At 63.9% G+C, this 114,434-nt stretch carries 100 protein-coding genes, 5 tRNA genes, 1 other RNA gene and 1 pseudogene (1 of these 107 running past the window's edge); 61 read left to right on the top strand and 46 right to left on the bottom strand.

From position 1 onward, the window contains the following. The 4 genes and pseudogenes from EP867_RS10475 to EP867_RS10460 form a co-directional block, all read right to left on the bottom strand. Positions 1-148: pseudogene (locus EP867_RS10475) on the bottom strand (IS5 family transposase) (it extends 744 nt beyond the left edge of the window). A 278-nt stretch (positions 149-426) separates the two neighbouring features. Next, positions 427-502, bottom strand: a tRNA-Ile gene (locus tag EP867_RS10470). A gap of 99 nt (positions 503-601) precedes the next feature. Beyond that, positions 602-2,317 (bottom strand): peptidoglycan -binding protein, encoded by a 1,716-nt coding sequence (locus EP867_RS10465; RefSeq protein ID WP_128488906.1) that lies wholly within the window; start codon positions 2,315-2,317, stop codon positions 602-604. Position 2,318: 1 nt separating this feature from the next. After that, positions 2,319-3,473, bottom strand: a complete 1,155-nt coding sequence (locus EP867_RS10460) for a biopolymer transporter ExbB (protein WP_128488903.1) — start codon at positions 3,471-3,473, stop codon at positions 2,319-2,321. A gap of 160 nt (positions 3,474-3,633) precedes the next feature. On the opposite strand from EP867_RS10460, the gene eda reads away from it, so the two are divergent. Beyond that, a complete protein-coding gene (eda, locus tag EP867_RS10455; protein ID WP_128488901.1) occupies positions 3,634-4,275 on the top strand; it encodes a bifunctional 4-hydroxy-2-oxoglutarate aldolase/2-dehydro-3-deoxy-phosphogluconate aldolase in 642 nt (213 codons plus the stop codon). Between the two features lie 234 nt (positions 4,276-4,509). Beyond that, positions 4,510-6,414 carry a propionyl-CoA synthetase gene (locus tag EP867_RS10450; protein ID WP_128488899.1) on the top strand — a complete coding sequence of 635 codons (1,905 nt, stop codon included), beginning with the start codon at positions 4,510-4,512 and terminating at the stop codon, positions 6,412-6,414. 312 nt (positions 6,415-6,726) lie between these two features. Here the strand turns inward: EP867_RS10450 and EP867_RS10445 are convergent. Continuing rightward, positions 6,727-6,810 (bottom strand) — tRNA-Leu (locus EP867_RS10445). Between the two features lie 200 nt (positions 6,811-7,010). On the opposite strand from EP867_RS10445, the gene EP867_RS10440 reads away from it, so the two are divergent. Continuing rightward, complete coding sequence (locus EP867_RS10440; protein ID WP_128488897.1) at positions 7,011-7,475, top strand: disulfide bond formation protein B; 465 nt, start codon at positions 7,011-7,013, stop codon at positions 7,473-7,475. A gap of 74 nt (positions 7,476-7,549) precedes the next feature. Here EP867_RS10440 and EP867_RS10435 read toward each other — a convergent pair whose 3' ends face one another. Then, complete coding sequence (locus tag EP867_RS10435) at positions 7,550-8,416, bottom strand: NAD(P)-dependent oxidoreductase (protein WP_128488895.1); 867 nt, start codon at positions 8,414-8,416, stop codon at positions 7,550-7,552. Positions 8,417-8,482: 66 nt separating this feature from the next. Here EP867_RS10435 and EP867_RS10430 point away from each other — a divergent pair, with 66 nt between their 5' ends. The 7 genes from EP867_RS10430 (at position 8,483) to EP867_RS10405 (ending at position 21,067) form a co-directional block, all read left to right on the top strand. Next, positions 8,483-10,942 carry a penicillin acylase family protein gene (locus tag EP867_RS10430; RefSeq protein ID WP_128488893.1) on the top strand — a complete coding sequence of 820 codons (2,460 nt, stop codon included), beginning with the start codon at positions 8,483-8,485 and terminating at the stop codon, positions 10,940-10,942. A 12-nt stretch (positions 10,943-10,954) separates the two neighbouring features. Beyond that, complete coding sequence (locus EP867_RS19825; protein WP_164888830.1) at positions 10,955-11,113, top strand: hypothetical protein; 159 nt, start codon at positions 10,955-10,957, stop codon at positions 11,111-11,113. A 283-nt stretch (positions 11,114-11,396) separates the two neighbouring features. Then, a complete protein-coding gene (locus tag EP867_RS10425; RefSeq protein WP_128488891.1) occupies positions 11,397-11,996 on the top strand; it encodes a superoxide dismutase in 600 nt (199 codons plus the stop codon). Positions 11,997-12,222: 226 nt separating this feature from the next. Further along, a complete protein-coding gene (locus tag EP867_RS10420; protein WP_128488889.1) occupies positions 12,223-13,485 on the top strand; it encodes a metallophosphoesterase family protein in 1,263 nt (420 codons plus the stop codon). Further along, entirely contained in the window at positions 13,485-16,886 is a 3,402-nt protein-coding gene (locus tag EP867_RS10415; protein WP_128488886.1) for an ATP-binding protein, read from the top strand. Before EP867_RS10420 ends, EP867_RS10415 begins: the two co-directional genes overlap by 1 nt. 580 nt (positions 16,887-17,466) lie before the next feature. Further along, positions 17,467-18,549 (top strand): AbrB family transcriptional regulator, encoded by a 1,083-nt coding sequence (locus EP867_RS10410; protein WP_128488884.1) that lies wholly within the window; start codon positions 17,467-17,469, stop codon positions 18,547-18,549. Positions 18,550-18,637: 88 nt separating this feature from the next. Then, on the top strand, positions 18,638-21,067 hold the full coding sequence (locus EP867_RS10405) for an ATP-dependent helicase (RefSeq protein WP_241656885.1): 2,430 nt from the start codon (positions 18,638-18,640) through the stop codon (positions 21,065-21,067). A 78-nt stretch (positions 21,068-21,145) separates the two neighbouring features. On the opposite strand, the gene EP867_RS10400 is transcribed toward EP867_RS10405, so the two are convergent. The 6 genes from EP867_RS10400 to EP867_RS10375 all read right to left on the bottom strand — a co-directional run bounded on the left by EP867_RS10400 (position 21,146) and on the right by EP867_RS10375 (position 28,518). After that, positions 21,146-22,327 (bottom strand): MFS transporter, encoded by a 1,182-nt coding sequence (locus EP867_RS10400; protein ID WP_128488880.1) that lies wholly within the window; start codon positions 22,325-22,327, stop codon positions 21,146-21,148. 263 nt (positions 22,328-22,590) lie between these two features. Next, positions 22,591-23,703 (bottom strand): pyridoxal phosphate-dependent aminotransferase, encoded by a 1,113-nt coding sequence (locus EP867_RS10395; protein WP_128488878.1) that lies wholly within the window; start codon positions 23,701-23,703, stop codon positions 22,591-22,593. Positions 23,704-23,772: 69 nt separating this feature from the next. Beyond that, positions 23,773-24,660 carry a lysophospholipid acyltransferase family protein gene (locus tag EP867_RS10390; protein WP_241656884.1) on the bottom strand — a complete coding sequence of 296 codons (888 nt, stop codon included), beginning with the start codon at positions 24,658-24,660 and terminating at the stop codon, positions 23,773-23,775. Between the two features lie 27 nt (positions 24,661-24,687). After that, a complete protein-coding gene (locus EP867_RS10385) occupies positions 24,688-25,563 on the bottom strand; it encodes a DMT family transporter (protein ID WP_128488874.1) in 876 nt (291 codons plus the stop codon). Between the two features lie 620 nt (positions 25,564-26,183). After that, on the bottom strand, positions 26,184-26,744 hold the full coding sequence (gene ilvN / locus EP867_RS10380) for an acetolactate synthase small subunit (protein WP_128488872.1): 561 nt from the start codon (positions 26,742-26,744) through the stop codon (positions 26,184-26,186). A 16-nt stretch (positions 26,745-26,760) separates the two neighbouring features. Further along, positions 26,761-28,518, bottom strand: coding sequence for an acetolactate synthase 3 large subunit (locus EP867_RS10375; RefSeq protein WP_128488870.1), 1,758 nt, complete (start codon positions 28,516-28,518; stop codon positions 26,761-26,763). A 481-nt stretch (positions 28,519-28,999) separates the two neighbouring features. Here EP867_RS10375 and EP867_RS10370 point away from each other — a divergent pair, with 481 nt between their 5' ends. From EP867_RS10370 to pyrC, 8 genes are all read left to right on the top strand, one after another. Continuing rightward, a complete protein-coding gene (locus EP867_RS10370) occupies positions 29,000-29,368 on the top strand; it encodes a hypothetical protein (protein ID WP_128488868.1) in 369 nt (122 codons plus the stop codon). Positions 29,369-29,549: 181 nt separating this feature from the next. Further along, positions 29,550-30,434, top strand: a complete 885-nt coding sequence (purU, locus tag EP867_RS10365) for a formyltetrahydrofolate deformylase (protein WP_128488866.1) — start codon at positions 29,550-29,552, stop codon at positions 30,432-30,434. Between the two features lie 67 nt (positions 30,435-30,501). Next, a complete protein-coding gene (locus tag EP867_RS10360; protein WP_128488863.1) occupies positions 30,502-31,407 on the top strand; it encodes an EamA family transporter in 906 nt (301 codons plus the stop codon). A 64-nt stretch (positions 31,408-31,471) separates the two neighbouring features. Next, on the top strand, positions 31,472-32,296 hold the full coding sequence (locus EP867_RS10355) for a thymidylate synthase (protein ID WP_128488861.1): 825 nt from the start codon (positions 31,472-31,474) through the stop codon (positions 32,294-32,296). Continuing rightward, complete coding sequence (locus EP867_RS10350) at positions 32,296-32,772, top strand: dihydrofolate reductase (protein WP_128488859.1); 477 nt, start codon at positions 32,296-32,298, stop codon at positions 32,770-32,772. Before EP867_RS10355 ends, EP867_RS10350 begins: the two co-directional genes overlap by 1 nt. A 96-nt stretch (positions 32,773-32,868) precedes the next feature. Continuing rightward, positions 32,869-33,297: a VOC family protein gene (locus tag EP867_RS10345; protein WP_128488857.1), complete on the top strand. Its 429-nt coding sequence runs from the start codon at positions 32,869-32,871 to the stop codon at positions 33,295-33,297. 205 nt (positions 33,298-33,502) lie between these two features. After that, positions 33,503-34,432, top strand: a complete 930-nt coding sequence (locus EP867_RS10340; protein WP_128488855.1) for a phosphoadenosine phosphosulfate reductase — start codon at positions 33,503-33,505, stop codon at positions 34,430-34,432. Positions 34,433-34,448: 16 nt separating this feature from the next. Beyond that, a complete protein-coding gene (gene pyrC, locus EP867_RS10335) occupies positions 34,449-35,489 on the top strand; it encodes a dihydroorotase (protein WP_128488853.1) in 1,041 nt (346 codons plus the stop codon). A gap of 38 nt (positions 35,490-35,527) precedes the next feature. On the opposite strand, the gene EP867_RS10330 is transcribed toward pyrC, so the two are convergent. From EP867_RS10330 to EP867_RS10320, 3 genes are all read right to left on the bottom strand, one after another. Next, entirely contained in the window at positions 35,528-37,453 is a 1,926-nt protein-coding gene (locus EP867_RS10330; RefSeq protein WP_128488851.1) for an FUSC family protein, read from the bottom strand. Between the two features lie 364 nt (positions 37,454-37,817). Next, positions 37,818-38,276, bottom strand: coding sequence for a cell division protein ZapA (locus EP867_RS10325; RefSeq protein ID WP_128488849.1), 459 nt, complete (start codon positions 38,274-38,276; stop codon positions 37,818-37,820). Next, positions 38,269-39,363: a hypothetical protein gene (locus EP867_RS10320; RefSeq protein ID WP_128488847.1), complete on the bottom strand. Its 1,095-nt coding sequence runs from the start codon at positions 39,361-39,363 to the stop codon at positions 38,269-38,271. The genes EP867_RS10325 and EP867_RS10320 overlap by 8 nt, the downstream gene beginning before the upstream one ends. 273 nt (positions 39,364-39,636) lie before the next feature. Here EP867_RS10320 and tkt point away from each other — a divergent pair, with 273 nt between their 5' ends. Beyond that, positions 39,637-41,655 carry a transketolase gene (gene tkt, locus EP867_RS10315; protein ID WP_128488844.1) on the top strand — a complete coding sequence of 673 codons (2,019 nt, stop codon included), beginning with the start codon at positions 39,637-39,639 and terminating at the stop codon, positions 41,653-41,655. A 217-nt stretch (positions 41,656-41,872) separates the two neighbouring features. Further along, the gene (locus tag EP867_RS10310) at positions 41,873-42,337 is read left to right on the top strand and encodes a TspO/MBR family protein (RefSeq protein WP_128488842.1); all 465 of its coding nucleotides are present in this window, start codon (positions 41,873-41,875) and stop codon (positions 42,335-42,337) included. Between the two features lie 62 nt (positions 42,338-42,399). Here EP867_RS10310 and EP867_RS10305 read toward each other — a convergent pair whose 3' ends face one another. The 4 genes from EP867_RS10305 to EP867_RS10295 all read right to left on the bottom strand — a co-directional run bounded on the left by EP867_RS10305 (position 42,400) and on the right by EP867_RS10295 (position 43,276). Further along, entirely contained in the window at positions 42,400-42,579 is a 180-nt protein-coding gene (locus EP867_RS10305) for a hypothetical protein (RefSeq protein ID WP_128488840.1), read from the bottom strand. A gap of 26 nt (positions 42,580-42,605) precedes the next feature. Next, complete coding sequence (locus EP867_RS19820) at positions 42,606-42,770, bottom strand: hypothetical protein (RefSeq protein WP_164888829.1); 165 nt, start codon at positions 42,768-42,770, stop codon at positions 42,606-42,608. A 173-nt stretch (positions 42,771-42,943) separates the two neighbouring features. Then, positions 42,944-43,030, bottom strand: a tRNA-Leu gene (locus EP867_RS10300). Between the two features lie 159 nt (positions 43,031-43,189). Then, positions 43,190-43,276 (bottom strand) — tRNA-Leu (locus EP867_RS10295). Positions 43,277-43,466: 190 nt separating this feature from the next. Between EP867_RS10295 and lipB the strand changes: the two genes are divergently transcribed. From lipB to ctaD, 3 genes are all read left to right on the top strand, one after another. Further along, positions 43,467-44,180 (top strand): lipoyl(octanoyl) transferase LipB, encoded by a 714-nt coding sequence (lipB, locus tag EP867_RS10290; protein ID WP_128488916.1) that lies wholly within the window; start codon positions 43,467-43,469, stop codon positions 44,178-44,180. Positions 44,181-44,280: 100 nt separating this feature from the next. Then, complete coding sequence (locus EP867_RS10285; protein WP_128488838.1) at positions 44,281-44,592, top strand: hypothetical protein; 312 nt, start codon at positions 44,281-44,283, stop codon at positions 44,590-44,592. Positions 44,593-44,879: 287 nt separating this feature from the next. Further along, positions 44,880-46,550 (top strand): cytochrome c oxidase subunit I, encoded by a 1,671-nt coding sequence (gene ctaD, locus EP867_RS10280; protein WP_128488836.1) that lies wholly within the window; start codon positions 44,880-44,882, stop codon positions 46,548-46,550. Positions 46,551-46,887: 337 nt separating this feature from the next. Here ctaD and EP867_RS10275 read toward each other — a convergent pair whose 3' ends face one another. Then, positions 46,888-47,349 carry a GatB/YqeY domain-containing protein gene (locus EP867_RS10275; protein WP_128488834.1) on the bottom strand — a complete coding sequence of 154 codons (462 nt, stop codon included), beginning with the start codon at positions 47,347-47,349 and terminating at the stop codon, positions 46,888-46,890. A 171-nt stretch (positions 47,350-47,520) separates the two neighbouring features. Here EP867_RS10275 and carA point away from each other — a divergent pair, with 171 nt between their 5' ends. Together carA and EP867_RS10265 are read left to right on the top strand one after the other, a co-directional pair. After that, a complete protein-coding gene (carA, locus tag EP867_RS10270) occupies positions 47,521-48,678 on the top strand; it encodes a glutamine-hydrolyzing carbamoyl-phosphate synthase small subunit (RefSeq protein WP_128488832.1) in 1,158 nt (385 codons plus the stop codon). 117 nt (positions 48,679-48,795) lie between these two features. Continuing rightward, complete coding sequence (locus EP867_RS10265; RefSeq protein ID WP_128488830.1) at positions 48,796-50,856, top strand: glycosyltransferase; 2,061 nt, start codon at positions 48,796-48,798, stop codon at positions 50,854-50,856. A gap of 188 nt (positions 50,857-51,044) precedes the next feature. Here the strand turns inward: EP867_RS10265 and EP867_RS10260 are convergent, their stop codons facing one another. Beyond that, entirely contained in the window at positions 51,045-51,710 is a 666-nt protein-coding gene (locus EP867_RS10260; protein WP_128488828.1) for a GntR family transcriptional regulator, read from the bottom strand. 79 nt (positions 51,711-51,789) lie between these two features. On the opposite strand from EP867_RS10260, the gene EP867_RS10255 reads away from it, so the two are divergent. The 3 genes from EP867_RS10255 (at position 51,790) to EP867_RS10245 (ending at position 54,201) form a co-directional block, all read left to right on the top strand. Continuing rightward, positions 51,790-52,455, top strand: coding sequence for a pyrimidine 5'-nucleotidase (locus tag EP867_RS10255; RefSeq protein ID WP_128488826.1), 666 nt, complete (start codon positions 51,790-51,792; stop codon positions 52,453-52,455). Between the two features lie 235 nt (positions 52,456-52,690). Beyond that, positions 52,691-52,924, top strand: a complete 234-nt coding sequence (locus tag EP867_RS10250; protein WP_128488824.1) for a hypothetical protein — start codon at positions 52,691-52,693, stop codon at positions 52,922-52,924. Positions 52,925-53,001: 77 nt separating this feature from the next. Then, positions 53,002-54,201 carry a UbiH/UbiF family hydroxylase gene (locus tag EP867_RS10245; protein WP_128488821.1) on the top strand — a complete coding sequence of 400 codons (1,200 nt, stop codon included), beginning with the start codon at positions 53,002-53,004 and terminating at the stop codon, positions 54,199-54,201. A gap of 18 nt (positions 54,202-54,219) precedes the next feature. On the opposite strand, the gene EP867_RS10240 is transcribed toward EP867_RS10245, so the two are convergent. Then, complete coding sequence (locus EP867_RS10240; RefSeq protein ID WP_128488819.1) at positions 54,220-55,209, bottom strand: asparaginase; 990 nt, start codon at positions 55,207-55,209, stop codon at positions 54,220-54,222. Between the two features lie 191 nt (positions 55,210-55,400). Here EP867_RS10240 and EP867_RS10235 point away from each other — a divergent pair, with 191 nt between their 5' ends. Together EP867_RS10235 and EP867_RS10230 are read left to right on the top strand one after the other, a co-directional pair. After that, the gene (locus tag EP867_RS10235) at positions 55,401-55,937 is read left to right on the top strand and encodes an invasion associated locus B family protein (RefSeq protein ID WP_241656883.1); all 537 of its coding nucleotides are present in this window, start codon (positions 55,401-55,403) and stop codon (positions 55,935-55,937) included. An 88-nt stretch (positions 55,938-56,025) separates the two neighbouring features. Then, a tRNA-His gene (locus tag EP867_RS10230) sits at positions 56,026-56,102 on the top strand. Positions 56,103-56,337: 235 nt separating this feature from the next. Here EP867_RS10230 and EP867_RS10225 read toward each other — a convergent pair. Genes EP867_RS10225 through exbB form a run of 3 tightly spaced genes read right to left on the bottom strand, consistent with a single transcriptional unit; the run spans position 56,338 to position 58,832 of the window. Continuing rightward, positions 56,338-57,210: a TonB C-terminal domain-containing protein gene (locus tag EP867_RS10225; protein WP_128488817.1), complete on the bottom strand. Its 873-nt coding sequence runs from the start codon at positions 57,208-57,210 to the stop codon at positions 56,338-56,340. Further along, positions 57,207-57,686 carry a TonB system transport protein ExbD gene (exbD, locus tag EP867_RS10220; protein ID WP_128488815.1) on the bottom strand — a complete coding sequence of 160 codons (480 nt, stop codon included), beginning with the start codon at positions 57,684-57,686 and terminating at the stop codon, positions 57,207-57,209. The genes EP867_RS10225 and exbD overlap by 4 nt, the downstream gene beginning before the upstream one ends. Positions 57,687-57,689: 3 nt before the next feature. Then, on the bottom strand, positions 57,690-58,832 hold the full coding sequence (exbB, locus tag EP867_RS10215; protein WP_128488813.1) for a tonB-system energizer ExbB: 1,143 nt from the start codon (positions 58,830-58,832) through the stop codon (positions 57,690-57,692). A gap of 176 nt (positions 58,833-59,008) precedes the next feature. Between exbB and rlmN the strand changes: the two genes are divergently transcribed. Further along, positions 59,009-60,214 carry a 23S rRNA (adenine(2503)-C(2))-methyltransferase RlmN gene (gene rlmN, locus EP867_RS10210; RefSeq protein WP_128488811.1) on the top strand — a complete coding sequence of 402 codons (1,206 nt, stop codon included), beginning with the start codon at positions 59,009-59,011 and terminating at the stop codon, positions 60,212-60,214. 124 nt (positions 60,215-60,338) lie between these two features. Here the strand turns inward: rlmN and EP867_RS10205 are convergent, their stop codons facing one another. Both EP867_RS10205 and ssrA read right to left on the bottom strand, forming a co-directional pair. Then, positions 60,339-62,402: a TonB-dependent receptor domain-containing protein gene (locus EP867_RS10205; protein WP_128488808.1), complete on the bottom strand. Its 2,064-nt coding sequence runs from the start codon at positions 62,400-62,402 to the stop codon at positions 60,339-60,341. Positions 62,403-62,765: 363 nt separating this feature from the next. Further along, positions 62,766-63,129: a transfer-messenger RNA gene (gene ssrA, locus EP867_RS10200) on the bottom strand. 61 nt (positions 63,130-63,190) lie between these two features. On the opposite strand from ssrA, the gene EP867_RS19815 reads away from it, so the two are divergent. From EP867_RS19815 to EP867_RS10180, 5 genes are all read left to right on the top strand, one after another. Further along, positions 63,191-63,358, top strand: coding sequence for a hypothetical protein (locus EP867_RS19815; protein ID WP_164888827.1), 168 nt, complete (start codon positions 63,191-63,193; stop codon positions 63,356-63,358). Positions 63,359-63,362: 4 nt separating this feature from the next. After that, positions 63,363-64,631, top strand: a complete 1,269-nt coding sequence (gene murA, locus EP867_RS10195) for a UDP-N-acetylglucosamine 1-carboxyvinyltransferase (protein WP_128488806.1) — start codon at positions 63,363-63,365, stop codon at positions 64,629-64,631. Between the two features lie 25 nt (positions 64,632-64,656). Beyond that, positions 64,657-65,136 (top strand): DUF2948 family protein, encoded by a 480-nt coding sequence (locus tag EP867_RS10190; protein ID WP_128488804.1) that lies wholly within the window; start codon positions 64,657-64,659, stop codon positions 65,134-65,136. A gap of 97 nt (positions 65,137-65,233) precedes the next feature. Further along, a complete protein-coding gene (locus tag EP867_RS10185; RefSeq protein ID WP_128488802.1) occupies positions 65,234-66,643 on the top strand; it encodes a YcjX family GTP-binding protein in 1,410 nt (469 codons plus the stop codon). Beyond that, entirely contained in the window at positions 66,640-68,835 is a 2,196-nt protein-coding gene (locus tag EP867_RS10180) for a primosomal protein N' (protein ID WP_380050326.1), read from the top strand. Before EP867_RS10185 ends, EP867_RS10180 begins: the two co-directional genes overlap by 4 nt. A gap of 1,027 nt (positions 68,836-69,862) precedes the next feature. Here the strand turns inward: EP867_RS10180 and cysS are convergent. The 3 genes from cysS to argE form a co-directional block, all read right to left on the bottom strand. Then, positions 69,863-71,224, bottom strand: a complete 1,362-nt coding sequence (gene cysS / locus EP867_RS10175) for a cysteine--tRNA ligase (protein ID WP_128488799.1) — start codon at positions 71,222-71,224, stop codon at positions 69,863-69,865. 87 nt (positions 71,225-71,311) lie between these two features. Continuing rightward, entirely contained in the window at positions 71,312-72,655 is a 1,344-nt protein-coding gene (locus EP867_RS10170; protein WP_128488797.1) for an NAD(P)/FAD-dependent oxidoreductase, read from the bottom strand. Beyond that, positions 72,652-73,812 (bottom strand): acetylornithine deacetylase, encoded by a 1,161-nt coding sequence (argE, locus tag EP867_RS10165; RefSeq protein ID WP_128488795.1) that lies wholly within the window; start codon positions 73,810-73,812, stop codon positions 72,652-72,654. The genes EP867_RS10170 and argE overlap by 4 nt, the downstream gene beginning before the upstream one ends. A gap of 174 nt (positions 73,813-73,986) precedes the next feature. On the opposite strand from argE, the gene EP867_RS10160 reads away from it, so the two are divergent. Further along, positions 73,987-74,406 (top strand): Fur family transcriptional regulator, encoded by a 420-nt coding sequence (locus EP867_RS10160; protein WP_128488793.1) that lies wholly within the window; start codon positions 73,987-73,989, stop codon positions 74,404-74,406. A gap of 118 nt (positions 74,407-74,524) precedes the next feature. Further along, positions 74,525-75,628: an OmpP1/FadL family transporter gene (locus tag EP867_RS10155; RefSeq protein WP_128488791.1), complete on the top strand. Its 1,104-nt coding sequence runs from the start codon at positions 74,525-74,527 to the stop codon at positions 75,626-75,628. A gap of 177 nt (positions 75,629-75,805) precedes the next feature. Here EP867_RS10155 and EP867_RS10150 read toward each other — a convergent pair whose 3' ends face one another. The 6 genes from EP867_RS10150 to ribB all read right to left on the bottom strand — a co-directional run bounded on the left by EP867_RS10150 (position 75,806) and on the right by ribB (position 79,467). Continuing rightward, positions 75,806-76,126, bottom strand: coding sequence for a hypothetical protein (locus tag EP867_RS10150; RefSeq protein ID WP_128488789.1), 321 nt, complete (start codon positions 76,124-76,126; stop codon positions 75,806-75,808). Between the two features lie 103 nt (positions 76,127-76,229). Further along, positions 76,230-76,946, bottom strand: a complete 717-nt coding sequence (locus tag EP867_RS10145; RefSeq protein ID WP_128488787.1) for an LrgB family protein — start codon at positions 76,944-76,946, stop codon at positions 76,230-76,232. After that, positions 76,939-77,292, bottom strand: a complete 354-nt coding sequence (locus EP867_RS10140; protein WP_128488785.1) for a CidA/LrgA family protein — start codon at positions 77,290-77,292, stop codon at positions 76,939-76,941. Before EP867_RS10140 ends, EP867_RS10145 begins: the two co-directional genes overlap by 8 nt. 17 nt (positions 77,293-77,309) lie before the next feature. Next, positions 77,310-77,828, bottom strand: a complete 519-nt coding sequence (gene nusB / locus EP867_RS10135) for a transcription antitermination factor NusB (RefSeq protein ID WP_128488783.1) — start codon at positions 77,826-77,828, stop codon at positions 77,310-77,312. Beyond that, positions 77,825-78,340: a 6,7-dimethyl-8-ribityllumazine synthase gene (locus EP867_RS10130; protein WP_128488781.1), complete on the bottom strand. Its 516-nt coding sequence runs from the start codon at positions 78,338-78,340 to the stop codon at positions 77,825-77,827. Before EP867_RS10130 ends, nusB begins: the two co-directional genes overlap by 4 nt. Before the next feature lie 2 nt (positions 78,341-78,342). After that, positions 78,343-79,467: a 3,4-dihydroxy-2-butanone-4-phosphate synthase gene (ribB, locus tag EP867_RS10125; RefSeq protein WP_128488779.1), complete on the bottom strand. Its 1,125-nt coding sequence runs from the start codon at positions 79,465-79,467 to the stop codon at positions 78,343-78,345. Between the two features lie 139 nt (positions 79,468-79,606). Between ribB and EP867_RS10120 the strand changes: the two genes are divergently transcribed. From EP867_RS10120 to EP867_RS10105, 4 genes are all read left to right on the top strand, one after another. Beyond that, complete coding sequence (locus EP867_RS10120; RefSeq protein WP_128488776.1) at positions 79,607-80,506, top strand: DMT family transporter; 900 nt, start codon at positions 79,607-79,609, stop codon at positions 80,504-80,506. A gap of 40 nt (positions 80,507-80,546) precedes the next feature. Next, complete coding sequence (gene eno / locus EP867_RS10115) at positions 80,547-81,824, top strand: phosphopyruvate hydratase (RefSeq protein WP_128488774.1); 1,278 nt, start codon at positions 80,547-80,549, stop codon at positions 81,822-81,824. 95 nt (positions 81,825-81,919) lie between these two features. Continuing rightward, a complete protein-coding gene (locus EP867_RS10110) occupies positions 81,920-82,789 on the top strand; it encodes a DMT family transporter (RefSeq protein WP_128488772.1) in 870 nt (289 codons plus the stop codon). 83 nt (positions 82,790-82,872) lie between these two features. Continuing rightward, positions 82,873-83,508, top strand: coding sequence for a hypothetical protein (locus tag EP867_RS10105; RefSeq protein ID WP_128488770.1), 636 nt, complete (start codon positions 82,873-82,875; stop codon positions 83,506-83,508). 33 nt (positions 83,509-83,541) lie between these two features. Here the strand turns inward: EP867_RS10105 and EP867_RS10100 are convergent, their stop codons facing one another. Both EP867_RS10100 and cobS read right to left on the bottom strand, forming a co-directional pair. Then, positions 83,542-85,977: a heavy metal translocating P-type ATPase gene (locus EP867_RS10100; protein WP_128488768.1), complete on the bottom strand. Its 2,436-nt coding sequence runs from the start codon at positions 85,975-85,977 to the stop codon at positions 83,542-83,544. 27 nt (positions 85,978-86,004) lie between these two features. After that, a complete protein-coding gene (gene cobS, locus EP867_RS10095) occupies positions 86,005-86,796 on the bottom strand; it encodes an adenosylcobinamide-GDP ribazoletransferase (RefSeq protein WP_128488766.1) in 792 nt (263 codons plus the stop codon). 64 nt (positions 86,797-86,860) lie between these two features. On the opposite strand from cobS, the gene cobT reads away from it, so the two are divergent. After that, positions 86,861-87,871, top strand: a complete 1,011-nt coding sequence (gene cobT, locus EP867_RS10090; protein ID WP_128488764.1) for a nicotinate-nucleotide--dimethylbenzimidazole phosphoribosyltransferase — start codon at positions 86,861-86,863, stop codon at positions 87,869-87,871. Positions 87,872-88,025: 154 nt separating this feature from the next. Here the strand turns inward: cobT and EP867_RS10085 are convergent, their stop codons facing one another. Beyond that, positions 88,026-88,478: an MmcB family DNA repair protein gene (locus EP867_RS10085; protein ID WP_128488762.1), complete on the bottom strand. Its 453-nt coding sequence runs from the start codon at positions 88,476-88,478 to the stop codon at positions 88,026-88,028. A gap of 813 nt (positions 88,479-89,291) precedes the next feature. Between EP867_RS10085 and EP867_RS10080 the strand changes: the two genes are divergently transcribed. The 3 genes from EP867_RS10080 (at position 89,292) to EP867_RS10070 (ending at position 92,005) form a co-directional block, all read left to right on the top strand. Next, complete coding sequence (locus tag EP867_RS10080) at positions 89,292-90,890, top strand: peptide chain release factor 3 (RefSeq protein ID WP_128488759.1); 1,599 nt, start codon at positions 89,292-89,294, stop codon at positions 90,888-90,890. Continuing rightward, on the top strand, positions 90,887-91,363 hold the full coding sequence (locus EP867_RS10075) for a DUF6869 domain-containing protein (protein ID WP_128488757.1): 477 nt from the start codon (positions 90,887-90,889) through the stop codon (positions 91,361-91,363). The genes EP867_RS10080 and EP867_RS10075 overlap by 4 nt, the downstream gene beginning before the upstream one ends. A 183-nt stretch (positions 91,364-91,546) precedes the next feature. After that, on the top strand, positions 91,547-92,005 hold the full coding sequence (locus EP867_RS10070) for a hypothetical protein (RefSeq protein WP_128488755.1): 459 nt from the start codon (positions 91,547-91,549) through the stop codon (positions 92,003-92,005). 146 nt (positions 92,006-92,151) lie between these two features. Here the strand turns inward: EP867_RS10070 and EP867_RS10065 are convergent, their stop codons facing one another. From EP867_RS10065 to EP867_RS10055, 3 genes are all read right to left on the bottom strand, one after another. Beyond that, entirely contained in the window at positions 92,152-93,522 is a 1,371-nt protein-coding gene (locus EP867_RS10065; RefSeq protein ID WP_128488753.1) for a class II 3-deoxy-7-phosphoheptulonate synthase, read from the bottom strand. An 86-nt stretch (positions 93,523-93,608) separates the two neighbouring features. Further along, complete coding sequence (locus EP867_RS10060; RefSeq protein WP_128488751.1) at positions 93,609-94,709, bottom strand: PQQ-dependent sugar dehydrogenase; 1,101 nt, start codon at positions 94,707-94,709, stop codon at positions 93,609-93,611. A gap of 21 nt (positions 94,710-94,730) precedes the next feature. Continuing rightward, positions 94,731-95,105, bottom strand: coding sequence for a DUF805 domain-containing protein (locus tag EP867_RS10055; RefSeq protein ID WP_128488749.1), 375 nt, complete (start codon positions 95,103-95,105; stop codon positions 94,731-94,733). Positions 95,106-95,416: 311 nt separating this feature from the next. Here EP867_RS10055 and EP867_RS10050 point away from each other — a divergent pair, with 311 nt between their 5' ends. The 5 genes from EP867_RS10050 to EP867_RS10030 all read left to right on the top strand — a co-directional run bounded on the left by EP867_RS10050 (position 95,417) and on the right by EP867_RS10030 (position 100,597). After that, the gene (locus tag EP867_RS10050) at positions 95,417-96,604 is read left to right on the top strand and encodes an ABC transporter substrate-binding protein (protein WP_128488747.1); all 1,188 of its coding nucleotides are present in this window, start codon (positions 95,417-95,419) and stop codon (positions 96,602-96,604) included. A 106-nt stretch (positions 96,605-96,710) separates the two neighbouring features. Next, positions 96,711-97,502: an ABC transporter ATP-binding protein gene (locus tag EP867_RS10045; RefSeq protein ID WP_128488745.1), complete on the top strand. Its 792-nt coding sequence runs from the start codon at positions 96,711-96,713 to the stop codon at positions 97,500-97,502. Beyond that, positions 97,495-98,205: an ABC transporter ATP-binding protein gene (locus EP867_RS10040; RefSeq protein WP_128488743.1), complete on the top strand. Its 711-nt coding sequence runs from the start codon at positions 97,495-97,497 to the stop codon at positions 98,203-98,205. The genes EP867_RS10045 and EP867_RS10040 overlap by 8 nt, the downstream gene beginning before the upstream one ends. A 74-nt stretch (positions 98,206-98,279) precedes the next feature. Continuing rightward, a complete protein-coding gene (locus EP867_RS10035; protein WP_128488741.1) occupies positions 98,280-99,290 on the top strand; it encodes a branched-chain amino acid ABC transporter permease in 1,011 nt (336 codons plus the stop codon). Further along, positions 99,287-100,597, top strand: a complete 1,311-nt coding sequence (locus tag EP867_RS10030) for a branched-chain amino acid ABC transporter permease (RefSeq protein WP_128488739.1) — start codon at positions 99,287-99,289, stop codon at positions 100,595-100,597. Before EP867_RS10035 ends, EP867_RS10030 begins: the two co-directional genes overlap by 4 nt. Positions 100,598-100,718: 121 nt before the next feature. On the opposite strand, the gene infC is transcribed toward EP867_RS10030, so the two are convergent. Beyond that, positions 100,719-101,486, bottom strand: coding sequence for a translation initiation factor IF-3 (gene infC, locus EP867_RS10025; RefSeq protein ID WP_322099010.1), 768 nt, complete (start codon positions 101,484-101,486; stop codon positions 100,719-100,721). Here infC and EP867_RS10020 point away from each other — a divergent pair. The 5 genes from EP867_RS10020 to EP867_RS10000 all read left to right on the top strand — a co-directional run bounded on the left by EP867_RS10020 (position 101,473) and on the right by EP867_RS10000 (position 106,587). Then, entirely contained in the window at positions 101,473-102,135 is a 663-nt protein-coding gene (locus tag EP867_RS10020) for a hypothetical protein (RefSeq protein WP_128488737.1), read from the top strand. The two genes, infC and EP867_RS10020, sit on opposite strands and share 14 nt — an antisense overlap. 178 nt (positions 102,136-102,313) lie before the next feature. Further along, positions 102,314-104,113, top strand: a complete 1,800-nt coding sequence (gene lepA / locus EP867_RS10015; protein ID WP_128488735.1) for a translation elongation factor 4 — start codon at positions 102,314-102,316, stop codon at positions 104,111-104,113. A 134-nt stretch (positions 104,114-104,247) separates the two neighbouring features. Further along, entirely contained in the window at positions 104,248-104,550 is a 303-nt protein-coding gene (locus tag EP867_RS10010; protein ID WP_128488733.1) for a hypothetical protein, read from the top strand. A gap of 73 nt (positions 104,551-104,623) precedes the next feature. Then, positions 104,624-105,469, top strand: a complete 846-nt coding sequence (locus EP867_RS10005; RefSeq protein WP_128488731.1) for a BadF/BadG/BcrA/BcrD ATPase family protein — start codon at positions 104,624-104,626, stop codon at positions 105,467-105,469. After that, positions 105,469-106,587: an N-acetylglucosamine-6-phosphate deacetylase gene (locus tag EP867_RS10000; RefSeq protein WP_128488729.1), complete on the top strand. Its 1,119-nt coding sequence runs from the start codon at positions 105,469-105,471 to the stop codon at positions 106,585-106,587. Before EP867_RS10005 ends, EP867_RS10000 begins: the two co-directional genes overlap by 1 nt. Before the next feature lie 20 nt (positions 106,588-106,607). Here EP867_RS10000 and ygfZ read toward each other — a convergent pair whose 3' ends face one another. Then, complete coding sequence (gene ygfZ, locus EP867_RS09995) at positions 106,608-107,384, bottom strand: CAF17-like 4Fe-4S cluster assembly/insertion protein YgfZ (RefSeq protein WP_241656882.1); 777 nt, start codon at positions 107,382-107,384, stop codon at positions 106,608-106,610. Between the two features lie 163 nt (positions 107,385-107,547). Here ygfZ and EP867_RS09990 point away from each other — a divergent pair, with 163 nt between their 5' ends. Together EP867_RS09990 and EP867_RS09985 are read left to right on the top strand one after the other, a co-directional pair. After that, positions 107,548-107,967 carry a DUF1178 family protein gene (locus tag EP867_RS09990; RefSeq protein WP_128488727.1) on the top strand — a complete coding sequence of 140 codons (420 nt, stop codon included), beginning with the start codon at positions 107,548-107,550 and terminating at the stop codon, positions 107,965-107,967. A gap of 88 nt (positions 107,968-108,055) precedes the next feature. Beyond that, complete coding sequence (locus EP867_RS09985) at positions 108,056-109,015, top strand: phosphoribosylaminoimidazolesuccinocarboxamide synthase (protein ID WP_128488725.1); 960 nt, start codon at positions 108,056-108,058, stop codon at positions 109,013-109,015. A gap of 103 nt (positions 109,016-109,118) precedes the next feature. On the opposite strand, the gene EP867_RS09980 is transcribed toward EP867_RS09985, so the two are convergent. Further along, on the bottom strand, positions 109,119-111,662 hold the full coding sequence (locus EP867_RS09980) for an ABC transporter permease (RefSeq protein ID WP_128488723.1): 2,544 nt from the start codon (positions 111,660-111,662) through the stop codon (positions 109,119-109,121). After that, the gene (locus EP867_RS09975; RefSeq protein ID WP_128488721.1) at positions 111,659-112,387 is read right to left on the bottom strand and encodes an ABC transporter ATP-binding protein; all 729 of its coding nucleotides are present in this window, start codon (positions 112,385-112,387) and stop codon (positions 111,659-111,661) included. Before EP867_RS09975 ends, EP867_RS09980 begins: the two co-directional genes overlap by 4 nt. Here EP867_RS09975 and EP867_RS09970 point away from each other — a divergent pair. Genes EP867_RS09970 through EP867_RS09960 form a run of 3 tightly spaced genes read left to right on the top strand, consistent with a single transcriptional unit; the run spans position 112,359 to position 114,315 of the window. After that, positions 112,359-113,060 (top strand): arylesterase, encoded by a 702-nt coding sequence (locus EP867_RS09970; protein ID WP_174722315.1) that lies wholly within the window; start codon positions 112,359-112,361, stop codon positions 113,058-113,060. The two genes, EP867_RS09975 and EP867_RS09970, sit on opposite strands and share 29 nt — an antisense overlap. 11 nt (positions 113,061-113,071) lie before the next feature. Continuing rightward, positions 113,072-114,088, top strand: coding sequence for an NADP-dependent oxidoreductase (locus EP867_RS09965; protein ID WP_128488717.1), 1,017 nt, complete (start codon positions 113,072-113,074; stop codon positions 114,086-114,088). 20 nt (positions 114,089-114,108) lie between these two features. Further along, a complete protein-coding gene (locus tag EP867_RS09960; protein WP_128488715.1) occupies positions 114,109-114,315 on the top strand; it encodes a SlyX family protein in 207 nt (68 codons plus the stop codon). Positions 114,316-114,434 lie beyond the last annotated feature (119 nt).

Genomic DNA, 114,434 nt, shown 5'->3' with positions numbered 1-114,434 from the left:
CTGCGTCGCTATAAACCTGCTGTCGGCCACGCTTACCGAAGAGCTTTGCGACCCACTCCATATCCGCTTCAAACCAGACCGTCAGGGAGCCGCTGCGCTTGATTATAGGCTCGCCAGTTACTGATCTGCTAGCGGGAGGTGGGGCGATAGCTCATGCCAGAGGGCTATCATGAACAGGCAACACATAGAATCGCAGTCGATTTATGCAAAAGTGCCCGGGCCTCTAGAAACGCTGGTTCGGATACCACGCCCGATTTCGGATAGCGGCAAAGTCGTTCATTTATAAGAATGCAGAAACGCTCAGTGGAATTCTCAGGAAGTGATATCTTCATTTCTCACGAAGAAATCATTTGACAGGGGTTCGCATGCGAAACCCCGTTTTCTCGCACTCTTATGCTTCATCAGCAACAGGATAAAACCGGTGTTTGGTAGGCCCGGAGGGACTCGAACCCCCAACCAAGGCGTTATGAGCGCCCTGCTCTGACCATTGAGCTACAGGCCCGACCTTTGCGAGGAGTCGCAGATCACGGGGATGTGGTCAAGAGGCAGCGTTGACTTAAACCGCCCTGCATCTGTGAATAACGGCAAAGACTTAACATGCTCATCGCTCCGTCAGCTTAAGCTCGATCCGGCGGTTCTGCGCGCGGGCCTCCGGGCTGTCGCCCGGGGCCACGGGGCGGTATTCGCCGAAGCCTGTGGCGGCCATGCGCTCGGGCGGAAAACCGAGCGCGGTTTGCATGTAGCGCACGACCGAGAGCGCCCGGGCCTGGCTCAACTCCCAGTTATCCGCGAAGACACCTGTTCCCGACAGCGGCACATTGTCGGTATGGCCGTCCACCCGCAAAACCCAGTCAATCTGAGGCGGGATCTCTGCCGCGGCCTCGCGCAGCAGGCCTGCGACGCGGGTGATCTGGCTGCGCCCTTCCGGGGCCAGATCGGCGGAGCCGGGGTTGAAAAGCACCTCTGAAGAGAAGACGAACCGATCGCCGACGACCCGCACCCCTTCGCGGCCATCCAGCACCGAGCGCATCTGACCGAAGAACTCTGAGCGGAACCGCTCAAGATCCTGCTTTTCGGCCTCAAGACGCCGGCGCTCGGCCTCTTCCAGCTCCGCGCGGCGCTTTTGTTCTGAGGCGACCTGCGCGAGGGCAGTGTTCAGCTGCGTGCCGAGGGCGTCAAGCTGCAGACGGCTTTCCGCCCCCCCCGCCTCTGCCGCAGCCAGAAGCTCGGAGAGCGAGCCGATCTGCCCGCGCAGCGCGGCCACCTGTTCGTTCAGAAGCGCGACCTGACGGGCCTGTTCCAGCCCGCGTGCCTGCTCTTCGGTGAGCTTTTTTTCCGCCGTGGCCAGAAGGGCCGCGCGGCGGTCCGCCTCAGACTGGGCCTGGGCGCGGCTGGTTTCTGCTGCGAGGCGTGCAGCGATGGCGGCGGCAAGATCTTTGCGCAGGCTCTCGGTCTGAGGAGCGTTGCGCCTTGCGGCTTCCAGATCGGCGGCGCTGGCCTGCTGCGCGATCAAAGCGGCCGCCAGACGCTGGTCAAGATCCTTTGACGCAGCCTCAGCCGCCGCCAGAAGCGTCAGCGTTTCTTCTGCCTTTTTACGCTCGGCCTCAAGGGCCAGGGTCATCGCGGTCAGCTCGGTCTGAGCGCCTTCCAGCCGTTTGCGCAAAGCTTCGGCGGCCGCCGCATCGGTCAGGCGCGCCGCTTCCGCCGCCTCCAGCTCAACCCGGCGGCTCTCAGCCGCCTGCGTCGCTGTTGCCTCGCTGCGGCGCAGATCCTCAACCAGGGCCTCCAGCGCCTCGCGCCGCGCCGCATCAAGCCGCGCGGCTTCTGCGGCCGCATCCATCTCACTGCGCGCCGAGGCGAGGGCCGCATCCAGCGCCTCTTTCTCACTCAGCACCCTGCCCGCTTCTGCCTGCGTGCGGACCAGATCGGCGCGGATCCCGTCACGCTCAGCCATGAGCGCCAGAACCTGCTCCTCAAAATCCGCGATCCGGCCCCGGGCCTCAGAAAGATCGCCGGAGAGCGCAGCAATACGGGCGGCCCGCAGATCGAGCTCCGCCCGGGCACTCCCCAGCTCATCCCCAAGCCGGTTGGCTTTTTCAGTCTCAAGGCCCAGCGCATCGGCCAGCTGTGCGACCTGACCCGAAAGGCTGTCGAGTTCGCTGGTCTGGGAATTGATGGTGTCGCGCAGAACCGACTGCACGATCATAAAGACCGTCAGCAGAAAGATCAGAACGATCAGCAGCGAGCCCATGGCATCGACGAAGCCCGGCCAGATATTGGGCCCCTGGCGCGCGCCGTTGCGGCGAGACAGGCCCATCTTAATGCCCCGACGCGCGGGCGAACTGGCGGACCGCAGCCGTCAGCGCGGTCAGATCGGCGCGCAGATCGGCCACCGATTCCTGACGACCCGCGCTCATCTCTTCCAGAACCCGCAGCAGCTGCACATCGATGGAGCGCAGCCGCATCCGGGCCTCAGCATCCGCGCCAAGCCCGCCTTCGGTCTCCATGATCTCCAGCATCCGTGCCTGCGAGCGTGCGATCTGCTGCAATGCGGGATCGGAATTGCCAAGGGCGGCCATTTCCTTAAAGCCCTCAGCCATCGCCTGAAGCCCCTCTGCCATTGCCGCACGGTCCTGCGAGGCGCGCTGCTCCGTCTGCTCCATCCGCCGCACGATCTGATCGAGAAGCCCCACCAGAGCCGAGCTGTCACCATCGGTATCCGAGCCTGCCAGCCCGATCCGCGTGATCGACGAGAGCCATTCCTCCAGCTCACGGTAAAAGCGGTTCTGACCGTGGCTGACGAAAAGCTCCAGCAGACCGACCACCAGCGAGCCTGCAAGCCCCACCAGCGAGGAGGAGAAAGCAACGCCCATCCCGCCCAGCTGGCTTTCCAGCCCGCTCATCAGCTTCTGGAAGACCTGAACGGCGGTCTCTCCCTCTTTGGGGCTGAGCGCACGGATGGTTTCCACCACGCCGGGGATGGTGGTTGCCAGACCATAAAAGGTCCCGAGCAGCCCCAGAAAGATCAGCAGGTTCGTCAGATAGCGCGTGATGTCACGCACCTCATCAATCCGCGTCGCCAGACTGTCGAGGATCGAGCGCGTCGAGCCGGCCGAAAGCTCACTCTCGACCCCGCGGGAGCGCAGCAGTGCCGCAAGCGGAGCCAGCAGACGCGGGGCCGTGGTATACTGCGCCCCCCGTCCCTGACCATTGGCCAGAAAATCCTCAAGCCAGCGCACGGAATAAAACAGCTGCAGGATCTGCCAGAAGCAGGCAATCACCCCCAGCAGAAAGACGATCCCGATCACCCCGTTCAGCCAGGGACTGGTCAGGAAGACATCCCTCAGCGCGCCAAAGGCCAGCCAGGCGCCTGCCCCGAAAAGGCCGATGACAATCAGCATGGAGAGGATTTGCGAGACGGGCCGTGTGAACTGAACGGAGGTCTCGGTCGGGGGGGTAACTTTGGTCTTCAACGGTCGGGCCGCCCTTCGCCTTTCGATGTGACGCGCATCCTAGGCGCGGGGGCCTGCCCTGCCAATGGGATTTTCGTGTCACGGCTGTGACACGCCGGGCGTTGCACCTTTCGGCGCAGAGGTGTCTGATGGACGCCCGTGATTTATGGAGTGCCGCGCTATGACCCCTCAGGACAGCTCAGCCTATCTGATTACGCTGGCGGCCAGAGCCCCCGTCATCCCCGTGCTGGTGGTGGAGGATGAGACAAAGGCTGCACCTCTTGCCGAAGCCCTGGTCGCCGGCGGGCTGGCGCTGCTCGAGGTGACCCTGCGAACCTCCTCCGCGCTGGATGCGCTGGCCCGCATGACTGAGGTGCCGGGGGCGGTTGTGGGCGCCGGGACGGTCATTACCCCTGAAGATGCGCGTGCAGCCAAAGCCGCGGGTGCGCAGTTCGCCGTCTCTCCGGGGGCGACACCGGCGCTGATCGCCGCCTGCACCGGGATCGGCCTGCCGCTGTTGCCGGGGGCGGCCAGTGCCTCAGAGGTCATGGCGCTGCTGGCGGCGGGGTTCAGCTTTGCAAAATTCTTCCCCGCCGCGCAGATCGGCGGTGCGCCTGGGCTGAAATCCCTCGGCGGGCCGCTGCCGCAGATGCGCTTTTGCCCGACGGGCGGCATCACCCCGGAGAGCGCGCCGGGCTATCTGTCGCTAAAAAACGTGGCCTGCATCGGCGGCTCCTGGATCGCACCGCCGGATCTGCTGGCGAAGGAGGATTTTGCCGCGATCCGCCGTCTTGCCACCGCCGCCGCCGCGCTGCGCGGCTGAGACACGGGGCCGCCACCCGATAGCTCACCTTAACTCCCGGAAGGGGCGCAAACCCCTTCCCCGATGTCGCGCCCCCTGAGCCGCCCTCTGTCAGGCTGTGCAGTGACAGCGGTCTTCTTCTCCGCTTCCGCTGCAGACAGACGGGATTGTAATCCCGCCTCTTTGCGTCAAAGCTGCCGTGAGAGGGGCGGCCACGCGGGGGAGACGCGGGCCGCTTTGGGAGGAGAGACCGCGATGAGCTATCACGAGACCTATGCCGCCTGCGCCGCCGATCCCGATGGCTGGTGGATGCGCGAAGCCGGGGCGCTGGACTGGGTCAAAAAACCGACGAAGGCACTTTTTGACGACAATGCCCCGCTCTATGAGTGGTTCGCAGACGGTGAGCTGAACGCCTGCTGGAACGCCGTGGACCGCCATGTCCTGGGCGGCCGCGCGGATCAGACGGCCATCATCTGGGACAGCGCCGTCACAGGTCAGGTGCAGAAAATAACCTACCGCGACCTGCAGGAGCGGACCGCGCGTCTGGCCGGGGCCCTTCGGGCGCGGGGCGTCGCCAAAGGCGACCGGGTGCTGATCTATATGCCGATGATCCCTGAGACCATGGTGGCCATGCTGGCCTGCGCCCGGATCGGGGCGGTGCATTCGGTGGTCTTCGGCGGCTTTGCCGCGCCGGAACTGGCCACCCGCATTGAGGATGCCACGCCCAAAGCGATCCTCGCCGCCTCCTGCGGGATCGAGCCGGGGCGCATCGTTCGCTATAAGCCGCTTCTGGATGCCGCCCTTAAGCAGTCAAAGCACCAGCCGGATCTTTGTGTCATCTTCCAAAGACCCGAGGAGACCGCCCCCCTGACGGAGGGCCGCGACATGGACTGGCACGCCTTTCAGAAAGACGCCCCCCTCGCCGACTGCCTGCCCGTTGCGGGCAATCATCCCGCCTATATCCTTTACACCTCCGGCACCACCGGACAGCCCAAGGGCGTTGTGCGCCATACCGCAGGCCATCTGGTGGCGGTCAACTGGTCGATGAAGAACATCTACGGAATGAAGCCGGGCGAGGTGTTCTGGACCGCCTCAGATCTGGGCTGGGTCGTGGGGCACAGCTTTATCTGCTACGGCCCCCTGGTGCATGGCAATACGACCGTGCTCTTTGAAGGCAAGCCCGTCGGCACGCCGGATGCGGGGACCTATTGGCGTGTGGTGCAGGATCATAAGGTCGCGGCCCTCTTTACCGCGCCCACGGCTTTTCGGGCCATCCGCCGGGATGATCCAGACGGCGCTCTGATCGCGAAATATGACCTCTCCTCGCTGCGCACCCTTTTTCTGGCCGGAGAGCGCGCGGACCCCGATACGATTCACTGGGCGCAGGACAAGCTGCAGCGCCCGGTGGTCGATCACTGGTGGCAGACCGAGACCGGCTGGCCCATTGCGGCAAATCCGGTGGGTCTGGGCGCCCTTCCCGTCAAACCCGGCTCCCCCTCAGTTCCCATGCCGGGATATCAGATCGAGGTGCTCGATGACCAGGGGCGGCCGCTCCCCGCCAATGAACTGGGTGCCATCACCATCCGTCTGCCGCTGCCGCCCGGCACGCTGCCCACCCTCTGGCAGGCAGAGGCCCGCTTTCGCAAAAGCTATCTTGAGGCCTTCCCCGGCTATTACGAGACCGGAGACGCGGGCTATATGGATGAAGACGGCTATGTCTATATCATGGCGCGCACCGATGATGTGATCAATGTGGCGGGCCATCGCCTTTCCACCGGCGCGATGGAGGAGGTGCTGCTCAGCCACCCCGATGTTGCTGAATGCGCCGTGATCGGGGCAGCAGATGCGCTGAAAGGCCAGACCCCGATCGGGTTTTTGTGCCTCAACCGTGGCACCACCCGGCCGGAAGCGGAGATCATCGCCGATTGCGTGGCCCTGATGCGCGACAAAATCGGGCCGGTGGCAGATTTTCGCAAAGCCGTGGTGATTGAACGGCTGCCGAAAACGCGCTCAGGCAAGATCCTGCGCGCCACCATGCTGAAGATCGCCGATGGTGCTGCGGTAAAACCCCCGGCAACAATCGATGATCCCGCCATTCTGGATGAGATCCGCATGGCCCTTGGCCGGATCGGCTATCCGCTCGCCGGACCATCGGCTTAAGGCAGAACGGTCTCCTGCCCCCGGTGCGTTACCTGTGCGGGGGCGGGTACGACAAAGCGCAGCCTCTCATCGGTCGCGCTGCAGCCGTGATGAGAGGAAAGCATACTGCCGGAAGCCAGGGTTCAGGGTGATCTCACATCGGCACCCTGCCCCCTCTGACGCGCCACAACAGTGAGTAACCGGCAGCTACGGATCTGCGCCCGCCGGAAACCAACCACACTCCCTCATAAGACCGGGCGTGAAAATGACGTGATAAAACTCCGCCGCGCCAAAACGAAACGGCGCCCCCGAAGGAGCGCCGTTTTCGTCAGCTGGTACGGGTGGGGAGACTCGAACTCCCAAGCCTTGCGGCGGAGCATTTTGAATGCCCTGCGTCTACCATTCCGCCACACCCGCACGGGATTTGCATCCGGCTGATACACTTCTCTTACAAGGCCGCCCCCCCGGGGTTCAATCCCCTTTCATATTGCCGTGACAAGAAAATTGTGCCGCCGTCCCGACGGTTGCACGGCTCCGTGATCACCCGGCCGCCGCCCGCCCCTTGCCTTTTTCGCCGCAGCGGGGAAAGTCAGCGCGATCGCCTGAAAGGAACCGCCGTGACCCGGACGCCGCTTATTCTCATTGCCACCGCAGGATCGGCTGCGCTTTTGCTGGGCGCTCTGGCCTTTCAATATCTAGGCGGCCTCTTTCCCTGCCCGCTTTGCATCTGGCAGCGCTGGCCACATCTGGCGGCGGTGCTGATCGGCCTGCTGGCCCTGCGCATCCGCGAGCCGCTGCTGCCGCTGCTGGGGGCCCTTGCCGCCCTGAGCACCGCCGCGATCGGCGGCTTTCACACCGGGGTTGAGCTGGGCTGGTGGGAAGGGCTGCAAAGCTGTCAGGGCGCGGGGATTGCAAACCTGTCGATGTCGGATCTGCTGAACCCCTCGGCAGCGGCCCCCGATCCGGTGCGCTGTGACCAAGTGGCCTGGTCCTTCCTTGGCCTGTCGATGGCTGCCTGGAATATGATTGCAAGCCTTGGCCTCACAGCCCTCTGGCTTCTGGCCGCAAAGCGCAGCCGCTGAGCAGAACGGACCGCGAAAGACAAAGGGGGCCGGTGGCCCCCTTTTTTTAACACCGCGACAGATCGCAGAGGTGCTTACTTCGGCAGCCGCTTAATCAGCGAGGAGGTATCCCAGCGCCCGCCGCCCATCTGCTGCACATCTTTGTAATACTGATCGATCAGCGCGGTTCCGGGCAGGCTTGCGCCGATCTGATCGGCGGTTGCGAGACAGATACCCAGATCCTTCCGCATCCAGTCCACCGCGAAGCCGAAATCGAACTGATCCGCCAGCATGGTCTTGTGACGGTTCACCATCTGCCAGGAGCCTGCCGCGCCGCCTGCGATCACCTCGACCACGGCTTCGCCGTCAAGCCCGGCTTTCTGCGCGAAATGCAGCGCCTCGGAGAGACCCTGCACCAGGCCTGCGATGGCGATCTGATTGACCATCTTGGCCAGCTGCCCCGCGCCGCTGTCGCCAAGGCGTTTGCAGATCCTCGCATAGGCCGCGATCACCGGCTCAGCGCGGGCATAATCGGCCTCCTCGCCGCCGCACATGACCGACAGCACGCCGTTCTGCGCCCCGGCCTGCCCGCCCGAGACCGGCGCATCCACAAAGCCAAGGCCCAGCGCGCGGGCGGCGTCATTCAACTCGCGCGTGACCTGAGCCGAAACGGTGGTGTGATCGACAAAAACCGCCCCCGCCGTCATCCCGGCAAAAGCCCCCGCCTCTCCCAGGCAGACAGAGCGCAGATCGTCATCATTGCCCACACAGGCCATGACAAATTCCGCGCCCTCTGCCGCTTCACGGGCCGAAGCCGCCGCGCGGCCGCCATGTTCCGCGACCCAGGCCTGCGCCTTTGCTGCGGTCCGGTTCCAGACCGTCACCTCATGCCCTTTGGCCTGCAGATGCCCCGCCATAGGGTAGCCCATGACCCCAAGACCCAAGAATGCCACACGTGCCACAGCTTCCCCCTGTTCCGGCTTTCGTCTAGGGTCAGTGCTAACCTGACCTGACGCCTGAGCAAAGCCATGTCTGCTGCCTTCCGCTGGCTCCTTCGCATCTTTCTGACGCTTTGTGTGCTGACTGCCCTAACCATGGTCTTCCTCTGGACGGTGCTGAGCCGCTCTCTGCCGGACTACAGCGCTGAGATGCAGGTTGAGGGGATTTCCGCTGATCTGGAAATCGTGCGCAACAATGCCAATGTGCCGCATATTTTCGGGGCGACAGATGAGGATGTCTATTTCGGCCTCGGCTTTGCCCATGCGCAGGACCGGCTATGGCAGATGACGCTGCTGCGCCGGACCGTGCAGGGGCGGCTGTCCGAGATCTTCGGCGCACGCACGGCGCGGATTGATGAGCTGATGCGCAGGCTTGATCTTTATGATGCGGCCACGCGCTCGGTCGCGGCACAGGATCCTGAGGTGCTGGCAGCGCTTGAGGCCTATTCGCGCGGGGTGAACGCCTGGCTCGCGCAGGTCAATGAAGGCGCTCTGGGGCGCGGCGCGCCTGAGTTTTTCCTTTTTGATCCGGTGATCCCGGTCTGGCAGCCGGCAGACAGTGTGGCGATCCTGAAGCTCATGGGGGTTCAGCTCTCCTCGCATCTCGAAAATGAGGTGCTGCGCGCCCGGATGTCGATGCTGCTCTCGCCGGAGCGGCTGCGCGACATCCTGCCTGATGATGAGAAAGAGGCCATTGCCGCTCTGCCGCCCTATGCCGCGCTTTTTCCCGGGATGGGGCCGGATTATGCCGCCCTTCGCATCAGCGAAGATGCTCTCTCCCCCTTCCCGCGCCGCGCCTTTGCCGGGGCCTCGAACGCATGGGCGGCAGCGCCCCGGCGCGCGGCGGCGGGCGGATCGCTGCTGGCCAATGATCCGCATCTGGGCTTTACGGCCCCGACCGTCTGGTATCTGGCCCGGCTTGAGCTTTCAGGCGGCGGTGTGATCGGGGCGACCATCCCCGGCATGCCCCTCGTGCTGGCCGGGCGCAGCGAGGATTTCGGCTGGGCGCTGACCTCCTCCTATCTCGATGATCAGGATCTCTATATCGAGAAGCTGAACCCCGAGAACCCCGAGGAATATCTCACGCCGGATGGCTGGAAGCCCTTTGAGACGCGCCGCTCCATCGTTACCATCAAAGACAGCGCCCCGCTGACCCTTGCGCTGCGGCGCACCGAAAACGGCCCGGTGCTTCCGGGAACCCATTACGATCTGGCCTCGATCACCCCGCCGGGACATGTGGCCTCGCTCGCCTGGACGCTCTTTGACCGCGAAGACCGCTCTATGACCGCGGCGATGAAACTGATGCAGGCCGGGACCATCGCAGAGGGGATTGCGGCGACGCGCGATTTCACCGCGCCGTCGCAAAACGTCACCCTTTCCGACCGCGAGGGGGTGGCCATGATCACCATCGGCAAATTCCCCGCCCGCGATCCCGCGCATCAGACCAAAGGCCGTCTGCCCTCTCCGGGATGGATCGCGGAGAACCGCTGGCAGGGTGTCCTGCCCTGGAAGACCAACCCCCGCTTTGAAGAACCCGAGACCGGGATCATCGGCAATACCAACAACAAGATGATCGACCGCCCCTTCCCGCAGCATGTGAGCTACGACTGGGGCGATACCGAACGCATCCGCCGCTGGCAGCGCCTGATGCAGGTCCGCGATGTCCATACCCGCGAAAGCTTCATCGAAGCGCAGCTTGATACCGTCAGCCCTGTGGCGCGCAACCTGCTGCCGCTGATCGGCGCGGAGCTGTGGTTCACCGGCGAACCCGCCCCCGAGGGCACGCCTGAGCGCAGACGCCAGCAGGCGCTGGCGCTGCTGGCCGAATGGAACGGCGAGATGAGCGAGCATCTGCCCGAGCCGCTCATCGCCTCGATGTGGCTGCGGGTTCTGCAGGAAAAGCTGATCCAGGACGAACTGGGCCCCATGGCCGCAGAGTTCACCCATATCGAGCCGGTCTTCATCGAACGGGTCTTCCGCAACACCCAAGGGGCGGGGGTCTGGTGTGACATCATCCAGTCCTCTCCTGTGGAAAGCTGCGCTGAGATTTCCCGCATCGCGCTGGATGAGGCGATTTTGCGCCTGACCGAGCGCTACGGCGCCACGGTCGAAAGCTGGCGCTGGGGGGATGCCCATATGGCGACCCATGATCACCCAACGCTGGGTCAGGTTCCGGTCTTGAAGTTCCTCACCAATATCCGTCAGTCCACCTCAGGCGACGATTTTACGCTGATGCGCGGCCGCAGCGCCGGAAACGGCGTGAACCCCTTCCGCAATGTCCATGGCGCGGGCTACCGCGGGGTCTATGACTTCGCCGATCCCGACAGCTCGGTCTTTATCACCTCGACCGGGCAGTCAGGCCATCCGCTCAGCCGCTTTTACGACAACCTCGGCGAATTGTGGCGGCGGGGGGAATATATTCCGATGTCGCTTGATGCGGATCTGGCCCGGGCGGCGGCGGTGGGCATCACCCGCCTGAGCCCGCGTTAAGGGGGGACTGCGGTGCATCCCCTTCTTCTCATTGCGCTGGTGCTTGTGGCGGCGGGCCTGACGGTCTTTGGCCTTGGATATCTGCCCCCCTCTTTGCAGGCCACAGCGGCTGTCGTCCTGGTGGTCCTTGCCCTTGTGGTCCGCCTTGCGGGCCGCCGCTCCGGGCGCTGAGGGCGCGATCCGGTCGATACAACTGCCAGCACGTCTGATAGCGCATTTGCAGCACGATCACCGGCGGGACTTCGCCGCCGGACGCCCCGCCCCCGGCCTCTCGGGGAACCGGGGCCGGGGCTTCAGGTTTTCTCTTCAGCCCCCCGTGCACATAGCCCCGTCAGTCCGCTAAAATGCTGGAAAATCCATGACCTGCGAAGGGCGCTGACCGCATCACGCCCTTGACGTCCTGGCGCGAAAAGCCCTTATTCGTCGCAGTCATTCAAACCGGAGAGGAACCGTCATGGCCTTCACCCTGCCCGAGCTGCCCTATGCCCACGACGCGCTTGAAGCGCTTGGCATGTCGAAAGAGACCCTCGAGTTCCACCACGACATCCACCACAAAGCCTATGTCGACAACGGCAACAAGCTGATCGCCGGCACCGAGTGGGAAAACAAATCCCTCGAAGAGATCGTCGTCGGCACCTACCAGCCGGGCGCAGTTGCGCAAAACGGCATCTTCAACAATGCCTCGCAGCACTGGAACCACAACCTGTTCTGGGAAGTCATGGGCCCGACCGGCAAAGAGATCCCGGCGAAGCTTGAAGAAGCTCTGGTCGCGGCTTTCGGCTCGGTTGAGAAGTTCAAAGAAGACTTCGCCGCTGCAGGTGCAGGCCAGTTCGGTTCGGGCTGGGTCTGGCTGGTGAAAGACAAAGACGGTTCGCTGAAGATCACCAAATCGGAAAACGGCGTGAACCCGCTGTGCTTCGGCCAGACCGCGCTGCTCGGCTGCGACGTCTGGGAGCATTCCTACTACATCGACTTCCGCAACAAGCGTCCGGCCTATCTGTCGAACTTCCTCGACAAACTGGTCAACTGGGATGCCGTTGCCGCAAAACTCTGATCCCGGTCAGATTTTGGAAAAGGCCCGCCTTTGGCGGGTCTTTTTTATGGCGGCCCTTCGGCACCGGGTCTGTCTCCTCCCGCAGCGCCGGGTGCCACAGGGCCTACCGGCCGCCGACCTGCAACGCTTTACCCTGCGGCGTGATTTCCGCTCTCAACCCGATGGTGACTTGTCCGCGGCGCGCGCGGGACCCATAGTCGGTTTCTGGTAAGGCTCTGGTGGTTCATTGGCTTTTCGTTTCATTCACACCGCAGATCTGCATCTCGATGCCCCGTTGAAAGCCATTGCGCTGCGCGACCCGGATCTGGCGCGGGAACTGGGCGTGGCCTCGCGTCGGGCGCTCTCGCGGCTCATTGATCTCTGCATCGCGGAAGCCGTCTCTTTTCTGCTGATCGCCGGTGATCTCTGGGACGGCACCTACAGCTCGACACGCACGCCGCGCTTTCTCAAGCAGGAGCTGATGCGGCTCGATGCGGCAGGAATCAGATTCTTCCTCATCAGGGGCAATCACGACGCCCTTGCCCGTCAGACCGGAGAGCTGGATCTGCCTGCCAATACCCATCTGTTCGGGGCGCGGGCCGGGACGGCAGAGCTGATCTGCAATGACCAGCCCGTCGCCATCCACGGCCTCAGCTTCCGCGAGGCCCATGCCCCGGAAAGCCTGCTGCCGCGCTATCCGGCGCCGAAGCCGGGTGCCTTTAACATCGGCATGATGCACACCAGCCTGAACGGCAGCCCAGGCCATGACAACTATGCCCCCAGCAGCCTCGCGGATCTGGAGGCGCATGGCTATGACTACTGGGCGCTTGGCCATATCCACCGCCGCAGCGAATATCGCGGCCGCGCCACCATCGTCATGCCGGGGATCCCCCAGGGACGCGATATCGGCGAAGCCGGACCGGCCTCGGTCACTCTGGTGGAGGTGGCCGATGACCTCAGCATGACGGTGGAGCAGCGCTCGGTGGCTCTGCTGCGCTTTGAGCGGCTGGTGCTGGACTGCAGCGGGATCGACGATTGGAGCGCGCTTCTCGCGGCCCTGGAAGCTGCGATCCGCGCGGCCGCGCAGGCTCCGCGCGACGAAGACCACCTCGTGCTGCGCCCGGTTCTGCACGGGGGGACGCCACTTTCCTGGCGCCTGCGGCGCGACCTTGACCGCCTGGGCGAGGAGGCCCGCGCCATGGCCTCGGTCAGCGGGGTCTGGATCGACAAAATTGAGCTTCACACCTCCGACCCCCGCGCCGGGGCCGGTGCGGCGGGCGCGCATCTGCCGGCAGAGCTGGTCACAACCCTTCTGACGGAACTGCCACAGGACGCAGCACTGATGGCCGCCCTGAAAGGCGCAGCCCGTGATCTCCTGAAGGACCTGCCGCCCGAATTGCGCGACATCTTTGGTGCGGATGAGGAAGAGTTCTCCGAAACCTGCCGCGGGATGCTGGTTGAGGGGACGCCGATGGTGCTGGCGGGTCTGACGGAAGAGGAAGCGAAGTGATGCGGCTCGACCGTCTTGATCTGACCCGCTATGGCCGCTTCACCGACCGCAGCCTGAGTTTTCGCCGGCCTGATCCGGGCGGCGCGGATCTGCACATTCTTTACGGGCCGAATGAGGCTGGGAAATCCACGCTCTTTTCCGCCTGGCTCGACCTCTTGTTCGGGATCGGCGCGCGCACGCGCTATGACTTTCTGCACGCAGGCCCTGCCCTGCAGATCGGCGCGGCGATCACTCATCCCGGCGGCAGTCTGGATATCCGCCGCCTCAAGCGCAACAGCGGCAGCCTGACCGATGCCCATGGCGCGCCCCTGCCCGAAACCCGGCTGACCTCTGCCCTCGGAGGGCTGACGCGCGAGGGCTATTCGGCGATGTTTTCGCTGGATGATGAAACCCTGGAGCGCGGCGGAGAGAGCATTCTGTCGAGCCGCGGTGATCTGGGGCAGATGCTCTTTTCGGCAAGCGCGGGTCTGGCCGGCCTGGCCCCGCAACTCGATACCCTGCGCCAGACCCTCGACGGGTTTCACCGCACCGGCAAGCGCAGCGGCTGGCTTTATGATGCGAAAAAACAGCTCACCGAGCTGGAGCGCAGACGGCGTGAGCTTGATGTCTCCGCAGGCACCCTTCAGCGTCTGATCAAAGAGGCCCAGGCCGCAGAACAGGCCTGGTCTGAGGCCCGCAGCGCTGAGGAGGCAGAGCAGCACCGGCTTGACCGGCTGCAGGAACTGGCAGGCACGCTTCCGCTTCTGGCCCGGCTCTCGCGGCTGCGCGAGGCCTGCGCGCCTTTCCAGGGCCTGCCCGAAGCCACAGAAGAGCTGCAAGAGCGCTTTGACGCGCTGGAGGCCGAGCGCGAAAGGCTGAGCAATCGTATCAAAGACCGCGCCCTGCGCCTTGAATACCTGGCAGACCAGCGGGCCGCGCTCTCCCCCGATCCCGAGATCCTTGCGCGGGCCGCTGCCATTGAGGCGGCCGAGGCGCTGCGTCCTGAGCATGACGGCGCCCGCAAGGATCTGCCGCGCCGCCGTGACGAAGCCGCCGAGGCCCGCACCCGTCTGAACGGACTGCTGGCGCAACTGGGTCAGTCCGGGACCGATCCGCAGCAGATCCTCCTGCCCCCGCAGCGCATGGCGGCGCTGCGTGCGCTGCTGACGGCGCGTTCCGGTCTGCAAAGCAGCGCCGCAACCTCGGCACTTGAAGAACGCAAAGCCGCAGATTTTCTGGCCCGCGAGACCGCACGCCTGGGCGATCCGGGCCCCGCAGAAGATGAAGCCGCCCTGACCGCCCTGCTCGCGCGGCTGCGCAGTCACGATCCCTCAGAAGCACTGGCCCGCGCCAGGCGTGCCCGGGAGGAAGCCCTCAGCCGAAGTGAGGCCGCGCTGCAGGCACTCGCGCCCTGGAGGGGCACGGGCGCGGCTCTTGCGGCGCTGAGCCCGCCGGGCGGGCGGGAAATTGCAGACTGGCAGACCAGGCTCGGGCGCGCAGAATCCGCTGAGCACGACGCCCGCCGCGACCTCGAAAGGCTCCGCGACGAGATCGCACAGCTTGAGCGGGAGAGCGCAGAGCGCAGCGCCACCCGGAGCGCCGCAACCGCAGGCGGGCTCACGCTCGCCGATGCCGCCAGAATCCGGCAGCGGCGTGAGGCACTCTGGGCGGCGCATCTGACGGATCTGACCAGGGAGAGCGCAGATCGTTTTGAACAGGCGCTGCGCGAGGACGACCGCCTGTCACTGCTGCTGGCCACCAGCCTGGCAGAGGCCCAGCGCGCCGCGGGCGATCAGGCACGGCTGGACAGCGCAAAACTGCGCCTCTCAGAGGCAGAGGCCCGCCTTGCGGCAGCCATCTCGCTGCAAAGCGCGGTAACCGCAGAGATTACGGCTGCTGCGGCGGGGCTGGGGCTGCCTGTGACCGCACTTGCGGATCTGACCTCCTGGCTCGAGCGGCGCAGCACCGCTTTGAGTGAACTCAGCGCTTTGCGTGCGGCAGAGACGGCGCTGCAGGGCTGCGAAGAGGCGCTTGGGGCGGCGCGGAACCTGCTTGCGGCCGCGCTTGGCATCCCGGACACCTCCGACAGGCCGCCTTTTGAACTGCTGCTCGCCACCGCCGTAGCGCGGATAGAGGCGGCAGAACGCCGCCGTGAGGCCCGCCAGCACCTTGCCGCTCTGACCGCCGATCTGCAGGAGCGCAGGGCAGCCGCGACAGAGGCCGCAGAGGCCCTCGCGGCCTGGCGCAGCCGCTGGCAGAGCCAGACCAACGCCACGCTTCTGGCCGGTCTTTCCGAAGAGGATCCCGGCGCTGGCGCGGTGCTTGATCTCCTTGATCAGCTGAGCGTCGTGGCGCAGACCACCGCCACGCTCGACGACCGCATCGCCAAGATGGAGGCCAATTGTGAGCGGTTCGTCGCGGCAAAAGACGCGCTTCTGAACGCCCTTCAGATGCCGCAGGATCAGCCCTGGAGCGATGTTCTGCAGCGCCTGCGCCGCGCCCAGGATGCCGCCCGCGACGATGAGGCCCTGGACAGCCGTCTGGCCGCCGAGAACCGGGACGACGCCCGCGATCACCGCGCTCTGAGCGCCTGCTGCGGGGAAATCGCTGAGATCGGCACCGCACTGGGCTGGACGGAGCAGTCGGGCAGCCTTGCGGATCATCTGCGGCGCTGCCGCGAAGCTGCACAACTGCGCCAGGAAATCGAAGGGCTCGAGAGCGAATTGCGCGACCGTCCTTTGCCCGGCCCTGATGAAACGCCTGAGGTCGTGCGCCAGCGCGTTCTGGATCTGCGGGCCGCCCTGACGCTGCTGCGGTCCGAGACCGAAAGCCGCCTCGCCGCCTGCCTTGAGGCAAAACAGAGGGTTGAGGCAGTGGGCGGCGACGATCAGCTTGCGCGCATCGCCGCTGAGCGTGAGACCCTGCTGCTCGAGATCCGCGAGCGTGCCACAACCCATCTGACGCAGAAATTCGGCCTGATCGCCTTTGAGGCAGGCCTGCGTCGCTACCGCGATCACCACCGCAGCAGCATGATGACCCGCGCCTCTGAGGCCTTCAGCCGCCTCAGCCGCGGCGCTTACAGCGGTCTCGCGGCCCAGCCGGACGGAGCGCGGGAGGTTCTCGTCGCCCTCGCTGTGGGGGGCGGCGCGAAACTTGCGGCGGATCTGTCAAAGGGAGCGAGGTTTCAGCTGTATCTTGCCCTGCGCATCGCAGGCTACCACGAGCTGGCGCAGAGCCGCACTATGGTGCCCTTCATTGCCGATGACATTATGGAAACCTTTGACGACGGGCGCTCGGCGGCGGCCTTTTCGCTGCTCGGCGAGATGTCCCGCCTGGGCCAGGTGATCTATCTGACCCACCATCGCCACCTCTGCGACATCGCCATTTCCGTCTGCCCGGAGGCAAATATCATCGAGCTCTGACGGGTGGTGAGGCTGCGAGCCCCCGGGATGAGCAGGTCTGCCTCCCTGCCCCTCCGGTCTCGCCCCGGGCCGCAGGCACCTGTCATCTCCGGTCAAAGAATTACGATCTGTACAAAAGGCTTTCCTGAAGGCGACCCGCGGTGCTTTGCAGGTGGTGAGCGGCCGCGGACGCCTGCCATTATTTGTCCTCTGCTCATCGCCCGAAATGCTGTGCCGGGAGGGGGCCAGGCTCCGCGTAACGGCAGCCAGTGACGGCCATCCTGCCAGTCCGGTTGAGACCGGGGACCGTCTTCCGCCTGCCCGACTGTAGAGAAACGGCAATCACGCAGAGGTCTTTCAAAACACGCCCGCAGCAGGTGCCTCCGGAGACTCCACGACCGGGCGTCGGAGGAGCAGGCACCGCAATGCGCCATACCGCAATCGGGCGCTCCCTCTCCCCTGTGACTTTCAGGCAGCCTTGCCGCTTTCGCCCGCTGCAAGGGCGGCGCGCGGCTTTGCTTCACGCGCGCTGCGGGTTTTGCGGGTTCGGCCTTGCACTTCCCGATGCGGCGGGGGATGCCTTTGCTAAGGGGACGCGGCGATGAGACTCAAAAAATATCTGTACGGGCAACGGCCCTCGGTGATTCTGGCGAGCTATGCGCTGGGGCTGGCGGGCAGTCTGATCGCCATGGCGCTGGGGCTGCCGCTGCCGATGATGCTGGGCTCGCTGCTGGCGGTGGGGATCGCCTCGGCGCTGGGTCTGAAGCTCTTTGGTGAGCACCCGCGTGTGCCGGAGAAATGGCGTATGGTGCTGCTGCCGATCGTCGGCACGGCCATCGGCGGCGTTCCGGAAGATTTCATCGCCCAGCTGGCCACCTGGTGGCCCACGGTCCTCGCCGTCTTTCTTTATGTGCCGCTGGCGCATTTCCTTGGCTATCAGCTTTACCGCCGCTTTGGCCGCACAGAGCCTGCCACCGCCTATTTCGCCGCCATGCCCGGCGGCTTCATTGAGGCCATGGAGATGGGCCAGGAGCGCGGGGCCGATATGGCCATGCTGTCGATCCTGCAGTTTTTGCGGCTGATCCTGTGCATTCTGCTGGTGCCGATCCTCTTTTCCTTCATCGCGGGCCATGCGGTCGGATCATCGGCGGGCGTGGAAATGCCGGGGTCCGCGGCGCCGCTGGGTGTCGTGGATGTTGCCATTCTCGCCTTCTGCGCCATCGCGGGCTATTTCGGGGGCCGCGCCATCGGGCTGCCCGCCGCCGTTCTGGTTGGTCCCATGACCCTTTCCGGCCTGGCCCATGCCATGGGGCTGACCGCTGCCGTCCCGCCGGGCTGGACCATTCAGCTGACACAGTTTGTGGTGGGCACGACCCTCGGTATGCGCTTTGCGGGCTTTGCGCTGTCGCGGATCTGGGCGGCGGTGAAACTCTCATTTGTCTATATCACCATGACGCTGACACTGGCGCTGATCCTCGGGCTGGTGCTGGCGCCTGCGGCCGGGCAGCCGGTCTCCGCCGTGGTGCTGGCCTTCGCCGCCGGCGGCGTGACCGAGATGGCGCTGGTGGCCATCTCATTGAACCTCTCGGCAGTCTATGTGACGCTGCATCATGTGGTGCGGATCATCGTCACCGTCTTTCTGGGCCGCTTCGGCTGGGAACTGGTCCGGAAATCGGCGGATTAACCGCCGCAGACCCGGAACATTCAGGGAACGTGGGCTTCCCCTTGGCGTATGAGGCGCTATATTGGCGGCAACAAGCCGGGATATGCCAATGACCGAGACCTCTTTGCCCCTCAGCCAGCGCGCCATGATGGCGCAGCGCCCTGCCCCTTATCTTGAGGGGCTGAACGCCGCGCAGCGGGCGGCTGTTGAGGCGCTGGATGGTCCGGTCCTGGTGCTTGCGGGCGCGGGCACCGGCAAGACCCGGGTGCTGACGACCCGGATCGCGCATCTGCTCAACACCGGCAAGGCGCGGCCCCATGAGGTGCTGGCGGTGACCTTCACCAATAAAGCCGCGCGGGAGATGAAAGACCGCATCGGCCGCCTGATGGGTCAGGCGATTGAGGGGATGTCCTGGCTTGGCACCTTCCACTCGGTCGCGGTGAAAATCCTGCGCCGTCACGCCGAACTGGTGGGGCTGAACAGCAGCTTTACCATTCTCGACACCGATGATCAGCTGCGCCTGATGAAACAGGTCATCATTGCCCGCGGCATTGATGAGAAGAAATGGCCTGCCCGGCAACTCGCCTCGCTGATCGATCACTGGAAGAACCGCGGCTGGACGCCCGAGCAGGTCTCGGCGGCGGAAGCGACCGAGTTCAACCGCCTCGGGATCACGCTTTACAAAGACTACCAGAACCGCCTGAAGGATCTGAACGCCTGCGATTTCGGCGACCTGCTGCTGCACTGTCTGACGATCTTTCTGCAGCATCCCGATGTGCTCGGTCGCTATCAGCAGTGGTTCCGCTATATCCTGGTGGACGAATATCAGGATACTAACGTCGCGCAGTATCTCTGGCTCAGGCTGCTGGCCCAGGGCTATCGCAACATCTGCTGCGTCGGCGATGACGACCAGTCGATCTACGGCTGGCGCGGCGCAGAGGTGGGCAATATCCTGCGCTTCGAGAAGGACTTCGCCGCCGATGAAGACAAGGGCCGCGCCGGCCCCCAGGTCATCCGGCTGGAGCAGAACTACCGCTCAACCCCGCATATCCTGGCGGCCGCTTCTTCGGTGATCTCCGGCAACCGCGAACGGCTCGGCAAAACCCTCTGGACCGATCAGGCTGAGGGCGAGAAGGTCCGGCTGATCGGCCATTGGGACGGTGAAGAAGAGGCCCGCTGGATCGGCGAAGAGGCCGAAGCCCTGTCGCAGGGCCGCCGCCCCCAGGGCGTGGTGGGTCTGAACGATCAGGCGATCCTCGTGCGCGCCTCGCATCAGATGCGCGCCTTTGAGGATCGTTTCCTGACCATCGGCCTGCCCTACCGCGTCATCGGCGGTCCGCGCTTTTATGAGCGGCTCGAGATCCGCGATGCCATGGCCTATTTCCGCCTGGCCATCACGCCTTCAGATGATCTGGCCTTTGAGCGGATCGTGAACACCCCCAAGCGCGGGCTTGGCGATAAGGCGCAAAGCCTGATCCGCGATGTGGCCCGCAGCCATGAGGAGCCGCTTCTGTCGGGCGCGCGGCGTGTGGTCGAGGGGGGCATGCTCGGCGGTAAGGGCGGCGCTGCTTTGCGCAAGTTCGTCCAGGACATGGACCGCTGGCATGAGGAGGTGCTGAACGCCCGCCCCGTCCTTGCGGAAGATCTGGTGATTGGGCCGGTGGTGCCCGATGCGGCCCCGCACCGCGATCACAATCACATCCGTCTGGCCGAGAAAATGCTGGAAGACTCCGGCTATATCTCGATGTGGCAGAACGACAAAACCCCCGAGGCTGAGGGCCGTCTGGAGAACCTGAAAGAGCTTGTGAAGGCCCTTGAGGAGTTTGAAAGCCTGCAGGGCTTCCTTGAGCATGTCGCCCTGATCATGGACAATGAAAAGGACGAGGCCTCTGAGAAGATCACCATCATGACGCTGCATGGTGCCAAGGGGCTGGAGTTTCCCGCCGTCTGGCTGCCCGGCTGGGAGGAGGGGATTTTCCCCTCGCAGCGCTCGCTCGATGAGACGGGCAACCGTGGCCTCGAAGAAGAGCGCCGTCTGGCCTATGTCGGCATCACCCGGGCTGAGCAGCTCTGCACGATCTCTTTTGCAGCGAACCGCCGGGTCTTTGGCCAGTGGCAAAGCCAGCTGCCCTCGCGCTTCATCGATGAGCTGCCCGAGGAGCATGTCGATGTGCTGACCGCGCCGGGGCTTTACGGCGGCGGCTATGGGGCGGCTGCCCCCTCTTATGGCAAAAGCGGTATCGAGGCGCGGGCCTCAGAGGCCAATGTCTATAACTCGCCGGGCTGGCGCCGCCTGCAGGCGCAAAGCGCAAAGCCCGCAACGCCGCCGCGCAAAATCACGCCGCCTGCCGCGCTGAACGGCGAGATCATGCCCGATTTCGACCCCGGTGCGCGGGTGTTCCATCAGAAATTCGGCTATGGCACCGTGGTCTCTGCCGAAGGCGACAAACTCGGCGTGGAGTTCGACAAAGCCGGAAGCAAACATGTGATGTCCTCCTATGTCGTCTCCGCCGATGCGGCGAGTGACGTGCCGTTCTGATCCGCGAGGCAGGCTGCCACCACGCTCTGCCAGCGAAAAGGCCCCCGAGGGGGCCTTTTGACGTGAGGCGGAAAGGACTTAATCCGTCCGGTCCGGCGACAGCAGGGCATAGGCCAGACAGCCAAAACCCAGGATCAGCGCCAGAAAGCCAAAGATCGCCTGAAAACCGGCGAGGCTGCCGCCGGTGGCCACCGCCGCCTCATAGATCGGCCGGGTGGCAAATTGCACAAGCCCCGTGCAGCCGATGCTGCACAGGTTCAGAAGCGTCACCCCGCGACCCACCATATGCGGCGGAAAGAACGCCCGCCCATGCGCCATGATCAGCGCAAAAGCCGTGCCGAAAAATCCCGAGAGCGTCACAAGCGAGACCGCCAGCCCAAGGCCGGGCTGCGGGTTCCACCACAACACCGACATGGCCACAAAGCCCATCAGATTGCCCCCCAGGATCACCTTTTTGCGGCTTTTGATCAGCCGTTCAATCGGGCCATAGAGAAAGCTTCCAAGGGTCATCGCCACACCCATCAGAAGCATATATGTGCCGGTCCCGGCCGCATCAGCCTCATAGACTTTGGTGAAATAGGGCCCGCCCCAGATGCCCCGCATGGTGGCAGCCGGAGCATAGCCGACCGCGATCATGATAAAGACGCCCCAAAGCGCGGGCTGGCGCAGAATGCTCCGCCAGCTGCCGCCGCCGGGGGGAACCTCTGCCCGAAGGGGGTCGCGCACGAAGATCACCACACCCAGCGCGGCCAGAGCCGTGACACAGCCCAGAAAGCCCATGGCCACCCGCCAGCCCAGCGCTTCTGCCGCCAGCGACAGCGGCAGCGCCGCGCCGAGATTTCCAAGGCTGCCGACCCCGATCAGCACGCCGCTCAGCGTGCCGAAGACCGCCGCCGGATAATTGCGCGCAAAAATATACATCGAGCCCATCAGGACCGGCGCGCAGCCTGTCCCGATCAGCAGCATGGCGACATAGACATCGCCCGCGCTTTGCGCAAAGGCCAGCCACCACGCCCCGCCCGCCCCGCCAAGGGCCAGCAGAAGCGAAACCGTACGCCGCGGCCCCCAGCGGTCAAGCGCCATGCCGACCGGGATCTGCACCGCCGCAAAAGCCAGAAAGAAAAAGCTTGATGCCGTGGCCAGTTCCCCTTCCGTCACCCCCGGATCCAGCGCCAGCGCAGGGGCCAGCACCGCCAGAAAGGCACGGTAGAATTGTGACATCACATAGCCCAGAACCAGGGCCAATATCCCCATTTTCATAAAAAACCCCTCTCTCCCGCCGCGAGAGTGGCGGGGCCGCCGTCCGGATGCAAGGGAAAGCACCGGTGCCGGCACCCTTCGCAGGTTGCGCTGTGATGGGGAGGGATTTTCGTGAAACCTGCCGGAGCGGCAGGACGGCCGGCCTGAGCCGGACAGGATCGCACCTGCCCTTAGCGCCCTTCAACGGCGGCCCCTGCCGGGCCGATGAGCGCAAAGGAGCGGCCCCTCTTTCGGGAGGAGCCGGAAACTGTGGAGCCTTGCGGTTAAAGCGAGGCGCGCGCGGCGGAGAGGGCCTCTGGCAGCGCAGCCTCAAGGGCCGCGTGATCCGCCTCAGTGCCGCAGCTGATGCGGATACAGCGGTCATGCGGCGCAACAAACGGCATGCGGATGAAGATCCCGCGCTGTCCCAGCTCACGCACGATGGCGCGGGCCAGATCGCCCCCCGCTCCGCAGTCAATGGTCAGAAAATTCGTGGCCGAGGGCAGCGGGGTCAGGCCGTTTTGCTGTGCGATCCGGGCAATCTCTGCCTTTGAGGCGTCAACCTTCGCACGCACCTGCGTGATCCAGTCCGGATCGGCCAGCGCCGCCAGCGCCCCGGCCTGGGCAATGCGGCTCATGCCGAAGTGATTGCGCACTTTGTCAAAGCTGCGGATCAGATCCTCATGCGCGATGGCATAGCCCACGCGCGCCCCCGCCATGCCCTGCCCTTTTGAGAAGGTTCGCATGCGGATCACCCGCGGGTCTGCCGGATCGATCGCCGGAGCCGTGCCCTCGGGCGCAAGCTCGATATAGGCTTCATCCAGCACCAGAAGGCTGCCGTCGGGCACGGTGTCGATCATCTGCTGAATGACCGCCGCCTCATGCCAGGAGCCCATAGGATTGTCGGGATTGGCCAGATAGATCAGCTTTGCCGAAACCTCTGCCGCCTTAGCGATCAGCGCAGCAGGATCTTCGTGATTGCCGTCATAGGGCACCTTGTGAAGCTGGCCGCCAAATCCGGTCACATGGAAGTTGAAGGTCGGATAGGCCCCGTCAGAGGTGACCACCGCATCCCCCGGCCCAACCATCATGCGCACCAGATAATTCAGCAGACCGTCGATCCCCTCGCCCACAACGATATTGCTGCGCGACACGCCATGCTTTGCGGCCAGAGCCTCACGCAGGTCGAAGTTTTCCGGATCGCCGTACATCCAGCAGGACGAAGCCGCCTCCGCCATGGCCTTCACGGCCAGCGGTGAGGGGCCATAGCCGCTTTCATTGGCACCAAGACGGGCAGCAAAGGCGGCACCCTTTGCGCGCTCCTGGGTTTCAGGGCCGACGAAGGGCACCAGAGAGGGCAGTTCTGCCACCAGGGGGGTATACCGCGGACCACGCATCTTCGCCTCACTCTATCGCCTGCATGTCAGCGACATTTGGGCAAATTTGCAGGCCGCTGCAAGACTTGCTTAAGCCTCTTCGCCGATGAGCGGGGCGCCTGCGCCTTTCCAGCGACGGTGGATCCAGAACCACTGCTCCGGATGGCGGCGCACAAGCGCCTCCAGGCTGTCATTGAGCGCCTGGGTCATCTCTTCGGGGGTGGTATGCGGGATCGGCGCTTCAACAACGATCTGAAAATTCAGCCCGTCCGGCTGGCGGATGCCATAGGTGGGAATCAACAGCGCATCATATTTCAGCGCCATTTCGGCCGCCGAAAGCGCGGTCTTGGCCTCATGCCCGAAAAAGCCCAGCGTCATGCCATGTGACATATGGTGATCGACCAGCATGCCCAGCACGCCACCGCCGCGCAGAAAGCGCACCATCTGCCCCAGACCCCGCGGGCTGCGCGGAAAGAGCGGACGCGAGATATTCCCGATCGCCTCTTCGTAATGCGCATTAAAGAGCTTGTTCACCATCGGCATATAAAGTGCGCCGACCTGAATGCCCCTCGCCCCCATCGCGGCCCGCGATGCGTCGTAATTGCCGAAATGCCCGGTCACCAGAATGACCGGCCGCCCGGCATCCCGCGCGGCATCCAGCGCGGCCACCCCCTCGCCCACGGGCGGAACGGCGGCGGTGCGTTCGATGAACTCTTTGCCGGAGTAAATCTCAATGATCGTGCGGCCCACGTTGTCGGGGACCTCACGCATCAGACGGCGGACCTCTGACTTCGGAAGTTCAGGCCAGACGAGCGCAAGATTGTCGCGTACACGACGGTTCCAGCCCGCAATCGGGGCCACCACCCGCGAGACCACCCAGCCAAAGAGCGGCACCCGCATCCGATAGGGCAGCGCCAGCGACAGACCGATCACTGCACGCAGAACTGCGTTCACTACCCTGTGCTTAAACTTCGGCATCATCCTGTCCCATGCGACCCGACCCGGTCAGTCACGCCCCTGGGCGCTGCGGGTCTCACGGTGCCACACATAAATACCCGAGACTACGATCACAAGCGCACCCACCCCGGTCCAGAGATCGGGCATCTCTCCAAAGAAGAGCCAGCCCCAGAAGGTGGCGCAGAGAAGGCCCACATAAGCGAAAGGCGCGATCACCGCCGCCTCGCCGGTAATGAAGGCGCGGATCATGAAAAGCTGCCCCACCGAGCCGATCAGCCCGATCGACAGAAAGACGAGAAGATGCTCAGAGGCAACCGGGGTCCATACCGTCGGCAGGGTCGCGGTGGTGATGACTGAGCCGGTCAGCGCCGCATAGATCAGCGCCGTCCAGACCGGGTCCTTCGCGCCCATTTTTCGGGTGATCAGTGCATTGGCAGTATAGCAGACCGCACAGGCGAGCGGCAGAAGCGCAGCCCAGCCAAAGACGCCCGAGCCCGGGCGGATAATAATCAGCGCTCCGATCAATGCCGCAAGAACGCCTGCGAGCCGCCGCGGCCCGAGCTTTTCTCCAAGGAAAACCGCCGCCCCGAGGGTGATCAGAACCGGGTTGATGTCTGCAATCGCCGTCGCCTCTGCGAGCCCGATATAGGGCATCGCCAGGAAGAAGAACGCCGTCGCTCCGAACTGACAGACCGAGCGGATGAGATGCGAGCCCAAATGCGCCGTGCGCAGATATTGCAGCAGTTTCGGCGCGATCAGGCAAAGGACGACCACGACCTGCCCGGTATAGCGCGACCAGACCACCTGCATCGGATGGTAATGCTGCGCCATGGTCTTGGCGACCGCATCCATGAAGGAAAAGACCGAGACCGCAAGCAGCATGTAAAGAATGGCCTGAGCCTGTCGGCTGGCGGGGGCGAACATGAGGCAGGCTCCGGGGTCAGAGAGGATCGGCACAGGTCTGCGGAGGCCCGCAGCGATTGTCAATGCCGCAGCCTGACGGTGGGACCGGTTGTAATCCCGGGCGTGCTTTGGGGGTCATGCATGACGGCTCGGTCTTACGGAGCGGCTGCGCGCAGAACGGGCGGCTGTGGAGGGCCGGGGTTTGAGCGGGTGGATTTCATATCCGGACGGACTGTCGGACAGGAAGGCCTCGGGAGACGCTCTCACGGCCTGCCGGCGTGGCAGAAAGCAGGACTGGAAAGGCGCATTGCAGCGGCCCTGAAATGGCATCCCGACGAGGGCGGCACGGCGTTGCAGCGCATGGCTTTTCGGACGCAGCCCGTGAGACTGTGCGGTGAGCTCAGAGGGAGATGGGCCTTCAGCGCAGGTCGACGCTCTGCCGGCAGAGGAAGTCGGGCCGGGCGTGCCCGGGCGGGCGGCAGTTTGCGCGGCAGCCCCCGGGGGCTGACGGCCCCCGGACCCCCGTGAGTATTTAGGAAAAAGCCAAAGACTGCGGCGGTTCAGGGTCGGGCGTGTTTTGCGGTCCCCTGAACGGAAAAGGCCGCCCCGTCAGGGGCGGCCCGGAGGTGAATGAAGCGTTGTCAGACGCCGCGCGAGAGAGCGGCAACGCCGGTGCGGGCGACTTCGATCAGGCCCAGCGGGCGCATCAGCTCGGCAAAAGCGTCGATCTTCTCCGGGGTGCCGGTCATCTCAAAGATGAAGCTTTCGAGCGTGCTGTCGACGACATTGGCGCGGAAAATCTCGGCCAGACGCAGGGCCTCAATCCGCGCCTCGCCCTTGCCCGCCACTTTCAGAAGCGCCAGTTCGCGCTGCACGCTCGGGCCTTCGACGGTGAGGTCATGGACCTCATGCACCGGGACCAGACGGGCCAGTTGCGCCTTGATCTGCTCGATGACCTGCGGCGTGCCGCGCGTCACCACGGTGATCCGCGAGCGGTGACCGGTATGGTCCACCTCGGCCACGGTGAGGCTGTCGATGTTGTAGCCACGACCGGAAAACAGGCCGATGACCCGGGCGAGAACGCCCGATTCATTGTCGACGATCACCGCAAGGGTGTGGCTTTCGATCAGCTCACCATTGGGATCGCGCAGATCATAGGCCGAATGGCTGGTTGCGCCTTTGCGAATGTTCAAAGCTGCCATGATCTCTCTCCCGCCCTCAGACCAGAACCGCGCCGCCGGCCTGGATGACCCCCTGGGTCTCCGCCTCACCGAGCAGCATTTCGTTATGCGGCTTGCCCGAGGGAATCATCGGGAAGCAGTTCTCATGTTTTTCCACCAGGCAGTCGAAAATGACGGGGCCGTCATAGGCGAGCATCTCACGGATCGCGTCATCGAGATCATCGGGGTCAGAGACCTGAATGCCCTTGCAGCCAAAGGCCTCGGCGAGCTTGACGAAGTCCGGCAGGCTTTCCGACCAGGAGTTGGAATAGCGCTCGCCATGCAGCAGTTCCTGCCACTGACGCACCATGCCGAGACGTTCGTTATTGAGAATGAACTGCTTGACCGGGGCGCGAAACTGCATGGCCGTGCCCATCTCCTGCATGTTCATCAGCCAGGAGGCCTCGCCTGCGATATTGATCACCAGCGCCTCAGGATGGGCGACCTGCACCCCGATTGAGGCCGGCAGGCCATAGCCCATGGTGCCGAGGCCGCCCGAAGTCATCCAGCGGTTCGGCTGATCAAAGCGCAGATATTGCGCCGCCCACATCTGGTGCTGGCCCACCTCGGTGGTGATATAGCGCGCAGGATGGTCTTTGGTCAGTTCCTGCAGGCGCTGAAGGGCGTATTGCGGCTTGATGATCCTGCCGCTCTGGGTGAAGGCCAGGCAGTCGACCTTTTTCCACTCTTCGATCTGCGCCCACCATTTCGCCAGAGCCTCGCGGTTGACCTTACGGCCGCGCGATTTCCAGATACGGAGCGCATCTTCCAGCACATGGGCCACATCGCCGAGGATCGGCACATCCACGCGGATCACTTTGTTGATCGAGGAGGCATCGATATCGATATGTACCTTCATCGAGCCGGGGCTGAAGTCCGCCACGCGGCCGGTGATGCGGTCATCAAAGCGCGCGCCGACGTTGATCATCAGATCGCAGCCATGCATTGCGAGGTTGGCCTCATAAAGACCATGCATGCCCAGCATGCCAAGCCAGCCCTTGCCGCTGGCCGGATAGGCCCCCAGACCCATCAGGGTCGAGGTGATCGGAAAGCCGGTGGCATCCACAAACTCGCGCAGCAGCTGGCTTGCCGCGGGCCCTGAGTTGATCACGCCGCCGCCGGTGTAGAAGACCGGACGCTCTGCGGTTTCCATCAGTTCCACCAGACGGGTAATCGCCTCGGTGTCGCCCTTCAGGCGCGGCTGATAGCGCTGCTCTGCCAGCTGGCGCTGGTCGGTATAGACCGCTTCGGCGAACTGCACATCTTTCGGAATGTCGATCAGCACCGGGCCGGGACGGCCCGAGGTCGCCACGTGGAAGGCCTGGTGGATGGTCTTCGACAGATCGGCGGTGTCTTTCACCAGCCAGTTCATCTTGGTGACCGGGCGGGTGATGCCCACGGTGTCAGCTTCCTGGAAGCCGTCGGTGCCGATCATGAAGGTCGGAACCTGGCCCGAGAAGACCACGATCGGGATCGAATCAAGCAGCGCATCCACGATCCCGGTCACCGCATTGGTTGCACCGGGGCCGGAAGTCACCAGCACCACGCCGGGCTTGCCGGTCGAGCGCGCATAGGCCTCGGCCATGTGAACGGCCGCCTGCTCGTGACGCACGAGAATATGACGGATGTCATTTTGTTGAAAAATGGCATCGTAAATCGGTAGGACAGCGCCGCCCGGATAGCCGAAAATTACCTCGACGCCCTGATCTTTCAGGGCCTGAACGACCATATTGGCTCCGGTCATCGTCCGCGACATGGTATCCTCGCTTGTGCCTTGGCTTGTGCCTGTGGGAATGCCTGCAAATCAAAACGCCCCCGGGGGTCTCCGGGGGCGCATGGGTCCGATCTGGTTCCGTTACCGGTCCATGCGCCTGTTATGCGTCTCTACGACAATAAGAAGCATTGATCTGACCCTCCGCCTGCATTCGGTGGCGACATTATGAGCGGGTACCGGCCGCGTCAACAGCGCATCTTCACAAAATATGTCCCTCAGATCGTCATTTTTGATATTTTATAACCCGACGGAGGTTCATCTGGTAATATTCTGAATCAAATTGCCCGCCCTGCGCGAATTTTTGCCCCCCCTGCGGCAAACTTTCGCCATGTGGATGAAAAAATCTTAACGATTCCTTCAAAGGCGGCAGATTGCGCCCTATCTTCGCCACAAACAGACTTTAGGATGTAAGGACGGGCGGATACTGTTCCGTTCTGTCTGCTGAACGGAAGGCTAAACTCTGATGACCCCTGCTCTGCTTATTCTCTCCGGCGCTGCCGTGACCATCGCGGCTCTGATCGCCTTGTTCTCGGGCGTGTCGTTCGGGATGGTGGCTGCGGGCTATTTGCTGGCAGGGCTGGTGTTTTCGGCAGTGATCGTTCTGGCGGGTGTGCTGCGCAACCGCAACAGCGCACGCGACGCCCGCTATTATACTGAAGTCGAAGCCGAAATGATTGCCCTGCGTGAAAGCGCGGTGCTGGACGGCCGCTTCGGCTCCGGCAGCCCTGAGGCGCTGTCGCCGGTGCTGCACCGCAGCCTGCTGGCCCGCGAACAGGCGAGTGAGCGGGCAAACCAACAGGACAGCGAACTGCTGATCCGCGTTCGCCGCTGATCAGGCTCCCAGAAGCCCCCGCAGCCCGGACCCCGCGTCCGGGCTTTTTCGTATCTCCGGACTGCCCGGGGCTGAATGGGGCGCACCTGTCCGAAAGCATGCTGGTGCCAGGCGCAGCAGGCCGCTATATCAACCCACGCTGAAAAGAGACGCCCGCTCGCCCGGGCGCGAGGAGGGAAGTTTGACCAGCCATGTTCTGACCGTCCGTTGCCCGGCACGCCGCGGTATCGTCGCCGCCATCTCGGGCTACCTTGCTGAGCAGGGCTGCAATATCACCGATGCCGCGCAATATGATGACGTTGGCACGCAGACCTTCTTCACCCGCATCAGCTTTACCCCCGAAACCGGCACCACGCTGGAGGGGCTGCGGGCGGGCTTTGCCGAAGTTGCGGCACCTTTCGAGATGGACTGGGCGATCCATGACGGCCATCACCGCATGAAAGTGCTGCTGATGGTCTCAAACTTCGGGCATTGCCTGAACGATCTGCTCTATCGCTGGCGCATCGGGGCGCTGCCCATTGATATCGTGGGCGTGGTCTCGAACCATCTGACCTATCAGAAGGTGGTGGTGAACCATGACATTCCCTTCCACCACATCCGCGTCACCAAAGAGAACAAGGCTGAGGCCGAAAAGCGCATCATGGATGTCGTGGCCGAGACCGGGACCGAACTGGTGGTGCTGGCGCGCTATATGCAGATCCTCTCGGATGAGTTCTGCGCGAAGATGTCGGGGCGGATCATCAATATTCACCACTCGTTCCTGCCGTCCTTCAAAGGCGCCAACCCCTATAAGCAGGCCTATGAGCGCGGTGTGAAGCTGATCGGGGCGACGTCACATTATGTGACCGCCGATCTCGACGAGGGCCCGATCATTGAGCAGGACACGATTCGCGTGACCCATGCACAAAGCGCGGAAGATTACGTCTCGCTGGGTCGTGACGTGGAAAGTTCGGTCCTGAGCCGCGCAATTCATGCCCATATCCATCACCGCGTTTTCCTGAACGGCACGAAAACCGTGGTCTTCCCGGCAAGCCCCGGCTCCTACGCCTCTGAGCGGATGGGCTGAGGCCCGGGGTAAGCGACACGCCCGCGCGGTCATCGCGCGGGTTTTTCTTTGCGGGAAAGACGCGGTTTTGGAACTCTGGATTGTCATCACCATCGCGGCTGCCTTTTTGCAAAACCTGCGCTCGGCGGCGCAAAAGCACCTCAAAGGCGTGATGGGCACCACCGGCGCTACCTTCGTGCGCTTCGGTTTTGGCATGCCCTTTGCCTTTCTGTTTCTCGCCGCCCTCGTCTGGGGCAAGGGCGTCACCCTCCCCGCGCTGAACGCAGAGTTCGCGCTTTGGGTGCTGACGGGCGCATCGGCGCAGATCGCAGCGACCTTCCTGCTGATCCATCTGTTTTCCTATCGCAATTTCGCCGTCGGCACCGCCTATTCGCGCACGGAGCCTGCCCAGGCCGCACTTTTCGCGCTGATTTTCTTAGGCGAGGCGGTGACGCCGGGGGCCATTGCGGCGATTGCGATCTCGGTGATGGGTGTCATGCTGATTTCTGTCGCCCATACGGCGCTGACGGTGAAAAGCCTCGTCACTTCGGTTTTTCAGCGCAATGCGCTGATCGGGCTGGCCTCAGGGCTTCTCTTCGGGCTGTCTGCCGTGGCCTACCGCGGCGCATCGCTTGCGCTGCAGGGGCCTGACTTCATGACGCAGGCGGCGGTGACGCTTGTCTGCACCATCACGCTGCAGACGCTGGCCATGGGCGGCTGGCTTTTGTGGAAAGACCGCTCAGAGGTGGCGCGGATCGCAAAGGCCTGGAAAGTTTCGCTTTTCACCGGGGCGGCCGGGGCTTCTGCCTCTTTCGGCTGGTTCATGGCCATGACGCTGCAACAGGCGGCAGTGGTGAAGGCACTGGCGCAGATTGAGATGCTCTTTACCTTTGCCGCCACCGTCTTTTTCTTCCGCGAAAAGATCACCGCGCGCGAGACTTGGGGCTGCGTGCTGATTGTCGCAGGCATCCTTGTGCTGCTCGCATTTGGCTGACAGGCCTTGGCCACAGGGGGGAGAGAGTTTATCTCTGCCACAAGACGCCGGAACAGGAGCCGCCATGCATCAGTATCACGACGCCCTCAGAACCATTCTGGACAGGGGCACCCCCACCACTGATCGCACCGGAACCGGCACCCTTGCTTATTTCGGCCTGCAAAGCCGCTATGACCTGAGCGAGGGCTTCCCCCTTGTCACCACCAAGAAGCTGCATCTGAAATCGATCATCCATGAGCTTCTGTGGTTCCTCTCCGGCGACACCAATATCCGGTATCTGAAGGAAAACGGCGTCTCGATCTGGGACGAATGGGCCGATGAGAACGGCGATCTCGGCCCGGTTTACGGCAAACAGTGGCGGGCCTTCTCGGTCACCGGCGAAGGTCCTGCGGGTCCGGTCACCCTGCCCGAAGGCGGCGTCGATCAGATTGAGAAGCTGATTCAGCTGATCAAAACCAGCCCCGACAGCCGTCGCATGATCGTCTCAGCCTGGAACCCGACCGAGATCGACCAGATGGCGCTGCCGCCCTGCCACACCATGTGGCAGCTGCGCGTGCTGGGCGGCAAACTGCATCTGCAGCTTTACCAGCGCTCGGCCGATATGTTCCTGGGCGTGCCTTTCAACATCGCCTCTTATGCGCTGCTGCTGGAGATGATCGCCCATGTCACGGGCTATGAGGCCGGGGATTTCATCCATACGCTGGGCGATGCGCATATCTATTCCAACCACATGGATCAGGTGAATCTGCAGCTCTCGCGCACCCCCAAGGCGCTGCCCAAACTGAAAATCAAACGCAAAGTCACCTCGATCTATGACTTCAAATTCGAGGACTTTGAGTTTGAGGGTTATGACCCCGATCCGGCAATCAAAGCCCCGGTGGCCGTCTGATGCTGAGCCTGATCGTCGCGCGCGCGAAAAACGGTGCCATCGGTAAAGGCAACGACATTCCCTGGTACGCCCCGGAAGATCTCGCCTTTTTTAAACGCGAGACCCTGGGTGGTGCGGTCATCATGGGCCGCAACACCTGGGAGAGCCTGCCGTTCAGGCCGCTGAAGAACCGTGACAATATCGTGGTCTCCTCGACCATGGAGGGCGATCACGTCGTCCCCTCTTTCGCTGCTGCAATGGTCCGGGCGGCTGAGATGGGCCATGCGCGCAGCTATGCCATGGGCGGTGCCTCGATCTACCGCGAGGCCCTGCCCCATGCCGACCGTCTGCTGATCACTGAGGTCGATCTTGAGATCGAAGAGGCGGATGTCTTCTTCCCTGCCTTTGATCCCGCGGAATTCCGGCTGATCTCCAGCCGTGTTCTGCGCGGGGAGGGTCCGCGCTGCACCCTGACTGAGTGGCTGCGCATCCGCTGAGCGCCCGGGGCCGCCGCCGTAGCCGGCTCCGGCGGCTTCCCCTTCGCCACAGGGCTGCTAAAGTGAGGCCATCACCTCCTTAAGCGGAAGACACTCATGGCACTGCGCTATCTTCACACCATGGTCCGGGTCCTCGATCTTGAGGCCTCGATGGCTTTCTACAAACTCCTGGGCCTGGAAGAGACCCGGCGGATTGAGAATGAACAGGGCCGCTTCACCCTGGTCTTCCTGGCCCCGCCCGGCCAGCCCGAATGCCCGGTTGAACTGACCTGGAACTGGGACGGCGATGACGGCCTGCCCTCTGACAGCCGCCACTTTGGTCACCTCGCCTATGAGGTGGATGACATCTACGCCACCTGCACCCATCTGGAGGCCAATGGCGTGACCATCAACCGCCCCCCGCGCGATGGTCGCATGGCCTTTGTGCGCAGCCCTGACAATGTCTCGATCGAACTGCTGCAAAAGGGCGAGGCTCTGGCTCCGGCAGAGCCCTGGGCCAGCCGGGACAATATCGGCCACTGGTAAGCGATTTCACCGGCCCCTCTCCCGGGGCCGGAACCTTTCGCGCGCGGTCGGCGAAACAGATCGTTTCTGAAAAATTTAATCTGTTCTTAATTTTGCCAGGATCCGGGCACCGCTGCACCATCATGCGCGGTCAGAAAGCGACAAAGCCCTGTCAGCCTCCGGACCCCTCATGCCGCCCGCCCCCCTCTCGGACAGACCCGACGCGATGCCAGCCCCCTGGTTGCAGCACCTGCGCGACCTGGCCGGAGAGGATGGCTTTCTGGAGCCTGCGGGGCAGGACAATCTGGCGCTTTACCTGGCCGGCGGGACGGATCTTCTGGTCTGTTTCGCCGATCTCACAAGCCTCTGCCAGCGCAGCATCGGCGATTATCCGATGGCCTGGAGAACCGCCCGGCAGTCCGGCTGGTCGCTTCTGGTGCTGATCTCAGAAACCAATGGCTGGTTTCGTGAGGCCTCGCTCTGGGAGTGGCTGGATGCGCGGGCGGATGAGGCCTTCTTTGAAAATTATGACCGGGTGCTCTTTTATGGCAGTGGCCCGGGTGCCCATGCAGCCTGCGCCTTTTCCGCCGCGGCGCCGGGCAGTTGCGTGCTCGCGCTGTCCCCTGTCGCCACACTGGATCCCGAACTCGCCGGCTGGGACAACCGCTGGCCTGAGATGCGCCGCAGCGATTTCCGCAGCCGTTATGGCTATGGGCCCGATATGCTTTGTGCGGCAGCCGCAGCGACGCTCATCTTTGACCCCGAGGTGCCGGAAGATGCCATGCATTCAGCGCTTTATCACAAAGACTTCGTGCAGCGTCTGAAGATGCCCGGCGCGGGCCGCAGCCCCGAACGCCTGCTCGCAGACTGTGCGATCCTGGAGCCTCTCCTGCAGGCCGCAATGTCGGACCGCCTGACGCCTGCATATTTTGCGCGGCTCTGGCGTCAACGCCGCAACTCATCGGCCTGGCTGCAAAGCCGCGCCGCCCGCGCCGCCGGCAGCGAGCAGCCCTGCCGCGAAGCGCTGATGCTGGCGCAGGCCCTGGCGCTCGATCCCGACCAGCCCCGGCTGCAGCGTCGCTATGCTCTTTTGACCGGGCGCTCTGGAGAGGAGATGGCAGAGGCCAGATCGCGCTGGAAAGCGCCGCAGAGCTAAGGTAAGCGGAAGACTTATGACAAAGTCCATTACGCTCCGCCGCCCCGACGACTGGCACCTGCATCTGCGCGATGGCGCGATGCTGCAAGGCATTCTGCCCGAGACCTCCCGCGATTTCGCGCGGGCGATCATTATGCCCAACCTCGTGCCGCCGGTTGTGACCGGTGCCGATGCGCAGGCCTACCGCGACCGCATCCTGGCCGCCCTTCCCGAGGGCGATCAGTTTGAACCGCTGATGACGCTCTATCTGACCGAAGGGACCGACCCTGAGGATCTGGCCGCGGCTGCGGCCTCGGGGCTGATCAAGGCGGTCAAACTCTATCCCGCCGGTGCCACCACCAACTCGCATGGCGGTGTGCGCGATTTTGATAAAGTGCGCGGTGTGCTTGAGAAAATGGCCGAAATCGGCCTGCCGCTCTGCATGCATGGCGAGGTGGTTGATCATGACGTCGATATCTTCGACCGTGAAGCCGTCTTCATCGACAAAGTGCTGGAGCCGATCCGCCGCGCCACCCCCGGTCTGCCCGTGGTGATGGAGCATATCACCACGAAAAACGGCGTCGATTACGTGCGCTCGGCAGAGAAAGACCTCGCCGCCACCATCACGACGCATCACCTGGTCATCAACCGCAACCACATCCTCGTGGGCGGGATCAAGCCGCATTACTACTGCCTGCCGGTGGCCAAGCGCGAAGAGCACCGTCTGGCGCTGCGCGAAGCGGCAACCTCGGGCGATGCCCGCTTCTTCCTCGGCACCGATTCGGCACCGCATATCGATGCGCTGAAAGAACATGCCTGCGGCTGCGCGGGCTGCTTTACCGCCACCAATACGATGTCGATCCTTGCGCATGTCTTTGAAGAGGACGGCGCTCTCGACAGGCTCGAAAACTTCACCTCGCTCAACGGGCCTGCCTATTACCGCCTGCCGGTCAATGACGGTACCCTGACCCTGGTAAAAGGCGAGGAGCCGGTGGTTTACCCCGCGAAGATTGAAACCGGTGCCGGTCCCGTCACCGTCTTCGATCCGGGCTATCCGCTTTACTGGCGCGTTGCCTGACTATCAGTAATAAAGGCCGCCCCTGGGGGCGGCCTTTGTCATTGCGGGGCCGTCTCGCGGCGCAATCTTTGCAGATCGCCAAGTTCGCTGAGGCCCCGGCCCACCAGCTCCGCTTCTTCGGTGAGGCCAGACGCCTTCAGCCGCCCCGCCAGCAGCTTCAGAGAGCGCACCAGCGCATAGGTGTCCGTGCGGCTGACCCCCACCCGCTCCAGCGCGGCGGCAATGGCACGCTGCAGACCCGGGCTCAGGCCCGCGCGCTGCTGCAGCCCGCGCAGCATGAAGACAATCTCGGCCAGTTCCATGGTGACGAGACCTTTGCGCATGGTCACGGCCTCACGCTCATAGCGCCCCTGCTCAATCGCCGCCCAATGGGCGATACGCTGAAAGCGGCCGGCAAAGCTCTGCCGCCAGTCTCCGACGGTCACCGCAAGGCTGCGGCTGCGTGCGGTCTGCTGCATGTCCGCCTTAATCATCCGCCACAGCGCCTTGCGCCGGTCCCGCGCATCGGTCGGGAAAAGCACCACAAAAGCCATATAGCCCAGAAGTGAGCCGCCGACCGCCATCGAGGCGCGCAGCACCGGGCTGAAGGTCTCAGTATAGGGAACATAACCGGGGCTGAGCAGCAGGAAGACGATGATGGAGTAATCCGGTGCCGAGAGAGAGCTGAACCGGTGGGCCCGCAGAAAGCCAAAGATCAGCGCCGCCGGGATCAGGCACAAAAGCTGCCCCATCGGCGTGGGAAAGAGCGGCCAGAGCAGCACTTCTGTCAGCACCGCCACCAGGCCGGCCGCGACCTGGCCCTTGATCACATCGACCATCTTACGCCGTGGCGTGACCCCGGTGGTCGCCAGCGCCACACAGATCGCGGCTGAGACCAGCGGATATTGAAAGAGCGGGCTTTCGCTCAAAAGCCAGCCCAGCGAGATGAGGAAGAGCACCAGAAAAATGCGCAGAGCCCCCTGCGCCGCCCCGCTCCAGTCCAGCTCATAGCGGTGACGCTCCGGGGTTTTCAGATCAAGGCGGCTGCGCGGGTCCTGCAAGCCCTCCATGCTGACCGAAAGCGCCGTCAGCGCCTGTTCCAGCGCGCGGTTTCCGGTCTGCCCATGCGCCCGGCGCAAAGCCCGCGCCATGCCGTCATAATCGCTCTGACCGCGCAGCCGGGTGCCAAGCTCTTCGAGTGTCGCGCCAAGCGCCTCATTCTGCGGCTCCTGCCAGCAGGCGAAAAGCAGATCGGTAAGGCTGACCAGCATCTGCTCGATCCGCCGGGTGCCACTGAACCGGCCATTGGCGGTCAGGGTGTGCAACTCATCGCGCAAAAGGCCGGCCGCAGCCATCAGCTTTCCGAAATCTGCGATCTCGCGCGATCCGGGATCGCGCAGCGCCTGCCCCGCGGATTGCAGCGTATCTGCCGCCAGGCGGCGGGCCTTCAGCCCCACCTCGACGCCGCCGTCTTTCATGCCCGAGAAAGCCGCCCAGAGCACCGCTGCCAGCGCCCCGATCAGCACGGTCAGAATACGGTCGAAAGCCACATCCAGCACCGTGTCGGGATTAAACGGGTTCAGCACGATCACAATGATCGCCGAATAGCCCGAGAGCAGCGTCGCATAAGACCGGTAGGAGCGCATCAGCGCCCCCGCCCAGGTCATGGCCGCCGACCAGAAACAGAGCGCAAAAAGCTCAAAGGCCAGATTGCCCTGCCCCGCCCAGGCCACCGCCGCCCCAAAGAGCGAGCCGCAGATGGTGCCGATAAAGCGGTAAGAAGATTTCTCAAGGATCTGCCCGCGCGTCGGCTGCAGCGTGAGGAAGACGGTGATGGCGGCCCACTGCGGATGCTCCAGCCGCAGGCCCCAGGCAATGCACAAAGCCGCAAGCGCGACCAGCGCCACCTGAAGCCCCACGACCAGCTTTGGCCGGTCAAACCCTAATGTCTCGAAGACACGAAAAATGCCGGTGACCCAGATCATCCCAGAACCGCATGACTTTCATGATGGTATCAGGCCCGCGGCCCGGCCGCCCTGCGGGCAGCGAACAGCCGATAGCCTGCGCGGGGGGCGGGCGATACGGCGATCATGTAAGCCACCCTGCGACAGATTGCCCGAAAGGCTGAGCCCGCTGCCGCAGCAGAGAGGTCTGCCTTCGGCAGAGACATAAGCCCATTGGCGGCAATCCAATTCCCCGTGCGCTATGGTCACGTGAGAAGCGCTGAGGCCGAAGACCGGCGGCAGAGCGCGATCCGCATCGACAATCCCTCACAGAAGGACCGGAGCCTTGCGAAAGACAAAAGCCGCCCCGGGGGGCGGCTTTCGGCTCACTGCACTCTGCAGACGGTCAGGTATCGAACTGAAGATCCGCCAGTTCGCCTGCCCGTTCTTCAGCCGCATCGGCCATAGATTCCGCCTCAGCGGCCAGTTCTGCCATGCGATCGATCAGGCTGCGCGGGATCACCGGAACCTCAACGCGCGTCTCGACCGGCACTTCCACGATCTTTTCGACCACCACATCGACCTTTTCCGGCGGGCGGGCTTCGAGTTCGGCAAGCCGCGCCTCAAGCTCTTCGATGCGGCGTCGGGCCTGAGCGGTCTGATCCTCATGCCCCGCCAGACGGTCAGCCAGCATCAGCCCCGCCATCAGCAGCATCCGCGCTTCGGGCATGCGGCCCGCCTGAGACATCAGCGGAGCGGCTTCGGCGTCCAGGATGGCGGCGGCAGTGCGCAGATGGCCCTCTTCGCCGGGCTGGCAGGACATGCGAAAGACGCGCCCGCCGATGGACAGATCAAGCTCAGGCATTCACGACCTCCGGGCTTTCAGTTGCAGGGGCCGGAGCCAGCAGCGGATCAAGTGCGGCGAGCAGCGCATCAAGCTCTGCGCGTTCAAACTCGCGGGCCGAGGAAAGCGCGGCCACTTCGGCCTCCAGCGCGCGGTTGATCGCCGCCGCATCGACCCCGCCGGTCGCCATCCCCTCACGCATAGTGCGCATGGCTTCGCGCAGCTGAATGTTGACATTGCGCATCCGGGCCATCTCTGCGGCCTGCGCCTCAACCTGCGCATTGAGAGCCGAAAGCCGCTCATCGCGGGTTGCCGTAGCCTCCGCATGGCGGCTGGTCAGAATGGAAAGCTGTTCGGACAGTTCAGCCGCATGGCGTTCCCCATCGGCCACCACCGCCTTCAGACGCTCAATCTCGGCCGGATCGGCGAGTGAACAAGCGGCGGCCGCTTCCGCCGAAGCCGCCTCAAGCGCGCTGCGCAGATCAGCGATCTCGGCATCCCGGGCCTCGATCTGGCCGGTCAGCGCAAGAACCACCTCTTCGAGCGTGGCTGTCGAGCCGCTGTGACGTTCTGAAAGCGCGGCAAGACGGGCCGTCAGCGCGGCAATTTCCTCCTGGGCGGCGGCCAGTGCAGCCTCGGCCTCAGGATCAGCCTGCGGGGCTGCGGCCTCAAGGCTGCGAAATGCTGCAATCTCGGCATCGCGCGCGGCAATCTCACCGTTCAGCAGCTCAATCGCCTGCTGAAGTGCCTCAAGCTCTTCGGTCAGGGCAGTGTCGGGCTGCGCAGCCTCAACCGCGACCGGGGAATCCCGAAGCTGAGAGAGTTCCAGATCGCGCGCCTCAATCTGTGCACTGAGTTCCAGCACCACCTCTTCGAGGGTGGCATGGGTGCCTGCAAGCTGCTCTGACAGCGCCGCGGCCTCTGCCCTTGCCTCTTCGGCCAGCCGGGTCAGGCGGGCGATTTCGATCTCAGAGGAAAGATCTTCGCTGTCCTGCGCCCGGGCGAGGACCTGAGAGGCCGGAGGCGGCTCGCCGAGCCGCTCAAAGGCTGCGCCGATTCGGAGAAGTGCCGTCGCGAGACGGCGCTGGTGCTGTTCAAATTCCTGCATACCGGCTCTGGTCAGTCCCGCGTCATCAGTTCCTGCCCCGCTGCGGTCAAAGGCCGCGACGGGCTCTGCCCCAATGGCAGTTGCCGCCCATACTGCCCGAAGCGCGGCGCCCGCTGCAAGGCCTGAGCCGTAAACTGCGCGATTCAGCGAAATTTCCGCCCGATTCAAGCCGATTACCGCCGATTTGCGTCACTGCGACGCTTGCAACTCGCAGCCACGCTGTTATCAAACCCGCGCCCGGACCCCCGACGGCACCCCAGACAGGAGATCCCCATGGACATCGCCACCCTGCGCGCGAGCCATTCTGACCACTGGCAACTCGCCGGCGCGATCCGTGCGCTTGCGATGGATGCGGTTCAGGCCGCAAACTCCGGTCACCCCGGCATGCCGATGGGCATGGCCGATGTGGCGACCGTTCTGTTTCAGAACCACCTGAAATTTGACGCCTCGGCACCGAACTGGGCCGATCGCGACCGCTTTATCCTCTCCGCCGGCCACGGCTCGATGCTGATCTATGCGCTGCTGCATCTGACCGGCTACAGCGACATGACGCTGGAGGAGATCAAAAACTTCCGTCAGTGGGGCGCGAAAACCGCCGGCCACCCGGAATACGGCCACGCCCAGGGCATTGAAACCACCACCGGCCCGCTGGGCCAGGGCATTTCCAATGCCGTTGGTTTCGCCATGGCAGAAGAAAGCCTGCGCGCCCGTTTCGGCGCCAAGGTTGTGAACCACAAGACCTGGGTCATCGCCGGTGACGGCTGCCTGATGGAGGGCATCAGCCAGGAGGCCATCGGCCTTGCCGGCATGCAGAAGCTCTCGAACCTGATCGTGCTGTGGGACAACAACAACATCTCGATCGACGGCCGCATCTCGATGTCGGACATCACCGACCAGCACAAACGCTTTGAAGCGTCGGGCTGGAAAGTGATCGCCTGCGACGGTCACAACCCGACCGACATCGACCGCGCCCTGACGGAAGCGAAGAAATCGGACCGTCCGGTTCTGGTCGACTGCAAAACCATCATCGGTTTTGGCGCGCCGAACAAGCAGGACAGCGCCGGTGCTCACGGCTCGCCGCTGGGTGAGGCAGAGATCAAACTGACCCGTGAAGTCTATGGCTGGACCCACGAGGCCTTTGTGATCCCGGCTGAGATCAAAGCGAAATGGGAAGCCATCGGTGCCCGTGGCGCGGCTGAGCGTGCAGCCTGGGAAGAGCGTTTCGCCACCCTGCCGGGCGGCAAACAGGCGGAATTCACCCGCCAGATGGCGCTGGAAGCTCCGAAAAAACTCGCCGGTGCTGTGAAAGCGCTGAAAAAAGAGCTGGCTGAGAAACTTCCGAAAGTTGCGACCCGCAAAGCCTCGGAAATGGCACTTGCCGCGATCAACCCGGTCATGCCGGAAACCATCGGCGGCTCGGCGGACCTTTCGGGGTCGAACCTGACCAAGACGGCAGATCTGGGCGTGTTCAATGCGGATAACCGCAAAGGCCGCTATGTGCACTTCGGCATCCGTGAGCACGGCATGGCCGCTGCCATGAACGGCATGATTTTGCATGGCGGTGTCCGCGCTTACGGCGGGACCTTCATGTGCTTCACCGACTACGCCCGTGGCGCGATGCGCCTCTCGGCGCTGATGGGAGTGCCCTCGGTTTACGTCATGACCCACGACTCGATCGGTCTGGGTGAAGACGGCCCGACCCACCAGCCGGTTGAGCATCTGGCGATCTGCCGCGCGACCCCGAACACCCTGGTGTTCCGCCCGGCCGATGCGGTTGAAACCCTCGAAGCCTGGGAAATCGCGCTGACCGAAAAATCGCGTCCTTCGGTTCTTGCGCTTTCGCGCCAGAACCTGCCGACGCTGCGCAAGACCTTCACCGCGAAGAACCTGACCGCGCAGGGTGCTTACATCCTGGCGGAAGGCTCGGCCCGTCCGAAAGCCATCCTGATGGCGACCGGCTCGGAAGTCGAAATCGCGATGAAAGCCCGCGAGATCCTCGAAGCCGAAGGCATCCCGACCCGCGTGGTCTCGGTCCCCTCGATGGAGCTTTTCGCAGCCCAGCCGGAAGCCTATCGCAAGAAAGTCCTGCCGGCAGGTCCGGTGCGTGTGGCCGTTGAAGCCGCCGCCCGTATGCCCTGGGACCGCTTCCTGCTTGGCGAGCGTGGCTCTGAGAAAAAGGCAGCTTTCGTCGGCATGGAGAGCTTCGGCGCTTCGGCCCCGGCAGAGGTGCTCTACGAGAAGTTCGGCATCACCGCAGAGAACATCGCGAACAAAGTCCGCGCAATGCTCTGAGCCAGGTCTCAGCCTGATCTGTGGAACGCGGCGGCTCTGCCCGCCGCGTTTTCTTTTGCCGCGCGAAAGAGGACCCGCTTGCGCGAGAGCATCTGTGGCAGCAAGGCGGATGCCCCCCAGGCAGGTAAAACCCGGGGCGCTTCACAACCCATGCGGAACCGGCCTCTCTCTGAGCACGTTATCGGGGCAGTCGTTCCCAAACATTGTGCGGTTTATCTTGAAATCTTCCTGGCTCTGGCTCGTCGTTTTCGTTGTCGCCGTCTCGGGCATCGGCGCTCTTATCGGAATGAATTTCCCCCCCGGCCCCTGGTTCGATGCGCTGCAAAAGCCCTGGTTCCAGCCGCCGAATTCGGTCTTTGCCCCGGTCTGGACCATTCTTTACGTGATGATCGGCATTGCCGGCTGGCGGGTCTTCTGCCTCGAGGATGATCCGCGCCTGCGGATGATGTGGATCGTCCAGATGGTGCTGAACTTCCTGTGGTCGCCGGTCTTTTTTGGCCTGGAAACCGCCGGAGGGGCACTGATCGTCATCGCCCTGCTCTGGCTGGTTCTCGTCAGCTTCATCCGGCTTGCCTGGGTGGAAGAGCGCGTCTCGGCCTGGCTTTTCCTGCCATATCTGGCCTGGGTCAGTTTTGCCACGGCGCTGAACGGGGCGATCTGGTATCTGAACCGCGGGTTGTGAAGCCCGTCTCCCAAACAACAGGGGCCCGGTGCGTCACCGGGCCCCTTTCCGTATCACAGCTCTCAGCGGGCCTGATGATGCGCCTCCTGTGCATCGGCCTGAGCGTCAGAGGACCGGCGCCAGTATCTGGCCGGATTGCAGGCCTGGGGCATGCCCGCCGCCTCAGAGGACGTTCCGAACGCATCGGACGGCGCGACTTTCTCCCGCAAAGGCCAGTCTTTCTCCGCTCTGACAGGGGTCATGGCTCTGCTCCTGAACCTTCCGGCACTCAGCGCTGCTGCGGCTTTTGTGCGGGGCTGCCCTGCTGCTGGCCGCGGCCGGGAGACTGCTGCTCCTGCTGGCGGCTGTGGTCACGGTCTTTCGCCGGGTCTTTCATCTGACCCTGCTTCTGATCGTGCTTCTGATCGCGCATAGTGTCTTTCGAACCGGTCATGAGATCCTCCTAATCTCAAAGGCTCCCGGGGAAACATCGGGAACAGCTTCAGCCTGCCTGAGACGGAGATCACGTCGGAATCACGAAATCCTGGCTCGATAAAATGCGCTGTTTTCTGCCAGGGAGCGAAATGCAAAAAGCCCGGCTTGCGCCGGGCCATTCTGCCTGTTCGATGGTGCGGTTGAGAAGACTCGAACTTCCACGGGAGTTACCCCACAGCGACCTCAACGCTGCGCGTCTACCAATTCCGCCACAACCGCACCGTTCCGAACTGGTAGGCATCTTCTAGTCAGGGAGATGCGGAATGAAAAGAGGAAAAATGCGCGCCGGCGCAGAATTTTATATTTTCTTTTCAGTGGGATAGCAGAGGGCAAAAACGCAAAAAGCCCGGCTTGCGCCGGGCCATTCTGCCTGTTCGATGGTGCGGTTGAGAAGACTCGAACTTCCACGGGAGTTACCCCACAGCGACCTCAACGCTGCGCGTCTACCAATTCCGCCACAACCGCACCGTTCCGAACTGGTAGGAGCCTTCTAGCCATAAGCCTCCGGGATGAAAAGGGGATTTTTGAAAAAACTTCACCGGGGCGCGATTTTTTTCACCCCGATCCCGGGGCCTGCCCTGCCCCATGGCAAATTCTGCAACAAGGCCCTAAATCCAATGGCAACGGACAGTTGCCTAGGAGGTTCGCGATGCTCATCGATGGTGTGGAATGGCGCTGGCTGCCGGGGCTGTCGGATTACCAGCAAACTCTGGCCGAGATGGAAGCGCGGGTTGAGGCGATTTCCGCAGGCACCGCGCCGGAGGCGATCTGGCTGCTGGAGCATCCGCCGCTTTATACTGCCGGAACCTCTGCTCAGGTCCAGGACCTGACCGACCCAGACCGATTCCCCGTCTACCCTGCCGGGCGCGGCGGACAATATACCTATCACGGCCCCGGGCAGCGGGTGATATATGTGATGCTCGATGCGGGAAAGCGCGGGCGCGATGTGCGCTGCTTCGTGCGCGCGCTTGAGGCCTGGGTGATCGCGGCGCTCGCTGAGTTCAACGTGAAGGGAGAGATTCGTCAGGGCCGCGTCGGTGTCTGGGTGCAGCGTCCGGACAAGCCGCGCCAGATTGACGGAAGCCTCGCTGAGGACAAAATCGCCGCGATCGGCATCAAGCTGCGCCGCTGGGTCAGCTATCATGGCATCTCAATCAACCTCGAACCGGATCTGAGCCATTTCTCCGGCATTGTGCCCTGCGGGATTCGCGAGCACGGAGTGACCTCTCTGGTGGATCTGGGGCTTCCGGTGACGATGCAGGATCTCGACGCCGCGCTGATGAAAAGCTTTTCAGAGGTGATCTCCGCCCATCCCGGCACCAGCCGCGACGCGGAGGCCGGAAAGCGTGCGACCTGCACGCAGGTTTGATCGGTGCGGCGGGGCGGCCCCCTCTTGCAACCGCCCCGGCGCGGTCTCAGATTAAAGACGAGCCCCCGCTTTTGCGGACTGCCGATCACAGGAGACTGTCATGCCCCGCCTGCCCCTCTTCGCAGCCCTTGCGCTGACCGCCGGTCTCGCAGCTTTTGCGCCGCAGACCGCCATGGCTGAAAGCGGCCTCAAACAGCCGCTCTATGGCAAAACCGACACTCTGGGCGACCCGGGCCGGATCGGGCCGAACGGCGCTTTGCACAAAAAGGTGGTGGCCGGGGACTATTTCAACTTCCGCGAGCTGGTTGAGATGGACCTTGAGGCTGATGACATCATCACCCTGACGATGTTCACCAGCCTGCCGAGCCGCGCCCCGCGCGAAGATCTCAACAGCCCCTATCCGCTGCGCTGAGCGGCTTCGGAACCGGGTTGCGCGGCGACAGGCCGCAGGCCCGGACCCCCTTCACAGCCGGAGGGCGTGTCGCGTGATCCGGCGGCACACACCGGCGCCGCCGGGCGAAGCCCCCACAAACCATGGCAAAATCTGGCATTTGCGTCACGCTGTGACGCTCTCACGCAAACTCCGCCATTGCGACCGGATGCCGCACGTCTTACAACCCCGACAGAGAATTGGCACGCGCAGGCAGGATTCTGCCCGATTCCTGCCTGCGCGCACTTAACACCGAACGGGAGACGAGCATGGCCGACGCCGCCATCCATGGCCATGGTGAGCACGACACCCGCGGGTTTTTTACCCGCTGGTTCATGTCCACCAACCACAAGGATATCGGGATCCTTTACCTTCTGACCGCAGGCCTCGTCGGCCTGATCTCGGTCTTGTTCACCGTCTATATGCGTATGGAGCTCATGGAGCCCGGCGTTCAGTACATGTGCATGGAAGGCGCACGTCTGACGGCGGCTGCCACGGCGGATTGTACGCCTAACGGTCACCTCTGGAACGTGCTGATCACGGCCCACGGCATCCTGATGATGTTCTTCGTGGTGATCCCGGCGCTTTTTGGCGGTTTTGGCAACTATTTCATGCCGCTTCAGATCGGCGCGCCGGACATGGCGTTTCCGCGTCTGAACAACCTCTCCTACTGGCTCTATTTCGCCGGTACCGCTCTGGCGGTCTGCTCGGTGCTGGCACCGGGTGGCAACGGCCAGCTCGGCTCGGGCGTGGGCTGGGTGCTTTATCCGCCGCTTTCGGTGCGTGAAGACGGTCTGTCGATGGATCTCGCGATCTTCGCGGTGCACGTCTCTGGTGCCTCGTCGATCCTTGGTGCGATCAACATCATCACCACCTTCCTGAACATGCGCGCCCCGGGCATGACGCTGCATAAAGTGCCGCTCTTTGCCTGGTCGGTGTTTGTGACTGCCTGGCTGATCCTGCTGGCCCTGCCCGTTCTGGCCGGTGCAATCACCATGCTGCTGACCGACCGTAACTTCGGCACCACCTTCTTTGACCCCGCCGGCGGTGGTGACCCGGTGCTCTATCAGCACATCCTGTGGTTCTTCGGCCACCCGGAAGTCTATATCATCATTCTGCCGGGCTTCGGGATCATCTCCCATGTCATCGCAACCTTCTCGCGCAAGCCGGTCTTCGGCTATCTGCCGATGGTCTATGCGATGGTGGCAATCGGTGTTCTGGGCTTCGTCGTCTGGGCGCACCACATGTACACCGTGGGTATGTCGCTGACCCAGCAGGCCTATTTCATGATGGCCACCATGGTCATCGCGGTTCCGACCGGGGTGAAGGTCTTCTCCTGGATTGCAACCATGTGGCGCGGCTCGATCTCGTTTGAGACGCCGATGCTCTGGGCCTTTGGCTTCCTCTTCCTCTTCACCGTGGGTGGTGTGACCGGGATCGTCCTGTCGCAGGCCGGTGTGGACCGTGCCTATCACGACACCTATTACGTTGTGGCGCACTTCCACTACGTGATGTCGCTGGGTGCGATCTTCGCGATCTTTGCGGGCATCTACTACTGGTTCTCGAAGATGACCGGGAAGGCCTATCCGGAATGGGCAGGTAAGCTGCACTTCTGGATGATGTTCATCGGCGCCAACCTGACCTTCTTCCCGCAGCACTTCCTGGGCCGTCAGGGCATGCCGCGCCGCTACATCGACTATCCGGCTGCTTTTGAGTACTGGAACTACGTCTCGTCGATCGGTGCCTTCATCTCCTTCGCCTCCTTTGCTTTCTTCATCGGCGTGATGATCTATTCGCTGAAATGGGGCAAAGCAGACCCGCGTCCGAACCCGTGGAATGAATATGCCGACACCCTGGAGTTCACCCTGCCCTCGCCGCCGCCGGAGCACACCTTCGAGCAGCTGCCGAAGCAGTCGGACTGGGACCGCGCGCATCACTGATGCCCGCAACGCCCGGGGCCGGTAAAGCCCCCCTGGCTGGCAGATAAAGAAAGGCCCCGGATACTCCGGGGCCTTTTTCTTTTCGCCTGCGAAGGCCGGACACTCTGTTTCTGACACGGCTTTGACATGTCCTGGCCCGCGCGAGATGTTCGGGCGGCAGCCTTATCACCTGAACTCTCAGGCGACAGGGATCGAGACCATATCACCGTACATTCCGGCACAGGGCTAAGCCCCGCTTATGATCAAGGCAGGCATGTCTATGCCTGCTCTCGCGGTATCGCAGCGTCTGAGCGGCAGGCGACACTGAAAGGGGCGCCCGCAGGCGCCCCGATCTCTTTTACATCAGCCGGGCTTTGACCGCTGCACCTACGGTCGAGAAATCCATCGAGCCGGTGTATTTCTCTTTCAGCGCAGCCATAACCTTGCCCATGTCGCGGATGCCCGTGGCCCCGGTCTCGGCAATCACTCCGGCGATCGCCTCTTCGGTCTCGGCGGCGGTCAGCTGACGCGGCAGGTAATCTTCGATGATGGTGATTTCTGAGAGTTCCTTGGCTGCCAGCTCCAGACGGCCACCCTCTTCATAGATCTTCGCGCTTTCCTGACGCTGGCGGACCATCTTCCCCAGAAGCGCCAGGATATCGCTGTCGGGGATCCCCTCCGCCGCGGTGCCGTCCCCGCGCGCGGCAATATCACGGTCGCGGATCGCCGCACTGATCAGACGCAGCGTTGAGGTGCGCTCCGCCTCGCGCGCCTTCATGGCCTCCTTGAGACCCGCATTAATCCTGTCGCGCAAAGACATACTAAAACCTTCCGAAATGAGATCCCTGAAGCCTAATCTGAGCGGGTGCTGCGATCAAGTCTTGAGCAATTTTCCAAGGCATTGATTTTCAACGAAAATCCTTTTGTCACAAACCCTTGACCCCGGCCCCTCACAGGCATAGTTTCCGCCCCGTTTATCCCGGAGTTGCCCATGCCAAACGCTGCCCCCCGCCCCACCGCCTGCCTGGCCCTTGCTGACGGGACGCTGTTTTACGGTCAGGGTTTCGGCGCCGTTGGCGACACTGTTGCCGAGCTGGTGTTTAACACCTCGATGACCGGATATCAGGAAATTCTGACTGACCCCTCCTATGCCGGTCAGATCGTCACCTTCACCTTCCCGCATATCGGCAATACCGGCGTCACGCCGGAGGACGATGAAAGCGTTGAGACCCCGGCCGCGGCCGGTCTCGTGGTGAAATGGGATCCGACTGAGCCGTCGAACTGGCGCGCCACTGATGATCTGGTCGCCTGGCTGAAAAAGCACAACCGCATCGCCATCGGCGGCATCGACACCCGCCGTCTGACCCGTGCCATCCGCCAGCAGGGCGCGCCGCATGTCGCCCTTGCCCATAATCCGGACGGCATTTTCGACATCGAGGCGCTGATCGCCAAAGCCCGCGCCTGGAAGGGCCTTGTGGGTCTGGATCTCGCCAAAGACGTCACCTGCGCGCAAAGCTACCGCTGGAACGAGAAGACCTGGGCCTGGCCCGAGGGCTATACCCAGCGTGAGGGCGAAGGTCTGCGCGTTGTGGCCATCGACTATGGTGCCAAGCGCAACATCCTGCGCTGCCTCGCCTCGGCGGGCTGCGATGTGACCGTTCTGCCGGCCACCGCCACCGCAGAAGATGTGCTCGCGCTGAACCCGGAAGGCGTTTTCCTCTCGAACGGCCCCGGCGATCCGGCCGCCACCGGCGTCTATGCCGTGCCGATGATCCGGGAAGTGCTGAAGAAAGACATTCCGGTCTTCGGCATCTGCCTTGGTCACCAGATGCTGGCGCTGGCCCTGGGGGCCAAAACCGTCAAGATGAACCACGGCCACCATGGTGCGAACCACCCGGTGAAAGACGTTGAAACCGGCAAAGTCGAGATCACCTCGATGAACCACGGCTTCACCGTCGACAGCCAGACCCTGCCCGAGGGTGTGATCGAGAGCCACGTCTCGCTCTTTGACGGCTCGAACTGCGGTATCCGCATGACCGACCGCCCGGTGTTCTCGGTGCAGCACCACCCCGAGGCAAGCCCGGGCCCGCAGGACAGCTTCTATCTCTTTGAGCGGTTCGCCGAGGCCATCCGCGCCCGTCGCGCCTGAAGATAAGATCCCGTCACAGCGGGTCTCAGAGGCCGCGCCCTTCACGGGGCGCGGCTTTTGCTTTGCGGCAGGCGCAGGGTTAACGCGCGGTTAACCAATCGCTGCGAGGCTCGGGCGATGGACACCCGTCATCATTTTCCTGAGCTGCCTCCCCTCTCTTCATCCGCCGCTGCACCTTCGCCCGCGGCTGCGGATGCGCAGCTTCTGAACCTGCTGCTCAGCCGTTTCCCGGAACGGCGCCCCGCGCTCCGCAGCGCGGGGCTGACCGCCATGCGCTGCCGGATCCCGCTGACCGATGAGTTGCGCGCGCGGCGTCTGCTGAGCGAAGATCTGCTGCTGACGCTTCTGAGTGAGGTGAGCGGGCTGCCGCGGTCTGGCCCGGGCCCGCTGCGCCCCTGTGCGGAGCTGCTGAGGCTCTGCGGGGCTGCGGCCTGCCTGCAGGCGCTGTGCCTGCCTCTGGGGCGGCGGGGCGATCGGGTGGTGCTGGCGGTCGCAGATCCGCACAGCCTTGCCCGGATTGCGGAATGGCCCGTCTTTAAGGGCCTTCGCCTTGAAGGCTGTCTCGCCCCGCCCGAGGAGATCCGGACCGCCATCGCCCGCTGCGCCGCCCCCGCTCTGCTCGCGGCGGCTGAGACCCGCCTGCCCGCAGATCTCAGCGTTCGTGGTCTTGCGCCCTCTCTGCCGCGCGCGCTCCGCCCGGCTTTGTGGTGCGCCATCGCTGCCATTGTGATTTTACAGCCCGCCGTCGCGTTTCTGCTGCTGACCGCCTGGCTTTCTCTGGCGCTGATCGCTTCAACGGCGCTGCGGTTATATGCGCTGGTCCAGGGCCTGCGCCATCCGCCAAAGCCGCCCCCCCCGCCCGAGCTGGTGGCAGAGCCGCCGGTGATCTCAATCCTTGTGCCGCTCTTTCGGGAGCCGGATATCGCGCCGCGCCTGCTGCGGCGCCTGGAGGCGCTGGCCTATCCGCGCGGCTGCCTTGAAGTGCTGCTGATTCTCGAAGAACAGGACCCCGAAACGCTGCAGGCCCTGCGCTCTGCCGGTCTGCCGGGGTGGATGCAGCTGGTTGTGGTGCCAAAGGGCAGCGTCACCACCAAGCCCCGCGCGATGAACTACGCGCTCTCCTTCGCGCGGGGCAGTATCATCGGGATCTATGACGCCGAAGATGCCCCCGACAGCGATCAGCTTCTGCAGGTGGCAGCCACCTTTGAGGCCGCGCCTGAGGATCTGGCCTGCCTGCAGGGGGCCCTCGATTACTATAACCCGCGCAGCAATCTGATCGCGCGGCTCTTTACCGCTGAATATGCCGCCTGGTTTCGGGTGATGATGCCCGCGCTGCAAAGGATTGGCTTTCCGATGCCGCTTGGCGGCACCACCCTCTTTATCCGCCGCGCGCATCTGGAACGCCTCGGGGCCTGGGATGCCCATAATGTCACCGAAGACGCGGATCTTGGGATCCGCATCGCCAGGCACGGGCTGCGCACGCAGATGCTCAGCGTCACCACCCATGAGGAGGCGAACTGCCGCCCCCGCCCCTGGATCCGCCAGCGCAGCCGCTGGATCAAGGGCTATATCCTGACCTGGGCCGTCCATATGCGAAACCCGCTGCGGCTCTGGCGTGCTTTGGGGCCGAAGGGATTCGCGGGCTATCAGCTGCTTTTTCTGGGTGCGCAAAGTCAGGTGCTGCTCGCGCCGCTGAACTGGTCGTTCTGGCTGATCTTTGCGGGGCTGCCGCATCCCGCACGCGGCCTGATCGCTGAACCGATACTCCTGACGATGACCGCGGTCTTTCTGCTGAGTGAGGTTCTGCTGATCGCCTGCGCGGCCCTTGGACTTCAAAGGACGCGCCACCCCAGCCTTTGGAGGGTGACGCTGCTCTTTCAATTCTACCACCTGATGGCGGCCGTGGCGGGATGGCGGGCGCTGCGCGAGGCCTTCCGCAATCCGTTTTACTGGGCCAAGACCTCTCACGGCCATTTCGACGGTGAGGTCGCAGGCCCCCCCGGAATTACACTGCCCGATCCGCATGAAGGTGATGGCCCCGCCCTGCCCGAGGCGGGCCTGCGGCAGTTTCCCGAAAGCCAAAAGCAAAAGACCTCGCTTTTTGCGGGCCCTGCCGGCTCAGCACCCCGGCAGCTTTTCCCCAAAAAATCCGCTGAAACCGAAGCGCCCGACAGATAACGCCCCCATGTTCAGGTGGCGCAGGCGATCCGCAGTCTCAATAATGGAGGACACCGGCAGGCCCGGAACGGGTGCCCGACAGGATTTCCCCAACGCGGGCCGGGCTCCCCGAGGTCGGCCGGGACAAGACCTGAGGCCGGCGTCAGCCCCCCCGTCGCCCGCCCGGCGCAGCCCAAAAACCCGAAGGGTCAGACCATCTTCACTTCGCCCGCGTCAATCATCAGGCGGGTCTCAAAGGCCAGCGAGATGTGCAGGCGAAGCGCCGCGCAGGCGGCGTCACCATCCCGGGCTGCAATCGCGGTGACCAGGGCCTCATGCTCGGCGAGAGCGGCCGAATCGCGGCCCTCAGCCGCCAGAGAGGTTGAGGCCAGAAGCGCCATGGAGCGGTGCACCAGATCGAGCTGCTGGATCAGATACCGGTTGTGCGACGCCAGATGGATCTGCTTGTGAAACCGCCGGTTCGCCCGCGCCAGAGCGCCCGGATCGCCCAGAAGTTTCATATCTTCGCGCACCATAGCTTTCAGCAGGCGAATCTCTTCTTCACTCGCATGCTGGGCCGCCAGACGCGCCGCCAGCCCCTCGAGTTCAGCCCGCACCGCATAAAGTTCTGCCAGCTGATTGTGGTCCAGCGAGGCGACAATCAGGCTGCGCCCGTCGCGCGACAGCATCGACTGCGTCTCAAGACGCTGCAAAGCTTCGCGCACCGGGGTGCGCGATACGCCAAACCGCTCGGCCAGCTCTGATTCCACCAGCCGGTCGCCGGGGCGATAGATCCCCGCATCGATCGCCTCAAGGATCAGAGTATAGGCGTCTTTTTGCGGAACGGGCGGGAGTTTTGCGTGTGATGCTGTCATGGGCGGAAACCTAAGACCCAGTCGCCCGTCGGGCAAGCAAAGGATTGCGCCTGCGACGATCTCATCCTAGCTCTGTGGCATGGAACACGCCGCCGATCCCTCGCCCGCCTTTCGTCACGTCTCAGCCTGGGTCTTTGACCTCGACAATACCCTCTATGATCCCGCGATCCGGCTCTTCGACCAGATTGAGGGCAGGATGGAGGATTTCGTCATGCGCACCCTCAAGGTGGAGCGTGACACCGCCCATCGTCTGCGGCGCGAGTTCTGGGCCACCTATGGCACCACGCTGGCGGGGCTGATGGAAAAGCATGGGATTGAGGCCGATCCCTTCCTTGAAGAGGTGCATGACATCGACTTCAGCGCGCTGAAGCCCGATCCGCTGCTCAGCGCCCGGATCGCAGCTCTGCCGGGGCGGCGCATTGTCTATACCAATGCCACCGTGCCCTATGCCCGCGCGGTGCTTGAGGCGCGGGGGATGACACCGCTTTTTGATGCGGTCTATGGCGTGCAGGAAGCGGATTACCATCCCAAGCCCCGCCGCGAAGCTTTTGAGCGGATTTTCAGCCTTGATGCGCTCGCCACCCGCCAGGCGGCGATGTTTGAGGATGATCCCCGCAATCTGGCGGTGCCCCATGAGATGGGCATGAAGACCGTTCTGGTTGGCCCGGAAGCCGTCACTGCGCCCCATATCCACCATCACACGACGGATCTGAGCAGTTTCCTCGGGCGACTGACTGGTCTTTAATCCGGGTGGATCCGCCCCCCTGAGGCGCATGGACCGCAGAGGTGCCTCAGGATCCGCTTTATCAATCGCGTCCAGAGGGGCAGGCCGCGGAAGCCTTTCTTTTAAAAAGGCATTCCCACTGAACGGGCCGCCTGCTCTGCCCATCGCCGCGAGGGGGTGCGACAACGGGTCCTGCTGCCGCAGCGCCTGGCCAATCGGTATATTGCCCGCGCAGCTTTCACTGACGGAGGGCCCTATGGCCGCAACCGACCAACCGCGCCGCAAGGGCCTTGTCTGGCGTCTGCCGATCATCGGCACCATCCTGCGCGACATTGAACGTGACTTTAACTCGGTTTTCTATCTGATCGGCGGCGCCGTCAGCCTGGCGCTTTCGGCAGCGATGATCTGGGGTCTGCATGTTCTGACCCTCGTCGCGCTGGTCGAGGTCTTCGCGATGTTCGTCTTTATGATCGCGATCACCCGCGGTTGAACACACCCCCTCGCGGCTTCCCCTTTCAGGCCCTTCCGGTTACACCGGGAGGGCCTTTTACCTGAGGAGGGGCTGCCATGACGCGCGAAAGCTTTGACATCCTGGTTTCGGGGGGCGGCGTCGCGGGCCTTGCGGCCGCCGCGGCTTTCGGGACAGCCGGGTTTCGGGTGCTCTGCGTGGACCCTGCCCCGCCCGTCACCTCAGAAGCTGCTGCCGGAGCGGATCTGCGCACCACGGCTTTTCTGCAACCCTCTGTGGCGCTGCTTGAGCGTGCAGGCCTTTGGGCGCGGCTTGCGCCTGAGGCCTCGGCGCTGCAGGTGATGCGTATCATCGATGCCGGCGGCCCGGAGCCGGTGGCCCGCCTCATCCGTGACTTCGACGCCGCCGATATCTCGGATGCGCCTTTTGGCTGGAACCTGCCGAACTGGCTTTTGCGCCGCGAAATGGTGGCGCATCTGGCGACCCTGCCCGGCGTGGAATTCTGCCCCGGGGTGGCCACGACATCGGTGCTGGCGCGCGAAGACGCCTGCCTCGTCAGCCTGTCAAACCAGCGCCACATCCGCGCGAAACTGCTGATCGCGGCGGACGGGCGCGATTCTTTCGTGCGCAACGCCCTTGGAATCGCTGCCACCCGCACCTCTTACGGGCAAAAAGCGCTGGTCTTTTCGGTCACCCATGAACTGCCCCATGAGAATGTCTCAACGGAAGTGCATCGCTCAGGCGGGCCTTTCACGCTGGTGCCGCTTCCCCCCCGCAATGGGCTGCACGCCTCTTCGGTGGTCTGGATGGAGCGCGGCCCCGAGGCGAGCCGCCTGGCCGCGCTGCCAGACACCGAGTTCGAAGCAGAGGCCTTCACCCGCTCCTGCGGCATTCTCGGGGCGCTTAAACTGGCAACGCCGCGCCTGATGTGGCCGATCATCACCCAGAAGGCTGCGGAGTTGACCGCCCCGCATACGGCCCTGATCGCAGAGGCAGCCCATGTCGTGCCGCCCATCGGCGCGCAGGGGCTGAACATGAGCCTGAACGATGTCGCAGCACTTCTGGATCTGGCCGAGGCCGATCCGGAGGCTCTGGGCAGCGCCCCCATGCTGGCCGCCTATGAGCGCGCACGCGCGGGGGATGTGGCGCTGCGGGTCCAGGGGATTGATCTTCTCAACCGCGCCTCCATGCTGGCCCCGCAGCCTCTGCGGGATCTGCGGGCCGGGGCGCTCGGGCTGTTTTACGGCATCGCCCCGGTGCGCAAAGCGCTGATGAAAGCCGGGCTCGGCCTGCGCTGAGCCCGGCCCGGCCCCCTCTCAGCCCGGGAAGCCGGAGGCCAAGCGGATATCGCCGGTTTCAAAGCCGCGCCAGTTCTTCTGAACCGGGTTGAGGCGCTTTTGCGCTGCGGGATGTGCCGCATCGAGAAGGCCATGACGCACCAGCAGTGCCGCGATCACGGCCTCTGAGGCGCGGGAGTTGCCATCCGCGATCTTGACCGCCATCCCCAGCTTTTTCTCGGGCGCGATGGCGATGAAAACGGCTTCTGCCCCGGTCTTGATCGTCACGCGGTGGTTCATGGCGCGCATCAGTTCGGTGCAGGCGCGGCCTTCTCCGGCGACATATTCGGGATGCGCGGCCATGGCCCGGGTCAGGGCAAACATCGCGCGGTCCCGGGCATCTCCCTCGCCGCTCGCCCCGGCGAAAGCCGCCATGGCCCGCGCAAGACCCGTCAGCGAGGTCGCGAAATTCGGCGCGGAGCAGCCGTCGATGCCATAGCCGGGGCTGGTCTCACCGGTGACCTCATCATGGGCCTGGGCGATGGCACGCTGCAGCGGATGGGCGGGATCGACATATTCGGCATCGCCCTTCAGATGACGGTTCATCATCAGAAAGCCGGTGTGCTTGCCCGAGCAGTTGTTATGGATCTGACAGGGCGCCTCACCCGCCCGGATCAGGCGGTTGCGCTCGGTCAGATCTGAGGGTTCGTGACAGCCGCAGCGCAAATCGGCCTCGGACATCCCCATATCCGCGAGCCAGCGGGTCACCGCCCCGACGTGCAGCGCCGCGCCCTGATGGCTGGCGCAGGCCAGCGCGAGCTGCTGCGGCTTCAGCCCGGCCCCCGCGCCGCTCTCCATCAGCGGCAGCGCCTGGATCATCTTGCAGCTCGAACGCGGATAGATCATCGCCGCCGCATCGCCCCAGGCCTCTCTAAGCCCGCCCTCTGCATGCCAGACCACCGCATGGCCCAGATGGCGGCTTTCCATCCGCCCGCCGCGCCAGAGTTCAGCCATCGCAACTGCCGTCATATTCAAATCCTTCCCATTGAACCGTTTGCCGCTGTTCCCGCAGCATAACAGATACGCGATTTCCCGCTCAGGGGGGTTTCAACTGGCAGGATAAACGCGCTAAAAGATGGCATATCGAGTTGAAATAACCCCCGCCACCGGAAAAGCTGGCAAAGCTGATGAGGCAGGGAACGGCTGGAGGCCTTGGGCTGATGATGAAACGACTTTCGGGCGTGCTTGCGGGTGCAGTACTGGCCGTGGGCTTCTCTGCGGCAGGTGCTCAGGCACAGTCGGCGGCACAGACGAAATGCGTCTCGGCAAAGACCGACTGGAGCGTTTGTGTCTGGGAAAAGCCGAAAGAATGCTGGGGCGTCTCGACTCCCAAGGAATCGGTAAACTCGCGCGGCGGCAAGCCGGTTCAGGTGCGCCGCGGCGATACCATGCTGTTTGTGACCTACCGCCCCGGCCAGAATGCCCGCGGTGAGGTTTCGTTCACCCCGGGCTATGCCTATGGTGCCGGTGCGACCGTCACCCTGCAGATCGGCAGTGAACGTTTCACCATGGTGACCGATGGCGAATGGGCCTGGCCGCGTGACGCCGCTCAGGACACCGCGATCCTCGCAGCCATGCGCCGTGGCAATGAAGCCGTTCTGACCGGCTCCTCCTCGCGCGGCACCGATACCCGCGATACATTCTCGCTGCGCGGCTTTACGGCGGCGATGCAGGAAGCTGAAAGCCGCTGCAAATAAGGCTTTCGAAAAAATTTCGAAAAAAGTTGAGGGCTGCCATCCGGCAGCCCTTTTCCTTTCCGTTTCCACAGGTTAAAGAAGCGCCAGTGCCGCCTTAGCTCAGTTGGTTAGAGCGCCGGATTGTGGATCCGGAGGTCCCCCGTTCGAGCCGGGGAGGCGGTACCACTTCAAAACCCGCCCGCAGCGCCGCTGCGGGCGGGTTTTGCCTTTCAGGGTCCCTCTTTAACGTGCCCTGCCCTTGCGGTTCCGGCTACTGCATCCCCCAGGGCCAGATGCCTGAACGGAGGCGCGGACAATGTGCCTTCCCCTCAGTCTGAGGGGCAGGACTGCAGCACGCCGCCCGGGTTCTTACACGGACAAAGAAAAACGCCGCCCCTTTCAGGGCGGCGTATCACAGATGTCAGCGGATATTGACCGGCAGGACCAGATTGGTCGGCTTGCCATCAGGCGGCGCATCGACGCTGCCACGGCTGCGGGCCTGATTGACCAGTTGCTGATCGACCGTAGCATTGCCCGAGCTTTTGCGCAGGCTCACCCCGGTGATCTGTCCGCCGCCGGTGATCGAGATCGCAAGAACAGCCTGGATGCGCCCTCCGGCGAAGCGCTGACGGCGCATGTGGCGATCGAGCTGCCCCTGCACGCCGCGCTTCCAGCGCTGCATGGCATCCGCCGTGGCCGAGCCGCGCGCCGAGGCGGCAGCCCCGCCGTTGCTGGCGGCAGCGGCCTGCTGCGGCGGTTGCGGGCGGCGCTCGCGGCGCGGCTCTTCCCGGCGCGGACGCTCAGCGCGTTCTTCGACCTTCGGAGCCTCCGGACGGCGTTTCGGGCGGGTCTCCGGCGGCGGCGGAGGCGCAACCGGTTCAGGAATATCCTCAGGGGCCGGCGGCTCGGGCTCGGGCTCGGGTTCAGGCTCCGGTTCAGGTTCAGGTTCCGGCTCGGGTTCGGGCTCAGGCTCCGGCTCGGGTTCCGGCTCAGGCTCAGGCTCAGGTTCCGGCTCGGGCTCCTCGATCGGCTCCTCCTCTTTCACCTCTTCCTGGGCGACAGAGGGCGGCTCCGGAGGGGCGGGCTCTTCCGCGATCATCTCCATGACCGGCAGTTCCGTCAGGTCGATAAGCAGGGCCTCGCCGCCCTCCTCACGCCCCATCCGCACATTCAGCCACGAGGCCAGGGCCACCGCGCCCGACAGGGTCAGCGCAACCGCCGCCGCCGAGAGCACCCAAGCGAAATTCTCGGCCAGGACCCGCGTGCGTGCGATCTGCTGCGTCCAGTCGTTCATGGACGCCCCTCCGCAACCGGTGCCTCCGGGGCTGCAGCAGCGGCAGGACCCGCGGTTGCCGCATCCTGACCCACCAGGCCGACCTGCGTAAATCCGCCACTGCGCAGCAGGTTCATCAGCTCCATCAGCGCCCCATAGGGCACGGTCTGATCCGCGCGAATGTAAAGCCGCGCCTCCGGATCAGCGGCGGTCGCCTGACGCAGCACATCCGCCAGCGCCTCACGCGCGATGGTCTCATTGCCGACCGAGATCGTCAGATCCGGCTGCAGCGTCACATAAACCGGCTCCTGCGGGCGCGGCGCGGCTGCGGCATTTGAGCGCGGCAGATTGACCGGCACATCCACCGTCGAGAGGGGCGCTGCCACCATAAAGATGATCAGCAGCACCAGCATGACGTCGATGAAAGGCGTGACGTTGATCTCGGAATTTTCCTGCAGCTCGTCGTCACCGCTGCCCTGGTTGATACCCCCGGCCACGGCTCAGTTCCCCTTCAGGTGACGGAAATCGATGTCACGGCTCAGCAGGCGCAGCGCGGCGGCGCCGGCATCGCCGAGGTTCAGCTTATAGGCTGCGATCCCGCGCGTGAAATGGTTGTAGATCACCACCGCCGGAATTGCCGCCACAAGGCCGATCGCGGTCGCAAACAGCGCCTCTGCGATCCCCGGTGCCACGACGGCGAGGTTGGTGGTGCCGCTTTCGGCAATACCGATAAAGGAGTTCATGATCCCCCAGACGGTGCCGAACAGGCCCACAAACGGCGAGACAGATCCCACGGTCGCCAGAACGCCCATCCCCCGGCGCAGACGCGCGGTGGCCTGGGCATCGACCCGCCCCACGATCGAGACGGCGCGCTCTTTCAGCCCTTCGGCACCGGCACCGTCGAGAACCGCATCCGAGCGGCCATATTCTTCATGGATCGCCCGGGCCATAAAGGCCGCCGGATCCCGACGCTCTCCAAGATCGCGCACTGCCGCCTCAAGCGAGGGGGCGCGGGTCAGAAGCCGTGCCGCCCTGCGGGCGCGGGCTTTGGCAAAGCCGATCTCGATCATCTTGAAAACAAAGATCGTCCAGGTGAGGAAAGCCGCGACAGCCAGCAGGATCATCACCGCTTTCACAACCGCATCCGCCTGGCGATACATGCCCTCCGGCGAGAGGTCATGCGCCGCAGTCTGAGGAGCAGCCCCCGGCTGAACGCCCCCGTGATCCGGGCCGCCCCGATGATGATGCCCGCCGCCGCGACGACCGTTCAGGCCGATCTCGCGCAGCCCCTCCGTGGCTTCAGCCCCCTCAGCGGCTGCCGCATCGGCAGGGGCCGCGGCCTGAGATCCTGCCTGAGATGCCGCAGCGGGCTCCGACTGCGCGGGGGCGTCCGACACCGGCGCAGTTCCGATGACCGGAGCCGCCGGGGACACCGCCGCCGGGGCCGTTTCTTGCGGAGAGGCCGCTTCGGGCGCGGGAGCCGGGACCACTGGCGCGGCCGGGGCCGCCACAGCAGGCGCGGAAGTCTCAGCCGGAGCTGCCGGAGTGACGCCCTGCCCCGCATCAGAGGTCTGTGCCACGGCGGCGGTCGCCAGTCCGAAAACCAACAGCGCGCTGGCGGGAAGAGTAGAAAGCCGGGGCATAACAGGGTCCGATCTCTGGTACGATTCGCGGGAGTTATACAAAAATAGTCAGGAATTGACAGCCCGACCCTCCGGGCCAAAGGTGACAAACTGTGTCACATCACATTTTCCTGCCCGCCCCTTTTGCTTTTCACCGCTTTCAGTCTATATACGGCGCTCAGCCCGAGGATTTGCCCATGACCGCCGCTCAGACTGCTGCGCCTGCCGCCGCGACCGCCCCGATCACCCAGGATGTGATGACCATTCCGCGCAAACTGCCGGAAGGGGGAAAGGTGAACCTTGTGGGTCTCACCCGCGAACAGCTGCGCGAGGCGCTTCTGACGGCAGGCACGCCGGAGAAACAGGTGAAGATGCGCCTCGGCCAGATCTGGCTGTGGATGTATCACTGGGGTGTGCGCGACTTCGCCTCGATGACCAATCTGTCGAAAGACTACCGCGCCCTGCTGGCTGAGCATTTTGAAATTGCCCTGCCCGAGATCGTGACCCGTCAGATCTCGGCCGATGGCACCCGCAAGTATCTGCTGCGCATCGCCGGTGGCCATGAGGTTGAGGCGGTCTATATCCCCGAAGAGGGTCGCGGCACGCTTTGCGTGTCGAGCCAGGTGGGCTGCACGCTCACCTGTTCGTTCTGCCACACCGGCACGCAGAAACTGGTGCGCAACCTGACCGCAGGTGAGATCGTCGGCCAGCTTCTGGTGGCGCGCGATGATCTGGGCGAATGGCCCGAGGTGGGTCAGGGCTCGATTGAGCAGCGTCTGGTGTCGAACATCGTGCTCATGGGCATGGGTGAGCCGCTTTATAACTTTGAGAACGTCCGCGACGCGATGCGCGTGGTGATGGACGGCGAAGGCCTGGCCCTTGGCCGCCGCCGCATCACGCTCTCGACCTCGGGCGTGGTGCCTGAGATTGCCCGCACCGCTGAGGAGATCGGCTGCCAGCTCGCGATCAGCTTCCACGCCACCACCGATGAGGTGCGCGACGTCCTGGTGCCGATCAACAAAAAATGGAACATCGAGAAGCTGCTGACCGCACTTCGCGAATACCCCAAGCTGTCGAACTCGGAACGCATCACCTTTGAATATGTGATGCTGAAAGATGTGAACGACTCGGACGCCGATGCCCGCCGTCTGGTGCGTCTGATCCAGGGGATCCCGGCGAAGATCAACCTGATCCCCTTCAACGAATGGCCCGGCTCGCCCTATACCCGGTCGGACTGGGAGCGCATCGAGGCTTTCGCCGATATCGTCTATAAAGCCGGCTATGCCTCGCCGATCCGCACCCCGCGCGGCGAGGACATCATGGCCGCCTGTGGCCAGCTGAAATCCGCGACCGAGCGCCAGCGCAAGAGCCGCGCACTGATCGAGGCCGAAGCGGGTCTCTGAATTATTCACACCATACGCATAAACGGCGGGCTTCGGCCCGCCGTTTCTTTTTGGCGTCAAATGTAGGCCGATAAACGAAATTGGCAGCCCGAAGGCTGCCAAATCCCAGGTTCAGGTGCTGAACTCAGAAGCGTGTGGTCATACCAAGTCGGAACAGACGTCCGTTTTCCCGATATTCAACCGCCGTTTCCGGCTGTTTATCGAAGAGGTTGTCGATACCAAGATTTACGGTGACCTTGTCGGTCAGCTCATAGCTCGCACCCACGTTGACAAGGAAGTAGCCTTTGCTGTTCTGCCCGCGGGTCACTGCCCCCGTGCCGCCGCCTGCACCCGCAATATCGGCAACCGTAACCGGATTCGCCTGCTTACCGACGTAATTGACCGCGCCGTTAAGCTTCAGGCGGTCGGTTGCCCGGTAATTTCCTCCAAAGCTGACGTTCCACTCAGGCGTCGCGGCCATGGGGAAATCAACATCGATCCCGGTATAGCGGAAAGAGGACTTACCGATCCAGGTTGCCGTTCCTGTCAGACTAACCTTCTCATTGATCTCCTTGCTGAATCCGGCCTCGATGCCTGCCGTTTTACCTGCGTCAAAGTTTGCTCGGCGGAAATATTCCTGAGCGGGATCGTAGCCTTCATCACCGGGCTGCAGCTTCTGTGCCCCGATCATGTCGCTGACATCATTGTAAAAGCCCGTGACTTCCCAGCTCAGGGTCTCACCCTGATAATTCAACCCCAACTCGTAGTTATGCGACGTCTCAGGACGCAGTTCGGGGTTGCCATAGACACTGCAGGTCGGGGTAACGACAGGCACATAGGGCAGACAGGCAGTCCCGCGCGAGGTGAGCAGATAGTCGGGGTTCAAATTTCGCAGGTCAGGTGCGACGAAAGCCTGGCTATAGCCTGCCTTCAGCACCAGTCCACCGCCGAAATCGTAGTTGGCATAAAGCCGGGGGGTCGCATGAACGCCATATTTGTCATGCTGATCGACCCGCAGGCCGGCGGTCAGGGTCAAAGCGTCGCTGAACTGCAGACGGCCTTCCGCATACAGAGCTGCTGTAGCCGTCCGCCCCTCGACAAGCGTTCTGCCACGATTGGAGTAGAGAGGATCGTAAAGTTTCTCCTGGGTAGCCGTGAAGCCCAGAGTGTAATCCAGTGGGCGCCCGCCAAGATTGGTGCTGTTGACATAGCGCGTGTCGAACGTGCGCGTGTCATAGCTGACGGGCTTATCTTCATCGCCCTCTTTCACGTTCTCTGAAAATTCGAACCGCAGGGCCGTCTCCAGCGTGCCGCCACCCAGAGCCCAGGTATTGGTTATGCCCGCTGAATCGCGGCTGACAGTGCGCGCCTCACTATCGGCCGTAAGAGGATTATCCAGATAGTTCTCAGAGGTGCGGCCAATCTCAGCACTCCAGGACATAACCTCTGACTGAGCCCAGTCAAACCGGACACCGCCACTGCGGGTGACGTTTCCTTTGGCCGCGACGCGTCCGTCGGTAGCAGCAGAAGGGCTTTCCACCTTGCTGTATTTTCCCCAGGCGGAAAGTGTAAGATCCTTGCCGAGGGGGCCAGTGACGAATCCCGAAATGTTATGACCGTCAGCGGTGCCACTGCGCTCGCCAACTGTGGATTCAACCGTGGTTGATCCCGACCACTGGTCATATCCTTTTTTAGTAATGATGTTAATCACACCACCCATGGCATCCGAGCCATAGAGCGTCGACATCGGACCGCGCACGATCTCGATGCGCTCGATGGCATCCACCGGCACGACACTCAGATCCCCCTGATAATCACGCGGCATGGTGGCCCGGGTCGACGTACGGCGACCATCGACCAGCGTCAGAGTACGGGAAGAAGACATACCCCGGAACGACACCGATTTGCCGCCGTCGTTCCCGTTGGTGATGTTCAGACCCGGCACGGTGCGCAGCACGTCCTGCAGATCGCGTGCGCCGGTTGCCGCCAGCTCTTCGGCGCCAATCACCGTGATCGAAGCGGGCGCGTCCTGCAGCGAGGTCGCTTTACCCGAAGCCGAGCTGACGAGCACCGCATCAAGCTGCACGTCATCATCGGTCGCTGCATCCTGGGCCAGGGCAGCAAAGGGCAGCGCGGCGCTGATCAGCGCACAGCCGGTCAGAAGGCGGGCACGGGCGAGACGGGAGGCGGTCGTGGGGGCGACAGACATTCAGACGAACTCCGGCAGTAGAAATGTGAGGGGCGGTCGCTGCCAACCGGCTGCATCCGCGGGTTGACGAGGCGATTACCCCCGGGCCGGAATGAAGTCTACCATTTCAATCAGGATTAATTGTAACAGAAGCTGTCACAGGGGCTACCCCGGCCCTCTGGCAACATTTTGCAACAAATTTCTGAAAAAACTTAGGGGGGCCGATGCATCCCGAAGGCGATGAAACGCAGCGAACGCCTCCGCAGGCCCCCTCTGCCAGGTCAGAACCTGATGAACCCGGTCACACGCGGCTGTAGAGGCAAGGCCATACATTCGCCTGCCAGAAGCATCGCAACCGGTGTGAAAATTCTGAAAGATGGGGAAGGTGCAGGTTTCTGTTGCCAGGTACCTGCGAACCCCGCCTTACGGTGCTACCCGCAAGGACTTAGTTTCGGTACCCGAACTGCTTACGCAGCAAGGGCCACCGGAGCACGGTTGTCGTTTGCAACTGTACATTTTGCACCGATAACGGTGGTGGCTCACCGAGACAAAGCAAACATCTTTAGACGTTCGTCGATCCTGTTTCGGCCCCACACTCCCCAAACGAAGGAGAATGATGGTGGAGCCGCCGGGTACCGCCCCCGGGTCCGATCCGCTTATTCCATGCGCGTTTATGTCCATAGTCCCCGTGGGTTGCCCCGGCGAAGACAGATTTAACATAGGCGAGCCGCCGCCGCTTCGCAAGGGGCGCATAATCGGTTATCGGGGTGGAACTGGACGCGCCCTGCGGCGTCAGCTAGAGACAGATCATGACCACCCGCGACATTCCGAAGAAAAACCCGCCCTCCGCCCCGAACAGCCGGGAAGCGCGCCTGAAAGCCGCGCTGAAAGCCAATATGGCAAAGCGAAAGGCGCAGGCGAAAGAACGGGCGTCAGAGGCAGAAGACACCGATACTGATTACGGGCAAGAGGACTGAGGCGATGGATGCGATCCTGGTGCGCGGCGGCGCAGAACTGAATGGTGAGATCCCGATCGCGGGGGCAAAAAACGCCTGTCTGACCCTCATGCCCGCGACGCTTTTGTCGGAAGAGCCGCTGACGCTGACCAATGCGCCGCGCCTCTCAGACATCCGCACCATGACCACGCTGCTGCAAAGCCTTGGCGCCGAAGTGCAGCCGCTGCAGCAGGGTCAGGTTCTGGCGATGTCGTCGCATGATCTGACTTCGCGCCACGCCGATTATGAGATCGTGCGCAAGATGCGCGCCTCGATCCTGGTGCTCGGACCGCTGCTCGCGCGCTTTGGTGAGGCGGAGGTATCTCTGCCCGGCGGCTGTGCCATTGGCGCCCGCCCGGTCGATCTGCACCTCAAGGCCATGGAGGCGCTCGGCGCGCAGATTGATCTGCGCGACGGCTATGTGCTGGCAAAAGCGCCCCTCGGTGGTCTGCGCGGTGCTGTGATCGATTTCCCCTTCGTCTCAGTCGGGGCCACGGAAAACGCGCTGCTGGCCGCCGTGCTGGCCAAAGGCACCACGGTGCTGAAAAACGCCGCCCGTGAGCCTGAGATCGTGGATCTGGTGATCTGCCTGCGCCGCATGGGTGCACAGATTGAAGGTGAGGGTTCTTCGACCATCACCATCCAGGGCGTTGACCGCCTGCATGGCGCGACCCATCCGGTTGTCACTGACCGCATTGAGCTTGGCACCTATATGCTGGCCCCGGCGATCTGCGGCGGCACGGTTGAATGCCTGGGCGGCCGGATGGATCTGGTCACCGCTTTCGCCGAAAAGCTCGATGAAGCCGGTGTGGCGGTGGAAGAAACCGCACGCGGTCTGAAAGTCAGCCGCAAAAACGGCCGCCTGAAGGCCGTGAATGTGGTGACCGAGCCCTTCCCCGGATTCCCGACCGATCTTCAGGCCCAGATGATGGCTATGCTCTGCACCGCAGAGGGCACGTCGGTTCTGGAAGAGAAGATCTTCGAAAACCGCTTCATGCATGCGCCGGAACTGACCCGCATGGGCGCGAAAATCGACGTCCACGGCGGCACCGCCAAGGTGACCGGGGTCGAGCGTCTGCGCGGTGCGCCGGTCATGGCAACCGATCTGCGGGCCTCAGTCTCGCTGATCCTCGCGGGCCTTGCGGCTGAGGGTGAGACGCTGGTGAAACGCGTCTATCACCTTGATCGCGGCTATGAGCGGGTGGAAGAAAAACTCGGCGCCTGCGGTGCCTCGATTGAGCGTATTCAGGAATAATCACTAAGAAACAGGAGGGCGGTTCATGGCAGATGCACGTTTTGAGGACGGCAACGAAAAGCCCCTGCGCCTGCGGGCGCAGAGCGCTGAGGATCTGCCGGTTCTGGCCGCCCTTCTGCAGGATGCGGTCTTCACCGCAGCCGATGTGAAATGGCAGCCGAAAAGCCGCCGCTTTGATCTGCTGCTGAACCGCTTTCGCTGGGAAGATGCGGATCACGCCCGCCGCGAGAACCGCGCCTTTGAGCGGGTCCGCACCGTGCTGACCATCCGCGATGTGCAGAAGGTGGCAAGTCAGGGTCTGAAGCCCGGCAATGCCGATCTGGTGCTCTCGCTGCTGACGGTGACGTTTACGCCCACCGAAGATGGCGCGGGTTATCTTGATCTGACGCTGGCAGGCGATGAGGCGCTGCGGCTGAGCGTCGAATGCCTGGATCTGACGCTCTCAGACGTCACACGCCCCTATCGCGCCCCCTCGGGCCGCGCGCCGGAGCATAAAGATCTCTGATCCGGCTTGAAATCCCGCGCCGGAATGCCTGGATTGAGCGGGGCGGGGGCAGATCCCCTGCCCGTCTTACCCTGTCCTGAGAAAGAAAGTCCGTGCCATGGGTGTCACTGAGCTTGCGCAGGATCTGGCCCATGAGGTCTCAAGCCGGGTCTCGGGGCTTTCAGAAAGCCTCTTCGATCCGGTGATCCGCCTTGGCGTGACCGGGCTGGCGCGGGCAGGCAAGACGGTTTTCATCACCTCACTGGTGTCAAACCTTCTCGACCGGGGCCGTATGTCGCAGCTTCAGGCCGAAGCTCAGGGCCGCATTGAAGCCGTCTGGCTGCAACCTCAGCCCGATGACACCGTGCCGCGCTTTGATTTTGAGGGGCATTTAGGCGCGCTGACCGGGCCTGCCCCGCGCTGGCCTGACAGCACGCGGGCGGTGTCCGAGCTGCGGCTGAGTTTCCGGATGCGGCCTTCGGGACTTTTGAAGTTCACCGGTCCGCGCAAAGTCCACCTCGATATCATCGACTACCCCGGCGAATGGCTGCTGGATCTCGGCCTGATGGATCTGAGCTATCAGGCCTGGTCGGACGGCGTTCTCTCGCGCGTGACGGGACGCGAAGAGGCACAGGCCTGGTTTCGCCTTCTGAGCGCGGTGGAGGATGCCACCTGGGATGAGCCTCTGGCGAAAGATCTCGCCGGTGCCTGGCGTGACCTTCTGGCGGCCCTGCGTCTGGCGGGGATGTCGGACGTCACGCCCGGCCGCTTCCTGATGCCCGGCGAGATGGAGGGCAGCCCCGCGCTGACCTTTGCCCCGCTGCCGCGCCCGGAGACCCCGGCCTCCCGTGGCCTCTGGCGTGAGATGGAGCGGCGCTTTGAGGCCTATAAGTCCCGCGTGGTGCGGCCTTTCTTCCGCGACCACTTCTCGCGCATCGACCGTCAGGTCGTGCTGGTGGATGCGCTGCAGGCCATCCACTCCGGCCCCGCAGCCCTTGAAGATATGCGCCGCGCCATGGCCGCGATCCTCGGGGCCTTCCGCCCTGGTCGCGGGGGCATTCTCTCGGAACTTCTGCTGGGGCGGCGGGTTGAGCGGATCCTCTTTGCCGCTACCCGCGCCGATCACCTGCACCACAGCCAGCATGCGCGGCTGGTGACCATCCTTTCCGCCCTGCTGCGCGAGGCCAAAGACCGCGCCGATTTCGCCGGAGCCGAGACCGCCGCCATGGCCATCGCCGCCGTCCGCGCCACCACGGAAGTGGAGTTGCAGCGCGGCTCCGACAGCATTCAGGCGGTTCAGGGACGATTGGCGGACACCGGCAGGGTGGCTGCGATGTATGCGGGCGATCTGCCCTCAGACCCTTCGCGTCTGCTGGTGCCTGCCCGCGAAGGAGCCTCGGGTTGGCTTGACGGCGATTATGCCGTGATGCGTTTTGCCCCGGCGATCCAGGACCTTGTTCCGGGCCAGGGCCTGCCGCATATCCGGCTCGACCGGGCGGCGGAATTTCTGATCGGGGATCTTTTGTGAGTTCAGAGCCTCTGCTCCCCGAAGCCACATCGGTTCAGGTGATCGCCCCCGATATGCCGCTGCGGCCCCTTGACTACAAAGCCCCTGAAGGCGGGGTCCGCCCAGGCGCTTTCGTCGAAGTACCGCTGGGTCCGCGTCGGGTGAAAGGCGTGGTCTGGGGACCAGGCGCCGGGGATTTCCCGCTCGAAAAACTCAAAGCCATCAGCGCGGTTCTCGATGCGCCGCCCCTGCCCCGCGATCTGCGCGATTTTCTGGAACGCGCCGCCGCCTATACGCTCACGCCCCTGCCGCTGATGGTTCGTCTGGCAACCCGTGTTCCGGGTCTCGGCGATCCGCCGCAGATGCGCCGCCTGCTGCGCGCAACCGGGCAGCGCCCCGAAAAGCTGACCGAGGCGCGGGCGCGGGTTCTTGACGCACTGGAGGAATTCGGCGGCGCAGCCCTTCCGCTCGCGGATCTCACCCGCGCGGCGGGGGTTGGCAGTTCCGTCGTAAAGGGGCTCATCTCCATGGGCGCGATCCGCGAGGAGGAGGTGGCGAAGGACGCCCCCTACCCCCGGCTTGATCCCGCGCGTCCCGGTCGTCCGCTCTCGGGAGATCAGGCCGCCGCGGCTGAGAGCCTGCGCCAGGGTCTGCGCAGCGGCAGCTACGGCACCACCATGCTCAAAGGGGTGACCGGATCGGGGAAAACCGAAGTTTACCTTGAGGCCGTGGCGGAATGTCTGGCCATGGGCAAACAAGCGCTGGTTCTGCTGCCCGAAATCGCGCTGACCGCCGATTTCATGGCCCGGGTTGAGGCGCGCTTTGGTGCACGCCCGGGCGAGTGGCACTCCGGCATGACCACGACCGAGCGACGTCGGCTGTGGAAGATGTGCGCCGAAGGCGGCGTGGGCATGGTGGCCGGGGCGCGGTCGGCGCTGTTTTTGCCCTTTCAGAACCTTGGCCTCATCGTCGTCGATGAAGAGCATGACACCTCCTATAAACAGGAGGACGGGGTCTATTATTCCGCCCGCGATATGGCGGTGCTCAGGGCCTCTATGGGCGGGGCGCGGGTGGTGCTGGCCTCTGCCACGCCCAGCCTGGAGACATGGGTCAATGCCCATGAGGGACGCTATGGCCGGATTGATCTGCTGAGCCGCTTTGGCACGGCGGAGCTGCCCGAGATGCGGGCCGTCGATCTGCGCAAATCGGGGCTGCCCAGTGGCAAATGGATCGCCCCTGAGGTGGCAGACGCCATTCAGGGCCGCCTGCAGGCCGGAGAGCAGTCGCTTCTCTTCATGAACCGGCGCGGCTATGCCCCGGTCACCATCTGTCGCGCCTGCGGCAATCAGATCGCCTGCAACCACTGCGACGCGCGGATGGTTGAGCATCGCTACTTAGGCAAACTCGTCTGCCATCAATGCGGTGACAGCCGCCCCGTGCCGCCCGAATGCCCCTCCTGCCATGTGGAGGGGAAGCTGGTCGCCATCGGCCCCGGCGTCGAGCGGATGGCCGAAGAGGCCCAGGCGCTGTTTCCCGAGGCGAAAGTGAAGATCCTGTCATCGGATCTTTATACCTCGTCACGCGCGCTGAAGGCCGATATTGAAGCCATCGCCGGGGGTGAGGGTGATATCATCGTCGGCACCCAGATCGTCGCCAAGGGCCATAACTTCCCGCTGCTGACCCTGGTGGGCGTGGTGGATGCCGATCTGGGGCTTCAGGGGTCCGATCTGCGCGCCGCCGAGCGGACCTTTCAGCTGATGCGCCAGGTGGCAGGCCGGGCCGGGCGGACGGGACGGCGCGGCCTTGCGCTGTTGCAGACCCACCAGCCCGAGCACCCGGTCATCCGCGCGATCCTTTCGGGGGATGAAGAGGGGTTCTGGCGGACGGAAGCTGAGGCCCGCAAACTGCACGCCATGCCCCCCTATGGCCGTCTGGCCGGGATCATCATCACCGCCAATGATCCCCAGCTGGCCTTTGACATCGGCAACCACCTTGCCCGCAGCGCCCGCCCGCTCCAGGCCATCGGTGCCGAAGTCTGGGGCCCCGCCCCCGCCCCCATCGCCCGGATCGAGGGCCGCCACCGCGTACGCCTGCTGATCAAAGCCAGCCGCCGCGCGCCTTTGCAGGCGGCTCTCACCGACTGGCTGAAGGGGCTGAAACTCCCCGCCAACGCGCGGGTCGCCGTGGACATCGATCCGCAGAGTTTTCTCTGACGCGCGCGGCGGTCAGCTTGACGACGGCACTCGGAACAGCCGCCGCAAACAATCCAAACCTTTGGAACTCCAGCTTTTGGTCGTTTTCTGCGGGTGCGCGACACTCTTTATGGATTATGCCTTCAAGCCGAGACGCGGGCCGCCAGGCGGCGAGGCAGCTGCCGTTTGACGGACAAAGTCAAAGAGAGCCCGATGTCCCCTGCGAAATGCTCGTACGGTGGTACTCGGGAAGTTTCTCGACTGCCCTGTTTCATTGAGAGGCCTGTTCTTTCCGCCCATTCCCGGCTTCTGCGCAACGACCGTCAGCCCGGCTGAGCCCGCACCGTCTATGGCCCACCACCACCGATACTTCATGGACTGTAGCAAACGAACGCGCGCGGCAGTCCCTTATGCCTTCGACCCGCGAACTCCACGCGAACTGCCAGGCCCGCTCTTTTCGCCAGATGCGCTGTTGCGTTCCAAGTGTCCGCTGCCGAGAGGGGCGGCAATGAAATTCCGTAAGGTTGCAGATGCGTGTAGCCTGCTCCAGTCGCAAGACCAGCCTTCGCGCGCCTGAGGAAGACTGCAGCGAGGTCGCTTCCGCGATAGCCCCGCGCGCAAAACTCAGCGATGAGAAGCCAAGGTACATCTGACCATCTGACACTTTGTCTGAAATCCCGTTCACACAGACCCGATATGGCTTGCTCCAGGTAAGCTCCGCAGCACTTCTGGCTTCCGGAAGCGCCTCAGGGAGCGCGACCGGCAACACAGGTTGATTTGGCCCGGCCACACGCAGGCCAGTCAGGCAAGGTGCTGCCTACCGCGACTGCATTCGTGCCTTAACCAGCTTCGCGATGACCTCAACTGGAGAGGCTGACCGCGTGCGGAAGGCCAGAGCCTCAAGGTCCCGAAGAAGCTCGTCGTTGATTTCGAGGAGGGGCAATTGGGCCACCTGATGCGAACACATCAGGTGGCCATTGTCATGAAGAGTTAATATCTTCCTAGGATCGTCGAGCCAATATGGGCCGACGATCTCACGAAAGACGTTTCAGAGAGCCGGCAGCCGGCTTTCATCAAACCCCTGGCCCGGTTGCACCTCAACACCGGCTTTCGACATGCGCACTTCGGCACCGGCTTCCAGGAGCGCTGATTTCAGCGCGTCGACGGCGCTGAAATCTTTGCTGGCCATAGCCTCTGCCCGCAGGGCCGCCAGGCGATCGGCATAGGCGGAAAGATCCGCCCCGCCCTTCAGCCAGTCGCCCATGTGGTCCTCCAACAGCCCCAGCAGACGGGCCGAAGCCTTCAGCGCCGCATAATCGCCGCTGTTGGCCAACCCGTGCAGCGCCGCAATCGCGCCTGCGGTGTTGAGATCGTCCGAGAGCGCCGCGATCACCTCGGCGGCTGGCTCGGTCGCCTCAACCCCGGCGGTCAGCCCGCGCCATTTGCGCAGCACGCCTTCGGCCTCACGCGCTTTGGTGTCGGTCCAGTCCATCGGGCGGGTGTAATGGGTCATCAGATAGACGAAGCGGATCACCTCACCGGCAAAGCCCTGATCGAGAAGATCGCGCACGGTGAAGAAATTGCCCAATGACTTGGACATCTTCTTCCCCTCGACCATCAGCATCTCATTGTGCAGCCAATAGCGCGCGAAGCTGCCCTCGGGATGAGCGCAGCAGCTTTGTGCCACCTCATTCTCGTGGTGGGGGAACTGCAGATCGATGCCGCCGCCGTGGATGTCAAAGCTTTCGCCAAAAAGCGCATGGCTCATGGCGGAGCATTCGATATGCCAGCCCGGACGCCCCCGGCCCCAGGGGCTGTCCCAGCCGGGCAGTTCCGGCTCAGAGGGTTTCCAGAGCACGAAATCCATCGGATCGCGCTTATAGGGCGCCACTTCGACCCGGGCCCCGGCGATCATATCATCGACCGAGCGGCCCGAGAGTTTGCCGTAACCGGCAAAGCTGCGCACATCAAAGAGCACATGGCCCTCTGCCTCATAGGCATGGCCGCGCGAAATCAGAGCCTCAATCATGGCGATCATCTCACCGATATAGGCGGTGGCGCGGGGCATGTGATCGGGCTCAAGGTTGCCCAGCGCGCCCATGTCATCGAGATACCACTGCGTGGTTTCCGCCGTGATCTCAGAGATCGGACGACCGCTTTCCAGCGAGCGCGCGTTGATCTTGTCATCCACGTCGGTGAAATTGCGCGCATAGTTCACATGCCCCTCGCCATAGATCTGGCGCAGCAGGCGATAAAGCACGTCGAAGACGATGACATTGCGCGCATTGCCGATATGGGCGCGGTCATAAACGGTCGGCCCGCAGAGATAGATGCGCACATTGCTCGGGTCGAGGGGGATGAAATCCTCAACTTTACGGGTCAGGGTGTTGCGCAGTCTGAGGGCTGTCATCGTCCGGTCTCCGGTCTCAGGGGGCGTTGCGGCCCGCCGTTCTCTCGGGGGCCGCACTAGCAGGTCCGGAGGGCTTTGGGAACCGCCTCAGAGGGCGGCGCCCATATCGATCTTCGAGCCGTCACTGAAGCGGCCAAAGCGGAAGCGCGACATATCATGCCCCGCCGCTCCGCCCGTGGCCATATCCGCCAGAATGCGGCCAAAGCCCGGGCCAATGCCGAAGCCATGCCCCGCCATGCCGGTGGCCAGCATCACCCCGCCGATCCCCGGCACATGATCCACTATTGGCACCACATCGGGCATGGTGTCGATCATCCCTGCCCAGGTGGTGCGGAACTGCAGAGCCCGCGCCGCCGGAAAGGCGCGGATCAGTGCCTCTTTCGCCCGCTCAAGCGTGCGCAGATTGGGGCGCGGGTTCAGGATGCGCATCCGCTCAAAAGGGCTTTCCCCGGTCCAGCGGCGGTTTGTCGACCAGGCATCGGGAAAGCCCTTCGGCGCAAAGAGCCCGAAATGGGTGGATTTGAAATCCTGCTTCAGCGTCTGCAGATAGGGAAAGAAGCTCGCAAAGGCATTGGGGCCGATGAAGAAATCATGCTCAGACCCCGGCGCCAGCGTCAGCCCGCCATCCGCGCGGGTGCGAAAGGCATAGTCCCCGTCCGAATACCCCCCCGGGAAAAGCGAAGGGACCGGCGTGGTGGCTGCGACCGAGGACAGAACGGAGAGCTGCGGAAATTTCACCCGATGCTGACCAAGGAAGAGCCGCGACCAGGCCCCAGCCGCCACCAGAACCTGCGAGGTGGCAATCCGACCGGCCTCTGTCTCAACACCGCTGACAGCGCCTGCACTGAAATCAAGCGCACGCACGGCGCAATGCTCCCGGATCACCACACCCAGAGAGCGTGCGAGTTCCGCCAGCACCGGCACCGCGACCCAAGGCTCTGCCCGCCCGTCAGAGGGCGTGATCAGACCGCCTGCGTAATCCACGGCCGCGCCCGGGGTCAGGCTTTGCATCTCTGATTTCGAGACCATACGGCTGTCGACACCGAAAAGCTTTGCCTGTGCGAGCCAGCGTTCATAGCGGGCCATCGCCGCTTCGGTCCGCGCCGCTTTCAGAATGCCGGTGATGCGAAAGCCCAGACGGTCACCGCCGATCTCCTGGTCAAAGGCGCGCCAGTGACGGTTGGCCTCCATGACGATGGGCAGTTCGCCCAGATCGCGGCCCTGCTGGCGGATCCAGCCCCAGTTGCGCGACGACTGCTCGCCCGCAACCACGCCTTTCTCGCAGATCACCACCTTCAGCCCCTTGCGGGCGGCAAAGATGGCGGTGCTGACGCCGATCACACCGCCGCCCACGATCACCAGATCGCAGGCGGAGGGAAATTCGTCCCGAAACCGCAGAGCTGCCCCTTCGGTAAAGGGAAAGACTGTCACTTCTGCAACTCCGCAAGCAGACGGTCCATGAAGGCCTCTCCGGCAGCGAACTGCTCAAGCGAGATCCACTCATCGGGCTGATGCGCCTGGGCAATGTCGCCAGGGCCGCAGACCACGGTCGAATAGCCGCCCGCCACCTGGAACTGCCCGCCTTCGGTGCCGTAGCTCACGACGTTTTTCGCGTTATCCCCGGTCAGACGACGGGTCAGCTCTTCAGCCGCGCCGTTCACTTCCGGCGCGAGGGCCGGGACCAGGAACTGGGTGCTGCATTCGATGTAAGCCTCGGGGTGGATTTTGCGCATGCCTTCCGAGATGCGCTCGGCCTCGGCATAGACTTTGTCGCGCCATTCATTCTGATCCTCCCCCGGCACGGCGCGGACGCCGATTTTGAAGATGCAGTCTTTGGCGGTGATGTTATGGGCGGTGCCGCCTTCAATCATACCGACATGGAGCGTGGTGAAATGGGGATCAAAACCCTCCGCCAGCGGGTTTACGGGCTTTGCAGCATTGAGATCATTCTGCTCCGTGCACCACTGAATGAGCTTCGCCGCCTCATGAATGGCCGAGACGCCATAGGGCTGCAGCGAGGAGTGCACCTCAAAGCCGTGAACATGCACATTGATGCCAAGGCCGCCTTTATGCGCGGTGACCACCTTCATCATCGAAGGCTCTCCCACCACGACGGCGGCGGCTTTCGGCAGATTGACCGAGGCCTCACGGGCAAGATCAGCGGCAGCGATACAGCCCACCTCTTCGTCATAGGAGAGCGCGATCTGAATCGGGCGTTTGAGCGGCAGCGATTTGCCCTTCACGAGCGCCGCCAGCGCAAGAGCATCAAAGCCCTTCATATCGCAGCAGCCGCGACCATAGAGCCTGCCGTCCTTCTCCGTCACCGTCCAGGGGTCGGTGGTCCAGGCCTGACCATCCACCGGCACGACATCGGTGTGACCTGAGAGCATGACACCGCCCTCAACCTCCGGACCGACCGAAGCATAGAGATGCGCTTTGGTGCCGCAGGGCGACATCAGACGGGTGGCAGAGATCCCCTCTCCGGCCAGATAGTCCTGCACCCAGTCAATCAGCGGCAGGTTGCTGTCGCGGCTGACGGTCGGGAAGGCCACAAGGCGGTCAAGAAGTTCACGGGCAGTAAGGGGCATCAAAGCTCTCCGGCGGGTGTTCGGTTCGCGCTCAGGCTGTCTGCGCCCTGCGCAAAGGTCAAGCACCCGAATGCCGGATTGTCGCAGCGAGGCAAGGTCTTTGCAGTTGACGGGTTTTCGTGCAGCGCTGCCTGCGCTATGGGCAGATAACCGTTCTGATCCGGGGGCCGCATCATGGCAAAAAATCTTATCGCCCGCTGCGAGGCGAGCGGCATGCGTATGACCGGAGCGCGTCGTCTGATCGCGCAGGTCCTGGAGGCGGCGGAAGACCACCCGGATGTCGAAGAGCTGCATCGCCGCGCCATGGCACTCGATGCCCGGATCTCGCTGGCGACGGTCTACCGGACGGTGAAGCTTTTTGAAGAAACCGGCATCCTCGAGCGGCTGGAGTTCGGCGATGGCCGCGCCCGCTATGAAGACAGCGCCCGCGAGCATCATGACCATCTGATCGACCTGACCACCGGGGAGGTGATCGAATTTGTCGACCCCGAAATTGAGGCCCTGCAGGAACAGATAGCCGCCAGACTGGGTTTCCGTCTGAAGGGGCACCGGCTGGAACTTTACGGCATTCGGATTTCGCATAAAAAATCCTGAGACTGCCGTGACGTCAGCCGCCCGGTTGACGTTTGGATACCCTTTGCGATCGCGCCGCTGCGCGGGAAGCTTGTCTGTGGCGAACAGGGGAGTGTTCGCCATTCCGGGGAGAGAAACCATGAAAGCAAAATTTTGTGTTATCGCCGCCGCATCTGCACTGACCGCAGGCGGTGCCACCGCCGGCGGAATCGAGCGCACGGCGCAAAGCACCGCGATCCTCTTTGAACAGGGCCGCGTGGCAGAACTCTCGCTGGGCGAGGTCAGCCCCTCGCTGTCGGGTATCGACCTTGCCGGTCGCGCCACAGGCAGCGTTGCGAAGGATTTCCTGAGCTTTGGCTTTGCTTATAAGGCCGATCTGAACGATCAGCTGTCCTGGGCGGTTATCCTCGATCAGCCCTTCGGTGCGGATGTAACCTATCCGGCGACCGACTCGCTTCTGCTGGGCGGAACTTCGGCGAAAGCCGATGCCCGCGCGCTGACGGCGCTGATGCGCTATAAGCTCGGCAATGGCTTCTCCGTCCACGGCGGTCTGCGCCTGCAGCAGTCCAGCGCCTCGGTCAGCCTTGGCGGCCTGGCCTATGGGGGCCTGAGCGGCTATAACGTTGATCTCGATCGCGACACGGGACTGGGCTATGTCGTCGGCGCCGCCTGGGAGCGCCCGGATATCGCCGCACGGGTCGCGCTGACCTATAACTCTGAGATCAGCCACAAATACGACCCCCGCGAGACCTTCCCCGGGGCTGCAACCCTGACCACGGCGAGCACTACGGTTAAAACCCCCCGCTCGCTGAATCTGGAGTTTCAGACCGGCGTGGCCGAAGATACCCTGCTCTTCGGCTCGGTCCGCTGGGTGAAGTGGAGCGAATTCCGTCTCGATCCGCAAAACTTCGTCCGCGCTTCGGGCGGCGGTCTGGTCAACCTGGAAGACAGCACCACCTGGACCCTCGGCGTCGGGCGGAAGTTCTCTGAGACCTGGGCAGGGTCGTTCTCGGTCAGCTATGAAAAGGCTGGAAACCGCCTCGTCTCGCCGCTCGCGCCGAGTGCGGGTCGCATGGGCGCAACCCTCGCTGCCGTCTATACCCGCGATGCGATGAAGATCACCACCGGCATCAACTACACCCGGCTTGGCAATGCATCGCCGCAGACCGGAGGCGCCGCACGGGCGAATTTCACCGGTGGCAAGGCCCTGGGTGTCGGCATGAAAGTTGCCTTCAGCTTCTGAGACCAGGCATCAGGTGACACAGCTGGCCGCGGCAGAGATGTCGCGGCCTTCTTCGCACCCGGGCATCGTGCGGGTCTCATCCCCCTGCCCGCACCCAGGACCGCAATTCTGTCACCGGGCAGAATGGCAAAAGCCGCGACATCTCTGCCGCGGCTTTTGAGAGAATTTCAGAAAATTTCAGAGCGGACGGCGCGCAACGGGGCGGCGCTGCTCATCACGACGCACCGGGATCGGCACCAGCTGCTGGCGCAGACCACCACGCGGACCGCGCGGCTCATCCTCTGCCATCGCCATGATGCGGATCGCAAACTGCACACCTGCAAAAAGCGTCCCGGACCCCATGAAGATCATCAGCCCCGCGATCCAGCCCTGCGGGCTTTGCGTCACCAGACGACCAAGCCCTGCCACATCAGTCCAAAGCATGGCGGCAAGGAACATCGCGGCAATGCCGAAGCCCGTGGCCACATTGATCAGATACATCCGGACAAGCTTCGGCATGGTGATTCTCCTCAACAGGTACCTGAAAGGTAATCGGAATTTTGCGCTGCGCCAGAGGTCACGTCAGGTCCGGAATACCGCAGGCCAATTCCCGCCGAAGCTGTCACAAAAGCCATCCGGCAAGGATGGGGGCCAGAAAAGCCGTGGCAATGGCAGAAAGCCCCATGCCCGCGGCGGCAAAAGCCCCGGCAGTGTCATTGACCTGCAGGGCGCGGGCCGCGCCGATGCCATGGGCCGCAACACCCACTGAGAAGCCCCGCGCCCGCCAGTCACGGATGCCAATCGCATTCATCAGCGGCGTCACCACCACCGCCCCGCAGATCCCGGTCAGGATCACCAGCACCGCCGTCAGCGTGGGCGAGCCGCCAAGGCTTTCAGAAACGCCAAGGGCCACCGGTGCGGTCGCCGATTTCGGCACCAGCGAGAGCAGCACCTGCCGCTCCAGCCCCATGGCTTCGCCAATCCATACTACCGTCAGCACCGAGGTAACGATCCCCGCCAGCAGCGCCCCGATCAGCGGCAGAGCCGCTTTGCGGATCCGGTGGACCTGGCCATAAAGCGGCACCGCAAGCGAAACCGTGGCCGGGCCCAGCATGAAGTGCACAAACTGCGCCCCCTCAAAATAAACCGGATAGGGCGTCGAGGTGGCCCAGAGCGTCGTGCCAAGGATCACCATGGCAATCAGCACCGGATTGACCAGCGGATTGCGCCCCGAAGCCCGGGAAGCCGCATCGCCCAGCACATAAGCCCCGAGCGTCAGCGTCAGCCACAACAGCGGGTCGCGCCCCAGGTAGCCCCAGATCTCTGCAAAATCAGTCATCGGTGCTCCCCGTCAGCTTTGCCAGTGCCAGAAAAGCAAAGACCCCGGCCAGCAGCGCCAGCACGGTGGAGCCGATGAGTGCCACCGCAATGCCCCAGCCCTGGTCACCCAGCGTGCCGATATGGCCGACAACGCCCACGCCGGCAGGAACGAAAAGCAAAGAGAGATGCTGCAGAATGCCCTGTCCTGCAGGGCGCACTTTTTCATAAAGCGCAGGGGCCGTCAGCATGGCGATCAGCAGAAGCGCCATGCCCGCAACCGGACCCGGAACGGGCAGATGCAGGAGTTGCACAAGCACAACCCCTGCAAGCTGAAAGAGCAGGATCAGAGTGACCGAAAAGATCATCTGCCGATCTCCGCCGCTTATGCCTGGAAAACCTCGGGACGGGCTTCGCGCGCCATGTGATCCAGCACGGCATTGACGAACTTCGGCTCTTTGCCATCGGCAAAGAAGGCTTTGGCCACGTCCACGAACTCGGTGATCACCACTTTCGGCGGCGTGCCGGGCATCAGAAGCTCAGCGCCCGCGGCGCGGAAGAGACCACGCAGCACCGGGTCGATCCGGTCGATCGGCCAGGCGGCCGCAAGGGCGCGGTCGGTCATCTGGTCGATCTTGGCCTGATAGTTCACGGCACCATCCACCAGAGCGCGGAAATGCGTCGCATCGCCGTCCGCGAATTCAGCGTCATCCAGCGTCATGCCAAAGCGGAACTGCTCAAACTCAGCGACCACACGCTCAACGGTCTGACCGCTGACTTCCATCTGGTAAAGTGCCTGCACCGCATAGAGGCGCGAGGTCGACTTCTGCTGACGCTTAGCTGCCTGAGCGGCCTTGCGGCGCTCTTCTTTGTTGCCTTCGGGCTTGCCGGTCTCAGTGCTCATGCGCGGAACCCCTCATCGGTGCGAAAGCCCACGCCACGCGGGGTGCCGGTCCATTTGCGTGCGAGCGCAATCAGATGCAGAGCCGCCATGGCCGCCCCGCCGCCTTTGTTCTGATCGTCGGGACGGGCACGCACCAGGGCCTGCTCGTAATTCTCAACGGTCAGAATGCCATTGCCGATCAGCGCGCCCTGCAGCCCGAGCAGCGTGAGGCCGCGCGAGCTGTCGTTGCAGACGGTGTCGTAATGCGTGGTCTCGCCGCGCACAACGCAGCCGAGTGCGACATAGCCATCGTAGTTCGACAGCTTTTCCGCCATCGCAATCGCGGTCGGGATTTCCAGCGCGCCGGGCACTTCGATCAGATCGACCTCCGCCCCGCAGGCTTCCGCGGCCGCGCGGGCCCCGGCGACCTGAAAGTCGGCAATCTCTTTATAATACGGCGACACCACGATCAGCAGCTTAACGGGTTTGTCAAAAACCGGTGCCGGCAGGGTGTAGTGGGAAATCCCGGCCATGATTACTCCTTGGGGATCGGGCGCGTGCCGGTGATGGTCAGGCCATAAGCCTCAAGACCCACCACTTTCGGACGCGCCGAATTGGTAACAAGCTCGATCTGCGTCAGACCAAGCGCGGACAGGATTTGTGCGCCGACGCCATACTGGCGCAGCGTATGGGGCGAAACCTCGCCCTCCTGAGCAAGCTTCATTGCGGTATCGCGCAGCAGAACCACAGCGCCACGGCCCTCAGCCGCGATCAGCTTCATCGCAGCCCCCATCTCACCGGTGCGCTCGGGCGAGAGGCCCAGCACATCGGTCAGCGGGTCAAGCTGGTGGATGCGGACCAGAACCGGGTCCTCACTGATCAGATTGCCTTTGCTCAGAACAATATGTTCTGCGCCCTGGGTCTCATCGGTGAAGACGCGCATCATCCAGTCGCCGCCAAAGCTGGAGGTGACCGGGCGCACGGCTTTCTCCTTCACGAGGTTGTCGTGACGGCGACGATAAGAGATCAGATCCGAAATCGTGCCAACCTTCAGCCCGTGCTTTTGCGCAAAAGCCACCAGATCGGGCAGACGCGCCATCGAGCCGTCATCATTCATGATCTCGCAGATCACGCCCGAGGCATTCAGACCGGCGAGACGGCTGATATCCACGGCCGCTTCGGTATGGCCTGCACGGACCAGAACACCGCCGTCGCGGGCGCGCAGAGGGAAGACGTGACCGGGGGTCGCGATATCGGCAGCCCCCCGGGTCGGGTCGATCGCCACCGCAATGGTGCGCGCACGATCATGCGCCGAGATCCCGGTGGTGACGCCTTCGCGAGCCTCAATCGACAGCGTGAAAGCAGTCTCATGGCGCGACGAGTTCTTCGGGCTCATCAGCGGCAGGCCAAGCGCATCGACGCGGGCTGCCGGCATCGCCAGACAGATCAGACCGCGACCATGGGTCGCCATGAAGTTCACAGCCTCGGGCGTGCACATCTGCGCCGGAATGACGAGATCACCCTCGTTTTCGCGGTCCTCGTGATCGACCAGAATGAACATACGCCCGTTACGCGCATCTTCGATAATCGCTTCGATCGGAGAGATTGCCTCGCTCCAGTCGCGCTCTACCGGCCCAGGGGTCTCGAATTCGATGGCCATGTCTGCGTCCCGCATTGTTGCTATGCCCGAGATAGCGCAGCAGTTGCGGGGATACCAGAGGCTTTGCCGCTGTTTCCCGCCTTGACCTTGGCGGCATCGCGGCGCATCGGAGCGGCGGAAACAGTGTGCAGGTGAGCCTATGAACAGCCCCGGACTTCAGAACGACAATCTTCGCGGCGGCCTGCTGATGACTCTTGCGATGGCCGGTTTTGCGGCGGAAGACGCCCTGATGAAGCTGCTCTCGGATTCCGTCTCGGTCGGGGTGCTGATCCTGCTGGTGGGGGGCTTCTCGACCTGCGTCATGCTGACCGTCGCCCTACGCAAAGGAGCGCCGCTCTTTTCGCGCGATTTCTTCCATCCTGCAGTTTTGATCCGCAATCTGTGTGAGATGCTCGGCGCGATCGGCTTTGTGACCGCGCTCGTCATGCTGTCGCTGCAGATGGCCTCGGCGCTTTTTCAGACCCTGCCCCTGGCGATCACCATGGGGGCCGCGGTCTTTTTAGGTGAGAAGGTCGGCTGGCGGCGCTGGACGGCTGTGGCCGTGGGCTTTGTGGGCGTGCTGGTGATCCTGCGCCCCACCGGGGAGGGCTTTGACGCCTTCGCGGCCGGGGCCTCGATGCTTTCGGTCTTTGCCCTGGCCGCCCGCGATCTGGCGACGCGGCGCATTCCGGCGCGGATCAATTCCACCTCGCTCGCGGTCTGGGGGATGTTCAGCTATATGGTCGCAGGCGCGCTTCTGCTGCCCTTTGGCGCCCATGGGTTTGATCTGCCTGCCCCGCGCGATCTGGCGCTGATCGTGGTGATCGCCTCCTGCGGGCTGATCGGCTATCTCCTGCTGATCGCGGCCAGCCGCATCGGCGAGATTTCCGCCATCATGCCCTTCCGCTATACCCGCCTGATCTTTGCACTGGGCCTTGGCGCGCTGCTTTTTGGCGAAACGCCGGACCTTTATATGATCATCGGTTCGGCCATGGTGGTGGGATCGGGCGTTTATACCTTCCTGCGTGAGCGCTACCACGCTTCCAAACGCGCCGCATAACCGCTAGGAAGCGCGCGAGATTACCCAAAGGGATCCTCCCATGACCACGATCATCGACATTCACGCCCGCGAGATCCTCGATTCCCGCGGCAACCCGACCATCGAAGTCGACGTGCTGCTGGAAAGCGGCGCTGAAGGCCGTGCGGCGGTTCCCTCGGGCGCCTCGACCGGTGCCCATGAGGCGGTTGAGCGTCGCGACGGCGACAAATCCCGCTACCTCGGCAAAGGCGTTCTGGAAGCTGTGGCCGCCGTCAACGGCGAGATCGCCGAGACCCTGACCGGCTTTGACGCGACCGAGCAGATCGGCATCGACCGCACCCTGATCGAGCTGGATGGCACCCCGAACAAATCGCGCCTTGGCGCCAACGCCATCCTCGGCGTGTCGCTGGCTGTTGCCAAAGCTGCCGCTCAGGCCACCGGCCAGCCGCTTTATCGCTATGTCGGCGGCACCGGCGCGCGCCTGCTGCCCGTTCCGATGATGAACATCATCAACGGCGGCGAGCATGCCGACAACCCGATCGACATCCAGGAATTCATGATCATGCCGGTCTCTGCCGGCAATATCAAAGACGCGATCCGCACCGGTGCCGAAGTCTTCCACGTTCTGAAAAAAGAACTGAAAGCTGCCGGCCATAACACCGGTGTGGGTGATGAGGGCGGCTTCGCACCGAACCTTAAGTCCGCCCGCGAAGCGCTTGATTTCATTTTGCGTTCGATCGAGATCGCCGGTTACAAACCGGGCGAGGACATCATGCTTGCCCTCGACTGCGCCTCGACCGAATACTTCCGCGACGGCCGCTATAAGATGGTCGGCGAAGGCCTTGATTTCACGCCGGAACAAAACGTCGACTTCCTGGCGAAACTCTGCGCCGACTACCCGATCCTCTCGATCGAAGACGGCTGTGCAGAAGACGACTGGGCCGGCTGGCAGCTGCTGACCGACACGCTCGGTGACCGCGTGCAGCTGGTGGGCGACGATCTCTTCGTCACCAACCCCGCCCGTCTGGCCGAAGGCATTGAGCGCGGCTGCGGCAACTCGCTGCTGGTGAAAGTGAACCAGATCGGCACCCTTACCGAGACCCTCGACGCCGTCCGCATGGCGGATCGCGCGGGCTACACCTCAGTGATGTCGCACCGTTCGGGCGAGACCGAGGATTCGACCATTGCGGACCTCGCCGTCGCCACCAACTGCGGTCAGATCAAAACCGGCTCGCTGGCCCGTTCGGACCGGCTTGCGAAGTACAACCAGCTGATCCGTATTGAGGAAATGCTGGGCGACGTCGCCGAATACGCAGGCAAATCCATCCTGCGCGGCTGAGTTTCAAAGGCGGGCCTTCGGGCCCGCCTTTTTTCTGATTGCCGGTCCCGTCGTTGCGGGACCGGCTTTTTCATGAAGTGATTGAAAGACCCTGAATGCTCGCCGGTGTTGTTCTGCGCCTTGTGGCTATCTTTTTGCTGACCTCGCTGTCGGCGGTCATCCACCAGCTTGGCAAAAGCCATGTGCCCACGGGGCAGCTGATGTTCTGGCGGGCAGTGGTCTCGATGGTGCCGATCCTGATCTATCTGGCGCTGCGGCGCGAACTCGGGACTCTGCGCACCCGCCACCCCGGCAAACATATTGTGCGCGGCCTTGTGGGCGCGACCGCCATGAGCCTGAATTTCATGTCGCTGGCCTGGCTGCCGGTTGCCACGGCGCAAAGCCTGGGCTTTCTGGGACCGGTTCTCTCGCTGCCGCTGGCGGCGCTGATCCTGCGCGAAAAGATCACCCGCGGTGTCCTTCTGAGCGTGCTTCTTGGCTTTGCGGGGGCGATGATGGTGCTTGCCCATGCCATTGAAGCGCCGCGTGAAGGTCAGGTGACCGGGGTGCTCTGTGGCCTGGCCTTCGCGGTCTGCATCGCCTTTAACCGTATTCAGATCAAACACATGACCGTGACGGAAAGCGCGGGCGCCATTGCCTTCACCTTCACGCTGGCCGCGGCGGGCCTGGGACTGATCCTGTCGCCGCCCTGGACCTGGGCGGGGGAGCTGACCTCAGAGCTTTTCCCCCTGATGCTGCTAGCGGGTCTTTGCGGGGGGCTTGGTCACATCGCCATGACGGAAGCCACGGCCCGCGCCCCGGTCTCGGCGCTGGCGGCTTTTGAGTTCACGGCGCTGATCTGGGCTGCGGGTTTTGATCTTTTGTTTTTTGACAACCGTCCCGGCGCCCTGGAAGTTGCGGGAATTGTGACCATTCTTCTCGCCACCGCCCTGCCACTTCTGCGCATCACAGGCCGGACGCGCTGAGACGCGTGCCGGCCTGGTAACCTTAACGCTTTCCTAACACTTTTCTAACACTTCCGCGCGAAGCTGGCGGCGGGAGGCAAGGAATGCGTGTTGCTGTCTGGACCCTGCTGCTGTGCCTGTGCGGCGCGCCCTGCGCGGCAGGACCATGGCCGCGCGCGGAAGGCGGCCTCTTTTTCGCCCTCTCTGCGGGGGCGGCGGATGTCTCGCTCTGGGCGGAATATGGTCTGCGAAAGACGCGGTGGATCGCTGCGGATCTGCGTCGGGATGCGGATGGGACGGTGACGGGGGCACTGATCTTCAATCAGGCCCTGCCCCTGCCCGGCGCTCTGGCGGATCGCGCCGTCGCCGCCTTCTCAACCCGCAGCGAAGTGACCCGCAGCCCGGACGGCTTTTATGGCAGCTCCACGCGGATCACCCTGAGCGCAGGGATCGGATTCAGCGCGCCTTTGTCGGGCTGGGCGACGGCAGCGGCCGCTTATGAATACAGCGAGACCTCCGAGAAGCTCCTGTCAGACTGGAGCCTGGGCCTGCAGCTGCGCCCCCGTTTTGCCGCCTTTTTTCAGGGAGAATATGAGCGCGCACTGCTGTCGCCCGCCACCCGCAAGCTTGGGGCGACTGCGGTGGTTCATCTGCGCGACAATCTGCGCGTCACCGCAGGCCTCTGGCGCAACAGTGCAGGCACGGGCGAGCTTCGCCTCGGCACCTGGCTCGAATTCTGATGGCTTGAAGTCTGGCCTGGTCGACTGCGCGCCCTATGCGCCGATCTGCGCTGCAGGCCGCCCCGCACGACGCAGCCTGAGCGCATTGGTGATGACGAAAACCGATGACAGAGCCATGGCCGCTGCGGCCAGCACCGGAGACATGCGAATGCCCCAGAGCGGCCAGAGGATGCCCGCAGCAACCGGGATCAGGGCCGTGTTATAGGCAAAAGCCCAGAACAGGTTTTGCCTGATGTTGCGCATCGTTGCGCGCGACACTTCAACCGCCGTCACAACGGCGCGCGGATCATTTCCGACCAGTACGACATCCGCCGCCTCGATGGCCACGTCGGTGCCGCTTCCCATGGCAATCCCGACATCAGCGGCCGCAAGAACCGGAGCGTCGTTGATGCCGTCCCCCACGAAGGCGCAGCCCTTCACCCCTTCAATGGCCGCCAGTTTATCCTGCGGAAGCGCCCCGCCCGTGACGTCTTCGATGCCCAGACTGCGCCCCACGGCTTCGGCCGTCGCGGGGGCGTCGCCCGAAATCATCTGCACCTTCAGCCCGTCGCGCTGAAGCGCGGCCACCGCCGCAGCCGCCCCCGGGCGGGCGGGATCTGCGACGATCAGCAGAGCCACCGCGCGGTCATCGACCGCCATCAGGAGCAGGCTCTGCCCCGAGGCGCGGGCCCCGGGCCGCAGCGCCATCAGCGCCTCAACACCGCTCACCCCTTCCTCTCTCAGGAAGCCTTCATGCCCCAGCCGCAGGATACGCCCGTCGACCGTCGCGCGAATCCCCCGCCCGGCCATGGTTTCCATGCCCTGCGCCGGCGTGACGGAGAGACCACGCGCCCGGGCAGCCCGCAGGATGGCTTTGGCGATGTGATGCTCTGACAAAGCCTCGGCGGAGGCCGCAAGGGCCAGGAGGTCATCCGCATTTTCTCCGGCTGCGGGCAGCAGTTCGACAAGGTCCGGCCGTCCCTCCGTCAGGGTTCCGGTCTTGTCGAAAGCCACCACACGCACAGCGGAGAGCCTTTGCAGCGCCTCTCCGCGCCGGAAGAGCACCCCCAGCCGCGCCGCCCGCCCGGTCCCCACCATGATCGAGACCGGCGTGGCCAGCCCCATGGCACAGGGACAGGCGACGATCAGCACCGACACCCCGGCGACCAGCGCCTCTGCCACATCGCCGCTCAGCAAAAGCCAGGCAAGAACCGTGACGGCGGCGATGGCCATAACGATCGGCACAAAAATCCCCGTCACCCTGTCCACCAGCCCCTGGATCGGCAGCTTTCCGGCCTGGGCTTCCCCGACCATGGCCACGATCTGCGCCAGACGGGAGGCCTCTCCCGCCCGGGTGATCTCAACCCGCAGAGCGCCGCTGCCGTTGATGGTCCCGCCGGTCACCTCTGCCCCCGCCTCGCGGGCAACGGGCAGCGGCTCTCCGGTCAGCATGCTCTCATCCAAATGCGAACGCCCGCTCAGGATGACGCCATCTGCGGCCAGCCGCTCTCCGGGGCGCACCAGCAGGATATCTCCGGCACGCAGATCCGCGCTGCGCCGGGTGACCGGGCCCTCCGGCCCCTCAATCAGCGCTTCATCGGGCTGAAGCGCCATCAGTTCGCGGATTGCCCCCCCGGTGCGCCCCCTCGCCCGTGCCTCAAGCCAGCGGCCCAGCAGGATCAGTGTGACAATGACGGCGGCGGCCTCAAAATAGACCACCTGTGCCGCTTCCGGCAGCAGATCCGGCGCGATCAGCACGACGAGAGAATAGAAGAAAGCCGAGAGGGTCCCCAGAGCCACAAGGCTGTTCATATCCGGCGCCAGCCGCGCGAGCGCGGGAAGTCCCCGGCTGAGAAACATCCGCCCCGGCCCCAGCAGAACCGCAGCCGTCAGCACCGCCTGCATCAGCCAGAGCCACCAGGGATCAATCAGACCATGCAGCCAGTGATGAAAGGCGGGCAGCATGTGCCCCCCCATCTCGGTCACGAAAACCGGCAGGGTCAGCAAGGCTGCCGTCAGCGCGCGCCCTTTCAGATCTGCTTCATGGGCCGCCTGACGCAGAGCCGGATCACTGACCTCCGCAAGCATCGCCGGATAGCCCGCTTTCGCCAGCCGCTCCTGCAGCCGGGTGATCAGCCCCGAGACCTCGATATGGCGCAGGCGGATCTCTCCGGTGGAAAAATCGGCCCGCGCTGAGGTGACGCCCGGCTCTGCAAGCGCCAGTTTTTCCACCCGCGCCACGCAGCTTGCACAGCTCATCCCCTCAGCCGTAAGCCGCGTGGTCACCTCGCGCAGCCCATAGCCCGCGCGCCCCAACGCCGTGGCTGCGGCCTGAAGGTCGAGCGCGCCCTCAGTCTCAACCCGCGCCTCTTCCGAGGCCAGACTGACCGTCACCCCGGTGACGCCCGGGAGCCGGGTGAGAATGCGCTCGGCCCTGCCCACGCAGGCCGCGCAGAAAAGCCCGTCGAGACCCAGATTGATCGCAGCCATGATCTGCCCCTTGCTGAGAAATCTGCCTCAGATGTCGGCTTTTGCAAGGCCCGCGGCAAGGACCCCGAGGCAGATCGCCTCTGTCAGCTGCTGGGCCGCGCCCAGGATATCGCCGGTCTGTCCGCCCAGCCGCGCTCTGGCCCGCAGCGCCAGCGCCAGCAGCACCGCCGCTGTGACCAGGATCAGAGCGGCCGGATTTCCGGCAAAGACGACCGCCACCGCAAGGGCAACCAGCCCGGACCGCAGGGCATCGCCGCCCCCCGGCTGCCCCGCCCCGCGTGACAGCCCGTCCGCCCGCGCCGGTGGCAGAGCCGCCATCAGCACCGCCATGGCCGCCCGCGACAAAGCCGCCACCGCAAGAACCGACCAGGGATCGAGCGGCAAAAGCACCACCAGCGCCGACCACCGCGCCAGAGTGACCAGTAACAGCGCCAGAGCCCCGAAAGAGCCGATCCGGCTGTCGCGCATGATCTCAAGGCGGCGCTCGCGGCTGCGCCCGCCCTCCATGCCGTCGAAGGTATCAGCAAGTCCGTCTTCATGCAGCCCGCCGGTGAGCGCCGCCTGAACCATCAGCACCAGCGCTGCCGCCCAGCCCGCAGGCAGCCCCAGTTGCAGCGCCAGCACGCCAAGCGCCAGCCCGGGCAGCGTGACCGCCAGGCCGACCAGGGGCCAGGTCCAGCAGGCGCGGGCCATAGCCTCCGGCCCGCCGCGACCGGGGCCGCCAAAGGGCAGACGGCTCAGCAGGCCAAAGCCCGCGCCGAAATCGCGGCGGTCAAACCAGCGGGGTTTTGCTTGATGTTCAGGAAGGGGCTCTGGCATAGCGGCCTCAGGCAGATCCGGCATACCCCGGGTGTGCCATGAGAAGAAAAGGACGAGCAAGACCATGATTTTTCAGACCCCTGCCGAGTTTGCCCGCGCGTTCACCGCTTTGCCCCGTCTCGACGCCCAGGCACGCGCGGCAGCCGAGGCCCGCAATGGCCAGCTGACGAAGCCCCCGGGCGCGCTTGGCCGTCTGGAAGATCTGGCGCTTTGGTATGCGGCCTGGCGCGGCGAGGCGCGGCCCGAGCTGCGTGCACCGCAGATCCTTGTCTTTGCGGGCAATCATGGCGTGACCGCGCGGGGCGTCTCTGCCTTCCCGGCGGCGGTGACCGCGCAGATGGTGGCGAACTTTGAGGCCGGGGGCGCGGCGATCAATCAGCTCGCGCGCTGTTTTGGCGCTTCGATGTCGGTGCATGCGCTGCGCCTTGACGAGCCGACCCGCGATTTCACCAGCGACGCTGCCATGACCCCCGCCGAGCTGGCCGAGGCGCTGAGCACCGGATGGAATGCCGTGGATCCCCACGCCGATCTGGTCGTCACCGGCGAGATGGGCATCGGCAATACCACACCGGCGGCGGCCATTGCCGCAGCCCTTTACGGCGGGGATGCGGCCTCCTGGATCGGGCGGGGCACCGGGGTCGACGACGCGGGGCTGTTGCGCAAAGCCGAAGTGGTTGGTGAGGGTCTTCAGCGGCATGCCGCCGCCCTCTCTGACCCGCTCGAAGTGCTGCGCTGCCTTGGCGGGCGCGAACTGGCGGCCATGGCCGGTGCCATCGCAAGGGCACGCAGCCTCTCCATCCCGGTGATCCTCGACGGTTTTATCTGCACCGCCTCAGCCTCTGTGCTGGAGCGTCTGGTGCCTGGCGCCCTCGATCATGCTGTTGCGGGCCATGTCTCGCAGGAGCCGGGTCACGCGCGACTGCTGAAGGCTCTGAACAAAGAGCCGCTTCTGCAGCTTGGCCTGCGCCTTGGCGAAGGGACCGGCGCGGCACTCGCCATCGGTGTGCTGCAGGGCGCTATTGCCTGCCATTCGGGCATGGCAAGCTTTGCCGAGGCCGGGATCAGCGGCGCCTGATCAGCGGCGGGTCTCGGGGCGGGCGCACCACCTGCCCCGAAGCTGACACGGAACTGTCCGGCGGGCGTCCTGTGACAGCATGACGGCCTGCCCGAAGCCGCCGTCCGGGACCCTCAGGGCCGCCCGCCACTGGAGTGCGACCGATCTGGTCCGGCTACCCCTCGCGCAGGCGCTGCAGCGAGAGAGCCGCCGCCCGGGCGAAGCCGCGGGTCACCGCACTGCGCCGCGCGCCCGCCAGCCTGTGCTCAGGCGGCATGCGTAAAATCTCGCCGCCCCAGGCATCTGCCATGATGAGCCCGGTGTCTTCGGGCAGCAGATCCTGCGGAAACGCCTCATCCACGGCCCAGAAATACCGATCACACCAATCCAGATAACCCGCCCATTTGCGATCGGACGTAAAATCGGCGCGGCAGGATTTGCACTCCACCACCCAGATCTCACCTTTCGGGCCCAGCGCCATCACATCGACCCGCAACCCGGGCACCGGCACATATTCCGTCAGCGGCGCAAAACCATGGCTGCGCAGCAGACGGCAGACCCCGCGGGCCAGCGTGATCCCGGGACGTTCCTGACTGTCTTCCGCCTCAGGCATCTCGACCTCCGTCATTTTGCGCGCCAGATATGAACATTAGGGAAACATTTGTCCAGTCCCCCAGGATGCCGCAGCCCCGGCCCGCCGCCCCCCCTTGCACAGAGGCGGGGAAGCGCTTACCTCAGATCCCGGCGGTTACTGCTCTTCGCGTGCGAGGCCCTTTTCCAGTGGCCGATAAGCATTTCCGAGGGTGCTGGCTCTGTTCGGATCCTGGTCCGGATACCTGGTGCCCACCTGATCACTCAGGCTCTCGGGAAATTCCAGCCTTCACGGCTGCTGCGGTTTCCGCCACCCCTTCCCCATCTCCCGAGCGCAATCGCGGAAATCGGCGGTATTTTGCGAAATTTTTCCAAAATCGGCCAATAATTTAGCCCTGAGTTGAAAAATTCGCACAGGTTTTTTCCGGCGAAGCGGAGCCGTTCGGCGGATGGGGGGTTAATCGTCCGGAACCCGACAGGACGGACGCCCCCACTGATGACCTTTCTGACACTGCTTACCCTCGGCATGCTGTTTTCGGTCATGTCCCTCCTGCCGCGCCCCGCACAACATGCCCCTGTTGTTGCAATGCGAAATGTAAGGTTCTGAAGCTTCGACCGTTCGTCAGCCCCCCTGACACGGTCGGATTGCGGATCGTCGCCACAGCCGGTCGCCCCCCGGCTGATCCCCCTCTGCGGCGCGATCTGACACCGGCGGACCCGCTGCCTCTCCTCCCGGGCAGCGGGTCTGTTGGTTTAAAGCATGCGGCATGCCCTCGCCTCTCTCTTTTGCCGCGCAATGCCCCCGGCGACCCCATAGACGCGGCGCTTTGAAAGCGGTAGAACGCGCGCCATGCTGGACAATGCCCCCAAACTTCCGCCCGAAATCGCCCGCCGCCGGACCTTCGCGATCATCGCGCACCCCGACGCCGGGAAAACCACGCTGACTGAAAAGTTCCTGCTGTTCGGGGGCGCCATTCAGATGGCCGGTCAGGTCCGCGCCAAAGGCGAGGCCCGCCGCACGCGCTCAGACTTTCTGAAGATGGAACAGGACCGCGGGATCTCGGTCTCGGCCTCGGCCATGTCTTTTGAATATAAAGAGTTCCGCTTCAACCTGGTCGACACTCCCGGCCACAGCGACTTCTCGGAAGACACCTACCGCACCCTGACGGCAGTGGATGCGGCGATCATGGTGATCGACGGCGCGAAGGGCGTGGAAAGCCAGACCCGCAAGCTCTTTGAGGTCTGCCGTCTGCGCGATCTGCCGATCCTGACCTTCTGTAACAAGATGGACCGCGAGAGCCGCGATACCTTTGATATCATCGATGAGATCCAGGAAAACCTGGCCATCGACGTGGCCCCCGCCTCCTGGCCGATCGGCTCGGGCAAAGATTTTCTCGGCGCCTATGACCTGCTGAACGACCGCCTTGAGATCATGGACCGGGCCGACCGCAACAAAGTGGCCGAGTCGGTGCAGATCAAAGGCCTCGACGACCCGAAGCTCGAAGAGCATATCCCCGCCGACCAGCTGGCCAAGCTGCGCGAAGAGATCGAGATGGCGCGCGAGCTGCTGCCCGCTTTTGATCGCGCCAGCTTCCTCAACGGATCCATGACCCCGATCTGGTTCGGCTCGGCGATCAACTCGTTCGGCGTGAAAGAACTGATGGACGGCATCGGCACCTATGGCCCCGAGCCGCAGCCGCAAAAGGCAGCGGAACGCCCGGTGGATGCAGGTGAGCCCAAGGTCACCGGTTTTGTCTTCAAGGTCCAGGCCAATATGGATCCGAAACACCGCGACCGCGTGGCCTTCGTCCGCCTCGCTTCGGGCCATTTTGAGCGCGGCATGAAGATGCTCCACGTGCGCTCAAAAAAGCCGATGGCCGTCACCAACCCCGTGCTCTTCCTGGCCGCTGACCGCGAACTCGCCGATGAAGCTTACGCGGGCGATATCATCGGCATCCCCAACCACGGCCAGCTGCGCATCGGCGATGCGCTGACCGAAGGCGAGACCCTGCGCTTCACCGGCATCCCGAGCTTTGCGCCGGAACTGCTGCAATCGGTCCGCGCAACGGACCCGATGAAGGCCAAACATCTCGAGAAAGCGCTGATGCAATTCGCCGAAGAGGGCGCCGCCAAGGTCTTCAAACCGATGATCGGCTCGGGCTTTATCGTCGGCGTCGTGGGGGCCCTGCAGTTCGAGGTGCTGGCAAGCCGCATCGAGCTGGAATACGGCATCCCCGTGCGCTTTGAAGGCTCAGCCTTCAGCTCGGCCCGCTGGATTTCCGGCGATGAGGCCGAGATCGAGAAACTGGTAAACGTCAACAAGCAGCATATCGGCACCGATAATGACGGCGATCTGGTCTTCCTGACCCGCCTGCAATGGGACATCGACCGGGTGGTGCGTGACTATCCGGGCGTAAAACTCACCGCCACCAAGGAACTGATGGTATGAGCAGTGTGATCCCCAGAACTCTGGTTGCCACCGTTCTGGGGGTCGCGCCCGAAGCGCTGCCGCCGGGCGATCTGCCCGTCGGGCGCCTTGCCGCAAGGCTGCTCACCTTCCTCAGCGAAAGCTTCGCCTCTGAGGGCGCGAGCCCCCATCCGGAGGCCTGGACCTTCGCCCTCTATGGCACCCTCGTCAGCGATCACCCGGAACTGGCCCTGGCCACGCTCCTTGAGATGACGGCTCAGATCACCCGGTTCGAGGAGGCAGAACTGATCGCCTCCGGCCCGCTCGATGAATTTCTCAACGCCGGATCCGCCCCGGCCCTGCTGCCCCGGATTGAGGCTGCGGCACAGGCCAGCCCGCGCTTTGCCTTCCTGCTCTCCGGCGTCAGCCCCGAAGGCTCCGCCGGCACCCCCTTCTGGAAGGCGATCCGCGCCCTTGGCGCGGCCGCACCCGAGCCCGACGACCTTGAGGGCTGAAAGCCCCTTCCCCCACCACATCGCGCCGGACGGCAGCTTCGCCTTTGAAGGCCCCGGCCGGTTTTAACCGGCAACCGTGGCATCCTGCATGATGCGCAGGGCCGGGCGAGCACCGCCCGCTGGCGCCATAAGGCCTGGATCAGCTGCACCCTGAAGCTGCGGGCCGACCGCCCGAAGCTGCAGTTGACCGCCCCCCGCCATTATACCCCGCTTTTCTTTGCCGATGAAGCCCTGGCCCTCGCCGCAGGACACCGCCCCTGCGCATTCTGCCGCCGGGAGGCCTGGCGCGATTTTCAAAGGGCCTGGGTCACGGCCACCGGCCTCTCCCAGCGCGCCCCGGAGATCGACAAGGCGTTGCACCGCGCCCGCCTCGACCGGGACCGCCGCCCTGCCACGCATATCGCTGACTGCGCCAGCCTTCCCGACCACAGCTTCATCCGCACGACAAAGGCTCCCGGCCGGCTTGAGGGCGCGGCCTTTCTGCCGCTGACGGCCCGGGGCTACGCTCCCGCTCTGCCGCGCCCGGAGGGTCCGGTCACCGTCCTCACCCCCCTCCCCCTCCTGCAGGTCCTGCGCGCGGGCTACCACCCCGCCCTCACCCGCGATCAGGACCGCGCCTCCTGGCCCGACAGCCGCGGCTGAAGCCCTCCGGCGCCCTTTGGCTTTTTCCAAATACTCATCTTCCCGCCCTCAGCCGGGAACCCCGGCCAGAGGCTCAATCCCTTCGAAGAGAAAACCCCCGGCACCATCAGCGCCGGGGGTCTCAAATCTCAACCGTTTAAAAGCGCTCAGCCCGCAACAGCCCGCAGACGCTCACGCTGCGCCGAAAGCTCTTCTGCCACCAGGAAGGCCAGCTCCAGCGACTGCGAGGCATTGAGCCGCGGATCGCAGGCCGTGTGATAACGATCCGAGAGATCCTCATCACTCACAGCGCGCAGGCCTCCGGTGCATTCCGTGACATCCTGACCGGTCATCTCAAAATGCACACCACCGGGGATCGAGCCTTCGGCGTTATGCACGGCGAAGAACTCCCGCACTTCGCGCAGCACGGAATCAAACGGACGGGTCTTATAGCCGCTCGCCGCTTTGATCGTATTGCCGTGCATCGGGTCACAGGACCAGACGACATTGGCGCCTTCTTCCTGAACCGCCCGCACCAGGCGCGGCAGGTGATCCCCCACCTTGCCCGCACCAAAACGCGCGATCAGCGTCAGACGACCCGGCTCATTCTCGGGGTTCAGCAGTCTGAGCAGCTTTTTCAGATCATCCGTGCTCATCGAGGGGCCGCATTTCAGCCCGATCGGGTTCTGCACACCGCGGCAGAAATTCACATGCGCGCCGTCAACCTGACGGGTGCGGTCGCCGATCCAGATCATATGGCCCGACCCCGCCACCGGCAGGCCGGTAGTCGAATCGATCCGGCAGAGCGCTTCTTCATATTCCAGCAGCAGCGCCTCGTGGCTGGTGTAGAAGTCCACCGTCGAGAGCTGATGCACATTGCCGCCGTCCACACCGGCAGCGCGCATGAAATCAAGCGCATCAGAAATACGGTCCGAGAGCGCCTTATAGCGCTCAACCTTGTCGTATTCGGCAAAACCCAGCGTCCAGGAATGAACCCGGTGGATATCGGCATAACCGCCCATCGAAAAGGCGCGCAGAAGGTTCAGCGAGGCCGCGGCCTGGGTATAGGCCTGCAGCATCCGGTTCGGATCCGGACGGCGCGACTCCTCGGTCGCGTCGAACCCATTGATGATATCCCCGCGGTAGCTGGGGTATTCCACGCCGCCGATCACCTCGGTCGGGGCCGAGCGGGGCTTGGCGAACTGTCCGGCCATGCGGCCGATCTTGATGACCGGGACCTTGGCGCCAAAGGTCAGAACCACCGCCATCTGCAACAGCACCTTATAGGTGTCGCGGATGTTATCAGCCGAAAATTCCGAGAAGCTTTCGGCGCAGTCGCCGCCCTGCAACAGGAAGGCGCGTCCCGCACCCGCTTCCGCCAGCTGTTTCTTCAGCTTCCGCGCTTCCCCTGCAAAAACCAGGGGGGGAAACTTTGCCAGCTGAGCCTCAACCGCGTGCAGCGCATCCTGATCCGGATAATCCGGCATCTGGATCCGCGGCATGTTGCGCCAGTCAGATTTGTTCCAGCCCAGGGTCATGGGGTCTCTCCGTAAACGGCAGTTAATACATCGGATATAGGACGCAGACCTGCATCGCGCTACCCGTAATTGGCTTCAGCGATGATTCAGCCGGGTTTGGCCTTCGGGCTGAGGCGGTAAAGCGCGCCCTGGCCCACCGACAAAAACCACAGACTGCCATCGGGGGCCTCGCGCAGATCGCGCACCCGCGCGGTCTGGGGCGCCCGCAACACCTCCCGGGCGAAGCCCGCGGCGGGGTCGATCCGCACGATATGGTCATCCTTGAGGCTTCCTGCCAGCAGGCTGCCCGTCCAGCCCGCAAAGCCCTCTCCCTTCAGCACCACGAGGCCTGAGGGCGCGACGGAAGGATCCCAATAGAGCGCGGGCTGCTCCATCCCCTCCGCGCGAGGCCCGATGCCGATCGCCGCGCCGTTGTAATTGCGGCCATAGCTGATGACCGGCCAGCCATAATTGGCGCCAGGCCTGATCAGATTGATCTCATCGCCGCCGCGCGCACCATGTTCACTGACCCAGAGCCGCCCCTGCGCATCCAGGGCCGCGCCCTGGATATTGCGATGTCCCAGACTGAAGACCCCGGCAGGCAGACCCGGTGCAAGCTCCAGCGGCTGGCCCTCCCGCGAAAGCGCCATGACCTTGCCATGGGAGATCTCCGGATCCTGCGCCTCGGTGCCGCCCGGCCCGGTCCCGCGATCGCCAAGACCGATCAGCAGATGTCCCTGCGGACTTTCCACCATCCGCGCCCCGAAATGGCGTACGCCCGGGGCGCTGTCCCCCGACCAGAGCGCTTTGAACCCGCTCAGCGCCGGTCCCCCCGGCTCAAGACGGCCGCGGCCGAGGGTGGTGGCCGATCCCCCGGGTGTTTTGGCGGCATAGAGCACATAGATTTCCCGGCTGCGGGCGAAATCTTTGGGAATCAGCAGATCGAGAAGTCCGCCCTGCCCGCCCTGCGCCGTCTCAGGCACACCCCCGAGCGCGCTCAGCCGCCCCTCTGCCAGCCGCAGGAGCCGCCCGCCCCGCTCAGTGATCAGCCCGCCCTCACCTTCGGGCAGAAAGCCGAAGGCCCAGGGCTCAGTCAGGCCATCGGTGATGCGCTCAATGCTCAGCTCCCCCGCCGAGGAGGGCAGCGCCCGCGCCAGGGGGGCGGTTGCAACCACCGCAAGACAGGCAAAAGCCAAAAGACGCAGCATCACCGAAGATCCCTTCTACCGTCAGAGTTTCGCCAGCGGCGGCACCGGCTTACCGAAGGCATTTTTCTTTGGATCAGAGGGCTTAGCCAGCCAGGCGACCAGCAGGAGTGCCCCGAAGACCGGCACCAGAACCACCAGCTGCCACCAGCCCGAACGCCCGGTGTCATGAAGCCGCCGCGCCCCGGTTGAGGCAAGCGGCGCCACGGTCAGAAGCGCCCAGACATCGGCCATGCCAAAGCGGTAATCCCCGCCCTGAAAGGCCACATCCAGCCCGATCAGCGCTGCGGCCACCAGAACGCAGAAAAGGAGAAACCACCAGTATTCCCCCCGCCCCGCGCGTCCCTGATACTCCGCGATCCCGTTCAGAGCCCGCGCCGTGGCCTTCACAATCTTCATTCCCGTCCTCCTCGCCCATGCTCCGGGGACGCGCCCCTGCCGCTTTCTGCTGCAGATAAAAGGTTAATACTTCTTCGATCTTTGACGCAAACACCGATGCAGGCGGCTGCCGTAACGCGGGGGCTATCCAGAGGGGTTTTTGTCAGTTAGCAATTTCGTCAGGGCCTTTTTTCTGCCCCTTCGGCGTCAGCCGGATCCTGACCGTGCCGTCGCAGTGTTGCGCGACGGGGCGTTTAATGGCTGTCAGGGCCGGAGCGGGCACAAGATCCGCAAATCAGGGGGGCAAAGCCCTCCGAAACAGGGAGAATGTTATGAAAAGACTGCTGCTTGCCACCACCGCCGTCTTCGCTCTGGGCACGGCTGCCCAGGCGGGTGAGGTGATTCCGATGGGCATTTCGATCGGCTATACCGGCCCGCTGGAATCCATGGCGCCGGGCATGACCGCTGCGGCGGAAATGGCCTTCAAAGAGGTGAGCGATTCCGGCCTGCTGCTCGACGGCTCGACCATCACCACGCATAAAGCCGATACCACCTGCATCGACGCCGCCGCAGCCACCGCCGCCATGGAGCGGATCGTGACCTCGGACAAAGTGCGCGGCATCGTCGGCGGCATGTGCTCGGGCGAGACCACGGCCACGCTGCAAAACGTCGCCATGCCGAACGGCGTTGTGATGATCGCGCCCTCGGCCACCTCGCCGGCGCTTTCGACCATTGAGGCCAATGACCTTTTCTACCGCACCTCGCCTTCGGACGCGCGTCAGGGCGTTGTGATGGCCGAAGTGCTGCAGGAGCGCGGCTTTAAAACCGTCGCCGTGACCTATACCAACAACGACTACGGCAAGGGTCTGGCAGATGCCTTCCAGGCCGCCTTTGAAGCCATCGGCGGTAAGGTCACCATCAACGCCCCCCACGAAGACGGCAAAGCCGACTACAGCGCGGAAGTCGGTGCTCTGGCGGCAGCGGGCGGCGATCTGCTGGTGCTGGCGGGCTATGTCGACCAGGGCGGCTCGGGGATCATTCGCGGCTCGCTCGATTCGGGTGCTTTTGATAAATTCCTCTTCCCCGATGGCATGGTCGGCACCCCGCTGGAGACCAACTTCGGCACCCAGATCGACGGCTCTTTCGGCACCAACCCTGCCTCGGAAGGCGAAGGCCGCGATAAGTTCATGGAACTGGCCAAAGCCGCAGGCTTTGACGGCAACTCGGCATTCGCTGCTGAAAGCTATGACGCCGCAGCCCTGATGATGCTGGCCATGGCGAAAGCCAAATCCAGTGATCCGGCGGTCTACAAGAAAGAGATCCTCAATATCGCCAATGGCGAAGGCGAGAAAATCTATCCCGGCGAGCTGGCCAAGGCGCTGGAAATCCTGAACAATGGTGGCACCGTTGATTATGAGGGCGCGACCTCGGTCACCTTCGTGAACGGCCGCGAAAGCGCTGGCAGCTACCGCGAAACCGAGATGAAAGACGGCAAACTCACCGTGGTGAAATACCGCTGATCTGAGCGGACTGCCTGCGGAACAGACCGCGGGCAGTCCCTTCTCAAAGACCCAGAAGAAAACGCGGCCGGCCCTTTGCAGGCACGGCCCGCACGGGGAGCTGCAAATGATTGTCGTGGAGAATCTCCACCGACATTTCGGCGGATTTCACGCCGTTGACGGTGCATCACTGACCATCGAAACCGGATCCATCACCGGGCTGATCGGCCCGAACGGAGCCGGAAAAACCACCCTTTTCAACGTCATCGCCGGACGGCTGCCGCCCACCTCGGGTCGCGTCACCATGGCAGGCGAGGATATTTCAGGCCTGCCGCCGCATGTGCTGTTTCACAAAGGCCTGCTCAGAACCTTTCAGATCGCCCATGAATTCGGCTCGATGACGGTGCGCGAGAACCTGATGATGGTGCCGCCGGGCCAGTCCGGTGAGACGCTGTGGAACACCTGGTTCGGGCGCAAACGCATCGCCGGGGAAGAGCGGGCTTTGCGCGCAAAGGCCGATGAGGTGCTGGAATTTCTGACCATCTCGCATCTGGCGGACCAGAAAGCGAGCCAGATCTCGGGCGGGCAGAAAAAGCTGGTTGAGCTTGGCCGCACCATGATGGTCGACGCCAAAATCGTCTTTCTCGATGAAGTGGGCGCGGGCGTGAACCGCACGCTTCTCAACACCATCGGCGATGCCATCCTCCGGCTGAACCGCGAGCGCGGCTATACCTTCTGCGTCATTGAACATGACATGGATTTCATCGCCCGGCTCTGTAACCCGGTGATCGTGATGGCAGAGGGCAAGGTTCTCGCCCAGGGCACCGTCGATGAGGTCAAAAACGACGAGCGCGTGATCGAGGCCTATCTCGGCACGGGCCTGAAAAACAAAGTTAAAGATGAGGCCGCCCATGGCTGAACCCTTCCTGATCGGCGAAAATATGACCGGGGGGTATGGCGGCGCAGACATCCTGCACGGCTGCACCCTGGCGGTGGAGCGCGGCGAGATTGCCGTGATCGTCGGCCCCAATGGCGCGGGGAAATCCACCGCGATGAAGGCCGTTTTCGGCATGCTGAACCTGCGCGAAGGCGCGGTGCGCTTTGACGGAGAGGATATCACCCGCCTCAGCCCGCAGGACCGCGTGGTCAAGGGCATGGGCTTTGTGCCGCAGACCCATAACATCTTCACCTCGATGTCGGTCGAGGAGAACCTGGAGATGGGGGCCTTCATCCGGCGTGATGATTTCCGCGATACCATGGCGCAGGTTTATGATCTGTTTCCGATCCTGAAAGAAAAGCGCAACCAGCCCGCAGGAGAGCTGTCAGGTGGTCAGCGCCAGCAGGTCGCCGTGGGCCGCGCGCTGATGACCCGCCCGAAAGTCCTGATGCTCGATGAGCCGACGGCGGGCGTCTCGCCCATCGTGATGGATGAGCTTTTTGACCGCATCATCGAGATCGCCCGCACCGGCATCTCGATCCTGATGGTCGAGCAAAACGCCCGCCAGGCGCTGGAGATTGCCGATAAGGGTTATGTCCTTGTGCAGGGTGCCAATCGATTCACCGACACCGGCAAGGCCCTGATGGCCGATCCGGAGGTCCGCCGCTCCTTCCTGGGGGGCTGAGAGATGACGATGCTTTTCGCTCAGATCGCGGTGCTGCCGCCGGGTGTCGGTCACCTCTTCGGGGAGGTCCGCTGATGGATATTCTCAACGCCTTTGTGGCGCTTCTTAATTTCGTGGTGATCCCCGGAGCCACCTATGGCGCGCAGCTTGCGCTTGGGGCGCTTGGGGTGACGCTGGTCTATGGCATCCTGCGGTTCTCAAACTTTGCCCATGGCGACACCATGGCCTTCGGCACGGCGGCCACCATCCTGGTGACCTGGGGGCTGACGGCGGCGGGCATTACCTTCGGCCCGCTGCCCACGGCGCTGCTGGCGCTGCCCTTCGGGATCGCGGCCACCATCGCGCTTCTCCTCGGCACCGACCGGCTGGTCTACCGCTTCTACCGCCGCGTGAAAGCCGCGCCGGTGATCTTCGTCATGGTCTCGATGGGGGTGATGTTCGTGATGAACGGGCTCAACCGCTTCATCATCGGGGTTGGCGACATCAATTTCGTCGATGGCGAGCGGTTTCTGATCACCGCCAAAGGCTTTCGCGATGCCACCGGTCTGGCAGAGCCGCTGGCGCTGCGCATGACGCAGGTCATCACCCTGGTGACGGCGGCCATTGCGGTGGCGCTGCTCTTCTGGTTCCTGAACCGCACCCGCACCGGCAAATCCATGCGGGCGTTTTCGGACAACGAAGATCTCGCGCTATTGTCGGGCATCAACCCTGATCACGTGGTGCGCGTCACCTGGATGATCGTGGCGGCCCTGGCGACTACGGCCGGCGTGCTTTATGGCCTTGATAAAAGCTTTAAAGCCTTCACCTATTTCCAGCTTCTGCTGCCGATCTTTGCCTCGGCTGTGGTGGGCGGGCTTGGCAATCCGGTCGGCGCCATCGCGGGCGGTTTTGTGATCGCCTTCTCGGAAGTGACGGTGACCTATGCCTGGAAGAAGGTCGCCACCTATCTGCTGCCCGAGAGCCTGGCCCCTGAGGGGCTGATGCAGCTGATGGGGACGGATTACAAATTCGCCGTTTCCTTCGCCATTCTGGTGGTTGTTCTGCTGATCAGGCCGACCGGCATTTTCAAAGGAAAATCGGTATGAGCGCGCGTCTTCGTCCTGTCCTCCTTTTCGGCGCGGTGGCGCTGCTCTATCTGGCGACGGCTTATGTCTATGGCTGGAACCTGACGCTGGCCATCGTCAACATGGGGCTGATCGGGGCCATCATGGCCCTCGGTGTGAATATGCAGTGGGGTTATGCCGGGCTCTTCAACATCGGGATCATGGGCTTTGTGGCGCTTGGCGGTCTGGCCGCCGTTCTGGTCTCGATTCCCCCGGTGCCAGAGGCCTGGGCCGCCGGCGGCATGGGCATTCTGCTCGGGCTGCTGATCGGGGCTGCGACCATCGCCGGTGCGGTTCTGATGTGGAAAAAGCTGCCCCCCGGCAAGCTGCGCGGGTTGGTCATTGTGGCCTTTCTGATTGTCGGCTTCTGGCTTTACGGCAGGATTTTCAGCCCGGCGGTCAGCGCGGTTGAGGCGGTCAACCCCGCCGGGACCGGATTTCTTGGCGGCATGGGCCTTCCCGTCCTCTTTGCCTGGCCTGCGGGCGGGCTTCTTGCGGCAGGGGCTGCCTGGATCATCGGCAAAACTGCTCTCGGTCTGCGCTCGGATTATCTGGCGATCGCCACCCTCGGGATTTCAGAGATCATCATTGCGATCCTGAAAAATGAGGACTGGCTGAACCGCGGGGTTAAAAACGTCATCGGCATCCCGCGTCCCTGGCCCGTCCCCTATGAGGTGGAACTGCAGCAGGATCAGGGCTTTCTGGCCTGGGCTGCCGATTGGGGCGCAAGTGCTGCCACGGCATCAAGCATCATCGTGAAGCTCAGCTATGCGGGGCTGTTCCTGGCCGTGCTTCTTTTGCTGATCACCCTGGTAGAGCTGTCCTGGCGCAGCCCCTGGGGCCGCATGATGCGCGCGATCCGCGACAATGAGGTCTCAGCCGCGGCTATGGGCAAAGACGTCACCCGCCGCCATCTGCAGATCTTCGTGCTGGGCTCGGCGGTCGTCGGCGTGGCCGGTGCGATGATGACCACGCTCGATGGTCAGCTGACCCCGGGCAGCTATCAGCCTTTGCGCTTCACCTTCCTGATCTGGGTCATGGTGATCGTGGGGGGATCGGGCAACAACTGGGGCTCGCTGCTGGGCGGCATGCTGATCTGGTGGCTCTGGATCATGGTGGAGCCGATGGGGATCTGGCTGATGCAGATGATCACCGCAGGCATGGCCGATGGCTACTGGCTGAAGAAGCATCTGATCGACAGCGCCGCCCATATGCGGATGCTGACCATGGGGATCATTCTGCTGCTGGTGCTGAGGTTCAGCCCGCGCGGGCTACTGCCCGAGAAGTAAGAAAAGCGCGGGGGGCCGGTGTGAAACCGGCCCCCCGCCTGCCAGGAAAGGCTTCGCGCCGGACAGCAAAAAGCCCCGCCGGAGGATCCCGGCGGGGCTTTTCAAATCAAAGGATCAGGCCTTATTTCGGGCCGATCATCATGACCATCTGGCGGCCTTCGAGCTTGGGCATCGATTCCACTTTGCCGATCTCGGTGACTTCGCCGGCGACGCGGTTCAGCAGTTCCATACCGAGCTGCTGGTGCGCCATTTCCCGGCCACGGAAGCGCAGGGTGACTTTCACCTTGTCGCCGTCGGTCAGGAATTTGATAACCGAGCGCATTTTGACCTGGTAATCATGCTCATCCGTACCCGGACGGAACTTGATTTCCTTGATCTCAATGATCTTTTGCTTCTTACGGGCTTCGGCTTCGCGCTTCTGCTGTTCGAATTTGAACTTGCCGAAGTCCATAATCTTGCAGACCGGGGGCTCAGCGTTGGGCGAAATCTCTACCAGGTCAAGCCCGGCTTCTTCGGCCATTGCCAGAGCGCGAGCCGGCGTGACAACGCCCACATTCTCGCCATCCGCCCCGATGAGGCGAATCTCCGTTGCGCGGATACGTTCGTTTACGCGCGGCCCCGTTTCACGTTGCGGCGGGGCGTTATGAGGTCTGCGTGCTATGGTCTCTCTCCGTAAGCAGGGAAAACTTACGCGCAAAATAAGGCCAGAGGGTGTGACTTTCAACCCGCATTCTAAAGCCTGCCGGTGCCACAGGCGCAGAGCCGCCGCAAAACAGCGTGCAAAACGGATGTTTTGCGCATAATCAGCCAGAGCAATCCTCAGGCGACCCTCAGCCCGGGTCCGCCTGAAGACCACAGGATCATGAGGAGGTTTCATGAACAAGTCCATTTTCTTCGGCGCACTGCTCGTTCTGCTGGCAGGCGGCGGTTATTATCAGCTGGTTCACCTGCCCGCTCAGGAAACCGCCCGTCTTGAGGCCGAGCGTGCCGCTGCCGAAGCAAAAGCCGCTGAGGAAGCCCGCCTGAAAGCCGAGGCCGAAGCCGCTGAAGCCAAAGCCGCCGAAGAGGCCCGTGTGAAAGCCGAAGCCGAGGCTGCGGAAGCGAAAGCCGCTGAAGAAGCTGCCGCTGCGGCGGCCGCCGAAGCCGCCGCCCGCGAAGCTGCTGAAAAAGCCAAAGAAGCTGCAGGCGCTGCAGCTGATGCCGCAGCCGATGCGGCTGAGAAAGCTGCGGATGCGGCCGCCGAAGCCATGGGCGCGGTGAAAGACAGCCTCGCACCTGCCGCCAATGCCGCCGCCGAAGCTGCGGCCAATGCCGCCGATCAGGCTGCGGAAGCCGCAGGCGATGCCGCCGCCGCAGCCGGCGATGCCGCGCTTGATGCCGCCACCTTCACCGCTGACCGCGCGCTGGAGCTGATCGAAGCCTCTTCGCTGGATGCAGCAACCAAAGCGCAGTTGAAAGCCGCCGTTGAGACCACCCGCAATAACCCGGCCCTGGTCGGCCCGGTGCTGGAAAGCCTGCGCAACGCGCTCGGCCGCTGAGCGCTGCCGGAGGGGATCTGCAAAGGGGCCGTGCCATGCGCGGCCCCTTTCGCTTTCGGGGTTTTCTGCGGCGAAAGCGCTGCCCTGCCCCTGGCCGCGACACCCCCTGCGGCAAAATCATTTTTGCTCTCTCGCAATTCCTCTTCACGCCTCATCACGGGCAGGATATACGCGCGCCATGACCGAGCTGAACCTCATCCGCAACTTCTCCATCGTGGCCCATATCGACCACGGTAAATCCACCCTTGCCGACCGGCTGATCCAGGGCACTGGCACGGTGGCTGATCGCGATATGAAGGCGCAGCTGCTCGACAGCATGGATATCGAGCGCGAGCGCGGGATCACGATCAAGGCCAACTCCGTCCGGATCGACTATACGGCCAAAGACGGGCAGACCTATGTTCTGAACCTGATCGACACCCCCGGCCACGTTGACTTCGGCTATGAGGTTTCCCGCTCGATGCGCGCCGTGGAAGGCTCGCTTCTGGTGGTTGACGCCTCGCAGGGCGTTGAAGCCCAGACCCTGGCCAACGTCTACCAGGCGCTGGACGCCGGGCATGAAATCGTGCCGGTCCTCAACAAGATCGATCTGCCCGCCGCTGATCCTGAGCGCGTTAAAGAGAATATCGAAGACGTCATCGGCATTGATGCGTCAGATTCGGTGATGATCTCGGCCAAGACCGGCCTTGGCATCCCTGATGTGCTGGAAGCCATCGTCACCCGCCTGCCCGCCCCCACGGGCGACCGCAACGCGCCCCTCAAAGCCATGCTGGTGGACAGCTGGTATGACGCCTACCTCGGCGTGGTCGTTATGATCCGCGTCATGGACGGCGTCATCAAAAAGGGCGACCGGGTGAAAATGATGCAGACCGGTGCGGTCTATGGCATCGACAAGCTCGCCGTGCTGCGTCCCAAAATGGTCGACTGGCCGGAACTGGGCCCGGGCGAGATCGGCGTCTTCACCGCCTCGATCAAACAGGTCCGCGACACCCGCGTGGGCGACACCATCACCCATGAGAGAAAGCCGACCGCTGAAGCGCTGCCGGGCTTTAAGCCTGCACAGCCGGTGGTCTTCTGCGGCCTTTTCCCGGTTGATGCTGCCGACTTTGAAGCGCTGCGTGATGCGATCGAAAAACTCGCCCTGAACGACGCCTCCTTCAGCTATGAGATGGAAACCTCGGCCGCGCTTGGCTTTGGCTTCCGCTGCGGCTTCCTGGGGCTGTTGCACCTCGAAGTGATCCGTGACCGCCTTGAGCGGGAATACGACATGGATCTGATCACCACGGCTCCGTCGGTGGTCTATCACCTGCACATGAAAGACGGCACCGTCAGGGATCTTCACAACCCCGCCGATATGCCCGATCTGACCTATGTCGATCACATCGAAGAGCCGCGCATCAAAGCGACCATCATGGTGCCTGATGAATATCTGGGCGATATTCTGAAACTCTGCCAGGACCGTCGCGGTGTGCAGCTGAACCTGACCTATGCCGGTCAGCGCGCCATGGTCGAATATGACCTGCCGCTGAACGAAGTGGTCTTTGACTTCTACGACCGCCTGAAGTCGGTGACCAAGGGCTATGCGTCGTTTGACTATCAGATCACGGGCTATCAGGAAGACTATCTGGTCAAGATGTCGATCCTGGTGAACGATGAACCGGTGGATGCGCTTTCGATGATGGTCCACCGTGACCGCGCGGAAAGCCGCGGCCGCTCGATGGTGGAAAAGCTGAAGGATCTGATCCCGCGGCATATGTTCAAAATTCCGATCCAGGCGGCCATCGGTGGCCGCGTGGTGGCCCGCGAAACGCTGAGCGCGATGCGCAAAGACGTGACCGCGAAATGCTACGGCGGCGACGCCACCCGGAAGAAGAAACTTCTGGAAAAGCAGAAGGCCGGTAAGAAGAAGATGCGCCAGTTCGGCAAGGTGGAGATCCCGCAGGAAGCCTTCATCAACGCACTCAAGATGGACAGCTGATCCATCCTCAGGGCCGGCAGCGACAGGCGCGCCGGCCCTGATTTTTGCTCACGCGATTTTGCGTTCATCGCGTTGCAGCCGCCCTGAGACGGCGGCGTTCTCTGCTCAGTCTCCGATGTTGACGGACCACTCCCATGACTTCACTGCCCCGCCACCTGAGCCTGCTGATCGCTTTGCTGATGGGAGGGGCTGTGCCGATGCCTGCTCTGGCTGCCGGAGAGAACCTGAAGGTCACCTCGCTCAAGGCCAGTGCGGCCGGGTTTTACGAGGTGGTTGTCGCCACCCCCACAGCCGGACGCCCGGTGACCTGCGTTTTGCGCGACGCCTCGGGCAAAGCCCTGGCGCGCAACACCTGGATCAGCCAGACGCCGGAAACCACGGTTCCGGTCCGCCATCCCGGCGCGCCCCCGTGTTCTGCGGTCTGCGCGGCGGACTGACCACCCTCCGGCGCAAGGCTCTGCTGGCAGAGCGCGCTGCGGCGCGCTAAACTACAGGGAAAGGAGCAGGTTTATGCAATATTTCCTTGGGGTTGATGGCGGCGGCACCGGATGCCGTCTGCGCCTGAGCGATGCCTCAGGCAGGGTGCTGGCGGAAGTGTCGGAAGGTCCGGCCAATATCTCCACCGACCTGGAAGGCACTTTGCGCAACATAATCGCCGGCAGCCAGGCGGCCCTGAAAGCCGCAGGCCTTCCGCCTTCCGCGCTGGAGCGGGTGAGCGCGGGGCTGGGGCTTGCGGGGGTCAATATCTCCGACAGCGCGCTCTGGGCCGGCCGCCTGCCCTTTGAACGGGCCCGCGTGGTGACGGATGCCTGGACCAGCACCCGGGGTGCCCTGGGCGAGAGCGACGGGATCGTCGCCGCGATCGGCACCGGATCGGTCTTTGCCTCTCTGCGCGGGGGCCACTACAGCCAGATCGGCGGCTGGGGATTTCACCTCGGTGACGAAGGCTCCGGCGCGGTTCTGGGCCGCATGCGGCTGGCAGCAACCCTGCGCGGTGTGGACGGCATCGCCCCGCTGACACCGCTGGGCCGCGCCACGCTGGCAGATTTGGGCGGGGCCGCAGCGCTGCCCGGCTTTGCCAAAGACGCCCGCCCCGCCGACTACGCCCGCCTTGCCCCGGCGCTGTTTGAGGACCCCGATGATCCCATGGCCGCGGCCGTTCTGAACACTGCAGCCGAAGACATCGCGGCTTTGATTGAGCGGCTGCAGGAGGGCAGCCCCCTGCCCGTCACCTGGACCGGCGGTCTCGGGCTGCTCTGGGCCACCCGCATTGGTCAGCGCTGGCCGGAACGCGCCGCCTGTGGCACCGCACTTGACGGCGCCATGGCGCTTGCCTTTTCCCTCAGGGAGGCGTGATGGACCGCTTCGCCCTTATCGCGCCCCGCCTCTTTGACGGTGAGAGCTTTCACGAAGATCTCGTCCTTCACATTGAGGATGGTCATATCGCCGCGCTCTCAGACCGCACGGGCCCCCTGCCGCAGCTGCGCGCAGAGGGTCTTGTGACACCGGGGATGGTGGATCTGCAGGTCAATGGCGGCGGCGGCGAGATGCTGGGCCCGACCACGGATCCGGCACAGATCGCGCGTCTGCTGGACACCCATGCAAAGCTGGGCGCCACCTCGATCCTGCCGACTCTGATCACCGACAGCGCCGAAGTGACAGCCCGTGTGATTGCGGCCGGGATCGCCTGCCGCGATCTGCCCGGCTTTCTGGGTCTCCATCTTGAGGGGCCGCATCTCGATCCGGCCCGCAAGGGGGCGCATGATCCCGCACTGATCCGCCCGATGACCGACAAAGACCTGCAGCGCCTTCTCGCTGCGGCGCAGGCCCTGCCCGCGCTGATGGTCACCCTTGCCCCGGCCGCCGTCAGCGACGCCCAGATCACAAGGCTGGCCGCCGGGGGGGTGATCGTCTCGCTCGGCCACAGCGACTGCAGCTTTGAAGAGGCCGAAAGCGCCACCCGCGCAGGCGCGCGCTGCGCCACCCATCTCTTTAACGCCATGAGCCAGCCCCAGGGCCGCGCCCCGGGCCTTGCCGGCGCCGTTCTGGCCGGATCCCTTTGCGCGGGGATGATCGCCGACGGCCACCACATCTCGCTGCCGATGATGCAGATCGCGCTGCGGGCCAGGAGCGCCGGGATCTACCTCGTCTCTGATGCCATGGCCGTAACGGGCACCGGCGATGACGGCTTTACCCTCAACGGTCGTCAGGTGCTGCGCCGCGACGGGCGGCTGACCCTTCAGGACGGCACCCTCGCGGGGGCTGATATCACCCTGCCCGAGAGCGTCGCGGTCCTGACCCGAACCGCCGGGATTGACCCCGCCCGTGCCATCGCCATGGCCACCTCGGTTCCGGCGGATGTCATCGGCGCCAGCTGCGGGCGCATCGCTGCCGGTGGCCGCGCCGATCTCCTGACCCTGACAGAGGAGTTCAGGCTGACAGCCGTTTGGAAAAGCGGCCGGCGCCTGAGCTGAGCAACTGACCTGCGGCGGGATCAGACCCGCCGCACCTTTGCCAAGCCCGCCTGCATCTCTCCCTCGGCACGGTCAAAGCGCAGCCAGGCAATGGCGCGGTCCCCCGCACGGGTGAACAGCGTTCCCACCTCTTTGTCGCCCTGCAGGATCGGCGTGCCGGGGCCGGCCTCGCCCTCAACAGCGACCTGGACAAAGCCTTTACGCAGCTCGGTTTTATGCTTCATCCGGGCGGTCACTTCCTGCCCGACATAGCAGCCTTTGCGAAAATCCACGCCTGCCAGACGCTCAAAACCGGCCTCGAGAATATAGGTCTCATTCGGGATCAGCTCGATCCCGGCCTCCGGGATGACATGGGCCACGCGCAGCGCATCCCAGTCGATCGAGGGCGCAGCCCCCTCGGTGTCCGAATAAAGCCGCCAGCCCAGGTCCGGATGCCGCGGATCGGCCACCGCCCCGGCAGGGGCCGGACCGAGCCCACGGCTGACCTTCAAAGCGCTTTCCGTGATCTGCACATCCGCCCGCAGCCGGTACATCGACAGGCGGCGCAGAAGATCGCCGGCCTGCGCCTCTGCGGCATCAAGCAAAATCACCCCACGCCCGGGCGCGGCCACCAGGAAAAAATCCGCCAGATACTTTCCCTGCGGCGTCAGCAGCGCGGCATAAAGCGCCCCCTCGCCCAGACGCCGGACATCCTGGGTGATCAGCCCCTGCAGAAAGCTCTCACGATCTGCACCCGCAATTTCCAGAACCCTGCGGCCCGGATCCGCCTCACCCATCGACATCAGCGCCCCTTTCATCAACCTCAGCCCCTCATATAGGACCCCGCAGGCCCTCAGCCAGAGGCCATGGAAATTTTACCACCCGCCAAGGGGTTCAGCCGATCTGCCAGAGCGCCCCCCCCCCCTTGTATCCACAGCGCCAGAGGTTAAGTCTGCCGCAGGAACGTGACGGGAAGATGAAATGATCCGCTATGATCTGAAATGCGATCAGGGCCATGAATTCGACAGCTGGTTTGGCTCTGCCACAGCCTTTGAACGTCTGCAGTCCGCCGCGCAGCTGACCTGCCCCGACTGCGGCTCTGCAAAGGTGGCGAAAATGCTGATGGCCCCGGCGGTCGGTAAGACCACCAAAGCCCCCGCCCCTCTCCGCCAGCCCCGCAATGAGCGCGAGGCCGCCCTGGCCGAACTGCGCCGTCACGTAGAGCAGAACTCAGAATATGTCGGCGTCTCCTTCGCCAAAGAGGCCCGCGACATCCATGAAGGCCGCGCCCCGGAACGCGCCATCTGGGGCGAAGCAAAGCCCGAAGAAGCCCGCGCCATGATCGAAGACGGCCTGCCGGTGCTGCCTTTACCCTTCAAACCGGCCTCAAAGGCCAACTGAGGCCCCCCTTCGCTTGACTTTGCCCCCCGAAAGGGCGGATAGCGCGCGCAGTCACCCCCGACGCCGCTCAAGATCCAAGCGAGGCATCATGCGCACCCTTCCCGACGCCATCATCCCGGAACTGCCGAACCTCTATCGCGGCAAGGTGCGCGATTGCTACGACCTCCCCGATGAGGGAGAGGGCGCGCGCCGCATCCTGATCTCCTCGGACCGCATCTCGGCCTTCGACCGCATCCTCGCCTGCATTCCCTGGAAAGGCCAGGTGCTGACCGGCGTGGCGCGCTACTGGTTTGACCGCACCGAAGACATCTGCCCCAATCACGTGCTCTCCTATCCCGATCCCAATGCGGTGATCGGGCGCCACCTGAAAATTCTTCCCGTCGAAGTGGTCGTGCGCGGCTATCTCGCAGGCACCACCGGCACTTCGGTGCTGACCATGTATAAACAGGGCGTGCGCGAGATGTATGGCCACACCCTGCCCGAGGGTCTGCGCGACAACCAGAAGCTCCCTCAGGCCATCATCACCCCCACCTCGAAAGAATTTGACGGCGGCCATGATGAACCGCTGACTGCCAAAGAAATCATCGACACGGGCCTGCTGCCCAAAGCACTCTGGGATCAGGTCTCAGAGGTCGCCCTCGCGCTCTTTGAACGCGGCCAGAATGAGGCAGCCGAAAAGGGCCTGATTCTCTGCGACACCAAATATGAATTCGGCCTCGACCAGGACGGCGTGCTGCGCATTGCCGATGAAATCCACACCCCCGATTCCAGCCGCTACTGGAAGGCCGAAGGCTATGAGGCCGCCTTTGAGGCCGGCACCCGCCCGCCGAGCTTTGACAAAGACGTCATCCGCGCCTGGGTGGCGGCCCGCGTTGATCCCTACAAAGACGAGATCCCCGAGATCCCTGGCGAGATGATCGCTCAGACCTCTGCCACCTATATCGAGGCCTATGAGATGATCACCGGTCAGAAATTCATCCCCGACACCTCGGAAGCTTCCGTTCTGGAGCGCCTGCGCAAAAACCTCGCGCCCTGGTTCACCCGCTGACCTTCTCCCCACCCGGAGTTTGGCTTTTTCCAAATACTCCGGGTGGGGTCCGGGGAGGGCAGCGCCCTCCCCGGCCTCTCCGCTAAAGCCTGAGGCCCCTTTTTCAGTCCCGCGCCCGCAAAACCGAGGCCGGACGCGCCGCCAGCGGGCGCCACAGGAAAACCGCCCCCGCGATCAGCACCACCAGAACACCGCCGCTGATGATCAGCGCGGCAGGAAGCGCCGCAAAGCGCCAGGGCAGCTCCATCACAAAGCGCATCACCGCCCAGGACGCGACGGAGCCTGCCAGCACCGCCACCGCCGCAGCCGCAGCCCCCGCCAGCGCTGAGCGCAGTGCAAAGCCCGCCAGCACCGAGGCCCGCGACGCGCCGAGCACCTTCAGCACCGCCGCCTCATAGACCCGCGCCCGCTCTCCGGCCGCCGAGGCCCCCACCAGCACCACAAAGCCGGTCAGCAGCGTTGCCAGCGCCGCAGCCGAGGTCGCGGTCGCCAGGGCTGAGAGCGCCTCTGAGGCCGTGGCCACCGCATCGCGGATCGGGATGGCAGTGATATTGGGCCATTTCTGCGCGATCTCGCGCAGCACCCGGCCCTCCTCTTCGGGCGTCGAATACACTGTGGCGATATGGGTATGGGGCGCCCCCGCGAGAGCATCGGGGCTCAGCATCATCACAAAGCCAATCCCCCCGGTGCGGAAATCCACCTCCCGAAAGGAGGTGATCTCCGCCTCAATCCCGCGGCCCAGAACAGTCACTGTGACTTTATCGCCAAGCTTCAGCCCGATCTCATCAGCCTCCTTCTGCGCAAAGCTGACCTCAGGCGGGCCGGAATGCCCCGCCTCCCACCAGCGCCCGGCGGTAATGCGGGTGCCCTCGGGCAAAGCATCGGCATAGGTCAGACCGCGGTCGCCCCGCGCCACCCAATGCTCGCCCGCCACCTCTTTCGCCGGGCGGCCGTTGATCTTACTGAGCACCCCGCGCAGCATCGGCGCAGTCTCAACATCGCGCACCGCCGCATCCGCCTCCAGATGCGCCAGAAACGCGCCGATCTGATCGTTCTGAATATCGACGAAGAAATACGACGGCGCCCGCTCGGGCAGTTCATCGCCGATGGCACGGCGCAGGTTGGCATCGATCTGCCCTACGGCAGAAAGCACCGTCAGCCCCAGCCCGAGCGCCAGCACCACGGCCCGCAACTCACCGCCCGGCCCCCCCATCGAAGACAGCGCCATGCGCAAAGCCACGCGACCGCGCAGCAATGGCCGCCGGGCGAGCCAGCCCGCAAGCCGCCGCAAAGCCGCCGCCACCAGCAACAAAACGCCAAGCGAGAGCGCGATCCCGCCTCCTGCCGCCAGTGTGATCGCAGGCATCCCCGAGAAAAGGACCGCACCGCCCAGCAGCACCAGCGACAAAAGCGCCACCATCAAAGCCGCCGCCATCCCCGGCCCGGCACCGCGCCCCAGACCGTCGCGGTAAAGCGAGGCCGCCCGGATCCGCGCCATCCGCGCCAGCGGCCAGAGCGTGAAGATCAGCGCCGTCAGCGCGCCGTAAAAGGCAGCCTCCGCCAGGGCCGGACCGGAGATTTCAAAAACCGCAGGCACCGGCAGCAGACGGCTGAGAAGCGGGGCCGCCAGCAAAGGCAGCACCGTGCCCAGCACAAGGCCCAGCGCGATGCCGAGCAGCGTCAGCAGACCGATCTGCAAAAGCCCCATGCGAAAGATCAGCCCCTGGCCCGCGCCAAGGGTCTTCAGCGTGGCGATGGTGGCGGTCTTGCTCTCCGCCCAGGCGCGCACCGCAGAAGAGATGCCAACGCCCCCGACGGCCAGACCTGCCAGCCCCACAAGCACCAGGAAAGAGGCCATACGCTCCACAAAGCGCTCAATCCCGGGCGCGGCGCGGCGACGGTCCTGCCAGCGCAGGCCGCTTTCAGGGAATGCCGCCTCCGCTTCGGCCTTCACGGCGTTCAGATCCGCCTCTGCGGGCAGACGCAGGCGGTATTCGGTCTCAAAAAGCGTGCCCGGGCCCAGAAGTCCGGCCTCAGCCAGATCGGCGCTTTTCACCAGCGTGCGCGGGCCAAAGCCAAATCCGCCGGTGACATTATCCGGCTCGCTCACCAGAATCGCGCTCAGATGAAAACTCTGAACCCCCAGCCGAAACGTCTCGCCCACGATGAGGCCAAGCCGATCGGCCAGCACCCGGTCCATCGCGGCCCCCGGCAGACCGTCCCTGGGGGCGAAGACCTCAGCCACAGGCATCGCAGGCTCAAACTCCGCCGCGCCCAGCAGCGGCCAGGCCCCGTCGACGCCTTTCACCTGGGTCAGCGCATGTTCCGCCGTCTCCCCCTCACCGCGCACCGCCATAGAGCGGAAATCAAGGATTTCGCTCACCCCGCCCGGCTGGGCCACCCGCTCCATAAAGGCGCGCTCAGCTTCCGTCGCATAGCGGTAGGTATATTTCAGCCGCGCATCCCCGCCGAGCATGACCGCGCCCTCGCGGTCCAGCCCGGCTGAAATCGCCTGCCGCAGCATGCCCACCGCCGAGATCGCCGCCACTCCGAGCACGAGGCAGATGAGAAAGACCCGAAAGCCCCGCAGCCCGCCGCGCATCTCGCGCAGGGCAAGCCTCAGGGCCAGTGCCGTGCTGCCCTTCATGCCGCACCCTCCGCCGGGCGGCCGGCAGCGCCTGCCTCCGCATCAATCCGGCCGTCGACCAGACGGATCACCCGGTCGCAGCGCGCGGCCAGTTCCGGCGCATGGGTAACAAGCACCAGGGTCGCACCATGACGATCCCGCAGACCGAAGAGCAGATCCATGATCGCCTGCCCGTTCACCCCGTCGAGGTTCCCGGTCGGCTCATCCGCGAGCAGAATGCGCGGGCGCGTCACCGAGGCGCGGGCAAGCGCCACGCGCTGCTGCTCTCCGCCCGACATCTGCGCGGGATAATGATCAACGCGCGCCCCGAGCCCGACCGACACCAGTTCTTCGCGGGCGCGCGCAAAGGCATCCTTCGCCCCCGCAAGCTCCAGCGGCACGGCCACATTCTCCAGCGCGGTCATCGTCGGCAGCAGATGGAAGCTCTGAAAGACCACCCCCATATTATCACGCCGGAAGCGCGCGAGGGCATCTTCGGACATCGCACCGAGATTTTGCCCCAGGGCGATCATATCCCCCCCCGTGGCCCGCTCCAGCCCGCCCATCAGCATCAGAAGCGAAGATTTGCCGGAGCCGGAGGGGCCGATCAGCCCGATGGTCTCTCCGGCCTCTACATTGAGAGAAATCCCGCGTAGGATCGTCACCGGACCGGCATTGCCTGCCAGCTCCAGTTGCACATCACTGAGGGAAAGCACCGTGGTCTTCGTTTCTGCCTGCTCTGTCATTGCCCGATCAGCCCTTTGCGTTCCGGTTGTCTCTGCCCTTACGGCCTTCCTTTTGCTGGCCGCCCCTGCTCAGGCGCAGCCGCAAAAGCTCATCGCGCTCGGCGACAGCCTGACCCAGGGGTATGGTCTGGCTGAAGGTGACGGCTTTGTGCCGCAACTGGAAGCCTGGCTGCGCCAAAAAGGTTACGATGTTCAGCTTGTTAACGCAGGTGTGTCCGGAGATACCTCGCAGGGTGGCCTGTCCAGGCTGGAATGGACCCTTTCTGAGGGGGCCGATGCGATGATCGTCACCCTTGGCGGCAATGATCTGCTGCGGGGGCTGGACCCCGCGCTGACCCGCCGCAACCTGGACGCGATTCTCTCCGGCGCTGCGGCAAAAGACGTCCCCGTCCTGCTGGTCGCCATGGAAGCGCCGGGAAACTACGGCCCGCAGTACCGCGAAGAGTTTGACCGCCTGTATCCGGAACTGGCCGAAAAGCATGGTGTTCTCTTAGGCGAAAGTTTCCTCAAGCCGCTGGTGCGCGGCGAGACCAATCTCTCTGTCATGCGTGACTTTATGCAGGGCGATGGCATCCACCCCAACCGCGAGGGGGTGACAAAGATTGTTGAGGCCATGGGGCCAAAGGTGGCAGAGCTGCTGGACCAGGCCCGCATGCGCCGTGAAACGAAATAAGGAAAGCGACCATGACCCGCAGCCGTGAGCTTCATCTTGTCGCCCGCCCGACCGGACTGCCCGGGCCGGAGGTCTACCACATGGCCGAGCGTGACCTGCCCCGGCCCGTGCAGGGCGAGATCCTCGTGCAGATCCGCTGGCTCTCCCTTGATCCCTATATGCGCGGTCGGATGAATGACGCCAAAAGCTATGTCGAGCCCTTCCGCCTCAATGCCCCCCTCGACGGGGGCGTGATCGCCGAGGTGATGGAAAGCCATGATCCGGGCTTTGAGGCCGGAGATCTGGTGCTGGCCCATGGCCCCTGGGCCGAATATGCCGTGCTGAAAGCCGCCGGTGCACAAAAGCTGCCCCGTGGCAGCCGTGTGCCGCCGCAGGCCTGGCTCTCGGTTCTGGGCATGCCGGGGATGACCGCCTGGACCGGGCTGAACCGCATTGCGGAGGCAAAGGCCGGTGAAACCATCCTGGTCTCCTCGGCAGCCGGGGCCGTGGGCAGCCTTGCCGCGCAGCTTGCGCGTGAAAAGGGTCTGCGCGTGATCGGCGTCGCCGGGGGCGCTGACAAATGCGCGCAGGCCGTGGCGGAGTTTGGCTGCGATCTTTGTCTCGATCACCGCGGCAAAGAGGCCAGAGAGCTGTCGAAAGAAATCGCAGAGGCCGCCCCCCACGGCGTTGATATTTATTTTGAGAATGTCGGCGGCACCACGCTGCAGGCGGTTCTGCCGCGCATGAATACCTTCGGCCGCATCGCGCTCTGCGGGGCGATTGCCTGGTATAACGACCCTGCCTCCGCCCCCCCGGCCAGCCATATCTGGATGCCGATCATTCAGAAACGCCTGCGTGTGGAAGGCTTCATCGTCTCCGATCACGCCGCCCACCGCGGGGCCTTCTTTGACGAAGTGCTGCCCCTGGTCGAGGCCGGAAAAATCCTCTGGCATGAGACCGTGGCCAATGGGCTTGAGGCCGCGCCTGAGGCCTTCGCCGGACTTTTGCAGGGGAAGAACACCGGCAAACAGCTGGTGCGGATCAGCTGAGAGCCTGCTAAAAGCGCGCCATGACAGATCGTATCGAAGCCCTTGAAGTCCTGGTCGCCCACCTCAACCGCGCGGTGGACGACCTTTCTGACGTTGTCGCCCGCCAAAGCCGCGAAATCGACGTCCTGCTGCGCCGCGTCGGCATGCTGATGGAGCGCGAGGCCGAACGCGAGGCGGATGGCTCGAACTCCATCCCCCTGGCCGACCAGCGCCCGCCACACTGGTGAGCCGCAGGCGCCGTTGGAGCAGCCTGATTGCGGATCGGCGGAGGGGTAATGAGGCGCTGATGTTGTAACCGCCCCCCGACGGCATCTTTGTGCCAAGGTGGGATCGTCACAATCCATTA

This window comes from Falsigemmobacter intermedius, assembly GCF_004054105.1.
GTDB classification, from domain to species: Bacteria; Pseudomonadota; Alphaproteobacteria; order Rhodobacterales; family Rhodobacteraceae; genus Wagnerdoeblera; species Wagnerdoeblera intermedia.
This window is presented reverse-complemented; position numbering and strand designations above follow the sequence as displayed.

Bases quoted from the DNA above. Each gene is read 5' to 3' on its own strand.
- EP867_RS10235 (WP_241656883.1), top strand. From the start codon at position 55,401: ATGATGAAACGACTTTCGGGCGTGCTTGCGGGTGCAGTACTGGCCGTG.
- EP867_RS10330 (WP_128488851.1), bottom strand. From the start codon at position 37,453: ATGATCTGGGTCACCGGCATTTTTCGTGTCTTCGAGACATTAGGGTTT.
- EP867_RS10140 (WP_128488785.1), bottom strand. From the start codon at position 77,292: ATGATCTTTTCGGTCACTCTGATCCTGCTCTTTCAGCTTGCAGGGGTT.
- EP867_RS10410 (WP_128488884.1), top strand. From the start codon at position 17,467: ATGAGACTCAAAAAATATCTGTACGGGCAACGGCCCTCGGTGATTCTG.
- EP867_RS10400 (WP_128488880.1), bottom strand. From the start codon at position 22,327: ATGAAAATGGGGATATTGGCCCTGGTTCTGGGCTATGTGATGTCACAA.
- EP867_RS10035 (WP_128488741.1), top strand. From the start codon at position 98,280: ATGGATATTCTCAACGCCTTTGTGGCGCTTCTTAATTTCGTGGTGATC.
- EP867_RS10370 (WP_128488868.1), top strand. From the start codon at position 29,000: ATGACCCCTGCTCTGCTTATTCTCTCCGGCGCTGCCGTGACCATCGCG.
- EP867_RS10060 (WP_128488751.1), bottom strand. From the start codon at position 94,709: ATGCTGCGTCTTTTGGCTTTTGCCTGTCTTGCGGTGGTTGCAACCGCC.
- ygfZ (WP_241656882.1), bottom strand. From the start codon at position 107,384: ATGAAAGGGGCGCTGATGTCGATGGGTGAGGCGGATCCGGGCCGCAGG.
- EP867_RS10375 (WP_128488870.1), bottom strand. From the start codon at position 28,518: ATGTCGCGGACGATGACCGGAGCCAATATGGTCGTTCAGGCCCTGAAA.
- EP867_RS10080 (WP_128488759.1), top strand. From the start codon at position 89,292: ATGCTGGACAATGCCCCCAAACTTCCGCCCGAAATCGCCCGCCGCCGG.
- EP867_RS10185 (WP_128488802.1), top strand. From the start codon at position 65,234: ATGGGTGTCACTGAGCTTGCGCAGGATCTGGCCCATGAGGTCTCAAGC.
- EP867_RS10005 (WP_128488731.1), top strand. From the start codon at position 104,624: ATGCAATATTTCCTTGGGGTTGATGGCGGCGGCACCGGATGCCGTCTG.
- pyrC (WP_128488853.1), top strand. From the start codon at position 34,449: ATGACAAAGTCCATTACGCTCCGCCGCCCCGACGACTGGCACCTGCAT.
- EP867_RS10415 (WP_128488886.1), top strand. From the start codon at position 13,485: ATGCGGCTCGACCGTCTTGATCTGACCCGCTATGGCCGCTTCACCGAC.
- EP867_RS10275 (WP_128488834.1), bottom strand. From the start codon at position 47,349: ATGTCTTTGCGCGACAGGATTAATGCGGGTCTCAAGGAGGCCATGAAG.
- cysS (WP_128488799.1), bottom strand. From the start codon at position 71,224: ATGACAGCCCTCAGACTGCGCAACACCCTGACCCGTAAAGTTGAGGAT.
- EP867_RS10250 (WP_128488824.1), top strand. From the start codon at position 52,691: ATGGCCGCAACCGACCAACCGCGCCGCAAGGGCCTTGTCTGGCGTCTG.
- EP867_RS10030 (WP_128488739.1), top strand. From the start codon at position 99,287: ATGAGCGCGCGTCTTCGTCCTGTCCTCCTTTTCGGCGCGGTGGCGCTG.
- lepA (WP_128488735.1), top strand. From the start codon at position 102,314: ATGACCGAGCTGAACCTCATCCGCAACTTCTCCATCGTGGCCCATATC.
- ribB (WP_128488779.1), bottom strand. From the start codon at position 79,467: ATGGCCATCGAATTCGAGACCCCTGGGCCGGTAGAGCGCGACTGGAGC.
- cobT (WP_128488764.1), top strand. From the start codon at position 86,861: ATGATTTTTCAGACCCCTGCCGAGTTTGCCCGCGCGTTCACCGCTTTG.
- EP867_RS09975 (WP_128488721.1), bottom strand. From the start codon at position 112,387: ATGACAGAGCAGGCAGAAACGAAGACCACGGTGCTTTCCCTCAGTGAT.
- nusB (WP_128488783.1), bottom strand. From the start codon at position 77,828: ATGAGCACTGAGACCGGCAAGCCCGAAGGCAACAAAGAAGAGCGCCGC.
- EP867_RS10050 (WP_128488747.1), top strand. From the start codon at position 95,417: ATGAAAAGACTGCTGCTTGCCACCACCGCCGTCTTCGCTCTGGGCACG.
- EP867_RS10120 (WP_128488776.1), top strand. From the start codon at position 79,607: ATGAACAGCCCCGGACTTCAGAACGACAATCTTCGCGGCGGCCTGCTG.
- EP867_RS10240 (WP_128488819.1), bottom strand. From the start codon at position 55,209: ATGACGGCAGTTGCGATGGCTGAACTCTGGCGCGGCGGGCGGATGGAA.
- murA (WP_128488806.1), top strand. From the start codon at position 63,363: ATGGATGCGATCCTGGTGCGCGGCGGCGCAGAACTGAATGGTGAGATC.
- rlmN (WP_128488811.1), top strand. From the start codon at position 59,009: ATGACCGCCGCTCAGACTGCTGCGCCTGCCGCCGCGACCGCCCCGATC.
- tkt (WP_128488844.1), top strand. From the start codon at position 39,637: ATGGACATCGCCACCCTGCGCGCGAGCCATTCTGACCACTGGCAACTC.
- EP867_RS10130 (WP_128488781.1), bottom strand. From the start codon at position 78,340: ATGGCCGGGATTTCCCACTACACCCTGCCGGCACCGGTTTTTGACAAA.
- EP867_RS10350 (WP_128488859.1), top strand. From the start codon at position 32,296: ATGCTGAGCCTGATCGTCGCGCGCGCGAAAAACGGTGCCATCGGTAAA.
- EP867_RS10010 (WP_128488733.1), top strand. From the start codon at position 104,248: ATGACTTCACTGCCCCGCCACCTGAGCCTGCTGATCGCTTTGCTGATG.
- EP867_RS10045 (WP_128488745.1), top strand. From the start codon at position 96,711: ATGATTGTCGTGGAGAATCTCCACCGACATTTCGGCGGATTTCACGCC.
- EP867_RS10450 (WP_128488899.1), top strand. From the start codon at position 4,510: ATGAGCTATCACGAGACCTATGCCGCCTGCGCCGCCGATCCCGATGGC.
- EP867_RS10100 (WP_128488768.1), bottom strand. From the start codon at position 85,977: ATGGCTGCGATCAATCTGGGTCTCGACGGGCTTTTCTGCGCGGCCTGC.
- eno (WP_128488774.1), top strand. From the start codon at position 80,547: ATGACCACGATCATCGACATTCACGCCCGCGAGATCCTCGATTCCCGC.
- carA (WP_128488832.1), top strand. From the start codon at position 47,521: ATGCCAAACGCTGCCCCCCGCCCCACCGCCTGCCTGGCCCTTGCTGAC.
- EP867_RS10160 (WP_128488793.1), top strand. From the start codon at position 73,987: ATGGCAAAAAATCTTATCGCCCGCTGCGAGGCGAGCGGCATGCGTATG.
- EP867_RS10085 (WP_128488762.1), bottom strand. From the start codon at position 88,478: ATGACGGAGGTCGAGATGCCTGAGGCGGAAGACAGTCAGGAACGTCCC.
- EP867_RS10320 (WP_128488847.1), bottom strand. From the start codon at position 39,363: ATGCAGGAATTTGAACAGCACCAGCGCCGTCTCGCGACGGCACTTCTC.
- EP867_RS10000 (WP_128488729.1), top strand. From the start codon at position 105,469: ATGGACCGCTTCGCCCTTATCGCGCCCCGCCTCTTTGACGGTGAGAGC.
- EP867_RS10155 (WP_128488791.1), top strand. From the start codon at position 74,525: ATGAAAGCAAAATTTTGTGTTATCGCCGCCGCATCTGCACTGACCGCA.
- EP867_RS10245 (WP_128488821.1), top strand. From the start codon at position 53,002: ATGACGCGCGAAAGCTTTGACATCCTGGTTTCGGGGGGCGGCGTCGCG.
- exbB (WP_128488813.1), bottom strand. From the start codon at position 58,832: ATGCCCCGGCTTTCTACTCTTCCCGCCAGCGCGCTGTTGGTTTTCGGA.
- EP867_RS10075 (WP_128488757.1), top strand. From the start codon at position 90,887: ATGAGCAGTGTGATCCCCAGAACTCTGGTTGCCACCGTTCTGGGGGTC.
- EP867_RS09985 (WP_128488725.1), top strand. From the start codon at position 108,056: ATGCGCACCCTTCCCGACGCCATCATCCCGGAACTGCCGAACCTCTAT.
- EP867_RS10040 (WP_128488743.1), top strand. From the start codon at position 97,495: ATGGCTGAACCCTTCCTGATCGGCGAAAATATGACCGGGGGGTATGGC.
- infC (WP_322099010.1), bottom strand. From the start codon at position 101,486: ATGGACTTGTTCATGAAACCTCCTCATGATCCTGTGGTCTTCAGGCGG.
- EP867_RS10110 (WP_128488772.1), top strand. From the start codon at position 81,920: ATGCTCGCCGGTGTTGTTCTGCGCCTTGTGGCTATCTTTTTGCTGACC.
- EP867_RS10105 (WP_128488770.1), top strand. From the start codon at position 82,873: ATGCGTGTTGCTGTCTGGACCCTGCTGCTGTGCCTGTGCGGCGCGCCC.
- EP867_RS10340 (WP_128488855.1), top strand. From the start codon at position 33,503: ATGCCAGCCCCCTGGTTGCAGCACCTGCGCGACCTGGCCGGAGAGGAT.
- EP867_RS10065 (WP_128488753.1), bottom strand. From the start codon at position 93,522: ATGACCCTGGGCTGGAACAAATCTGACTGGCGCAACATGCCGCGGATC.
- EP867_RS10325 (WP_128488849.1), bottom strand. From the start codon at position 38,276: ATGCCTGAGCTTGATCTGTCCATCGGCGGGCGCGTCTTTCGCATGTCC.
- EP867_RS10150 (WP_128488789.1), bottom strand. From the start codon at position 76,126: ATGCCGAAGCTTGTCCGGATGTATCTGATCAATGTGGCCACGGGCTTC.
- EP867_RS10405 (WP_241656885.1), top strand. From the start codon at position 18,638: ATGACCGAGACCTCTTTGCCCCTCAGCCAGCGCGCCATGATGGCGCAG.
- EP867_RS10390 (WP_241656884.1), bottom strand. From the start codon at position 24,660: ATGCCGAAGTTTAAGCACAGGGTAGTGAACGCAGTTCTGCGTGCAGTG.
- EP867_RS10265 (WP_128488830.1), top strand. From the start codon at position 48,796: ATGGACACCCGTCATCATTTTCCTGAGCTGCCTCCCCTCTCTTCATCC.
- EP867_RS10255 (WP_128488826.1), top strand. From the start codon at position 51,790: ATGGAACACGCCGCCGATCCCTCGCCCGCCTTTCGTCACGTCTCAGCC.
- EP867_RS10055 (WP_128488749.1), bottom strand. From the start codon at position 95,105: ATGAAGATTGTGAAGGCCACGGCGCGGGCTCTGAACGGGATCGCGGAG.
- EP867_RS10355 (WP_128488861.1), top strand. From the start codon at position 31,472: ATGCATCAGTATCACGACGCCCTCAGAACCATTCTGGACAGGGGCACC.
- EP867_RS10190 (WP_128488804.1), top strand. From the start codon at position 64,657: ATGGCAGATGCACGTTTTGAGGACGGCAACGAAAAGCCCCTGCGCCTG.
- EP867_RS10145 (WP_128488787.1), bottom strand. From the start codon at position 76,946: ATGACTGATTTTGCAGAGATCTGGGGCTACCTGGGGCGCGACCCGCTG.
- EP867_RS19815 (WP_164888827.1), top strand. From the start codon at position 63,191: ATGACCACCCGCGACATTCCGAAGAAAAACCCGCCCTCCGCCCCGAAC.
- argE (WP_128488795.1), bottom strand. From the start codon at position 73,812: ATGCCCCTTACTGCCCGTGAACTTCTTGACCGCCTTGTGGCCTTCCCG.
- EP867_RS10345 (WP_128488857.1), top strand. From the start codon at position 32,869: ATGGCACTGCGCTATCTTCACACCATGGTCCGGGTCCTCGATCTTGAG.
- EP867_RS10425 (WP_128488891.1), top strand. From the start codon at position 11,397: ATGGCCTTCACCCTGCCCGAGCTGCCCTATGCCCACGACGCGCTTGAA.
- EP867_RS19820 (WP_164888829.1), bottom strand. From the start codon at position 42,770: ATGACCGGTTCGAAAGACACTATGCGCGATCAGAAGCACGATCAGAAG.
- EP867_RS10465 (WP_128488906.1), bottom strand. From the start codon at position 2,317: ATGGGCCTGTCTCGCCGCAACGGCGCGCGCCAGGGGCCCAATATCTGG.
- EP867_RS09980 (WP_128488723.1), bottom strand. From the start codon at position 111,662: ATGAAGGGCAGCACGGCACTGGCCCTGAGGCTTGCCCTGCGCGAGATG.
- EP867_RS10225 (WP_128488817.1), bottom strand. From the start codon at position 57,210: ATGAACGACTGGACGCAGCAGATCGCACGCACGCGGGTCCTGGCCGAG.
- EP867_RS10395 (WP_128488878.1), bottom strand. From the start codon at position 23,703: ATGCGTGGTCCGCGGTATACCCCCCTGGTGGCAGAACTGCCCTCTCTG.
- EP867_RS10285 (WP_128488838.1), top strand. From the start codon at position 44,281: ATGCCCCGCCTGCCCCTCTTCGCAGCCCTTGCGCTGACCGCCGGTCTC.
- EP867_RS10205 (WP_128488808.1), bottom strand. From the start codon at position 62,402: ATGTCTGTCGCCCCCACGACCGCCTCCCGTCTCGCCCGTGCCCGCCTT.
- EP867_RS09960 (WP_128488715.1), top strand. From the start codon at position 114,109: ATGACAGATCGTATCGAAGCCCTTGAAGTCCTGGTCGCCCACCTCAAC.
- ilvN (WP_128488872.1), bottom strand. From the start codon at position 26,744: ATGGCAGCTTTGAACATTCGCAAAGGCGCAACCAGCCATTCGGCCTAT.
- EP867_RS10305 (WP_128488840.1), bottom strand. From the start codon at position 42,579: ATGACCCCTGTCAGAGCGGAGAAAGACTGGCCTTTGCGGGAGAAAGTC.
- EP867_RS10430 (WP_128488893.1), top strand. From the start codon at position 8,483: ATGTCTGCTGCCTTCCGCTGGCTCCTTCGCATCTTTCTGACGCTTTGT.
- ctaD (WP_128488836.1), top strand. From the start codon at position 44,880: ATGGCCGACGCCGCCATCCATGGCCATGGTGAGCACGACACCCGCGGG.
- EP867_RS10020 (WP_128488737.1), top strand. From the start codon at position 101,473: ATGAACAAGTCCATTTTCTTCGGCGCACTGCTCGTTCTGCTGGCAGGC.
- EP867_RS09990 (WP_128488727.1), top strand. From the start codon at position 107,548: ATGATCCGCTATGATCTGAAATGCGATCAGGGCCATGAATTCGACAGC.
- EP867_RS10385 (WP_128488874.1), bottom strand. From the start codon at position 25,563: ATGTTCGCCCCCGCCAGCCGACAGGCTCAGGCCATTCTTTACATGCTG.
- EP867_RS10260 (WP_128488828.1), bottom strand. From the start codon at position 51,710: ATGACAGCATCACACGCAAAACTCCCGCCCGTTCCGCAAAAAGACGCC.
- cobS (WP_128488766.1), bottom strand. From the start codon at position 86,796: ATGCCAGAGCCCCTTCCTGAACATCAAGCAAAACCCCGCTGGTTTGAC.
- EP867_RS09965 (WP_128488717.1), top strand. From the start codon at position 113,072: ATGACCCGCAGCCGTGAGCTTCATCTTGTCGCCCGCCCGACCGGACTG.
- eda (WP_128488901.1), top strand. From the start codon at position 3,634: ATGACCCCTCAGGACAGCTCAGCCTATCTGATTACGCTGGCGGCCAGA.